Source organism: Streptomyces sp. NPDC039430, assembly GCF_055639435.1.
In genome coordinates this window covers 111,020-226,362 of record NZ_JBVKAK010000004.1, presented here as the reverse complement: position 1 = coordinate 226,362, position 115,343 = coordinate 111,020, and the positions used below count along the sequence as shown (strand labels likewise).

Annotated in this window: 84 protein-coding genes (2 of these 84 running past the window's edge); 47 read left to right on the top strand and 37 right to left on the bottom strand. The window is 72.0% G+C overall.

Features of this window, described 5'->3' with window-relative positions; translation table 11 throughout:
- A protein-coding gene (locus ACZ7LS_RS12820; protein WP_385129854.1) for a TOMM precursor leader peptide-binding protein crosses the window boundary here: on the top strand, nt 1-1,760 show its 3' portion. It extends 169 nt beyond the left edge of the window; only the last 1,760 of its 1,929 coding nucleotides appear in the window; its start codon lies off the left edge, out of view; the stop codon is at nt 1,758-1,760.
- 90 nt (nt 1,761-1,850) lie between these two features.
- On the opposite strand, the gene ACZ7LS_RS12815 is transcribed toward ACZ7LS_RS12820, so the two are convergent.
- Complete coding sequence (locus ACZ7LS_RS12815) at nt 1,851-2,027, bottom strand: thiazolylpeptide-type bacteriocin (RefSeq protein WP_129766434.1); 177 nt, start codon at nt 2,025-2,027, stop codon at nt 1,851-1,853.
- A gap of 157 nt (nt 2,028-2,184) precedes the next feature.
- Between ACZ7LS_RS12815 and ACZ7LS_RS12810 the strand changes: the two genes are divergently transcribed.
- The 3 genes from ACZ7LS_RS12810 (at nt 2,185) to ACZ7LS_RS12800 (ending at nt 4,482) form a co-directional block, all read left to right on the top strand.
- Nucleotides 2,185-3,486: an amidohydrolase gene (locus ACZ7LS_RS12810; protein WP_382519105.1), complete on the top strand. Its 1,302-nt coding sequence runs from the start codon at nt 2,185-2,187 to the stop codon at nt 3,484-3,486.
- Nucleotides 3,487-3,669: 183 nt separating this feature from the next.
- Nucleotides 3,670-4,059 carry a DAK2 domain-containing protein gene (locus ACZ7LS_RS12805; RefSeq protein ID WP_385129852.1) on the top strand — a complete coding sequence of 130 codons (390 nt, stop codon included), beginning with the start codon at nt 3,670-3,672 and terminating at the stop codon, nt 4,057-4,059.
- A 27-nt stretch (nt 4,060-4,086) separates the two neighbouring features.
- Entirely contained in the window at nt 4,087-4,482 is a 396-nt protein-coding gene (locus tag ACZ7LS_RS12800; RefSeq protein WP_385129658.1) for a phosphogluconate dehydrogenase C-terminal domain-containing protein, read from the top strand.
- Between the two features lie 113 nt (nt 4,483-4,595).
- Here the strand turns inward: ACZ7LS_RS12800 and ACZ7LS_RS12795 are convergent, their stop codons facing one another.
- Entirely contained in the window at nt 4,596-7,574 is a 2,979-nt protein-coding gene (locus ACZ7LS_RS12795; RefSeq protein ID WP_385129656.1) for an FAD-binding and (Fe-S)-binding domain-containing protein, read from the bottom strand.
- A gap of 28 nt (nt 7,575-7,602) precedes the next feature.
- Nucleotides 7,603-8,769 carry a pyridoxal-phosphate-dependent aminotransferase family protein gene (locus ACZ7LS_RS12790; RefSeq protein ID WP_382519112.1) on the bottom strand — a complete coding sequence of 389 codons (1,167 nt, stop codon included), beginning with the start codon at nt 8,767-8,769 and terminating at the stop codon, nt 7,603-7,605.
- A 98-nt stretch (nt 8,770-8,867) separates the two neighbouring features.
- On the opposite strand from ACZ7LS_RS12790, the gene ACZ7LS_RS12785 reads away from it, so the two are divergent.
- A complete protein-coding gene (locus tag ACZ7LS_RS12785; RefSeq protein ID WP_385129653.1) occupies nt 8,868-9,653 on the top strand; it encodes an IclR family transcriptional regulator in 786 nt (261 codons plus the stop codon).
- Nucleotides 9,654-9,745: 92 nt separating this feature from the next.
- Nucleotides 9,746-11,197 (top strand): SLC13 family permease, encoded by a 1,452-nt coding sequence (locus ACZ7LS_RS12780; RefSeq protein WP_385129651.1) that lies wholly within the window; start codon nt 9,746-9,748, stop codon nt 11,195-11,197.
- 51 nt (nt 11,198-11,248) lie between these two features.
- Here ACZ7LS_RS12780 and ACZ7LS_RS12775 read toward each other — a convergent pair whose 3' ends face one another.
- On the bottom strand, nt 11,249-11,902 hold the full coding sequence (locus ACZ7LS_RS12775; protein WP_385129649.1) for a class I SAM-dependent methyltransferase: 654 nt from the start codon (nt 11,900-11,902) through the stop codon (nt 11,249-11,251).
- Nucleotides 11,903-12,120: 218 nt separating this feature from the next.
- On the opposite strand from ACZ7LS_RS12775, the gene ACZ7LS_RS12770 reads away from it, so the two are divergent.
- The gene (locus tag ACZ7LS_RS12770) at nt 12,121-12,360 is read left to right on the top strand and encodes a hypothetical protein (protein ID WP_249953645.1); all 240 of its coding nucleotides are present in this window, start codon (nt 12,121-12,123) and stop codon (nt 12,358-12,360) included.
- Complete coding sequence (locus ACZ7LS_RS12765; RefSeq protein ID WP_382519121.1) at nt 12,360-12,737, top strand: toxin Doc; 378 nt, start codon at nt 12,360-12,362, stop codon at nt 12,735-12,737. The genes ACZ7LS_RS12770 and ACZ7LS_RS12765 overlap by 1 nt, the downstream gene beginning before the upstream one ends.
- Before the next feature lie 31 nt (nt 12,738-12,768).
- Here the strand turns inward: ACZ7LS_RS12765 and ACZ7LS_RS12760 are convergent, their stop codons facing one another.
- The gene (locus tag ACZ7LS_RS12760) at nt 12,769-13,428 is read right to left on the bottom strand and encodes a TetR family transcriptional regulator (protein ID WP_382519122.1); all 660 of its coding nucleotides are present in this window, start codon (nt 13,426-13,428) and stop codon (nt 12,769-12,771) included.
- A 196-nt stretch (nt 13,429-13,624) separates the two neighbouring features.
- On the opposite strand from ACZ7LS_RS12760, the gene ACZ7LS_RS12755 reads away from it, so the two are divergent.
- Both ACZ7LS_RS12755 and ACZ7LS_RS12750 read left to right on the top strand, forming a co-directional pair.
- On the top strand, nt 13,625-14,824 hold the full coding sequence (locus tag ACZ7LS_RS12755) for a cytochrome P450 (protein WP_382519124.1): 1,200 nt from the start codon (nt 13,625-13,627) through the stop codon (nt 14,822-14,824).
- A 39-nt stretch (nt 14,825-14,863) separates the two neighbouring features.
- Entirely contained in the window at nt 14,864-15,043 is a 180-nt protein-coding gene (locus ACZ7LS_RS12750) for a ferredoxin (RefSeq protein ID WP_382665451.1), read from the top strand.
- A gap of 256 nt (nt 15,044-15,299) precedes the next feature.
- Here the strand turns inward: ACZ7LS_RS12750 and ACZ7LS_RS12745 are convergent, their stop codons facing one another.
- From ACZ7LS_RS12745 to ACZ7LS_RS12735, 3 genes are all read right to left on the bottom strand, one after another.
- Nucleotides 15,300-16,874, bottom strand: a complete 1,575-nt coding sequence (locus tag ACZ7LS_RS12745) for a helix-turn-helix domain-containing protein (RefSeq protein WP_385129645.1) — start codon at nt 16,872-16,874, stop codon at nt 15,300-15,302.
- A gap of 43 nt (nt 16,875-16,917) precedes the next feature.
- Nucleotides 16,918-17,520 carry a TetR/AcrR family transcriptional regulator gene (locus ACZ7LS_RS12740; RefSeq protein ID WP_385129643.1) on the bottom strand — a complete coding sequence of 201 codons (603 nt, stop codon included), beginning with the start codon at nt 17,518-17,520 and terminating at the stop codon, nt 16,918-16,920.
- Between the two features lie 233 nt (nt 17,521-17,753).
- Nucleotides 17,754-20,996: an alpha-L-rhamnosidase gene (locus ACZ7LS_RS12735; protein ID WP_385129641.1), complete on the bottom strand. Its 3,243-nt coding sequence runs from the start codon at nt 20,994-20,996 to the stop codon at nt 17,754-17,756.
- A 261-nt stretch (nt 20,997-21,257) separates the two neighbouring features.
- Between ACZ7LS_RS12735 and ACZ7LS_RS12730 the strand changes: the two genes are divergently transcribed.
- Nucleotides 21,258-22,073 (top strand): SAM-dependent methyltransferase, encoded by an 816-nt coding sequence (locus ACZ7LS_RS12730; protein WP_382519131.1) that lies wholly within the window; start codon nt 21,258-21,260, stop codon nt 22,071-22,073.
- 150 nt (nt 22,074-22,223) lie between these two features.
- Here ACZ7LS_RS12730 and ACZ7LS_RS12725 read toward each other — a convergent pair whose 3' ends face one another.
- Nucleotides 22,224-22,925 (bottom strand): Tat pathway signal sequence domain protein, encoded by a 702-nt coding sequence (locus ACZ7LS_RS12725; RefSeq protein ID WP_382665444.1) that lies wholly within the window; start codon nt 22,923-22,925, stop codon nt 22,224-22,226.
- Between the two features lie 653 nt (nt 22,926-23,578).
- Between ACZ7LS_RS12725 and ACZ7LS_RS12720 the strand changes: the two genes are divergently transcribed.
- Nucleotides 23,579-24,220 carry a DUF6230 family protein gene (locus tag ACZ7LS_RS12720; protein WP_382665442.1) on the top strand — a complete coding sequence of 214 codons (642 nt, stop codon included), beginning with the start codon at nt 23,579-23,581 and terminating at the stop codon, nt 24,218-24,220.
- Between the two features lie 65 nt (nt 24,221-24,285).
- Nucleotides 24,286-24,663, top strand: a complete 378-nt coding sequence (locus ACZ7LS_RS12715) for a DUF6114 domain-containing protein (RefSeq protein ID WP_382882267.1) — start codon at nt 24,286-24,288, stop codon at nt 24,661-24,663.
- Nucleotides 24,664-24,690: 27 nt separating this feature from the next.
- Here the strand turns inward: ACZ7LS_RS12715 and ACZ7LS_RS12710 are convergent, their stop codons facing one another.
- The 3 genes from ACZ7LS_RS12710 to ACZ7LS_RS12700 all read right to left on the bottom strand — a co-directional run bounded on the left by ACZ7LS_RS12710 (nt 24,691) and on the right by ACZ7LS_RS12700 (nt 27,594).
- Nucleotides 24,691-25,536 (bottom strand): M23 family metallopeptidase, encoded by an 846-nt coding sequence (locus tag ACZ7LS_RS12710; protein ID WP_385129638.1) that lies wholly within the window; start codon nt 25,534-25,536, stop codon nt 24,691-24,693.
- A 71-nt stretch (nt 25,537-25,607) separates the two neighbouring features.
- Nucleotides 25,608-26,858: a hypothetical protein gene (locus ACZ7LS_RS12705; protein ID WP_385129636.1), complete on the bottom strand. Its 1,251-nt coding sequence runs from the start codon at nt 26,856-26,858 to the stop codon at nt 25,608-25,610.
- Between the two features lie 181 nt (nt 26,859-27,039).
- Complete coding sequence (locus ACZ7LS_RS12700; RefSeq protein ID WP_382519142.1) at nt 27,040-27,594, bottom strand: MarR family winged helix-turn-helix transcriptional regulator; 555 nt, start codon at nt 27,592-27,594, stop codon at nt 27,040-27,042.
- A 212-nt stretch (nt 27,595-27,806) separates the two neighbouring features.
- Here ACZ7LS_RS12700 and ACZ7LS_RS12695 point away from each other — a divergent pair, with 212 nt between their 5' ends.
- The 4 genes from ACZ7LS_RS12695 (at nt 27,807) to ACZ7LS_RS12680 (ending at nt 31,661) form a co-directional block, all read left to right on the top strand.
- Nucleotides 27,807-29,006, top strand: a complete 1,200-nt coding sequence (locus ACZ7LS_RS12695; protein ID WP_382879013.1) for a cytochrome P450 — start codon at nt 27,807-27,809, stop codon at nt 29,004-29,006.
- Nucleotides 29,007-29,029: 23 nt separating this feature from the next.
- On the top strand, nt 29,030-29,224 hold the full coding sequence (locus ACZ7LS_RS12690) for a ferredoxin (RefSeq protein WP_382519146.1): 195 nt from the start codon (nt 29,030-29,032) through the stop codon (nt 29,222-29,224).
- A 14-nt stretch (nt 29,225-29,238) separates the two neighbouring features.
- On the top strand, nt 29,239-30,456 hold the full coding sequence (locus ACZ7LS_RS12685) for an NAD(P)/FAD-dependent oxidoreductase (protein ID WP_382519148.1): 1,218 nt from the start codon (nt 29,239-29,241) through the stop codon (nt 30,454-30,456).
- Nucleotides 30,457-30,635: 179 nt separating this feature from the next.
- Nucleotides 30,636-31,661 carry a LacI family DNA-binding transcriptional regulator gene (locus tag ACZ7LS_RS12680; protein WP_382519149.1) on the top strand — a complete coding sequence of 342 codons (1,026 nt, stop codon included), beginning with the start codon at nt 30,636-30,638 and terminating at the stop codon, nt 31,659-31,661.
- Between the two features lie 16 nt (nt 31,662-31,677).
- Here ACZ7LS_RS12680 and ACZ7LS_RS12675 read toward each other — a convergent pair whose 3' ends face one another.
- The 6 genes from ACZ7LS_RS12675 to ACZ7LS_RS12650 all read right to left on the bottom strand — a co-directional run bounded on the left by ACZ7LS_RS12675 (nt 31,678) and on the right by ACZ7LS_RS12650 (nt 40,444).
- Nucleotides 31,678-32,385: a GH12 family glycosyl hydrolase domain-containing protein gene (locus ACZ7LS_RS12675; RefSeq protein ID WP_385129634.1), complete on the bottom strand. Its 708-nt coding sequence runs from the start codon at nt 32,383-32,385 to the stop codon at nt 31,678-31,680.
- A gap of 98 nt (nt 32,386-32,483) precedes the next feature.
- Nucleotides 32,484-34,457 carry a beta-galactosidase gene (locus tag ACZ7LS_RS12670; RefSeq protein WP_385129632.1) on the bottom strand — a complete coding sequence of 658 codons (1,974 nt, stop codon included), beginning with the start codon at nt 34,455-34,457 and terminating at the stop codon, nt 32,484-32,486.
- Nucleotides 34,457-36,664: a WD40/YVTN/BNR-like repeat-containing protein gene (locus ACZ7LS_RS12665; RefSeq protein WP_385129630.1), complete on the bottom strand. Its 2,208-nt coding sequence runs from the start codon at nt 36,662-36,664 to the stop codon at nt 34,457-34,459. Before ACZ7LS_RS12665 ends, ACZ7LS_RS12670 begins: the two co-directional genes overlap by 1 nt.
- A 77-nt stretch (nt 36,665-36,741) precedes the next feature.
- The gene (locus ACZ7LS_RS12660; protein ID WP_385129628.1) at nt 36,742-37,710 is read right to left on the bottom strand and encodes a carbohydrate ABC transporter permease; all 969 of its coding nucleotides are present in this window, start codon (nt 37,708-37,710) and stop codon (nt 36,742-36,744) included.
- Nucleotides 37,707-38,741 (bottom strand): ABC transporter permease, encoded by a 1,035-nt coding sequence (locus ACZ7LS_RS12655; RefSeq protein ID WP_385129626.1) that lies wholly within the window; start codon nt 38,739-38,741, stop codon nt 37,707-37,709. The genes ACZ7LS_RS12660 and ACZ7LS_RS12655 overlap by 4 nt, the downstream gene beginning before the upstream one ends.
- Before the next feature lie 29 nt (nt 38,742-38,770).
- A complete protein-coding gene (locus tag ACZ7LS_RS12650) occupies nt 38,771-40,444 on the bottom strand; it encodes a type 2 periplasmic-binding domain-containing protein (protein ID WP_385129624.1) in 1,674 nt (557 codons plus the stop codon).
- A gap of 338 nt (nt 40,445-40,782) precedes the next feature.
- Here ACZ7LS_RS12650 and ACZ7LS_RS12645 point away from each other — a divergent pair, with 338 nt between their 5' ends.
- Nucleotides 40,783-43,638, top strand: a complete 2,856-nt coding sequence (locus ACZ7LS_RS12645) for a glycoside hydrolase family 3 C-terminal domain-containing protein (RefSeq protein WP_385129622.1) — start codon at nt 40,783-40,785, stop codon at nt 43,636-43,638.
- 61 nt (nt 43,639-43,699) lie between these two features.
- On the opposite strand, the gene ACZ7LS_RS12640 is transcribed toward ACZ7LS_RS12645, so the two are convergent.
- Nucleotides 43,700-45,391: a lysyl oxidase family protein gene (locus ACZ7LS_RS12640; RefSeq protein ID WP_382519163.1), complete on the bottom strand. Its 1,692-nt coding sequence runs from the start codon at nt 45,389-45,391 to the stop codon at nt 43,700-43,702.
- A 364-nt stretch (nt 45,392-45,755) separates the two neighbouring features.
- On the opposite strand from ACZ7LS_RS12640, the gene ACZ7LS_RS12635 reads away from it, so the two are divergent.
- The 3 genes from ACZ7LS_RS12635 to ACZ7LS_RS12625 all read left to right on the top strand — a co-directional run bounded on the left by ACZ7LS_RS12635 (nt 45,756) and on the right by ACZ7LS_RS12625 (nt 48,586).
- Nucleotides 45,756-46,364: a SigE family RNA polymerase sigma factor gene (locus tag ACZ7LS_RS12635; protein WP_129766472.1), complete on the top strand. Its 609-nt coding sequence runs from the start codon at nt 45,756-45,758 to the stop codon at nt 46,362-46,364.
- Nucleotides 46,364-47,059: a hypothetical protein gene (locus tag ACZ7LS_RS12630; protein WP_385129619.1), complete on the top strand. Its 696-nt coding sequence runs from the start codon at nt 46,364-46,366 to the stop codon at nt 47,057-47,059. Before ACZ7LS_RS12635 ends, ACZ7LS_RS12630 begins: the two co-directional genes overlap by 1 nt.
- Before the next feature lie 180 nt (nt 47,060-47,239).
- Nucleotides 47,240-48,586, top strand: a complete 1,347-nt coding sequence (locus tag ACZ7LS_RS12625) for a 6-phospho-beta-glucosidase (RefSeq protein WP_385129618.1) — start codon at nt 47,240-47,242, stop codon at nt 48,584-48,586.
- Nucleotides 48,587-48,694: 108 nt separating this feature from the next.
- On the opposite strand, the gene ACZ7LS_RS12620 is transcribed toward ACZ7LS_RS12625, so the two are convergent.
- From ACZ7LS_RS12620 to ACZ7LS_RS12580, 9 genes are all read right to left on the bottom strand, one after another.
- Nucleotides 48,695-50,638, bottom strand: coding sequence for a DUF2264 domain-containing protein (locus ACZ7LS_RS12620; RefSeq protein WP_385129616.1), 1,944 nt, complete (start codon nt 50,636-50,638; stop codon nt 48,695-48,697).
- Nucleotides 50,635-51,663, bottom strand: a complete 1,029-nt coding sequence (locus ACZ7LS_RS12615; RefSeq protein ID WP_385129614.1) for a hydroxyacid dehydrogenase — start codon at nt 51,661-51,663, stop codon at nt 50,635-50,637. Before ACZ7LS_RS12615 ends, ACZ7LS_RS12620 begins: the two co-directional genes overlap by 4 nt.
- Before the next feature lie 44 nt (nt 51,664-51,707).
- A complete protein-coding gene (locus ACZ7LS_RS12610; RefSeq protein ID WP_382519173.1) occupies nt 51,708-52,583 on the bottom strand; it encodes a carbohydrate ABC transporter permease in 876 nt (291 codons plus the stop codon).
- On the bottom strand, nt 52,580-53,629 hold the full coding sequence (locus ACZ7LS_RS12605; protein WP_382665410.1) for a carbohydrate ABC transporter permease: 1,050 nt from the start codon (nt 53,627-53,629) through the stop codon (nt 52,580-52,582). The genes ACZ7LS_RS12610 and ACZ7LS_RS12605 overlap by 4 nt, the downstream gene beginning before the upstream one ends.
- 43 nt (nt 53,630-53,672) lie before the next feature.
- Nucleotides 53,673-55,037: an ABC transporter substrate-binding protein gene (locus ACZ7LS_RS12600; RefSeq protein ID WP_385129611.1), complete on the bottom strand. Its 1,365-nt coding sequence runs from the start codon at nt 55,035-55,037 to the stop codon at nt 53,673-53,675.
- A gap of 100 nt (nt 55,038-55,137) precedes the next feature.
- Nucleotides 55,138-56,310, bottom strand: a complete 1,173-nt coding sequence (locus ACZ7LS_RS12595; RefSeq protein ID WP_385129608.1) for a substrate-binding domain-containing protein — start codon at nt 56,308-56,310, stop codon at nt 55,138-55,140.
- 136 nt (nt 56,311-56,446) lie between these two features.
- Nucleotides 56,447-56,899 carry a hypothetical protein gene (locus ACZ7LS_RS12590; RefSeq protein ID WP_385129606.1) on the bottom strand — a complete coding sequence of 151 codons (453 nt, stop codon included), beginning with the start codon at nt 56,897-56,899 and terminating at the stop codon, nt 56,447-56,449.
- Nucleotides 56,900-57,090: 191 nt separating this feature from the next.
- Entirely contained in the window at nt 57,091-57,972 is an 882-nt protein-coding gene (locus ACZ7LS_RS12585; RefSeq protein ID WP_382665402.1) for a diacylglycerol/lipid kinase family protein, read from the bottom strand.
- A gap of 2 nt (nt 57,973-57,974) precedes the next feature.
- A complete protein-coding gene (locus ACZ7LS_RS12580; protein ID WP_385129604.1) occupies nt 57,975-59,594 on the bottom strand; it encodes an FAD-binding oxidoreductase in 1,620 nt (539 codons plus the stop codon).
- Between the two features lie 97 nt (nt 59,595-59,691).
- Here ACZ7LS_RS12580 and ACZ7LS_RS12575 point away from each other — a divergent pair, with 97 nt between their 5' ends.
- Together ACZ7LS_RS12575 and ACZ7LS_RS12570 are read left to right on the top strand one after the other, a co-directional pair.
- Complete coding sequence (locus ACZ7LS_RS12575) at nt 59,692-60,291, top strand: TetR/AcrR family transcriptional regulator (RefSeq protein WP_382519187.1); 600 nt, start codon at nt 59,692-59,694, stop codon at nt 60,289-60,291.
- The gene (locus ACZ7LS_RS12570) at nt 60,288-61,868 is read left to right on the top strand and encodes a glycerol-3-phosphate dehydrogenase/oxidase (RefSeq protein WP_382877789.1); all 1,581 of its coding nucleotides are present in this window, start codon (nt 60,288-60,290) and stop codon (nt 61,866-61,868) included. The genes ACZ7LS_RS12575 and ACZ7LS_RS12570 overlap by 4 nt, the downstream gene beginning before the upstream one ends.
- A 54-nt stretch (nt 61,869-61,922) precedes the next feature.
- On the opposite strand, the gene ACZ7LS_RS12565 is transcribed toward ACZ7LS_RS12570, so the two are convergent.
- Nucleotides 61,923-62,579 (bottom strand): GntR family transcriptional regulator, encoded by a 657-nt coding sequence (locus ACZ7LS_RS12565; RefSeq protein ID WP_382877791.1) that lies wholly within the window; start codon nt 62,577-62,579, stop codon nt 61,923-61,925.
- Nucleotides 62,580-62,722: 143 nt separating this feature from the next.
- On the opposite strand from ACZ7LS_RS12565, the gene ACZ7LS_RS12560 reads away from it, so the two are divergent.
- The 4 genes from ACZ7LS_RS12560 (at nt 62,723) to ACZ7LS_RS12545 (ending at nt 67,696) form a co-directional block, all read left to right on the top strand.
- Complete coding sequence (locus tag ACZ7LS_RS12560; protein WP_382968277.1) at nt 62,723-64,192, top strand: NCS1 family nucleobase:cation symporter-1; 1,470 nt, start codon at nt 62,723-62,725, stop codon at nt 64,190-64,192.
- A 5-nt stretch (nt 64,193-64,197) separates the two neighbouring features.
- On the top strand, nt 64,198-64,941 hold the full coding sequence (locus tag ACZ7LS_RS12555; RefSeq protein WP_382519193.1) for an aspartate/glutamate racemase family protein: 744 nt from the start codon (nt 64,198-64,200) through the stop codon (nt 64,939-64,941).
- 233 nt (nt 64,942-65,174) lie between these two features.
- Nucleotides 65,175-66,050 carry an LLM class F420-dependent oxidoreductase gene (locus tag ACZ7LS_RS12550; RefSeq protein WP_382875233.1) on the top strand — a complete coding sequence of 292 codons (876 nt, stop codon included), beginning with the start codon at nt 65,175-65,177 and terminating at the stop codon, nt 66,048-66,050.
- A 320-nt stretch (nt 66,051-66,370) separates the two neighbouring features.
- Nucleotides 66,371-67,696: a DUF3089 domain-containing protein gene (locus ACZ7LS_RS12545; protein ID WP_385129600.1), complete on the top strand. Its 1,326-nt coding sequence runs from the start codon at nt 66,371-66,373 to the stop codon at nt 67,694-67,696.
- Between the two features lie 18 nt (nt 67,697-67,714).
- On the opposite strand, the gene ACZ7LS_RS12540 is transcribed toward ACZ7LS_RS12545, so the two are convergent.
- Nucleotides 67,715-68,131, bottom strand: coding sequence for an organic hydroperoxide resistance protein (locus ACZ7LS_RS12540; protein ID WP_129766489.1), 417 nt, complete (start codon nt 68,129-68,131; stop codon nt 67,715-67,717).
- Nucleotides 68,132-68,271: 140 nt separating this feature from the next.
- Here ACZ7LS_RS12540 and ACZ7LS_RS12535 point away from each other — a divergent pair, with 140 nt between their 5' ends.
- The 3 genes from ACZ7LS_RS12535 (at nt 68,272) to ACZ7LS_RS12525 (ending at nt 70,647) form a co-directional block, all read left to right on the top strand.
- Nucleotides 68,272-68,793 (top strand): MarR family winged helix-turn-helix transcriptional regulator, encoded by a 522-nt coding sequence (locus tag ACZ7LS_RS12535; protein WP_382665389.1) that lies wholly within the window; start codon nt 68,272-68,274, stop codon nt 68,791-68,793.
- Between the two features lie 135 nt (nt 68,794-68,928).
- Complete coding sequence (locus ACZ7LS_RS12530) at nt 68,929-69,834, top strand: NADP-dependent oxidoreductase (protein ID WP_382875229.1); 906 nt, start codon at nt 68,929-68,931, stop codon at nt 69,832-69,834.
- A 57-nt stretch (nt 69,835-69,891) separates the two neighbouring features.
- Complete coding sequence (locus ACZ7LS_RS12525; RefSeq protein WP_385129597.1) at nt 69,892-70,647, top strand: ribonuclease H family protein; 756 nt, start codon at nt 69,892-69,894, stop codon at nt 70,645-70,647.
- 89 nt (nt 70,648-70,736) lie between these two features.
- Here the strand turns inward: ACZ7LS_RS12525 and ACZ7LS_RS12520 are convergent, their stop codons facing one another.
- The 4 genes from ACZ7LS_RS12520 to ACZ7LS_RS12505 all read right to left on the bottom strand — a co-directional run bounded on the left by ACZ7LS_RS12520 (nt 70,737) and on the right by ACZ7LS_RS12505 (nt 74,999).
- Nucleotides 70,737-71,705 (bottom strand): PfkB family carbohydrate kinase, encoded by a 969-nt coding sequence (locus tag ACZ7LS_RS12520; protein ID WP_382665383.1) that lies wholly within the window; start codon nt 71,703-71,705, stop codon nt 70,737-70,739.
- Nucleotides 71,702-73,180: a purine-cytosine permease family protein gene (locus tag ACZ7LS_RS12515; RefSeq protein WP_385129594.1), complete on the bottom strand. Its 1,479-nt coding sequence runs from the start codon at nt 73,178-73,180 to the stop codon at nt 71,702-71,704. The genes ACZ7LS_RS12520 and ACZ7LS_RS12515 overlap by 4 nt, the downstream gene beginning before the upstream one ends.
- Before the next feature lie 110 nt (nt 73,181-73,290).
- Nucleotides 73,291-74,283 (bottom strand): ADP-ribosylglycohydrolase family protein, encoded by a 993-nt coding sequence (locus ACZ7LS_RS12510; protein ID WP_382519208.1) that lies wholly within the window; start codon nt 74,281-74,283, stop codon nt 73,291-73,293.
- Complete coding sequence (locus ACZ7LS_RS12505) at nt 74,280-74,999, bottom strand: GntR family transcriptional regulator (protein ID WP_382875221.1); 720 nt, start codon at nt 74,997-74,999, stop codon at nt 74,280-74,282. The genes ACZ7LS_RS12510 and ACZ7LS_RS12505 overlap by 4 nt, the downstream gene beginning before the upstream one ends.
- Nucleotides 75,000-75,502: 503 nt before the next feature.
- On the opposite strand from ACZ7LS_RS12505, the gene ACZ7LS_RS12500 reads away from it, so the two are divergent.
- The 13 genes from ACZ7LS_RS12500 (at nt 75,503) to ACZ7LS_RS12440 (ending at nt 108,390) form a co-directional block, all read left to right on the top strand.
- Nucleotides 75,503-76,516, top strand: coding sequence for a 3-oxoacyl-ACP synthase III family protein (locus ACZ7LS_RS12500; RefSeq protein ID WP_382968273.1), 1,014 nt, complete (start codon nt 75,503-75,505; stop codon nt 76,514-76,516).
- A complete protein-coding gene (locus ACZ7LS_RS12495) occupies nt 76,513-76,782 on the top strand; it encodes an acyl carrier protein (RefSeq protein WP_385129592.1) in 270 nt (89 codons plus the stop codon). The genes ACZ7LS_RS12500 and ACZ7LS_RS12495 overlap by 4 nt, the downstream gene beginning before the upstream one ends.
- Nucleotides 76,766-78,037, top strand: a complete 1,272-nt coding sequence (locus ACZ7LS_RS12490) for an acyl-CoA dehydrogenase family protein (protein WP_385129590.1) — start codon at nt 76,766-76,768, stop codon at nt 78,035-78,037. The genes ACZ7LS_RS12495 and ACZ7LS_RS12490 overlap by 17 nt, the downstream gene beginning before the upstream one ends.
- The gene (locus tag ACZ7LS_RS12485; protein ID WP_382519215.1) at nt 78,034-79,113 is read left to right on the top strand and encodes an HAD-IIIC family phosphatase; all 1,080 of its coding nucleotides are present in this window, start codon (nt 78,034-78,036) and stop codon (nt 79,111-79,113) included. The genes ACZ7LS_RS12490 and ACZ7LS_RS12485 overlap by 4 nt, the downstream gene beginning before the upstream one ends.
- A 13-nt stretch (nt 79,114-79,126) precedes the next feature.
- Complete coding sequence (locus tag ACZ7LS_RS12480) at nt 79,127-81,187, top strand: non-ribosomal peptide synthetase (protein ID WP_385129588.1); 2,061 nt, start codon at nt 79,127-79,129, stop codon at nt 81,185-81,187.
- 31 nt (nt 81,188-81,218) lie between these two features.
- On the top strand, nt 81,219-86,972 hold the full coding sequence (locus ACZ7LS_RS12475; RefSeq protein WP_385129586.1) for a condensation domain-containing protein: 5,754 nt from the start codon (nt 81,219-81,221) through the stop codon (nt 86,970-86,972).
- Nucleotides 86,973-87,005: 33 nt separating this feature from the next.
- Nucleotides 87,006-88,052 (top strand): 3-hydroxyacyl-CoA dehydrogenase family protein, encoded by a 1,047-nt coding sequence (locus ACZ7LS_RS12470; protein WP_469448318.1) that lies wholly within the window; start codon nt 87,006-87,008, stop codon nt 88,050-88,052.
- Entirely contained in the window at nt 88,045-95,181 is a 7,137-nt protein-coding gene (locus tag ACZ7LS_RS12465) for an amino acid adenylation domain-containing protein (protein WP_385129584.1), read from the top strand. Before ACZ7LS_RS12470 ends, ACZ7LS_RS12465 begins: the two co-directional genes overlap by 8 nt.
- Nucleotides 95,178-104,681 carry an amino acid adenylation domain-containing protein gene (locus ACZ7LS_RS12460; protein WP_385129582.1) on the top strand — a complete coding sequence of 3,168 codons (9,504 nt, stop codon included), beginning with the start codon at nt 95,178-95,180 and terminating at the stop codon, nt 104,679-104,681. Before ACZ7LS_RS12465 ends, ACZ7LS_RS12460 begins: the two co-directional genes overlap by 4 nt.
- A gap of 175 nt (nt 104,682-104,856) precedes the next feature.
- Complete coding sequence (locus tag ACZ7LS_RS12455; protein ID WP_356513552.1) at nt 104,857-105,075, top strand: MbtH family protein; 219 nt, start codon at nt 104,857-104,859, stop codon at nt 105,073-105,075.
- Between the two features lie 130 nt (nt 105,076-105,205).
- Nucleotides 105,206-106,045 (top strand): M23 family metallopeptidase, encoded by an 840-nt coding sequence (locus ACZ7LS_RS12450; protein WP_385129580.1) that lies wholly within the window; start codon nt 105,206-105,208, stop codon nt 106,043-106,045.
- 150 nt (nt 106,046-106,195) lie between these two features.
- Nucleotides 106,196-107,461: a glycosyltransferase family 4 protein gene (locus ACZ7LS_RS12445; protein WP_385129579.1), complete on the top strand. Its 1,266-nt coding sequence runs from the start codon at nt 106,196-106,198 to the stop codon at nt 107,459-107,461.
- On the top strand, nt 107,458-108,390 hold the full coding sequence (locus ACZ7LS_RS12440) for a hypothetical protein (RefSeq protein WP_385129577.1): 933 nt from the start codon (nt 107,458-107,460) through the stop codon (nt 108,388-108,390). The genes ACZ7LS_RS12445 and ACZ7LS_RS12440 overlap by 4 nt, the downstream gene beginning before the upstream one ends.
- A gap of 51 nt (nt 108,391-108,441) precedes the next feature.
- On the opposite strand, the gene ACZ7LS_RS12435 is transcribed toward ACZ7LS_RS12440, so the two are convergent.
- The 3 genes from ACZ7LS_RS12435 to ACZ7LS_RS12425 form a co-directional block, all read right to left on the bottom strand.
- Entirely contained in the window at nt 108,442-109,158 is a 717-nt protein-coding gene (locus ACZ7LS_RS12435) for a BPL-N domain-containing protein (RefSeq protein WP_385129575.1), read from the bottom strand.
- A gap of 135 nt (nt 109,159-109,293) precedes the next feature.
- Complete coding sequence (locus ACZ7LS_RS12430; RefSeq protein ID WP_385129573.1) at nt 109,294-110,460, bottom strand: FAD-dependent oxidoreductase; 1,167 nt, start codon at nt 110,458-110,460, stop codon at nt 109,294-109,296.
- A 46-nt stretch (nt 110,461-110,506) separates the two neighbouring features.
- A complete protein-coding gene (locus tag ACZ7LS_RS12425) occupies nt 110,507-111,484 on the bottom strand; it encodes an amidohydrolase family protein (protein WP_382519233.1) in 978 nt (325 codons plus the stop codon).
- 321 nt (nt 111,485-111,805) lie between these two features.
- Here ACZ7LS_RS12425 and ACZ7LS_RS12420 point away from each other — a divergent pair, with 321 nt between their 5' ends.
- From ACZ7LS_RS12420 to ACZ7LS_RS12405, 4 genes are all read left to right on the top strand, one after another.
- Nucleotides 111,806-112,585, top strand: coding sequence for an MBL fold metallo-hydrolase (locus ACZ7LS_RS12420; protein WP_382519234.1), 780 nt, complete (start codon nt 111,806-111,808; stop codon nt 112,583-112,585).
- A 66-nt stretch (nt 112,586-112,651) separates the two neighbouring features.
- Nucleotides 112,652-113,827: an NAD(P)-dependent alcohol dehydrogenase gene (locus ACZ7LS_RS12415; protein WP_382665352.1), complete on the top strand. Its 1,176-nt coding sequence runs from the start codon at nt 112,652-112,654 to the stop codon at nt 113,825-113,827.
- A gap of 48 nt (nt 113,828-113,875) precedes the next feature.
- Nucleotides 113,876-114,427, top strand: coding sequence for a VOC family protein (locus ACZ7LS_RS12410; RefSeq protein WP_382519238.1), 552 nt, complete (start codon nt 113,876-113,878; stop codon nt 114,425-114,427).
- Nucleotides 114,424-115,343, top strand: partial view of an FAD-dependent monooxygenase gene (locus ACZ7LS_RS12405; protein ID WP_385129570.1) — the 5' portion only. 826 nt of this gene lie beyond the right edge of the window; 920 of the gene's 1,746 nt are visible here — the first part of the coding sequence; it begins with the start codon at nt 114,424-114,426; its stop codon lies off the right edge, out of view. The genes ACZ7LS_RS12410 and ACZ7LS_RS12405 overlap by 4 nt, the downstream gene beginning before the upstream one ends.

Genomic DNA, 115,343 nt, shown 5'->3' with positions numbered 1-115,343 from the left:
ATCTCACCTCGGGGGCCGTGCTGGTGGGCCCCTGGGGCGGCGACGACGCGACCGCCGCCTGCGGCCAGTGTCTGGCCATGCGCTGGCAGCGGCTGCGCACCCGTACGGAGCGGGACGCCCTGGAGACCGGTTCGCGCACCCGCGCGGCCGGCCACTGGCCGCGGCTCACCCCGTACGCCCTGGACGCGGTGGAGGCGCTGCACCGCGCGGTGTTCCTCCCGGGCGCCGTGCTCCCGCCGGGTCCCGGCGCGGCCGACCGGTCCCTCCCCCAGGTGTCGAGCCTCGACCTCGCCACGCTCCAGGTGCGGACCTATCCGCTGCTCGCCGATCCGCTCTGCCCGCACTGCGGGCCACGCGGCACGGACAGCCCGGCCGAGGCGGGCCTCGGCCCGGTGAGCCGGCCCAAGCCCGCCCCGGACACCTACCGGCTGCGCCCGGCGTCCGCGTACCCGATGCCGGTCGCGGCGCTCGCCAACCCCGTCTCCGGTGTCCTCGGCGCGGGCACCTGGATCAACGTCACCTCACCCACCACCGCGCCGGTCGCGGGCAGCGTCTTCATGCGCGGGTACGCGGGGCTGACCGATGTCACCTGGAGCGGCCAGGCCAACGGCTTCGACGCCAGCCGCGATCTGGCCTTTCTGGAGGGCCTGGAGCGGTACGCCGGTACGCACCGGCGCACCGGCACGGCCCTGCTCACCGCGGCCTACAGCGACCTCGGCGAGGACGCCCTCGATCCCGCCGCGTGCGGCTTCTACGCGCCCGGGACCTACCGCGACGACCCGATGGTCAGCCCCTTCGACCCCGACCGGCCCATCCCCTGGGTCTGGGGCCACTCCCTGCGCGACGAGCGCCCGGTCCTGGTCCCGGCCCGGCTCGTCCACTACAGCGCGGGCCTCGCCTCCGACAACTTCGTCTTCGAGTGCTCCAACGGCTGTGCGATCGGCGGCTGTCTGGAGGAGGCGATCCTGGGCGGGCTCCTCGAACTCATCGAGCGGGACGCGTTCCTGGTCGCCTGGTACGGGGCCACCCCGCTCACCGAGATCGATCTGGACTCCCTCGGCGACCGTACCGTCCGCACCATGATCGACCGGGCCGCGCTCCAGGGCTATGACGTCCACGCCTTCGACAACCGGATCGACCTCGGCGTACCGGTCGTCACGGGCCTGGCGGTCCGGCGCGACGGCGGCCCCGGCACCTTCTCGTTCGGCGCCGGCGCGAGCCTGGATCCGGCGGCGGCCCTGGAGGGCGCCCTCTCCGAGGTGCTCACCTACATTCCGCATCTGCCCCGGCAGGTGGCCGAGCGGCGGGACGAACTGGAGGCCATGGCCGAGGACTTCGGGAAGGTGCTGCACCTCAAGGACCATGCCCAGCTCTACGGACTGCCGAGGATGGCGGAGCACGTCCGCAGCTATCTGGAGCCCTCCGCCGTGCGGCCGATGGCGGAGGTGTACCGCGACTGGGAGGAGCGGGAGCGGCCACGGACGGGCGACCTGCGTGACGATGTGGCCTACTGCCGCGACGCGTTGGTACGGGCGGGACACGATGTCATCGTCGTCGACCAGACCACCCCGGAACAGCACCGCATCGGGCTGCGGACGGTGGCCACGATCGTCCCCGGCCTGCTGCCGATCGACTTCGGCTGGTCGCGTCAGCGCGCGCCGCGTATGCCGCGACTGCGGAGCGCCGCGTTCCGGGCGGGGCTGCGCGACCGGGAGCTGACGGAGACGGAGATCAGGCTCGTGCCGCATCCGTTCCCCTGACCACGGTCATGGGGCCGGACATGACAGAACGGGCGGTACCCGCGCGGAAGGTCGCGGGTACCGCCCGTCCGCCGTGCGGAGCGCGGAGGATCAGGCGCTGCAGGAGGTGGTGCTGGTGGTCGAGGAGCAGGTCGACGTCGAGCTGCAGCTGGTGGAGCCCGCGAGCACGACCTCGCTGGCGTCCGAGTAGTCCGAGATCTCGAAGGTCTCCGACTCAAGCTCCATGATCTCGTCGGCGAGGGAGGCGAGGGGGCTCTTGTCAGCCATGGTGACTCCTAGAGGGAGGCCGGGCCACCGGGCTTTCCCCGGCGGTCCCTTGTCGTGCCACGGGTATTCCAGCCGACCCCACTTCCACATCGGCGGGTCTTCCACTGACCGATCGTGTCAGCGGTCTGTAGGTCACCCGCCGTGTCCGTACCGCACGATGGGCCGGGTGAACCACGTACCCGTCGCGTACCCCGGCGAGAACACCCCTGTCCTGGACGGGATACGGGGGATCCTCCGTCCGGCGGCCGCCTTCTGTCTTGACCTGCACCGCCACCCCGAACTCTCCGGCGAGGAACGGCGCACGGCCGCCCGGCTGGGGGAGTGGCTGACGGAAGCGGGCTACGAGGTCACGGGAGAGATCGGCGGCCATGGCGTCGTCGGCGTCCTGCGCAACGGGGACGGACCGCGCGTGCTGATCCGCGCCGAACTGGACGCGCTGCCGGTCACGGAGCGGACCGGGCTGCCGTACGCGAGCGAGGGCCCGGCCATGCACGCATGCGGCCATGATCTGCATCTGGCCGCGGCGGCGGGCGCGGCGTCGCTGCTGTCCCGCGCCAGGGACCGGTGGCGCGGGACGGTGGTGATCATCGGCCAGCCCGCGGAGGAGACCCTCGTGGGGGCGCGGGCCATGCTGGCGGACGGGCTGTACGAGCGCTTCGGCCGGCCCGATGTGGTCCTCGCCCAGCACACCGCCCCGCTGCCGTCCGGCATGGTCGCCCACGGGTACGGTCCGATGCTCGCCGGAAGCGCCGGTTTCGAGGTGGTCGTCCACGGCCGGGCCGGCCATGCCGGCACCCCGCAGCTGGCGGTGGACCCGGTGGTCACCGCGGCGGCGGCGGTCCTGCGGCTCCAGAGCGTGGTGGCGCGCGAGTCCGCCCCCACCGAACCCGCCGTGCTGAACGTCGGGTCCTTCCACGCCGGATCCGGCGGCAACCTCATCCCCGACCGGGCGACGCTCGGCATCACCGTCCGCGCCATGTCGGAGCGCGCGCTCGACCGGATGGCGGCCTCGGTGGAACGGATTGTACGGGCGGAGTGCGCCGCGTCCGGCTGCCCCCGCGACCCGGAGATCACGGTCGTCTCCCGCTCCCCGGTGACCCATCCCGACCCCCGGGCAACGGAGCTCGTACGCGATGCCCATCTGCGGCTCTACGGCCGCGAGCGGGTGGCCCTCTGGCCGCCGGCCATGGCGAGCGAGGACTTCCCGCTGTACGGGGACGCGGGGGTGTCCGTGCACGGAATGCCGGGGATCCCGCTCGCCTACTGGATGACCGGCGTGGTGGGCCCGCGGACCTGGGCGCGGACCCCTGGTTCGGCCGAGGAGAAGCTCGCGGCCCTCCCGCCCAACCACTCACCGGAGTTCGCGCCGGACATCCGTACCGCGCTGCCCGCCGGGATCACCGCCATGACGTCGGCGGCGCTGTGCTGGCTGAAGGGCGGCGCCGGACCCGGGGAGTGAGCCGCCGGGACGCTCCGGGACCCGGCCCGACCCGGTAACCGGCCACCGGTGAGGGCGCGGTAGGCGGCGGTCAGCCGGCCGGCTGCTCGTCCGCGCCGATGGACTCCCTCAGCCGCGCGTTGGCCATGCGCATGTGCTCCGCCATCGCCTCGTTCGCCGCGTCCGGGTCGTGGGCGCGACGCGCTGTGGGGCGTACTGCTCCACGCGGTCGGCGACGCGCTGGGCGACACCGCGGCGCCCACCGCCGGGACCGTGGCCGACGGTGTGTCCGGGGCATCCGCCGCGGTACGCCGGCTCGGTGGCGCCGAGACCGGCGACAAGACGATGGTGGACGTCCTCGTACCGTTCGCCGACACCCTCGCGGGTGCCGTCGCCGACGGCGCCGCGCTCACCGCCGCCTGGGACCGCGCCGCGACCGCCGCGGAAGAGGCGGCGAAGGCCACGGCCGGGCTCGTCCCCCGTGTCGGACGGGCCAGACCGCACGCCGAACGGTCCCTGGGGACCCCCGACGCCGGTGCCCACTCCCTTGCCCTGATCGTCCGCGCCGTGCACGGCGTGCTCGCCGCACACTGACCACCACCCACCGAGGAGCAACACCCCATGAGCGACAAGCTGCGGATCGTCGTCGGCTCGGACGACGCCGGCTTCGACTACGAGGACACACAGAAGGAGGACCTCCGGCGGAGCGCTCTGGTCGCCACCGTCACCGATGTCGGTGTGGACACCGACGGACACACCGCGTACCCGACGATCGCCATCGCCGCCGCCGAGATGGTGGCGCGCGGCGACGCCGCCCGCGCGATGCTCCTCGGCCACACGCGGGTGGCGCTGGCCAACACCCTCAGGGGCGACAACCCGTTCTCCGACGCCTGTCTGATCGCCACGGACTACGGCCGTGAGCCGATCGTCAAGGACGACTGGAAGAAGGTCTTCCAGGACGACGGGCTGGACAAGGTCATCACGCGGATGCTGCGGATCAAGGAGATCAGGCGCTGACCACGCCCGTCAGCCCGTCGGCCCGTCGGCGGTCAGCCGGCCCCGACGGCCTCCCCGGTGCTCGCCGGGGGAGGCCGCCGGGGGAGGCCGTCGGTACGTACCGGCCTCCGGGTTCAGCGCCCGGAGGACGAGGGCGAGGACGAACCGGGCAGTTCCACCGCCTCCCGCAGCAGCTGGACGGGATGCCACGCGTCGCGGCGCGTGCCGTGGAAGATCTGCTGACGGCAGGAGACCCCGGTCGCCACCACCACGGTCTCCGGCGGCTCCGCCTCGACAGCGGGGAAGAGCCGGTCCTGACCGACGGTCATGGATACCTCGTAGTGCTCGGACTCGAAGCCGAAGGACCCGGCCATCCCGCAGCATCCGGCGTCCAGTTCGGACACCCGCACCCCGGGGATACGGTTGAGCAGACTCATCGTCGCGGCGGTGCCGACCTCCGCCTTCTGGTGGCAGTGCCCGTGGTAGAGCAGCCGGCGTCCGGCGAGCCAGGAGTCCTCACGCAGCCGCAGCCGGCCGTCGTCGACCGCCTCGACGAGCAGCTCCTCCACCTGGCGCACCCGCCCCGAGATGTCCTTGACGGCCGAGTCGTTCGGCAGCAGCGCCTTGTGCTCGTCGCGCAGCGTCATCAGACAGGACGGCTCACAGCCCACGATCGGCGAGCCGGGCTCCGTCGTCTCGGTGAGCAGATGGGCGAGCGCGAACGCCTTGTCCTTGGCGTCGTCGACCAGTCCCTTGGAGAGACTGGACCGGCCGCAGCAGCCCCGGCTCTCCAGCCGGACCTCCCAGCCCGCCAGCTCCAGCAGCTCGATCGCGGAGCGGCCGATGTCCGGCTCGGTGAAGGTGGTGAAGGAGTCGGCGAGGAACGTGAGTGTTCCCCGCGTGGCCGCGGGACGGCCCGACGCGGCGGCGCCGCGCGCGTGCTTACGGAACCAGCTCACCAGATCGCGCCGTACGAACACCGGCAGGGGGCGCTCCGAGGCGATGCCCAGCCAGCGGTCGAGCAGCCGTCGCAGCGGACGCAGCCGCCCCGGCAGATTGGACAGCGGCGCCGCCAGGGAACCGAGCCGGTTCAGCAGCCGGATCGAGCCGAAGATCCGTGACCGCAGCGGCACCCCGTGCAGATCGTGATGGTGCGACAGCGACTCGGCCTTGAGGGTGGCCATGTCGACACCGAGCGGGCACTCGCTCTTGCACGCCTTGCACATGAGGCACAGATCAAGGATCTCGTGCAGCCGCTCGTCCCCGAGCGCTGTGCGGGGATCGGGTTCGGAGAGCGCTTTGACCAGGGCGTTGGCCCGGCCGCGCGTGGAGTCCTCCTCGTTGCGGGTGGCCATGTACGAGGGACACATGGCGCCCGAACCGCTCTTGCGGCACAGCCCGATGTTCATGCACCGGTCCGCGGCGCCCCGCATCCCGCCCACCACCTCGAAGGAGAGGCGGGTCCGCAACGGCTCGGCGGGAGGCAGCGCGCGGTCGCGGAGGTTGTCCGTCATCGAGGGCGCGTCCACGATCTTGCCGGGATTCATCCGGTTGTCCGGGTCGAAGACCTGCTTGACCTGGCGCATCGCCTCGTACAGCCGCTCGCCGAAGATCTCCCGGTTGAACTCGCTCCTGGCCAGACCGTCGCCGTGCTCACTGGAGTTGACGCCGCCGTACTCCGTGACCAGGTCCTTGATCTCCACCGCCACCGCGCGCATGGTGTCGACCTGTCCCGGGTCGGTCAGGTCCACGAACGGCCGGATGTGCAGACAGCCGACCGAGCAGTGGCCGTAGAAACCGGCCGTCAGCCCGTGCCGGTCGAGCACCTCCTTGAAACGCTTGGTGTACTGGGGGAGATGGACCGGATCGACGGCCGTGTCCTCCACGAACGCCAGCGGCCGGCGAGTGCCCTCACCCGCCGCCATCAGCAGACCGAGGCTGGACTTGCGGACCTTCAGCAGGGAGCTCTGCTGGTCAGGGGTGATGGCCTGGAGAGTGTGATAGCCATGGCCGTGCCGGGCCCAGAGCGTGGTCAGCCGCTCCATGCCGGCGAGCAGTTCCCGCTTGTCGTCGCCGGTGAAGCTGACGAAGAGCAGCGCGTCGGGATCGCCTTCGAGGATGGTGCTCAGCGAGGCGTACTCGATCTTCTGCCGGGACAGGTCCAGGATCGTACGGTCCATCAGCTCCACCGCGGCCGGATCGCAGGCCAGGGCGTCCTCGGTGGCCTCGATGGCGGCGGCCGTGCTGGTGAAGTGGCCGACGGCGATCATGGTGTGGCGCGGTTTGGGCACGAGATCGACCAGCGCCTCCGTGGCGATGACAAGCGTGCCCTCCGAACCGACGACGAACTTGGCGAGGTCGAACGGGGTGTCCGGACGCGCCATCCGGTCCAGCCGGTAGCCGCAGGCCCGGCGCCAGAACTCCGGGAATCCCTCGGCGATGGCCTCGGAGTTGGCGCGTACGATCTGCGGCAGCCTCTTGTAGAGGCTGCCCTCCAGCGTGGGCTGGGCGGCCCTCCGCGCGCGCTCCACCTCGTCGACCGGCGCCAGCAGCGCCCGGCTCGCGTCGGAGAGGACGACATCGAGCTCCCGGACATGATCGATGGTCATGCCGTAGCGCAGCGATCCGCTTCCCGCCGAGTTGTTGCCGATCATCCCCCCGACGGTGGCCCGGTTGCTGGTGGAGGTGTCGGGACCGAACATCAGCCCCAGCGGCGCCGCCGCCCTGTTCAGCTGGTCCTGGACGACGCCGGTCTGGACGAGCGCCGTGCGGCGTCCGTCGTCGATCTCCAGGATGCGGTTCATGTACCGCGACAGGTCCAGGACGAGCCCCGGGCCCACGGTCTGGCCGGCCAGACTGGTGCCGGCCCCGCGCGGCACCAGCGGGACGCCGTACTCTCCGGCCGCCGCCACCGCGGCCCGCACATCGTCGGCGTGGCGCGGGAAGACGACACCCACCGGGGTGATCGCGTACATGCTCGCGTCCCGCGAGAACAGATGCCGCGTGTAGTCGTCGAACCCCACATCACCGTCCAGCTCCCGCCGGAGACGGTGTGCCAGGTCCTCTGCCGCCGCACCGCCGATCGCGGGGGCACCCGAACTGATCGTTGTCATGTTCACTCGCTCCACATGGTTCGGACGGTCACCGGCAACGCAGTACGTCGAGGGCGTCTCCCAGACCGCGCCGGTCGATGGGTACGCCGGCCAGTTCGAGGCCCATCTGCACCCCGGCGAGCGTCCCTGCCAGGGTGAGGTCGTTGAAGTGGCCCAGATGCCCGATCCGGAAGACCCGGCCGCTGAGCTTGCCGAGGCCCGCGCCGAGGGACATGTCGAACCGGTCGAGGATGATCTCGCGCACCTTGTCTGCGTCCTGTCCGGCGGGCAGCAGCACCGCGGTCAGTGATCCCGAGTGCTCGCGTTCGTCGGCGCAGAGCACTTCGAGCCCCCAGCCCCGGACGGCGGCCCGGGTCGCCTCGGCATGCCGGGCGTGCCGGGCGAAGACCGCGTCCAGCCCCTCGTCGGCGAGCATCCGAAGGGCCTCCTCCAGGGCGTAGAGGAGGTTCGTCGCCGGGGTGTACGGGAAGAAGCCGCGCCGGTTGGCCTCGATGACCGGCTGCCAGTCCCAGAAGGACTTGGCCAGCCGGGCGGTGCGCGAGGCGTCGAGCGCCTTGCGGCTGACGGCGTTGAAGCTGAGACCCGGGGGCAGCATGAGCCCCTTCTGCGATCCCGCCACCGTGACATCGACGCCCCATTCGTCATGGCGGTAGTCGATCGAGCCGAGCGAGGAGATCGTGTCCACGAGCAGCAGCGCCGGATGCCCCGAGGCGTCGATCGCCCGCCGGATCTCGGCGATACGGCTGGTCACCCCGGTCGAGGTCTCGTTGTGGACGACGCAGACCGCCTTGACCGTGTGCGTGTGGTCCGCCGCCAGCCGCTGGGCCACGGCCTCGGGGTCGGTGCCGTGGCGCCAGTCCCCGGGGACGAAGTCCACCTCAAGACCGAGGCTCAGGGCCATGTCCCGCCACAGCGTGGCGAAGTGGCCGGTCTCGAAACAGAGCACCCGGTCGCCCGGACTCAGGGTGTTGACCAGCGCGGCTTCCCAGGCGCCGGTACCGGAGGCGGGATAGATCACCACCGGACCCGCGGTGCCGAACACCGGCTTGATCGCGTCGAGCAGACGCAGGGTCAGGGCGGAGAACTCGGGACCGCGGTGATCGATCGTGGGCGCCGACATGGCGCGGAGCACCTGGTCGGGGACGTTCGTCGGGCCCGGGATCTGGAGGAAGTGGCGGCCGGTACGGGAGGTCATGCGAACGGCTCCCCTCAAGGGTTGTGCCGTAAGACGGCACGGCGTATCGTGTGATGGCACGGCGGAGCATAGGGTTCGATTGCGGAGGGAGTCAATGGATGCAGAACGTCCTCAACGCGCTCAGGGCGCTGGAGGAGGTGGCCGCGCGTCAGCCGGTCGGGGTCGCGGACCTGGCGCGGGCCATGGAACTCCCGAAGAGTTCCGTCCAGCGCGCGCTGGTCACCCTGCACACCGCCGGGTGGCTCCGCCCGGCGGGCGGCACCCCCACCCGGTGGGTGGTCACCACCAAGGCGCTGCACGTCGGCCGGCATGCCACCGGCGAACTGGGGCTGCGTGATGTCGCCGTACCGGTGATGGAGGAGCTGCGCCGCCGCACCGACGAGACGGTCCATCTGGCGGTGCCCGAGGGCGGCAAGGTCGTGCTCATCGAGCGGCTGGAGACGGCCCAGCCGGTACGCATCATCCTGCCGTTGGGCCAGAATCTGCCGCTGCACGCCTCGGCCAACGGCAAGGCCGTGCTGGCGGCGAGCCCCGCCGGGGTCATCGACCGGCAGCTCGCCGAGGGGCTGTCCGGCTTCACCGCCACCACCATCACCGATCCCCGACGGCTGCTCGCCGAGCTGGCCGAGATCCGGGAGCGCGGATACGCGGCGAACGGCGGCGAATGGCGCACGGATGTCTCGGCGGTCGCGGCGGCCGTGCTCGGCGGCTCGGGGCAGCCGGTCGCGAGCATCAGTGTCAATGTCCCGACCAGCCGTCTGACCAGCGAAGACCAGGCCGCTTATGGCCTCTTGGTGCGGGAGGCCGCGGCGGCGGTCGGTGCCGCGCTGGGGGGCGTACGTACCCCGACGGGAGGTGACGGTGTGTCAGGACACAGCTCTTGACGCCTTCTGGCGCCACTCCCATACTTCCGACTGCGGAAATTGAATTCCGTATTGCGGAAATATTGGAGTCGGACTGAAGGCGAGGAAGCCTTGTGTCAGATCACGTCATCTCCATCATCGGTCTCGTACTGATATTCACGGTCGCCACCGTTTTCTCGGTGCACATGGGCGCTCTGGCCATCGTGGTCGCGTTTGTGGTGGGAACCGTGTTCGTGCATGAATCCGCGGACGACATCTTCGCGGGGTTCCCCGGAGACCTGTTCGTGGTGCTGGTCGGTGTGACCTTCCTCTTCGCGATCGCGAAGAACAATGGCACGGTGAACTGGCTCGTCCACGGATCCATGAGAGTGGTGCGCGGCCGGATCGCGCTCATCCCGTGGATCATGTTCCTGGTCACCGCCGTGCTGACGGCCGTCGGCGCGGTGGTCCCGGCGGCCGTCGCGCTCGTCGCTCCGATCGGCCTGGGATTCGCGAAGCGCTACCGGATCAATCCGCTCCTGATGGGCCTGCTCATCATCAACGGCGCCAGTGCCGGAGGTTTCTCGCCGATCAGTGTGTTCGGCAGCATCACCAACGGAGTGATGTCCCGGAACAACCTGCCCGGAAATCCGGCACTGTTGTTCCTCTGCTCCTTCCTCTTCAACGTCGCCCTCAGCCTCTTCGTGTTCTTCCTGTTCGGCGGGCGCGCGCTGCTGGGGCGGCGGGAGGCCGCTGCGGGTCCGGGGGCTCAGGAGGTGAAGTCGCGGGACGGCGACAGCCCGGATGGCGGAGCCGGCGGGGGCGGTGGCCGGACGGTCACCGCGGCCCTGTCCTCGGGGTCCTCCGGGGCCTCGGTGTCCTCCGCGGCCTTCGCGTCGGGCGCGTCGGGCACGGCGCCGGCGCCCGCGGGAGGCGGCGGCCTGGCCGTGGCGGTCGCCGGCGAGACCGCCGAGGAACCACCGCTCACCCTCGACCGCGCCCGTGTGCTCACGCTCCTCGGTCTGCTCAGCCTGGTCGTCGGCTCCCTCTTCTTCGACCTCAATGTCGGGCTGATGGCCCTCACCGTGACGGTCGTTCTCTCCCTCGTCTCACCGGAGTCGGCGAAGGGGGCCGTGGACAAGTGCGCGTGGTCGACGGTCCTGCTCGTCTGCGGCATCGTCACGTTCGTCGGCCTGATGGAGCGGATCGGCACCATCGACTACCTCGGCGAGGGCGTCGCCTCGGTCCGTACCCCGCTGCTGGGAGCCCTGCTCATCTGTCTCATCGGGGCGGTCGTCTCCGCCTTCGCCTCCACCACGGGCATCCTGGGCGCGCTGATCCCGCTGGCGGTCCCCTTCCTGCTGGGCGGCCAGGTCGGCACGGCCGGGCTGATCGTCGCGCTGGCCATCTCGGCGTCGGTGGTGGACTCCTCGCCGTTCTCGACCAGCGGTGCCCTGGTGGTCGCCAACTCGCCCGAGGCGCGGCGGGAGACGGTCTTCCGGGGTCTCATGGTGTGGGGCCTCGCGATGGCCGCGGTGGTGCCCGTCGTGACCTGGGGAGTGTTCGTCGTCCCCGGCTGGTTCTGAGCGCGGCGGGTGCCGGCGGACACGGACGACACCCCACCGCGGCCGGCTCCGCTACGCGCCGGTGCCGGTCAGCCGCCTGACCCTCAGCAGATTGTCGGTCACCGTGCCGGGCCGGCCGTCGGGAGCGGTCAGGGGCCGTTCCAGCGCCTCCTGGCGTTCGACCCGCCACTGCCCGGCCGGGAGGGCGAGCGCGTCGAGGACCTCCTCGTTCGTGGGGAAGCGGGCGTCGTGCGTGTCGTCGTCCGCCCAGGAGGGCCGCCCGGCGTGTCCGACCACGAGCAGGGTCCCGCCGGGAGCCACCGCGGCGGCGGCCGACCGCAGGATCCGGTCACGGGGGATCTCCAGCGGTGAGTGCAGGAACTGGGCGGAGACGAGATCGAAGGTGCCGGCCGGGAGGGAGACCCCCAGGTCGTGCCGCTGGCAGTCGATGCGGTCGGCGACCCCGGCCGCCGCCGCGTGGCCGGCCGCCCGGTCCAGGGCCGTCGGGGACACGTCGACGGCGGTGACCCGCCAGCCGGCCAGGGCGAGCCAGATCGCGTCGGCTCCTTCGCCGCAGCCGAGGTCCAGGGCCGTACCGGACGCGAGCCCGGTGACCTCACGGACCAGGGCCGGGTTCGCGTTGCCGCTCCACACGGCGTCCTTCGCCCGGTAGAAGTCCTCCCAGAACTGGTCCACCGGTACGTCCTGAAGCTGTTCGTCGGTCATGGAGGCGCCTCCCGCTCTGCCCGCCGGCCCCGTGGCCGGTGGTACGTGCTCGTCGTGGGATGGTCCGCTGCCGGCGCGCGAGGCGCAAATAATCTTGCTGATCCGGCAAAAGCCCGGAACGGACTCCGCCGTCGGCCCGGAGCGGGTTCCGCCGTCACGCCGGAGCACTCGCGGATACGCCGCTTCCCTGTTCGGTACCAGTTAGGTACCGTACGGGTATGCCGTCACTCAACATCAGTTTCACCGACGACGAGCTGGAGGCGGTCCGCGCGGCGGCCGCCGCCGAGGGCAAGTCGCTCAAGCAGTACGTCCACGACCTGCCCCTCCGCGAGCAGCAGCGTCTCCAGTTCGTCCGCTACGCCGTCAGCTGGGGCGAGCAGCACCGGGGTGAGTTCGACGAGGCCTTCGCCAACGAGGTCCCACCGGCGCGGCACGACAGGCGGGCGGAAGCCGCCTGATGCCGGTGCTGTACATCGACGTGGCCTGGCTCCTGGACGTACAGGAACAGGCCGTCCCGGAAGATGTCTCGGTGGCCGACTACTCGGCGCTGGTCGCCGCCGTCGCCCGCCACAAGACCCGCATCCCGCGCCCGGCGACCAGCGAACCCGATGTGGCCTGGCGCGCGGCGGCGCTCATGCACACCCTGGTGTGCCTGGAGCCTCTGCCGTACCGCAACAGCCTGTACGCCTGCCAGGTCACCGCCGCGTACATGCACGCGTCCGGCGAGGGGATCGATCCGCCGTACGGCGCCCTCGTCGAACTCGTACGGGCCATACAGTCCGGCAAGGCCAGCGTGTACCAGGCGGCGGACCGGATCCGCGGCTGGCGCATCTGACACGCGCTACGCCGCGTACGGCGGTCCCCGCTCAGGTCTCCTGCGGCTGCCGCTCGGCCGCAGGAGCGGTGACCTGAGGGGGGATCGGAGCCGGTGCGGGCGCCGGTGGGGAGGGTGCCGGGGCGCGGTCGACGCGTTCCAGCAGTGTGCTCACCGCGCCCAGTACCAGCGTGCTCACCTCCGCGGAGTCCGCCGTCGACAGCGGCTCCTTGGGCGCCACCACCCGCATCAGACCGATGCCCAGCAGCCAGGCCAGCACGAGATCCGCGCGCAGCGCCGCGTCCGGTCCCGAGGTCAGCGTACGCAGCACCCGCGCGTACTCCTCGCCCAGTTGCTCGCGCACCGCGGAGACCGCCCCGCCGCCGCCCCCCGACCGCAGGAACGCCTCCAGGGACCGGTCCCGGTCGGCGGCAGGCGCCAGGAGATCGCGCAGTACCGCGGCGAGCAGGTGTTCCGCGGGTGTGGTGGCCAGCCGCTCCCGCCCCACCTCCGCCATGACCTCCTCGAAGAGCGCCTCCTTCGAGCCGAAGTAGCGGAAGACCAGCGCCTGGTTCGCCTCGGCCAGGCCGGCGATGTCCCGCACCGTGGTGCTGTCGAAACCGCGCTCGGCGAACAGCGTGGTGGCGGCGTCGAGCAGTGCCTGCCTCGTCTCCGCGGCGTTGCGCCGTCGCTCGGGCCCCTGGTGGGCCATGTCGCACCTCCCGTACTCCGTGCACCGGACACGGTAATGCCGTGACGGGGCGAATCCAGTGGCGGCGAGGCGCCGTTGACGGGACCGTACGACCCTCCTACCGTTTGTAATCGAGCGCTTACATCCTGTGGCTCGCGTACGCGCCGACCCGTGCGCGGAACGAGCCGCGTCCACGACTCGCGATCGGGGCTCCTCGATGACCGACGTACAGAACGCACCCGCCGGACCCGTCAGCTACCCCTTCAACCGGACCGACGGGATCGGGCTGTCCGAGGCGTACGCACACGCCCGTGACCAGCCCGGGCTGCTGAAGGTCCAGCTGCCGTACGGGGAACCGGCCTGGCTGGCCACCCGCTACGCCGACGCCCGGCTCGTCCTGGGCGACCGCCGGTTCAGCCGTGCGGCGGAGGAGGGGCACGACGGTCCGCGCCAGTGGGCGGAGCAGCGGGCCGGCGGCATCCTCCGCATGGACCCGCCGGACCACACCCGGCTGCGCACCCTGGTGGCCAAGGCGTTCACCGTCCACCGGGTCGAGAAGATGCGGCCCGACATCAGCAGGCTCGCCGACGAGCTCGTGGACGGTCTGATCGCCATGGGCCCGCCCGTGGATCTCGTCGAGGAGTTCGCGCTGCCGATCCCGGTCGCCGTGATCTGCCAGCTGCTCGGCGTACCGGTGGAGGACCGCCCGCGCTTCCGCGAGTGGAGCGACGCCGCGCTGTCCACCAGCGGGCTGACCGCCGAGGAGTTCGCCGCCAAGGACAAGGAGCTGCGCGCGTACATGGCCGGCCTGATCGCCCGGCACCGGGAGGAGCCCGCGGACGATCTCATGTCCGCGCTGATCCAGGCGCGCGATGTCGACGACCGGCTCTCCGAGCCGGAGCTCATCGACATGTGCGTCGGCATTCTGATCGCCGGACACGAGACGACGGCGACACAGATCCCGAACTTCGTCCACGCGCTTCTCGAACACCCTGAGCAGCTGAGGCGGTTGAGCGAGGAGCCCGCGCTGATCCCGGGCGCCGTCGAGGAGTTACTGCGCTTCGTGCCGCTCGGCGCGGGCGCCGCGTTCCCCCGTTACGCCACCGAGGACATCGAGGTCGGCGGCACGCTGGTACGCGCCGGGGAGCCGGTCCTGGTCGCGGTGGGCGCGGCCAACCGGGACGCGCTCAGGTTCAGCGCGCCCGGCGTGCTGGACATCGAGCGCGAGGGCGTTCAGCACCTGGGCTTCGGCCACGGTGTCCACCACTGCCTCGGCGCGCCGCTGGCCAGGGTGGAGCTCCAGGAGGCGCTGCGCGCGCTGCTGACCCGGCTGCCCGGTCTGCGGCCGGCGGGCGACATCGTGTGGAAGCAGCAGATGATCGTCCGTGGCCCGCGCACCATGCCGATCGGGTGGTGACCGATGGTCTGGCAGCTTCACGTCGACGGAGAACGCTGTATGGGATCGGGCATGTGCGCGGGGATGGCGCCCGACCACTTCACCCTGGAGGGCGACCGGGCACGGCCGCGCGCCGCCGGCGTCGAGCCCCATGAGGCCGTGCTGGACGCGGCCGATTCGTGCCCGGCGATGGCGATCACCGTGGTGGACGGAGGACGCGAGATCGCCCCGCGCCCCTGATACGGCCTGCCGGCTCCTCGCGCTCTCCCGGCTTCTCGCGCCCCGGCCCGTCCCCCGCGTCCGTCTCGTCGCGGCCGCCCTGTCCCCCGATGCGGGGCGGCCGCGAACTCGACACCGGAATGAGACCGCCTCACCCGGACGGATGACAGGCCCGGACACTGGTCACGGTGCCCGAACTCCTCGGCTGGCGTGTGCACGACGCACGGCGCGGCGGGCGAGTGGTGCGTCGTGCGGGGTCGGGGGGACGCTGTTCTGTTCACGGCGCACGGTCGGGGGCGAGCGGGATCCCGCCCAGCAGACCGAGGGCGTACACGAGATCGTGGACGCCGGAACCGGTCGTCAGCAGATCCCGGTTGAGCAGCCGCTCCGCGGTACGCAGATGGGCCGCGACCGTGGTCCGGCTGATGCCGAGGCGCCGCGCGGTCCGCTGCGCGTCGGTGTTCGTCTCGATCCAGGTACGCAGGGTGCCCCGCACCCGGTGATGGCCGGCGCCGTCCAGGGGTTCGAGGAAGCCCTCGGCCCACGCGGCGACGGTCCGGGTGCGGAACAGCGCCTCCACACCGGACACGGCCGGGCCTCCGGCGCCGAGTTCGGCGTCCTGATGCAGGCTGGTGATGGCGAGGGCCAGCGCGACGGTGGCGCGGGAGCGGACCTCGCGGAGGTCGACACCGAGTGCGTCCTCGGCGCGTTTGAGATGGGCGGTGACGGTGTTGCGGCTGATGCCCAGAAGAGCGGCCACACCGGATCGCGGGAAGTGCATCGCCAGCCGGGTCGTTTCGAGGGTGATCCCGGGCAGCGGGCGGAGCGGCCGGAGGAAGGAACGGGCCCAGCCGACGGCCGCGTCGCGCGGCAGCAGCCGTTCCAGCGGCTCCTGGCCCCGGTAACCGGCCACTCTGCCGGGGGCGTTGCCCGCCACGGCCAGGGCGTGCCTGGCCTGTTCGTACGCCTCGGCCGTCGCACGGAGCGGATGCGCGCCGCTGATGCCCAGCGCGTACCCGGGACTCTCCCCGACCAGCTCGCGCAGTGCCGCGCCCAGACCGCCGGGCCCGCCGGGACCCAGGTCCTGCCCGGCCGATCCGCGTGGACCCGGGGCGCCTGGTCCCCCGCCGTCCCGCGGTCCGCCGTCATCGGCGATCAGGCAGATCAGATGCTCGTCGTAGACCGGACAGCGCACCATCAGTCCCCGGCCGTGGTAGCCCGAGGGGTCCTGGTGGGCCCGCGCGAGCCGGTCCCGGTCCTCCGGCGGGCAGCGCAGCAGATGGACCCGGATACGGTCGCAGTCCAGCAGCGCGGGTACGGCCCCGGTCGTCATCCGGCGCGCCAGCACCGGATCCCCGGCCATGAGCGCCATGAAGAGGGCCACACGCAGTTGGTGTGCCTTCTCCTGGTATCCGTGGAGCGCCGTGTCGGCGGCGCGGGCGCGGAGCAGGATGCTGATGACGCTTCCGGTGTGCGAGGCGAGGGACGCCGCCCCGCGGCTCAGCCCGGCCGGCCCGGCGAGCACCAGCACCCGCCGGGGCGGCTCGGTCCCGACCGCCTCCAGCCGTAGATGTACCGCTCCGATCTCCGTGACGGCCGAGGCCATCCGGCCGGTGGCCAGCCGGGAGAGTATCGGCCCCAGCGGGCCGAGGACCTCCTCGGGGAAGCGTGGGGTGGACAGCTCCACCGCGCCCGCGCTGTCGATGAGCGCGATGTCCCTGTCCAGCTGGCGGTGGAGCCAGTCGACCACGCCCTGCACACCCGCGTCCGGCCGCCATGCCAACTGCCCGACCACATGGAGGAATTCATCGAGCCGGCCATCGGGTGCCCGTCTCTCCGAGTCCCCTTCCATCGGGTCCTCCCCTCCGGACAGCGTCGGAAGACGGTTCATGGCACTACGCGGCACGGACGCGGCTCTGGAGGTCGGTGCGCGCGCCGGCGAGGATCTCCTCGGCGAGGGCGGGATCGGCATCGGCGACGGCGCGTGACAGCAGCAGGGCGCCGGCCATCTCGCTGAACAGCGCGATGGCCCGCGCCCGGCGCTCTCCCTCGTCGAGACCGGGTACGTGGACGATCTCCGTGAAGCGGTCGAGATTGGCCGCCAGGCCCTTCGCGTAGCGGGCACGGGAGGCCGGGTCCAGTCGGCGGGCGTCGCCGACGAAGCCCGTGTTCGGGCAGCCGTGCTCGATGTCGGCGCGGTGTTCGGGCGAGAGATACCAGCCGATCCGCTCCGTGAGCGGGTCGCCGCCGCGGGCCTCGGACGCCGTGACGGCTTCGTCGAGATCGCTGAAACCGTCCGCCATGGCCTTGGCGACGACCGCGTCGACGAGCGCGTCCTTCGAGGCGAAGTGATTGTAGAAGCCGCCGCGCGTCAGCCCGGCCGCGCCCATCAGTTCAACGAGGCCGACGGCGTCGACACCGCGCTCACGGAACAGGCCGTCCGCGGCCGCGATGATCGCTTCTCGGTTCTCCGCTGCCTTCTGCTTCGAAACGCCCACTGTCTTCCCCCAAGCCCAGCTCCTGGGAGGACTGTAGCGGGCCGGGTCGGGAAGCTCAATGTCGATCGTCATTGACATCGTTGCCCTGCGGGCACAGAACGATGTCGATCGACCTTGAACTGGCCGGCCGGTCCGACTCCGTGCCATCCGATGGTCAACGCCTCCGACGCCGCCCACCCCGTGCGCGCCCCTCCTCGTGCGCGGGCGCGCACGGCGGTCCTCCGCCGGCTCACTCAGCCGGTGAAGTGATGCCTTCCCGAACCGGCGGCGAACACGGCGCAGCCGTCCTCCCGTCGCAGGAACGCGGCGGTCGGATGCCGTACCTCCGCCCGGCCCTGACCACCCGCGCCGGCCCCCGTGCCGCCCTCCGGGATCCACACCTCGGCGGTGGTGTTGGCCGGGAGCGAGACGGTGAGCCGGAAGCCGTCGGAGTCCGTCTTCCAGTGTGTGGTGACCGGGCCGTAGAGCGAGTCGTAGCGCCCCTCGGCCTCCGTCACCCCGCCACCGGGCCGTGGCCGGACGACGATCTCCCGGAACCCCGGGCCGCCGGGGGCGATGCCGGCGATGTTCGCGTACATCCACTCACCCACCGAGCCGTACGCGTAGTGGTTGAAGGAGTTCATCCCGGCGTCCTGGAAACTGCCGTCCGGCCTGATCGAGTCCCACCGCTCCCACATCGTCGTGGCGCCCTGGTCGATCTGGTAGCCCCAGCTGGGGAACGTCCGCCGCAGCAGCAACCGGTAGGCCACATCGTTGTGACCGGTGGCGGTGAGGACCGGCAGCAGTCGCGGAGTGCCGAGGAAGCCCGTCGACAGATGCCAGTCCTTGGCCCTGATGAGCTCGACGAGCCGGTCGGCGGCGGGCCCGCGGTCGGCGTCGGCCAGCAGGTCCATGGACAGGGCCAGGACATACGCGGTCTGTGTGTCGCCCTTCACCCGTCCGCCCGCGGCGACATACGCCGCGCGGAAGGCGTCGCGTACGGCGCGGAACAGCGCGGCGTACGGCGCCGGGTCCTTGCCCAGGACCTCGGCGGTCCGGGCGACGAGGTCGGCGCTGTGCGCGAAGTAGGCCGTGCCGATGACGTCCTTGGGGGTCTCGTCCTGGATGTTGAGCCAGTCGCCGAATCCGTCGGCGGGGCGCAGATAGCCGCTGCTGTGCGCCTCCAGATAGTCGAGCCACTTCAGCATGGAGGCCCACGACTGCTCCAGGACGCGGACATCGCCGTACGCCTGGTAGAGGGCCCAGGGCACGGTGACCCCGGCGTCGCCCCAGCCGGCCGCGCCGCTGCCGACCCCGGCGATATCGGGGGCGACATGGGTGAGGGCGCCGTCGTCCTCCTGCGCGTCACGCAGATCCCACAGCCACTTGGTGAGGAAGCGCGCCGATTCCATGGTGTACGCGGCGGTGGGCGCGAAGACGTTGATGTCGCCGGTCCAGCCGAGCCGTTCGTCGCGCGCGGGCGTGTCGGTGGGTATGGAGAGGAAGTTGCCGCGCTGGCCCCATGTGATGTTGCTGTGGAGCTGGTTGAGCATCGGGACATTCGTCTTGAAGTCCATCGTGAACGGCGCCGAGGTGTGGATGACCCGCCCCACGACCGCGCCGGTCGACGGCTTCCCCGGATAGCCCGTCACCTCGACATAGCGGAAGCCGTGGAAGGTGAAGCGCGGCTCGTAGATCTCCTGGCCGCCGCCCTTGAGGGTGTAGGTGTCGGTGGCGCGGGCGGTGCGCAGATTGTCGGTGTAGAGCGTGCCGTCGGGGTTGAGCACCTCGGCGTGGCGCAGCCGTACGGTGGTGCCGGCGGCGCCGGAGACGGTCAGCCGGACCGCGCCCACCATGTTCTGGCCGAGATCGAAGACGAAGACGCCGGGCCGGGGCTCCGTCACCTTCTTCGCGGGCAGCTCGCCCGCCACCCGCGAGGGGCCGTCCACCTCCGCCACGAGCGCGGCGGTGACCGTGTCGACGGTCTCGGCGGCCGTCCAGCCGGTCGCGTCGAATCCCGCGCGCGTCCAGCCGTCGGTCTCCAGCCGGGCGTCGTACTCCTCGCCCGCCATCAGATCGGCGGCGGTGACGGGTCCGGTCGCGGCGCGCCAGTCGGTGCCGGACAGCACCCGCTCGGTCGTGCCGTCGGTGTACGTGACCTCCAACTGGGCCAGCAGGGCGGGCCGTTCGCCGTACTGGTGCGGACCGAACCAGGCGATGTTCCCCGCGTACCAGCCGGCCGCGACCGTCGCCCCGAGCGCGTTGGCACCGGGTCTGAGCAGCCGGGTCACATCGTACGTCTGGTACTGGACGCGCTTGTGGTAGTCGGTCCAGCCGGGCGCGAGCCGGTCCTCGCCGATCCGCTCGCCGTTGAGATACGCCTCGTACAGCCCGAGGGCCGTGGAGTAGAGCCGGGCGCGCGCGACCTTCGCCCCGCGCCGCAGCCGGAATTCATGGCGCAGCTGCGCGGCGGGGGAGTAGGAGACCCGCGCCGCGCCCCAGGGGCCCGAGCCCCAGGCGGCGAGCGTCCTGGCGGCGGGCCACGCGGCGTCGTCGTACGCGGCGGTGAGCCAGTCGCCGGCGGGCTCCCGGTCGGTGGTCCGCCAGCCGCCGTCGGTGGCGAAGACGGTGGTGCCGTCCGCTGTCGTCAGCTCCAGCAGGCCGAGCAGGCCCGCGGGACCGACGGTCGCGTTGGTGGCGGAGACGGCGATCACCTGGGCGCCGGGGCGCAGGTGGCCGGTCACATCGACGACGACGGGGCGTTTCCAGTTCTCGGCGGGGCCGTACGCCTCGGCGTGTGCGACCCGGACACCGTTCACATAGGCGGTGTAGCCGTCGTCGGCGGTCACGACGAGCCGGGCGCGGGTGACACCGGCCGGGATGTCGGTCCGGCCCCGGAACCAGCGGGTCGCCGCCGGGGCGCTGCTCGCCGGATCCCCCTCGGGGAACCAGATCCAGGAGGCGCCGTCCAGCGCGGGAGCGCCGACGAGCGCGGCGGGAGCGGCGATCCAGCGCGCCGACCAGTCCGAGGCCTCGGTGAGCCCCGTCTCCCACCAGGACGGCGCGCTCCATCCCGACGCGCTGCCGTCGGCGTTCCACACCCGTACCGACCAGTGGTAGCGGGTACGTGATGTCAGCGCCGGGCCCGCGTAGGGGACCAGGGCCGACTGCGCCGAGGTGATCCGCCCGCTGTCCCAGACGTCGGGCCTGGCGAGGCGTTCCGGAGTGGTGGCGACCCGTATCTGATACGCGCTCTGCCGCTGTTCCGGCCGGTCGGACACGACGGGCCAACTCAGCCTGGGACGTGGCGTGTCGAGGCCGAGCGGATGGCGCACGTACTCGACCGTCGGTTCGGTGACGCGCGCGCCCGCGCCGGCCCCCGGCCCCGCGGCCCGAGCCAGGGACGGATCGGCTCCGGCGGCCGGAACGGTCCCGGCGACAAGGGCTGTACCCAGGGCGGTGGCGGACGTGCCGAGCAGTCGTCTTCTGCTGATCACAATGCGGCTCCGTTACGACTCGACAATGAATCGTTTCACTTCCGTGAAAGTAGGGAGACGTGTGAGACCTGTCAAGAGTCCTGTGACGACCTGTCGATGGCCGTGAGAAGGGCGAGTTCCGCCTATTGACGGGGCGGTTGGCGTTGCCCTAGCTTCCCTGGAGGGCTGGTTGAAACCTTTCATGTGCGTCTGCCACGCGATCTTGTGATGCCTTATTGCCTAGACTCCTGGCCAAGGCTTCGATCGGGACCTGGAGTGAAGATGACGCAGCAGGAGAAACCGGTACGGCGGATCAACACGGGTGAGGCGCATTCGGCCCGCGTCTACGACTACATCCTGGGCGGGAAGGACAACTACCCGGTCGACAAGGAAGCCGGCGACGCGATGTGCCGCGAGTGGCGGGCGCTGCCGGTGCACATGCGGGCCAACCGGGAGTTCATGCACCGGGCGGCCCGGTATCTCGCGCGCGAGGAGGGCATCAGGCAGTTCCTCGACATCGGCACCGGCCTGCCCACCTCGCCTAATGTGCACGAGGTCGTCCAGGAGGTCCGCCCCGACGCCAGTATCGTCTACGTCGACAACGACCCGATCGTGCTCGCGCACGCGCGGGCGCTCCTGACCAGCTCCCCCGAGGGTCACACCGCCTATGTCGACGCCGACATGCGCGACCCCGACGCGATCCTCGGCTCGCCCCAGTTCCAGGAACTCCTCGATCTGCGCGAACCGGTCGGGCTGCTGATCATCGGCATTCTGCACTTCATACTCGACACCGACGACGACCACGGCCTCGTCCAGCGCCTGCTGGATCCGCTGCCCGCGGGCAGCTTCCTGGCGATGACCATCGGCACCGCGGACTTCGCCCCGCAGGAGGTGGGCCGCGTCGCCGCCGAGTACGCACGGCGCGGCATGCCGATGCAACTGCGCACGCACGCCGAGGCGGAGGCGTTCTTCGACGGTCTGGAACTGGTCGGGCCGGGGGTCACCCAGGTCCACCACTGGCGGCCGGACGCCGGTCAGGAAGACATCGACGACCGCGACATCGCCATGTACGGAGGCGTCGCCCGGAAGAGCGCCTGAGCCGCGGACCCGGGTGCGGACCGTCCCGTAATCCCTGGCGGGCGCGCAGGGATTACGGGACAGCCCTTACCGGCCGACGCCCGTGCGACAGCACTCGCACGGGCATCGGCGCGGCGATGCGCCGGTGTGCCAACGCACCATTGTGGTACGTCAGTTGACGAAGACGGACGGGCTCCCGGACTGGCTCGTGTCTTTGACCGGGCCGTACTTCGCGGAGAAGTAGCTGGAGCCCGGGCAGGTGACCGGCCCGGACGACTTGCTGAACAGCTGGTTGGTGAAGGTGATGGAGTTGTCGGCGTTGGATGTGGCGCCGCTCAGTCCCGTTGAGGTGTAGACGCAGGTCGTCAGGCCGAGCAGGGTGTTGAGCTTGACGGTCGTCTGGACCGCTCCGGCCGCCCCGGCGCCCACGGTGAGCGGTCCCCCGGAGGTGACCGTCGTGCGGTAGGGCAGCCGGTCGACCGTGATGCTCTGAACCCCGGTGGTCCCCAGGATGTTCGTGGTGCAGCCGCCGAAGGTGTGTGCTGTCAGCGACTCGGTGGCGGTGCCCGGCGCGGCCGGATTGCCGGTGACGGTCGCGGTGAACTGCGAGGCCGTGCAGGTGATTCCGGTGGATCCGCCCGCGGTGGTACGGATCGCGACACTGGCGCCGCTGCTCAGCGACGAGGTGAAGACGTCCCCCACCGCGACGGCGGAGCCGCCGGCGCTGCCGTAGGTGAGGACATTGCCGGCGGCCGTCCCGGTGGCGGACGGCGAACCGGTGGCGGACGCCGTGCCGGTGGTGAGGAGGGCGACGGCGGCGATGACGCCGGCGCCGGCGAGTGCGCTGCGTCCTGAGCCCGTGCGAGTACCCATGCGAAGTCCCTTTCGCGAGTGCGGTGCGGGGTGAGGTGAGGTGGTACGTACGCGCTGTGGCGGCTCGGCCGAGCGCGTCGTCGCGGCCGGCGAGGGATGCGGCCGGCTGTGCGAGAGGGGCGGTGCCCGTGGGGCAGCGCCGAGAGGGTGTGAGGGGTGAACGGTTGCGGTACGGGACCGGCGCCACGGACCCGCACCGCGCCGCGAACGAGCGCGGCACAGAAGGAAACCCAAGAGCGTTGTAAGCCTGTGCCAGGCGCGGAGTCAAGGGGCCGCGAGGGAAGTCGCCGGTGATTGTTACCCGCGGTACCCGGACGTCAGCGGGGTGCCGGGGGTGCGCACCGGCTGTCGGTCCTGGCGGTCCGTCCGGTGGACCGTCGCGGACTCGCGACGCCTGGCACCGCTCGACCCGCCCGTGGCCGGAGGTGGCGGAGGAGTCGTCCGCGCAGGACCGGACCCAGGGCTCACACGCGATCAACACCCAATTCTCACAAGGCGGTTGACCGCGTGGATACCTGGGAGTAACTTTCCGGTCGACTCCCATGGCCGCGCCGTCGCCTTGTCCGGGGAAACCCCGCCGGCGCCGGGAGCCGTCCGCGCCAGGACATCGCCGCGCAAGCTCGTTCCGGTCATCACACCTTCAGGAGCAGCTCATGGCCACGTCCGACATCACCGGCGGTGAAACGCCAGAGAGAGCCGAACGGCGGGGGAGAGTGCGGTTCCGCCGCGCCGCGCTCATGGGCGTACCGGCGGTCGCCGCGGCCGCCACCCTCGTGATCCTCACGGCGCAGGGCGCCATCGCCGCTCAGTTCGCCATCTCCGGGATGCCCTTCACGGTCACCGCCGACCGTCTGGAGGGCCAGGGCTTCGAGCAGTTCGGCGGCATGGACAACATGGCGGAGGGCAGCCCCAACGCCGGCGACACCGGCGGCCAGGTCCTGGTGGTGGTCTCGGCCATCAAGAAGGCCAAACTCACCAAGCTCTGCCAGAGCGTGGAGATCGGCGGCACGTATCTGCACATCACCGCGGGCGACAAGGGCACACCCGTGTCCGCGACCGATCTGACCACCGACTCGACGGTGCTGACGGGCAAGCAGGCGGATTTCGAGAACATCGAGATCGGCGGCGACGCGAGCACCTTCACCAAGGCGGGCGTCAAGGGTCCCCTCGGCGTCTTCGGCCAGCAGGCCGACACCGTCACCATCACCAACCTGCGCCAGACCAACTGGGCGACCACCGCTGCCAAGTTCCGGCTGCCCAACCTCCATCTCAACTTCAGTTCGAAGGGCTGCTGAGCGTGGCTCCCCTCGGAACGAATCCCCCGGCCGGGACCGCCGTCCCGGCCGGGGGCCGCCACCCACTGCGCGCCTTCACCGCCTGGCGCAGACGCAGGCCCTTCTGGGGCGGAGCGCTCCTGCTGCTCGGCGGAGCGGAGATCCTGCTCACCGAACAGGCCTCGATCTCGGTCGTCCTGCAAGCGGGCGCGGGAGGCATCGCCGCCTATCTGCTTCCGCTGGTCATGGCCGTATGCGGACTGCTGGTGCTGCTGAACCCGGGACAGCGGCTGTTCTACTCGGTCATCGGTGTGCTGGTCACCCTCGGCACCTGGGTCACGTCCAACCTGGGCGGGTTCTTCGTCGGCCTGCTGCTCGGCGTCATCGGCAGCTCGCTGGCCTTCGGCTGGCTGCCCGACCAGGAGCCGCGCCGCTGGCGGCGGGCCCCACGCGGGACGGTGTGACGGTGTGGATCGAGGGACCTCGCGAGGTCAGCAGACCGGAACGCCCGGCAGCTGGGCCGCTGGATGGTCGATATAGATGTTGGAGATGAAGCCGCCCTGGTCACGGAGTTTGCTCCACCAGTTGTTGGTGTAGCCGTCGGCGGTCACGGTGCTGCCCTGTTTCTGGCACACCACCGTGACATCGGTCGGTCCGGCGAGGACGTTGACCACCGCCGAGTCCAGATAGGCGTCCGCGCGCACCCGGATGTCCGAACCCCACGTACGGAAGGCACTGCCGCCACCACCGCAGCCGTTGTCACTGGTCAGATACGACTGGTTGTACTGCGAGGGGTAGGGCAGACCGGCACCGTTGATCACGATGTTCTGGCCAACGCCGTTGAGCAGCTGCTCGTAGTGGATATGCGCGCCTGAGGAGTTGCCGGAGGACCCGGTCACGCCGATCTGCTGTCCCTGGCCGACCGGGGCGCCGCTCGGCACGGAGTACGAGGCCAGATGGAAGTAGTACGTCTTCCAGCCCGCGCCGTGGTCGATCACGATGTAGTTGCCCGCGCCGCTGGGCTGTGACATCCGGGTGGCCGTACCGGCGGCGGAGGCCAGGACCGGTGTGCCGGCCGTCGAACCGCCGTCGGCCCGTACGAAGTCCAGCGCCCTGCGCACCTCGGCGGAGTGATGGCTGAGCGTCCACCGCTGACCGCACGGATAGGGGGCCTTGAAGTTCGGGGCGGCGAGCGGGGTGTCCTGGCGGGGCAGCGGGGAGCGGTCCGGCGACTGCGCGGAAGCGGTGGCCGGGCCGGCCGTCGCGAGGAGCGCGGCGACGAGCACCGACAGCACGGACAGCGGGGACAGTGCGGACAACGGGTGTCCGGGACGCATACGGGCTCCTCTGCCGAAGTGGGGCCGAAGTGGGGCCGATGGGGCGTGGACGGGGTGCGCGGTGAGGGAGTTCAGCACGTGGGGACGCCGGGCAGCCATGCCTCGGCGACATCGATGAAGATGGTGGAGACATAGCCGCCGTAGTCCGGCAGATAGGACCACCCGTCGTTGGTGATGCCGTCCACGGTGATCCGCTGGCCGTGGACCTGGCACCTGACATTGACCCGGGTGGGCCCGGCCAGCCGCGCCACCTCGGTCGACGCCGTCGTCGCCTGCTGCCGGATGCGCACATCGGTGCCCCAGGTGGGGAACGACGTGCCCGGCTGTCCGCCGGTCCACAGATAGGTGACGGTCACCCAGCCGTTGTCCGTCAGACCGATATTGGCGAAGGTGCCGTCGGCGAGATCGATTCCCGCCGGGTTCAGGACCCGCCGGCCCGAGGCGTCGAGTCCGCCGTTGTAGCCGGTCTCGTACGCCGCCTGCGCTTCGGGCTTTCCCTGCGGCAGATCCTGGAAGCTCTCCCGTACCGAGGAGGGGTTCCAGTGGTCGTCCCGGGTGTTCCAGGGACCGACGTCCCAGACCGGGGCGGTCTCACACCGGGCGGGGCCGCAGACCTGGACGGAGTACTGACCGCTGCCGTTCGGCGACAGGCCCCGCCTGGAGGGCAGCGCGACGAAGTGGTCGTTCGGCTGGATGACATGGCCGTTGGCGGTCGTTCCGCCGACGAGCCCCTCGCGGGTCGCGAAGACGCGCGCGCTGAAGGCGGCGGCGTCCGCGCCGGTCCGCGGCTCGGGGCCCCGGTCGGCCGTCAGCCGCAGTCCCCCGACCCGTGCCAGACCGGACGCGTCGGTGAGGGTGAGGCGCGCCTGTACGGTGCTGACGGTACGGCGCAGTGTCACCGCCGTCGCCGCCACCTCGCGCCACTCGGTCCAGGAGCCGTCGCCGGAGCGCCCCCTGACCTCGACGGCCACCCGCGCGCCGGCGGGCAGACGGGCCGTGAGCTCGGCCCGTACGCGGTTGACGGGACGGTCGAGCGTCCGGGGCGCCAGCACCCGCGCGCCGTATCCCCGGCCGCTCTCCGCCGACGCGGTGCGGAAGTCCCGGGCCAGGACGCGCAGTCCACCGGGGGAGTGGCGTACGTTCACATCGTCGGAGCCGACCCGGGAGAGATCCTCCGTCCAGGAGATCCCGTCCGGCGCTACGCGCGTGGACACACGCGCGTCGGCCGCCGTCGCGGGCGATGTGGCCACCGCGGGTCCCAGACACGCGAGTGCCGAGACGAGTCCGACCGGCCAGCGGTGCCGCTGCCACCTGTCACGCATCCTGAGTCGCCTTCGTTCCGGGCCGGGTGACGCCCCGTCACCAGTGCGAGGGGGCGGCCGGCGCGTCGGGGTGTGCTGAGCGGATCGGGTCCGGGCGACGCGATCCGGGCCACCGTAGCGATCCCGCCATGTCCACGACAAGAGCCCCGTTCTCCCCGGCACCCGCGGGACATGGCGCGGATCAGCCGGTCTCCCGGGCGCCGGACGGACGCGGGCCTGGGGCGCCGCCGGGCGCACCCGCGGCGGGGGCCTCGCACTCCGGAAGCGCTTGCGCCCGTACCCGGCGTACATAGCCGTCGACGAGCCGCTGGAGTACGTCGACGGTGGTGGCGATGTCGCGCTCCTCCACGTCGTGCAGGGCCTGTTGCAGGCTGGCGCGGTTGGCCTGGTGGAGACGGGCCAGCAAAGCCGTGCCCTCCGCCGTGATCGCCACCCGGCGCGCCCGGCCGTCGAGCGGGTCGGGTGTGCGCTCGACGAGCCGCTGGGCCTGCAACCGGGCGATCTGGCGGGTGACATGGGAGGGCTCGACCATGAGCCGGGTGGCGAGATCGCCGACCCGGCTGCCGTCGTTCTTGTCGAGAGCCAGCAGCAGATACACGTCCGAGCGGCGGGCGGTGACCCCGGCCTGCGAGATCTGCTGGTCGTGTGCCTGGGAGCGGGTGAGCAGATACGACAGCAGAGCCAGCATCTTCTCCAGTGCGGCTGTGGGTTCCGGGGCGGTGTCGGCGTCCGGCATGGAGGAACTGTAACGGCAACACCGCGCAAGGGGGCGCAGGTGGCGGCGGTCGGCATTCGGCCAAAGTGGAACGACGACCTCCCTCCCCTTCCTTCGGCACGCGCGGGCGCGTTAGCGTGACCGAGAGTTAATTGCTTTTGTTAGGTAATTCGCTCGCCCGCTCGACCCTCTCCCGGAAGCTCACCCGCGTCCCGCGTGAAGGAGAACCCCCCATGACCGTCACCGACCGCACCCCGCTCCTCACCGCCCCCGCCGCCCGAAGCGGTTGTCCCTTCGCCCCGCCTCCCGAGTACGAACAGGCGCGCGAGGAAGCCCCCGTGACCCGGGTGACGCTCTGGGACGGCTCCCAGTGCTGGCTGGTCACCCGTCACGAAGACGTCCGCGCGGTCCTCGGCGACCCGCGGTTCAGCGCCGAGGCCACCCGCCCCGGCTACCCCTTCCTCACCGCCGGACGCAAGAAGGTGGCCGCGGGCGAGTCGAGCTTCATCCGGATGGACGACCCGGACCACGCCCGGCTGCGCCGGATGCTCACCGCCGACTTCATGGTCAAGAAGATCGAGGCGATGCGCCCCGAGATCCAGCGCCTCACCGATGAGCTGCTGGACCGGATGACCGCCTCCCGGTCGTCGGCCGACCTGGTCACGGAGTTCGCGCTGCCGCTGCCGTCCCTGGTGATCTGCCGGCTGCTCGGAGTCCCCTACGAGGACCACGACTACTTCCAGGAACGCAGCCGCGTCCTGCTGCACAACGATTCGACGGAGGCCGAGGTCCTGACCGCCAGGGACGAACTGGTCGAGTATCTGACCGCACTGGCGAAGACCAAGGAGCAGGCGCCGGACGACGGCATCATCAGCCGGCTGATGGCCAGGGGCGAACTCACCATGCCCCAGACGGCGGCCATGGGGCTGCTGCTGCTGATCGCCGGCCATGAGACGACCGCGAACATGACCGCGCTGTCGGTGCTCGCCCTGCTGCGCGAACCGGACCAGTGGACCCGGCTCCAGGAGGACCCCTCCCTGGTGAAGGGGGCGGTCGAGGAACTGCTGCGCTATCTGACCATCGTGCACAACGGGGTCACCAGGGCGGCCACCGAGGATGTCACCGTCGGCGGCCGGACCATCCGCGCGGGCGAGGGCGTGATCTGCACGCTCAACACCGCCAACCGTGACGGGGACGTCTTCCCGTCCGGCGGGGACCTCGATGTGACCCGGGACGCCCGCCGCCATGTCGCCTTCGGCTTCGGCGTGCACCAGTGCCTGGGCCAGCCGCTGGCCCGCGTGGAGCTCCAGATAGCGCTGGAGACCATCATCCGCCGGCTGCCCGGCCTGCGTCTCGACGTGCCGTTCGAGGACATCCGCTTCCGCGCCGACATGGGCGTGTACGGCGTGTACGGGCTTCCGGTGGCCTGGTGAGCGCCGGAGTGGAGAGGGAGATCATGGAAGTTCAGCTCGATCAGGACAAGTGCTGCGGAGCGGGACAGTGCGTCCTCGTCGCCCCCGAAGTGTTCGACCAGCGTGACGAGGACGGCATAGCATTCGTACTCGACGCGCGGCCACCGGCCGCGCTGCACGAACAGGTACGCGAGGCCGCGCTCATCTGTCCGGCCGCCGCCATCCGACTGGAGCAATAGTGAGCGGAGCGGGAGTGAGTGGCGTCCGGCATGTGACCGTCGTCGGTGCCTCGGCGGCGGGCATGTCCACCGCCGAGGGGCTGCGCCGGGCCGGTTTCGAGGGACGGATCACCCTCATCGGTGAGGAGGTCCACCTCCCCTACGACAGGCCGCCGTTGTCGAAGCAGCTGCTGTCGGGAGCCTGGGAACCCGAGCGGCTGCGGCTGCGCGGCGAGGACGTGCTGACGGACCTGCGGCTCGATCTGCGGCTCGGTGTCCGGGCGCAGTCCCTGGACACGGCGGCGCGCCAGGTCGTCCTGGCCGACGGTGAACGGATCGGCTACGACGCCCTGGTGGTGGCGACGGGCGCCGCCGCCCGCCGGCTGCCCGGTACGGAAGGCATCGCCGGGGTGCATGTGCTGCGCACCCTGGAGGACGCCCTCGGTCTGCGGGAGGACCTGCGCGGCCGGCCACGGCTGGTCATCGTCGGCGCGGGCTTCGTCGGCTGCGAGGCCGCCGCCGTCGCCCGCGAACTGGGCGCCGAGGTCACCCTGGTCAGCGATGTCCCGATGCCGCTGTCCGACGTGCTCGGCACGGAACTGGGCACGATGCTCGCCGAGGTGCACCGCGACCACGGAGTACGGCTGGAGACGGGCGTGCTCGTCGAGGGGGTCGACTCCGAGGACGGCCGGGTCACCGGCGTGCGGCTGGCCGACGGCCGTACGCTCCCCGCCGATGTGGTGCTGGTCGGTATCGGTGCCCGGCCGGGCACCGGCTGGCTCGAAGGAAGCGGTCTTCCGGTCGGCGACGGAGTGGAGTGCGATCCCACGCTGTACGCGGGGTCGGGGGTCTGGGCGGCCGGCGATGTCGCCTGCTGGCTGCACCCGCGCACCGGCGCCCCGACCAGGATCGAGCATCGTACGAACGCCGCCGAACAGGGACTGGCCGTCGCCAGGAACATCCTGGCCGGGCCCGGTGCGGCCGTTCCCTTCGCTCCCGTTCCCTATGTCTGGTCCGACCAGTACGACCTGAAGGTGCAGATCTTCGGCCGTACCCGGGACGCCGACCGTGTCCATGTCGTCGAGGGCGCTGTCGCGGACCGCAAGCTCATCGCGCTCTACGGACGGGAGGGCCGGGTCTGCGGTGCCGTCTCCGTCAACATGGCGCGGGCGGCCCGTCCTTACCGCGCGCTGGTGGCCGAGGGCACCGACTGGGAGACGGCGGTCGGCGCCCGTACGGAGCTGGTCACCTAGCGCGGAGCCGGGTGTCTTGTGAGCGGGTCCGGCCGGTTGGCCGGGCCCGCTCTTCGTCGTGCGGGTGGGCGTCGAAGCGCTTCGATCCGACTATGGACAGGTCATAGACATGCCATCTAGTCTCGATGACGCGTCCGTCGAAGCGCTTCACTTCTCAACCGGCCTGCCTGGAGAGCTGAATGGTCACCCTCGCCGATGTCGCTCAGCACGCAGGAGTGTCCGCCAGCACGGTGAGCTACGTCCTCAGCGGCAAGCGCTCCATCTCGGCCTCCACCCGGGAACGGGTCGAGCACAGCATCGAACAGCTCGGCTACCACCCCAACGCCGGTGCCCGCGCGCTGGCCAGCAGCCGGTCGAACATCATCGCGCTGATGGTGCCGCTGCGCACGGACATGTATGTGCCGGTGATGATGGAGATCGCCATCGCGGTCGCCACCACGGCGCGCACTTTCGGCTACGACGTACTGCTGCTGACCGGCGAGGAGGGTCCTGCGGGGGTGCGACGGATCGAGGGCAGCGCCCTCGCCGACGCGATGATCCTGATGGATGTGGAGCTGCACGACGACCGGCTGCCGCTGCTGCGGGAGGCGCGGCGCCCCTCGGTGCTCATCGGGCTGCCCGCCGACACCACCGGACTCAGCTGTGTGGACCTCGACTTCGCCGCGGCCGGTGCCGTGTGCGCGGACCATCTGGCCGGTCTCGGCCACCGTGAGATCGCGGTCATCGGCGAGGCTCCCGGGGTGTACGAACGCCTCACCGGCTTCGCCGAACGTACGCTGAGCGGTCTGCGCGAGAGGAGCGCCGAGCTGGGGCTGCGGCTGCTGCACCGGCCCTGCGAGGGCAGTTACGCGGCCGTCTCCGCCACCGTCGGCCGGATCTTCGACGAACGCCCCGGCACCACCGCGTTCATCGTCCAGAACGAGGCCGCCACCGATCCGCTGCTGGCCCTCCTCCGCCAGCAGCGGCGCGCCGTACCGGAGGACATCTCGGTGGTCGCCATCTGCCCCGATCAGGTCGCCGTCCATGCCTCGGTGCCCCTCACCTCGGTCGCCGTCCCGGCACAGGAGATGGGGCGGCACGCGGTCGAGCAGGTCGTCGCGAAGCTCGCGGGCCGGGGACCGGACGAAGTCGTGCTGCTGCGGCCCGAGTTGACCGTACGGGAGAGCTCGGGCCCCCGGGCCGTCTCCGGGGACCCGGCGCGTTAGGCAGGTCGGCGTACCGTCAGCCGCCCGAGACCGAGAGGCTGTTCGTGGTGAAGTCGAGGCCGCCGGACGACGAGGTGATCTCGTAGCCGAACTGGACGTCCCCGATGGTCTCGTTGCCCCACCAGCCCTTGGTGTTCTTGATCCACTTCAGGATGGGCAGGATGTCGACCGTGCCCGAGGTGGAGTCCGAGGTGCGCAGGAACGAGAAGACCTCGTTGCCGCCGTTGTTCCCCTTGTACACGTTCCAGGTGTGGCCGCCGAGTGTGGCCGAGCCCTGCGAGGTGCCGAGCGGGCCGACCGCGCCGTTGTGGTTCACCCAGAGCATGACCTCGTAGTCGTAGTCGGTGTCCCAGATGTCGTACGACGTGTTGTACGCGCCCGAGGACGGCACGGACACGTTGTAGCCGCTCCGGAGCGAGGACAGCGAGTCCAGGGGTTTGTTGATCACCTTCTTCGCGTTGGGGTACGACTTGATGCCGCCGGTGCTGGGATGGGAGGCCCAGACGCCCCAGTTGGAGGAGGAGTTGGCCCAGATGGTCTGGGAGCCCGCGCCCGACCCCCAGATGTTGTTGTAGAGCGTGTAGCCGTCGGAGGTGGTGTACGAGCCCCACTGGTCCGACGAGGACCAGATGGCCGCGTGGGCCGGTGCGGCGGCGAAACCGATGAGGGCGGCGAACGCGGCCGCCGGGGCGAGCAGCAGCCTGCCCGGTGTACGGAGGTTCATGGCGTTCCTTCCTGGGGGTCGGTGGATCGGTGGGCCGGTGGGCGGGTGTTGGAGCGGCCGAGTGGCCTGGTGGCCGAGTGGTTCATCCACTCGACGGGTCAGGGCGTCCGCGCGCGGAGGATCGCCACACCGTGGCGGCCCAGCCCGACCGAGCCGTCCACCGCGCGACCGCTGAGCAACTCCCGGTGGCGACCGTCGACCGCGACGGTGACGTCCTTCGCGCCGTGGTTCAGCAGGAACAGCAGCGCGCCCCGGCGCACGGCCTCCACGCCCTCCGGCAGCCCCTCAAGCACGGGCCGGACACCCGCGCTCCGCGCCACCCCGGCGAGGAGCGCGCGCAGCGCCTCCGGCTCGGGGAGCGTCGAGACATACCAGGCACGGCCGTTGCGCAGAACGGCCGGCAGCCCGGCCAGTTCCCCGCTCGTGTACGAGGCGACGGTCTCGCCCGTCGACACCTCCAGTTCCTCGGACCACAGCGTGGCCCGGAAGCCGTCGCACTCCACGGTCTCGTCCGCGTCCAGCGGCCACCACTCGTGGACCGTGCCGATGCCGAACAGTTCCCGCAGCCGGACGTCCATCCCGCCCGCCCGCACCCGGTCGTCCTCGTCGGCGACGCCCGTCAGGAAGCCGGACACGAGGGTGCCGCCGTCGCGTACGTACCGGACCAGATTGTCGATCGCGGCGTCGGCCAGCAGATACATGTGCGGTACGACCACGAGCCGGTACGGGCGCAGGTCGTGGCCGGGACGGGCGAAGCCGGTGCGGAGGTTCGACTCCCACAGAGCGCGGTGCCAGGCGCGGAGCACCTCCGGGTAGTCGAGACGCGCCGAGAGCCGGCCGTCCTGCTGGTCCGCCCACCAGGAGTCCCAGTCGTGCAGCAGGGCGATCTCGTCGACCGTATGAGTGCCCGTCACCTCCGGTCCCAGCAGCTCCAGTTCCGCGCCGATTTGCTTGATCTCCCGGAAGGTACGGCCCTGTTCGCCCGCGTGGCTCAGCATCCCCGAGTGGAACTTCTCCGCGCCCTGCCGGGACTGCCGCCACTGGAAGTAGCAGACGGCGTCGGCGCCGCGTGCCACCGACTGCCACGACAGCAGCCGGTTGAGACCGGCCGGCTTGGGGTGATTGACGCCCCTCCAGTTGACCGCTCCCGCCGCCTGTTCCATCAGCATCCAGGGGCCCCGCGCCTGGGAGCGCGTCAGATCCCCGAGCATCGCGTTGTACTGACCGCCGTGAGGATCTCTCGGGTCGGGATAGATGTCGACGGACACCACATCCTCCCGCTCCGCCCATCCCCAGCCGTCCTGGCCGCTCCACAACGGCATGAAGTTGCTGGTCACCGGCGTGTCCGGGGTGTGCCGGATGACGATGTCGCGTTCCGCCGCATAACACTCCAGCAGCGCGTCCGAGGTGAAGCGCCGGAAGTCGAGGGTGTGCCCGGGGTTGCGCAGGTACTGGGCGCGCCGGGGCGGGATGATCTCGTCCCAGCTGTCGTAGCGCTGGCTCCAGAAGGCCGTTCCCCAGGACTCGTTGAGCGCGTCGAGACCGCCGTGCCGGGCGCGCAGCCAGTCGCGGAAGTGGCGTGCCGTCTCATCACACCAGCAGTGGGTGCAGTACTCGTTGTTGATGTGCCACATGCGCAGCGCCGGATGGCCGCCGTACCGCGCCGCGAGATCCTCGGTGAGCGCGGCGGCGTACGCGCGGTAGACCGGCGAGCTGGGGCAGAACTGCTGCCGCGAGCCCCACCACACGGTCCGGCCGTCCTCGTCGCGCGGCAGGGTCTCCGGATGCCGCGACCCCATCCACGGCGGCGGAGAGGCGGTCGGGGTGGCCAGGACGACCCCGATGCCGTTCTCCGCCATGAGGTCCATCAGCCGGTCGAGCCAGCCGAAGTCCCGTGCGCCCGGCCGCGGTTCCAGCCGCGCCCAGGAGAAGACGCCCAGGGTGACGGAGTTGACCCGGGCCTTCTTCATCAGCCGTACGTCCTGCGGCCAGCTCTCCTCGGGCCACTGCTCGGGGTTGTAGTCGCCGCCGAACAGCACACGGCCCCGTGTGGCGTCGTCCAGGGCGGGCATCAGACGGGGTCTCCGTACTGGATGCCGCGGCCGTTGGTGCCCAGATAGACGCGGCCGTGGACGCGTGGATCGCCGGTGATCACCTCACCGGTCCAGCCCCACTGATGCGCGTCGTCGTTGATCCGGGTCCAGCCGGCCCCCGCGTCGTCGGAGCGGTACACCCCGACGAAGTCCTCCGTCGCGCCGGTCTGGAAGACGGCGGGATAGGCCGCCCCCGGTGCCGCCCTGCCGAAGCCGAGGGCGTACGACGCCCAGCAGCTGGTGACCCTGGTGAAGGAGCCACCGCCATCTGTCGACCGGAACAGTCCGTTCCATTTGGCCGACAGCCAGAGATCACCGGTCCGCCCCGGCGCCGCCGCGATCCGGAACTGGACATCACCGGACGGCAGTCCGCCCGCGCCCCGCACAAAGGTCGCGCCCGCGTCCGTGGAGCGGTACACGGCGCCGCCGTCCGTGTCGTACACAGAGAAGCGCCGCGGATCGACCGGGTCGGCGACCGGCACCGCGCCCCTGGGGAAGGTGGCCACCTCGCTCCAGGTGGCGCCCCCGTCGGCGGAGCGGAAGCCGGGATGCCGCGTACCGTCCCAGTGGACGAACGACCAGAGCAGCACGGCGCCGTCGGCGCTCACCGCGATGGGCCCGGGGGCGGTCGACGCGATCGCGGGCTGTCCGGCGAAGGGGCGCCAGCTCTGGCCGCCGTCCGTCGAGTACGCGCCGTTCCCGTGGTCGCCCCAGCCCGCGCGCACCACGTACGACGGCTTCAGCGCGGCCAGCGCCAGACCGGTCGCCGAGCCGAAGACCGGGTTCGTGGCCATGCCCCGGGACGGGGAGACGGCAGGCGACTCGTGGTACACCACGCCGATGTCGCCGAGACCGCTGAGAAGCGGAGCGGCCCCGGCGGCCGGCGAGAGCAACTGCCGTACCGCGGACTCCTCCAGACCTCGGATCCAGGGTGCCCAGCGCACCAGATCACGGGTCGCGAACAGCGTCGCGCCCGTGCCGTACACCAGGTGCTTCGAGTCGTACGGATCGATCGCGACGGTCTGGATCCACCAGCCGAACTTGGGCGTGGCGCCCCAGGCCAGATACGGCGTCTCCCGGATGTCGAGTGTGGCGGTCTCCTTGAGCGAGACCCAGCTCCCGCCGCCGTCGGTGGACCGGTAGAGGGTGTCCACCGGGCCCCAGCGGTTGTTCGTGGAGACGACGACCGTACCGGCGACCCGGGCGTCGACGGCCACGCCCCCGTAGCCGAAGGCGTCACCCCCCGAGGGCCTGACCGGCGTCACGTCCCGCCAGGCGCCGGTGGCGGTGTCCAGCCGGTGCACCGATCCGTCGGTCTGGTTGTTGGGGCCCGGTGTGTTGGAGTACGTGACGTACAGGGAGCGGGAGTTCGCGTCGAAGGCCGCGCGGATCGGGACCCGCGCCGCCGCGCCCGACGGCCGGCCCGGGACGGCCTCCCACGCCACGCCGTCGCTCGTACGGTAGAGCGCGCCGCCGTCGTCGCCCCACCCGGCGTACACCACGCGCCCGGCGGCCACCAGAAAGGTGATGCCCTGGCCGGAGGCGCTCGCCGTGGCGGGGAACGGAGCGGCGGCCCAGGTCGCGCCCCGGTCGGACGAGGTGAGCAGTCCGTCGTGGCGGGTGCCGAGATAGAGGGTGTCGCCGTCGCGCGGGTCGACGAGCAGCCGCTCGCCCGCGCCCCGGCCGTCCTCGTTGCCGCCGAGCCTCACGGGCAGCGCGGCACGGCTCCAGGTGGCGCCCCGGTCGGCGGAGCGCAGCACCGCGCCGTTGCCGGCCCAGGACTGCGTATAGGCACCGAGTGCGAGATACAGCCGGTCGGGCCGGCCCGGATCGACGGCGATGGCCTCGACGCCGAGCAGATGGTAGTCGTCCCAGCCGAGATGGTCGGTGAGCGGTGTCCAGCGCTGCGCCGCGTCGTCCCAGCGGTAGGCGCCGCCGATGTCGGTACGGGCGTAGGCCAGCCCTCTCACCGCGGGATGGAAGAGCACACCGGTGACGAAACCGGTGCCACCGATGGCGACCGTACGCCAGCGGTACGGCTGCTCCACCGCCCGGCCGGTGGCGGCGCCGGGGGAGTGCCGGGGCGCGGCCACCGCGGGGGCCCCGGTCAGCGCCAGTGCCGCCGCCGCCCCCGAGGCCGTGGTGAGCACCGTACGTCTGCGGGGTCCATGCGTCGGATCGGACATGGCGTCACCTTCCGTCGTGGGGGAGTGCGCGCCGGAGCGGCACCCGGTGAGTCGTGCGCGAGCAGGCCCGGGGCGCTTCAGCCCTTGACAGCGCCGGTGAGCATGCCCTTCCTGAAATGCTTCTGGACAAAGGGCGAGGCGACGGCGACGGGCAGCAGCGCCAGCACCATGACCGCCATCTGCACCGAGAGCGGCGAGAGCTGACCGGTCCTGATCCGCTGGCCGAGCCCCGTCGGCGGTTCCTGCTTCTGCACCAGCTGGATCATGACGTTCTGGAGCGGCATCATGTCTTGGTCCGTCAGATAGATCGACGCGTTGAACCAGGCGCTCCAGTAGCCGACCGCGTAGAAGAGCGCGATCACCGCGATCACGGCACGGGACAGCGGGATGACGATCCGCCAGAGGATCCGGAGATCGCCCGCGCCGTCGATGCGCGCGCTGTCGAGCAGCTCCGGGGAGATGTTCATGAAGAACGAGCGCAGGACCAGGACATTGAAGACGCTCACCGCGCCCGGCAGGATCAGCGCCAGATAGGTGTCGGTCAGCCCCAGCGCCTGGACCAGGAGATAGGTCGGGATCAGACCGGCCCCGAAGAACATGGTGGCCAGCAGCGTCATCAGGATCCAGCGGTGACCGGGCGAGTTCGTACGGGAGAGCCCGTACGCGCACAGGACGGACACCACCATGCTGAACGTGGTGCCCACGACCGTCACCCCCAGGCTGACCAGGGCGGCGCGCTGCACCTGACCGCCGCTCAGCAGCTCCTCGTACGCGATGAGGGTGAGGTCCCCGGGCACGACCACCAAACCGCTGGCCGCGTCGATGGTGCTCCGCGACGACAGACTGGTGACGATCACGATCCAGAGCGGGAAGAGGATCGCGAGACAGGCGGCCGTCAGCGCGATGCCCTTGCCCGCGAGGCCGGCCCCGGTGGGCTTCTCCTCCCACACGGGACGCGACGGGGCGGCCCGGCGGCCACGTCGGCGCCCACGTGCGGCGTCGGTGGTGCCGGAGCCGGCCGGGGCGGCGGTGCCGGTGGTGCTCATTTCCTGTACACCCCCTGCTCGCCCATGAGATGGGCGACCTTGTTGGCCGTGAGGACCAGCCCCAGACCGATGACGCCCTTGACCAGACCGGCGGCGGCCGCGTAGCCGAAGTCCTGGTTCCGGATGCCCGTCCACCACACGAACGTGTCCAGCACCTCCGCCGCGTCGCGTCCCACCGCGTCGCGCTGGAGCAGGATCTGCTCGAAGCCGACGGTCAGCGCGTCGCCCACGCGCAGCACCAGCAGCAGGGCGATCACCGGACGCAGCGCGGGCAGGGTGACATGCCACATCCGGCGCCACCGGTTCGCCCCGTCCATGGCCGCGGCCTCGTACAGCTCGTGGTTGACGGACGCGAGCGCCGCGAGGAACACGATGATGCCCCACCCGGCGTCCTTCCAGACGCCCTCGGCCGTCAGCAGGAACGTGAACAGCCCGGGGTCGGTCATCAGGTCGAAACCCTCGACGCCGTGCCGCCGCAGCGTCTGGGCGATGATGCCCGCGCCGCCGAAGATCTGCTGGAAGACGGTGACGACCAGCACCCAGGAGAAGAAATGCGGCAGATACAGCACGGCCTGCGCGACCGCTCGCACCCGTGGCCGTACGACGCTGTTGATCAGCAGCGCGAACAGGACAGGGACGGGGAAGAAGACCACCAGCTGGAGGAAGAACAGCACGAGCGTATTCTGAACGGCGGCCCAGAACGCGGAGTCGCCGAAGATCCGCGCGAACTGTTCGAAGCCGACCCAGGGGCTCTCCAGCATCGCGACGAAGCCGTTGTCGCTGAGATACGGGTCGTAGTCCTGGAAGGCCACCACATTGCCGAGGATCGGCAGATAGCTGAAGACCAGCACCAGCAGCACCGCGGGCAGTGTCATCAGGATCAGCGCCCGGTCGCGGCGCAGCCGGGCCCGGAGAGAGGGCCCGGGAGCACGCTCACGCGGCGGTGGCTTCCCGTCCTTCCCCGGCCGTGGGCGGGGCGCGCCCCGCGCTCGCCCTCGTACGTCCGCGTCGGGAACCGTGCTCTGCGACACCTGAACTCCCTGCCGTCGTATGCCGTGGGTCAGTTCGCCGCCGGTCCCGACGCGTCGAGCAGCTTCCTGTACCAGTCCCGCAGTTGGTCGCCGCCCCCGCTCCGCCAGTCGGAGACGGCCCGCCGCAGGTCGCCGATCCTCTTCCGGCCGCGGACGACGTCGTCCTCCAGCTGCTCGAAGCCGTCGGTGAGATTGGTCCAGCGGGCCGGCTCGGTGATGGTCAGCCCGTAGAAGGAGGTCTTCCTGGTGAAGGCCCCCATCCGCCGCTGCCACTCCACCTGCGCCCTGGCGATGTCGGGACGGTCGGGGTGGGCGACGTACGCGGCCGGGTCACCGGTGTAGTCGAAGGTGCCCGCGACCTCGATCGTGCCCTTGTCGTTCTTGACGGGCAGCCCTTTCTCCACCGTGTAGTGCGTGCCCTCGACGCCGTAGTCGGTGAGCATGCGCTCCTTGGTGCCGTACGGCGCGGCGGTGAAGTTCGCCAGGGCCAGTACATCCCTGACCAGCTTCTCGGCGGAGCCCTTCCTGACGAAGGCCCAGATGCCAGCGGGCTGTACGGCGTAGAGCGTCGGGTCGCCGCCCGCGTGACCGAAGAGATCCAGGGCGCCCATCGCGAACCCGGGGGTGGCCGCCTGCTCGACGGTCTTGGCGTACCAATGCGAGAGATCCTGGTTGTAGATCAGCACCTGACCGGCCGTGAACCGGTTGCCGGCGTCGCCCTGCGCGGCCTTCGCGTCCGGGTGGACGACCCCGGCGGCGTAGAGCTTGCGCGTCCACTCCAGGGCCTCCAGATACGCCGGGGTCTCGACACGGTGGACCAGCTTGCCGTCGACCAGGTCCCACCCCAGGGCCTTGTCGTTGCCGGAGAGCGCCCCGAACACATTGAAGGCGGTCCACTTCATGTCGTCGCAGGCCCAGACCTTGGACCTGGCGCTGGTGATCTCCTTGGCGAGGGCCAGGAACTCATCGGCCGTGCGCGGAAGTTCATATCCCCGCTCCGCGAAGAGATCCTTGCGGTAGAAGGGCGCGATGTTCACGACGTACGAGGCGGGCATCGGGATGCCGCGGAGCGCGCCGCCGAAGATCGAGCGCTGCCACGCGTCGGTCGGGACGGCCGCGAGGTTCGGGAAGTCCTTGACCTTGTCGCCGGAGAGATACGGTCCGAGGTCCTCGAACTTGGCGTTGACGGCGCCGGGGATCTTGCCGGTCAGATTCCAGCCGGGCACGACCACCACATCGGGGATCCCGCTGGAGGCGAGCACGGCGCCGAGCTTCTCGTCGTAGGTGTTGCCGTCCTGGTTCTGCCAGACGGTCCGGACCCCGATCGCGTCGTTCATGGCCGCGTAGTACGGGTTGTCGCCGGCGGGCGGGGTGCCCCAGTACGGCGACATGATCGTGACGCGGCTGCCCGTGCCGAGCTTCTCCGGCACCGAGTCCTTGAGGTCCGCGGCGGCGATCGCCCGGGTGAATCCGGCGGACGACCCGTTCTCGGGCGGGATGTCCGGTGCCACGACGCTCTGTGCCACGAAGGCCGGGAGGATCTTCCGCGCCTCCTTCCCGGAGGTGGTGCCCTCCTTCCTGGCGCTCCGCGTACCGCCGCAGGCGGCGAGCAGCGGTGCGCCGCCGGCCACGGCGGTGGCGGCGACCGCTGTCGAGGCGAGGAAACGTCTCCTGCTCGGTGCGGAGGAGGACTTCGGCGTCATTGCGTCAAACCCTTCGTGGTGCGCGGGCACATGCGGCGAAAGTCCACCGGACGGCTGCGGTGTCGAAGATTTGTCGAAGCGCTTCGATGTTGCTGCGAGGTTAAATGAACCCTTCGGGAGGCACAAGAGCCACCCCCAAGATTCCTTACCGCGTGCCTGTAGTCGTCCAACAAGCCTGAGATACAGCGGAGTTGGCCGGATGACTCGCCGGTGTCCGGCGCATGAGGATGTCTTGACAGCCGACCGGCGGACTCGGAGCATCGAAGCGCTTCGAAAGTCGATCGACAGCCCCTTCCGGCTCGTTCGGCCCCACCGACCTTCCCCAGGGAGAACCGCCCGTGACCGAGGACCAGCCGCCCTTCCGTGACCCCCGGGCGACCCGTGCCGCGCGCGTCGAGGATCTGCTCGCACGGCTGACTGCCGATGAGAAGACCGCCCTGCTGCATCAGTTCGCCCCGGCCGTCGAGCGGCTGGGCGTCGCGGCGTTCCGCACCGGACAGGAAGCGCTGCACGGAGTCGCCTGGATGGGGCCCGCGACCGTCTTCCCGCAGGCCGTCGGGCTCGGCGCGACCTGGAACGAGGAACTGGTGCGCCGGGTCGGCGAGGCCGTCTCCCGTGAGATACGGACGATGCGCGCGCGGGACGGCCGGGTCGGGCTCAACGTCTGGGCCCCGACGGTGAATCTGCTCCGCAACCCGCTCTGGGGACGCAACGAGGAGGGGTACGCGGAGGACCCCCGGCTGACCTCCGTCCTCGCCACCGCCTACACCCGGGGCCTGCGCGGCGACCACCCCGACTACTGGCGCACGGCGCCGGTGCTCAAGCACTGGCTCGCGCACAACAACGAGACGGACCGGGCCACCACCTCCTCCTCCGTCCGCCCCCGCGTGCTGCGCGAATACGATCTGCGCGCCTTCAAAGGAGCCGTCGAGGCGGGCGCCGTGGCCGGGGTCATGCCCGCGTACAACCTGGTCAACGGGCGTCCCAACCATCTCTCGCCCGCGCTGCGCGAGCATCTGCGCGGCTGGACCGACCAGGAACTGCTGGTCTGCTCCGACGCCGGCGCGCCCAGCAACCTGGTCGACGCCGAGGCGTACTTCGACACCCACGAGGAGGCCACCGCCGCCGCGCTGCGCGCCGGCGTCGACAGCTTCACCGACCATGGCACCGACGCGTCCGTGATCACCGGCCGGATCCGCCGTGCGCTGGAGCGCGGCCTGATCGACGCGTCCGATATCGACACGGCGGTACGACGACAGCTGACGGTGCGCTTCCGGCTCGGGGAGTTCGACCCGGAACGCGACCCGCACCGCGAGACCTCGGCCTTCGACACCCCGGGCCACCGCGCGCTCGCCCAGGAGGCGGCCGAGCAGGCCGTCGTGCTGCTGAAGAACGACGGCCTGCTGCCGATCGCGCCCGGCCGCCGTATCGCGCTGGTCGGTCCGCTCGCCGACGAGTGCAAGCTCGACTGGTACAGCGGCACCCTGATCCACCGGTCCACCCCGCTCGACGGGCTCCGTGAACGCTTCGGCACCGACCGCGTCACCTTCGCCGACGGCGCGGACCGGATCGGGCTCAGGGCCATGACGGGCGGCTGGGTCCGGGTGCCCGGTGCCGGGACGGCGGAGAAGACGGCGGGGGAGGCGCGCGGCGCCGAGGGCGCGCTCGACCCCGCGCTGCTGGCGGGGCGCACCGACCTCCCGCCGCTGACCTGCGACGCCGCCGGGCCCCGCGAGGCCACCGAACTGGCCCTGACCGACTGGGGAAACGGGCTGATCACACTGCGCGCGCCCGGAGGACGCTATCTGTCCGTCGCCGAGGACGGGTACGTACGCGCCTCCGCGGAACAGCCCGGCGGCTGGGTGGTCCAGGAGACCTTCCGGCTCGAAGAGCACGAGGGCGGGCACCTCCTTGTACACGCGGGGACCGGCGGATACGTATCGGTCGCCGCCGACGGCCTGAAGGTTGCCGACAGCGGCACACCTTTCGAGATCGTCGTCGTCGAGCACGGTGAGGACGCCGTGGCACGCGCCGCCGCCGACGCCGACGTCGTGATCGTCGTGGCGGGCAACGACCCGCACATCAACGGCCGTGAGACCGAGGACCGCCGCACCCTCGCCCTGCCGCCGTGCCAGGACCGGCTGTGGCGGGCCGCCCACGCCGCCAACCCGCGCACGGTGCTCGTGCTGACCTCGGGCTATCCGTACGCGGTGGCCGACGCGCAGGCCCGGCTCCCCGCGCTGCTGTGGACCGCCCACGGCGGCCAGGCGGCGGGCAGCGCGCTCGCGCGGGTACTGGCCGGCGATGTCTCACCGGCGGGACGGCTGCCCCAGACCTGGTACGCGGACGACGCGGATCCCGGCGGACTGCTCGACTACGACATCATCGGCTCGCGTCAGACCTATCTCTACTTCGACGGCACCCCGCTGTACCCCTTCGGCCACGGGCTGTCGTACACCTCGTTCCGGTACGACCGGCTGGAGGTCGGCCCGAGCCTGCGGGCACGCGTCACGGTCACCAATACGGGCACCCGCGCCGCCGACGAGGTGTTGCAGCTGTACGCGAGGGAGGCCGCCCCGCGCGTCCCCCGTCCGCACCGCCAACTGGTCGCGCACGCCCGTGTATCACTGGCGCCGGGAGGCACCCGCACCATCGAGCTGGCCGTCACGAGAGACGAACTGGGCCACTACGACGTGGCGCGCGGCACCTGGACCGTACCGGGCGGAACGTACGTCTTCGAGGCCGCCGCCTCCAGCGGGGACATCCGCCGCTCCGTCCGGCTCACCGTCCCGGGCGACGCCCCGCGCGCCAGGGACCTGCGGCGCGACGGACTGGCCGCGGCCGACTACGACGAGCAGACCGGCACCGAGATCGTCGACCGGACCAGGGTGTCGGGCGACGCGGTGACCCCGCTCGGCACGGGCGGCGGGCGGGCGGCGGGCGAACTGCTCTTCAAGGACTGCGACTTCGGGGACGGCGCCGGCGGCGTGACCCTCGACGCGGCGGGCGAGGGGGAGGTCACACTGACCACGGCCGACGGCGGGGCACGCGCGGTGATCGAGGTCAGGGCGGGCGGCGGGCCGTACGACTACCAAACCACCCCGCGCGCCGGACTCCCGCTGTCGGGCGTGCACGACCTCAGGGTCACCCTGCGCGGGCCGCTGCGCCTCGCGCGGATCGATGTCACCGGCTGAGCGCGCGGACGGGGGTCCGGGCGACGCCGCCCGGACCCCCTGGCCGTCAAAGGGCCGTCGATCAGGGAGCGTTGATCAGGTCATGCGCGGGCACGGACACCTTGCGGGCGCCGGTCTTGCCGCTCAGCACGACCTTGCGCAGCGCGGTGTTGTTGGTCAGGCTGGTCTCGTGGAGCCGGCGCTCGGGGTTGGCGAGCACCTCGATGTAGTACGTACCGTTCGGCAGATCGGTGATGTCGAACGACTGACCGGGGCGGTACTGCGTGTAGGTGTCGCCGGAGCCGACGTCCAGCACCTCACGCACGGAGATGGAGCTCTGCACACCGCAGGCGGTGGACAGATCGGTGTTGTTCGGGTGCCAGTTGGCGTTCTTCACCGTGTAGTCGATGGCGTCGGTGTTGGCCAGGCAGAAGGCTTCCTTGCCGCTGCGCACGGCCTCCTTCTTGTCGGCGCGCAGCAGGCGGTAGCTGGCGAAGTCGGTGAAGTGCCAGTGCTCGTGGCCCTGCCGCGCGTCCCACTCCATGGTGCCGGCGGGCGCGTAGCCGACCTGCTTGCCCTTGGCGTCGTAGAAGTACTGGTACGCGTCCATCAGGTCCTTGCCGGGACTGCGGAAACCGTCCACGACCAGCGGCGCGGGACCGGCGTTCCACACATTGGCGCTGAACGCCAGATAGTCCTTGCCGGGGATGTCCCCGTCCTCGCCGTCGGTGATGGAGATGTCCCACGCCGGCAGCGCGCGCAGATCGGGCTTGGGCACATCGGGCACGCTCGCGCGGCCGGTCGGACGCTTCGCGTTGGGCTTGAGCGCGGGCGCGATCCGCGAACCGTCGGTGTGCCCGGGGCCGTCGCCCAGATGGCCCGTCCCCTTGCCGGACGTGAGAGCGTTCGGCAGCGCGGGCGGCGCCGGGGCGTCGGCCCCGCGGCCGTTGCTGCTCGTGTGCGCCGAGGCACCGGGGTGCCCGGCCGGCGCGCCATGACCGCCGTGGCCACCGCCGTGACCCGCGGCCCTGGCTGCCGACGGCGCCGCTCCGACCCCGCCCCCGTCCTCCCACTTGCGGTCGCGCACCGTCACCTTGATCGACTTCGACGCGCTGGGCATGCCGAACAGGTCGCGGTACTTCTTGGTGACGGACACCTTGGCGGTGTACTCCCCGGCCGGCAGGTCGACCGGCTCGGAGTAGTAGCCCAGGTTGGTGTTGGTCGCCCAGCCGTTCTCGACGCCCCACACCGAACCGAGCGTGAAGGGGTTCGTGGAGCAGCTCTCGGGATACTTCGAGGTGGACGGCGCGTCCGGACGGATCCGGCCCGAGGCGTTGTTCGGGCAGAACGTCTCGGTCGTCTTCACGACCGCCGCGCCCGCCGCGTCGCTGACGGTCACCTGGAGGAATCCCGGCAGACCGGAGAAGTCCTTCACGAGCCCCTTCGGCAGGGTCTTGGACCGCGTCTTCTTCCCCTCGTGGATGATCTGCTTGGCGACCACGGGGTCCTTGTAGGACTTGCGCGTCACCTTGAACTCCAGGGGCCCGCCGTCGGCGGTGACATACGTGCCGAGGTCGAGATAGACGCCCGGTTCGCCCTCGTAGCGGTCGATTATCACCGAGTCGGAGGCGGCGATCAGGGAGAGCTTGGGGCCCGCCGGGGCCGCCGCTCCGGCGACGGGCGCGGCTCCGGCCACGCCCGCGATCACCGCGAGCGCCGCTCCGCCGGCGATCGCCGATCGCTTCGTACGGCTGTGGTGGTGAGGTCTGGTCATCGGTTCCTCGTCTGCGAGTGCCACAACAACAGTGGTGCGCACGGACGGCGCGGGAGCCGTCGACCGGGAATATCCCGATGTTTCGTGACGGGCCCTATGCGTCATCTATGTGTCACCTGTCAGATCAGGAGTGCGCTACTTCGGGTTGCCCGCGGACCCATAAGTCGCCGATGGTTGGCCGGAATTGTGCGACGAATCGTGGATCAGGCCATGAGACGTGAATCCTTCCCCCTGAACCCCTGGGCTGTGCTAGAGCGGTCACAGGGACAGCTGGGGGAGGAGCCACGCGAATGCTGGGCTCGCGCAGTCCCGCCGCGGCGGGAACGGCCGGTGCGGGAGCGGACAGCGGACAAGGAGCGGCTCCGTGGGCACAGTGGTCGATGACGCCACCGCTGCCGAGTTCCACGCGTTCTTCGAGCGGCACTACGCCGAACTGTCCCGGCTGGCCTATCTGCTGACGGGCGACGCGGACACGGCCGACGATCTCGCCTCGGACGCCCTGCTCGCGATGTGGCGCCGCTGGGACCGGGTACGGGCCGCCGATCACCCCGTCGCGTACGCTCGCGGGGTGGTCGCGAATCTGGCCCGCTCCCGGATCAGGAGCGCCGTACGGGAGCGCCGCCGCGTCTCGCTCTTCTGGTCGCAGCGGGGCGAGCGCTTCGACGATCCGGACGTGCCGGCCGTCCTCGACGTCCAGGCGGCGTTACGGCGCCTGCCGTTCCGCAAACGTGCCTGCGTGGTGCTGCGGTACGCCCTGGACCTCTCCGAACGGGACACGGCGCTCGCCCTGGGCATCTCGGTGGGCACGGTCAAGAGCCAGTCGTCGCGGGGGATGGCCGAGCTGGGGCGGCTGCTCGGGCCGGGCGCCACGGCGGAAGAGGTGCAGGCCACGGTGGCCTCGCAGCGAGCCGCGGCGCCCACCCCGGCCCGCCGTTCCGCGCGCGCCTCGACACGTGCGGAAGGCAGGGGCTGATGGACGAGCTGCACAGGCGGCTGAAGGAGGCGGCGCGGGCCCACCGCCCGGACCGGGAGCGGATGCTCGCGCGCGTCGAACGGGGCATGGCCGCACCGGAGACACGCCCCGCCGGGGCGCCGGCCCACCGCCCGGCGTCCTGGCCCCGGGTCACCACGGCGGCGGCAGCGGCGGCCGGTGTCCTCGCCGCCGGCGCGTTCGTCCTCGTCACCGCCCTGGACGGCGGCACTGATCCGGCGGGGACGGTGGCGGCCACCTCCGGCCCGGCGAGCCGGGCGCCCGACAGCCCGCCCACGGGCGCCCGGGACGGCTATCTCCGGTCGGACGGCGTGGTCGACCCGAACAGCAACGCCTACTGGGCACAGAGCAACATCACGCTCGGCACGGACCGGCCGCTGACCTCGCTCACCCTCGAACTGCGTGTCGCGCAGACCGGAGGGGTACGGAACACCGGCTCCTGGCGCTCGCTGCCCGAGGAGGACTTCACCGTGTCCATACGCCCGGAGGCCGGCGCGCTGGTCTACCGGTGGACGCTCAAGGACGGGGTGACGGTCTCGGCGGGCGAGCATGTCTTCGCGGCGCAGTACAACCACGCGGAGGGCGCGCGGGACGCCGGGGACGACCGGTACACGGCGATCGCGGCCGGCTCGGGCGGGTCCGCAGAAGTCCGGGGGGACTTCACCGGGACGCGGTAGCGGACCGCCCACCCCCGCGGAAGTGGCAAGATTGGCGCGGCTGTCCGCGGCGTGCGGCCGAGCGAACGCGTCAGCCCGTCCCGCCCGAAGGCGCCACGGCGACCCGCACCGCGCCGGGGAAGGCCGGTGTGCGGGCGGGTCAGATATGAAGTCGGTTCAGGCACCGGAGGCGGTACAGGCGTGAGGCTCACCATTCTCGGCGGCGGCGGATTCCGGGTGCCGCTGGTGTACGGGGCACTGCTCGGCGACCACGCGGAGGGCCGTGTCACCGACGTCACCCTCCACGATCTGGACGCCGCGCGGCTCACGGCCGTCGCCCGCGTGCTGGCCGAGCAGGCCGCGTCCGTCCCCGACGCACCGGCCGTCACGGTCACCACCGACCTCGACGAGGCGCTGCACGGCGCCGACTTCGTCTTCTCCGCCATCCGCGTCGGAGGACTCGAAGGCCGCGCGGCCGACGAGCGCGTCGCCCTGGACCAGGGCGTACTGGGCCAGGAGACGGTCGGCGCGGGCGGCATCGCGTACGGACTGCGCACCGTCCCCGTCGCCGTGGACATCGCACGACGCGTCGCCCGGCTCGCCCCCGACGCCTGGGTCATCAACTTCACCAACCCCGCCGGCCTGGTCACCGAAGCCATGTCCCGGCATCTCGGCGACCGTGTGATCGGGATCTGCGACTCGCCCGTGGGCCTCGGCCGGCGCGTCGCGCGCGCCCTCGGCGCCGACCCGGACAAGGCGTCGGCCGACTACGTCGGCCTCAACCACCTCGGCTGGCTGCGCGGGCTGCGCGTCGCCGGACGCGACGAACTGCCGCGACTGCTCGCCGACACCGAAGCCCTCGGCTCCTTCGAGGAGGGCAGGCTCTTCGGCACCGAATGGCTCCAGTCCCTCGGCGCGATCCCCAACGAGTACCTCCACTACTACTACTTCAACCGGGAAGCGGTACGCGCCTACCAGGAGGCCGAGCGGACCCGCGGCGCCTTCCTCCGCGACCAGCAGGCGCGCTTCTACGACGAGATGGAGCGGCCCGGCGCCCCCGCGCTCGCGGCCTGGGACCGTACCCGCGCCGAACGCGAGGCCACGTACATGGAGGCCAACCGTGAGACGGCGGGCGTCGGCGAACGGGACGCCAGTGACCTGGAGTCCGGCGGCTACGAGAAGGTCGCCCTCGCCCTGATGCGCGCCATCGCCCGCGACGAACGCGCCACGCTCATCCTCAACGTCCGCAACCGCACCACTCTGCGCGTACTGGACGAGGACGCCGTCATCGAAGTGCCCTGCCTCGTGGACGCGAACGGCGCCCATCCACTGGCCGTCTCCCCTCTGCCGCACCACGCGACCGGCCTGGTCTGCGGGGTCAAGGCCGTCGAGCGCGAGGTCCTGGCCGCCGCCGAGAGCGGCTCGCGCGCCACCGCGGCCAAGGCGTTCGCCCTGCACCCGCTGGTGGACTCCGTCGGCGTCGCCCGGCGTCTCGTGGACGGCTATACGCGTGCGCACCCCGGCCTCGCCTATCTGAACCGGCCGTAGACCGCGGCCACCGCCCGGCCGGCCGAGACGGGGCCCGCGTGGCCGGGCGGCGCGGGCCCCGCTCGCCGGGCGGCGCGACGAGCGTGCCCCGGCCGCGTACCCGGCTCCCTATCCGTGCCCGACCGCCGGCGGGTCGAAGGCGATCCGCGTCCGTGACCCGTCGTCCGCCCACCTCACCTCGACCGTTCCCGCGTCCGCGGCCACGGTCACCTCGCTCACCGCCTCGGCCAACGGCGCCGCGCCGGGCTCGCCGGTGAGCGAGGCGAGAGCCACGAAGAGCGCCGTGCCCTCCGCTTCCCCGGTCAGCCGGGGGACGATCGCCCACCGGGTGTACGCCGTGCCCTGCGGGGCGCGGACCTCGTCGCGCGTCTCCCAGCCGTGCAGACCGTGCAGGGCGGAGCGTACGGTCTCCTCGGGGCCGGTCGCCCAGCCCGTCTGCCGCACCCGCGCCCCGGGCGGCGCGCCGAGCACGCGGTGCGCGCGCAGTTCGTACCGGCCACGGGCCACGGTCACGCTCTCCACCCGCAGCCCGGGCACCAGGGGCGCGCCCTTGGTGAAGACGGGCAGATGAGCGGAGGCGGCCCAGCCCCAGCCGTCGCCGCCCCCCGCCCCGAGCGGCCGGATCCGGCGCCGCCCGCTGACGGCCCCCGCGATCTCCACCACCACCTGGTTGTCCGCGACGTTCGCCGCCGCCGTCGGGCCGGTGCGGGTGGAGTAGGACTGCCGGCTGTAGAGCGGATCGTCCGCCACGCCCGACTCGCCCTCGTGCGGCCGGATGTGGTCGCTGCCGTGATTGTGCAGCCGTACGATCCCGTCCGCCCGGGTGGAGTGCACCAGCAGCCCCGGCGCGGAGAGGGCGAGCACCCGGTCGGGTCCCTCACTGGGCGCGGCTTCCTCCGTGGCCGTCCACAGCGGGTGGTCCCGGGGGGCGAGCAGCGCGACGAACGCCTTGGACGCCCAGTACGGCGAGGCGGGACCCGAGTAGGACTGGAGTGTCGCGTCGTGCGGACCGTGCCAGCCCAGGCTGAGCAGGCCGTCCGTACCGGTCGCGCCGCGGTCGAGGAAGTAGCGCAGCGAACCGTTCACCAGCCGCCGCGACACCCCGGGCGTGAGCGGGGTGTGTCCGGTGACGGCGCCCAGGGCGACCGCCGCGCCCGCCGCGAACCGGTAGGTCAGCGAGCGGCCGAAGTGGATCGGCGCCCCGTCGGCGCCGAACAGCAGCGAGAAGCCCTCCAGATGCTCGCGCAGCCGGTCGCCGTACGGCGGGGCAGGGGACGCCTCCGCGCCGGACATCTCCGCGTCACCGGCCGGCAGCGCGTCCAGTACCGGATACAGGTGCAGGGCCCAGCCGTTGTAGTGGTCGAAGGCGCGGCCGTCCCCGTCGGAGTACCAGCCCTGCCCGCGATACCACCCCTCCATCAGGTCGCGCGCCCGCTTCCGCGCACGTGCCGTCTCCGCGTCGCCGCGGCCCACCGACTCCAGGAACCCGGCCACCGTGTAGGGGAACAGATACCAGTTGTTGGGCGCGGGGGTGTGCCGGAGCGCGCCGCGCAGCCACTCCTCGGCACGGTCCCGCACCCCGGAGTCCAGCCGGTCCCAGAGCCAGGCCCTGGTCAGCCGGAGCCCGAGGGCCACGGACGCGGACTCGACCATCGGCTGGCCCTGGACATGGTGGTCGAGGATCAGCGGCCAGGACTCGGTGTCGTGCCGTCCCGGGGTACGGGTACCGGCCGCGAGCCCGTCCGCGTACCGGTCGAGCCAGCCGTGCGGGTCCTCGCCCCCCGCGCCCGCCACCCGGAAGGCGGCGGCCAGGAACGTGCGGGCGTAGCCCTCCAGACCGTCCGAGCGCACGCCCGAACGGGAGGGCCTTCCCGGCAGATCGAGCAGTGCGCGGCCCGGGGTGGCCCACCGCCAGGCGGCCCGCAGCAGACCGTCCGCCGCGGCTTCCCAGTGCGCGCGGGTGTATCCGGTGTACGGGCTCAGCGTCCGGTCCTCGGCGGGGAGTTCGAACGCGGGCCCCGGGAACGCGGGCGGTACGAGGGGGGAGGTCATGCGAGGAACGCCAGCCTTTCGCGTCGTACGGCATGGGTGAAACCGTCGCCCACGGCCCAGCGTTCGACCTCGCCGACGGCCAGATCGGCGAGACGCCGGGTCTCATTGCCCTGCGAACCGGCGAGATGCGGAGTGATCAGCGCGTTCTCGCAGGTCCACAGCGGATGGTCCGGCGGCAGCGTCTCCGGCTCCGTGACATCGAGGACGGCCCGGATCCGCTCCGCCCCGAGGACATCGGTGAGGGCGTCCTGGTCGACGACGGCGCCGCGCGAGGTGTTGATGAGCACGCTGTCCTGGCGCATGGAGGTGAGCAGTTCCCGGCTGACGAGCCCGCGCGTGGCGGGCAGCAGGGGGGTGTGGACGCTCACCGTGTCGCTGTGCGCGAACAGTTCGCGGAGCCCGACCGGCCGGACACCGAGCGCCGCCGCCTCCTCGTCGGAGACATAGGGATCGTGCAGCAGCACCCGGAAGTCGTACGGCCGCAGCAGCTCGATGACGCGCCGGCCGATCAGCGAGGCGGACAGGATCCCCACGGTACGGCCGTAGTTGCCCACGGCGCCGTCCATGCCCAGCCAGTCGTCGCGGTCGCGCGCGCCGCGGTAGGCACGGGCCCGTTCCAGCGCGCGCTTGCCGGAGAGCAGGATCATCGCGACGGTGTACTCCGCCACCGGCAGGGCGTTGGCGGCGGCCGCCGAGGACACCTCGATGCCGCGTTCCCAGCAGGCTTCGGTGATATGTCCGCGGATGGTCCCCGCCGTGTGCGCGACGGCGCGCAGCCGGGGCGCCAGGTCCAGTACGGCCTGGTCGAGGGGCGGGCAGCCCCAGCCGGTGACGAGGATCTCCACGTCCGCGAGCGTGGCGCGGGCGCGGTCGGTGGTGAAGTCGTCGAGGACGGGCGGTGGTGTCAGCTCGCAGACCGCGCCGAGCGCGGCCAGGGTCTCGGGCCCGAGCACCGCGGCGGCGGCATCCGGTTTCATGGCGAGGGCGGCGCGCGGACGGACACGTACGGTCGGTGCGGTGGGCATCTCTCTCCTGGTACGGGGTGACGGCGGCCGGCGGGTCCGGCCGGCTACTTGACTGCGCCGGCGGTGAGGCCCGACCGCCAGAAGCGCTGGAGCAGGGCGAAGGCGAGGATCAGCGGCAGGACAGCGAGCAGCGATCCCATGATCACCGCGGGGTAGTACTCCGGGGAGACGGAGGCGGAGCTGTTCCATGTGTAGAGACCGAGGCTCACCGGATAGAGGTCCTGGTCGGAGAGCATCACCATCGGAAGGAAGAAATTGTTCCAGATCGCGGTGAGCTGGAAGAGGAAGACCGTGACGAGCCCGGGGCCGAGCATCCGCAGGGCGACCCGTACATAGGTGGTCAGTTCACCGGCGCCGTCCACCCGTGCCGCTTCGAGGACCTCGTTGGGCACGTACCCCTGGCTGAAGATCCGGCCCAGATAGACGCCGAAGGGGTTGAAGAGCACCGGGATGAAGACCGACCAGAAGGTGTTCACCAGGCCCGTGCCCGACGCCATCAGATAGAGCGGCAGCGCGAGCACGGTCTGCGGCACCATCACGGCCGCGAGGACCAGACCGAACAGCTTCTCCTTGTGGCGGAACCGGTACTTGTCGAACGCGTAGCCGCAGGCGATGGAGACCAGCGCACCGAGCGCCGCGCCGACGACCGCGTACAGCAGGCTGTTGCCGTACCACCGGCTGTAGAGCCCGCCGTCCATCGCGAACAGGTCCTTGAGGTTGCGCAGGAAGGCGAAGTCGCTCAGCGACAGCAGATCGCTGCTGAACAGCGCGTCGCGGCTCTTGGAGGCGGCCAGGACCAGCCAGAGCACCGGCAGCAGTGTGTAGAGCACCGAGACGCCCACGACCAGGTTGACGACCGAGCGGCCGAGCAGCCGCGGACGCAGCAAGGCGGCGGTGGTGGTGGTGCCGGTCGCGCTCATCGGGCGGCCTCCTCTTGGGCGTTGACGCGATTGGTCCAGCGGGTCACGCCGTAGGAGAGGGCGATCGTGCAGAGCAGCAGGACGACGGAGGCGGCGGCCGCCAGACCGTAGTTGTTACGGGTGAACGCCGCGTCGTAGATGTACATGCTGGGCGAGAAGCGCGAGCTGATCATCGGGGTGGACTGGCTGAGCAGCACCGGCTCCGTGAAGAGCTGGAGAGCGAAGATCAGGGTGAACATCGCGACCATCACGACCGACGAACGCACCAGCGGCGTCTTGACCTGGAGGGCGGTACGCACCGGCCCCGCTCCGTCGACGACCGACGCCTCGATGACCTCGCGCGGTACGGCCTGGAGCGCGGCGTAGAAGACGACCATGTTGTAGCCGAGGTTGCTCCACAGGGCGATGTTCACGATGGACGGCAGCACGGTGTGCACACCGAGGAAGTCGACGGTGATATCGGCCCTGCCGAGCAGCTCGATCACCGGACTGATGCCGGGCGTGTACAGGTAGAGCCAGATGAGGGCGGCGATGATGCCGGGCACGGCGTGCGGCAGGAACAGTCCGAGCTGGGCCCAGGACCGCAGGCGTACCACCCCGGAGTCGAGCAGCAGCGCCAGGACCAGCGCGCCGATCACCAGCAGGGGGATGTAGACCACGCAGTACAGGACGACGGTGCCGAGTCCGGCGAGGAAGGTCGGATCGGTGAGGACCGCGGTGTAGCTGCGCAGTCCGGCGAAGACCGTGCGCTCCGGGCCGAAGCCCAGTCCCGGCTGGTCGTCGCTGAAGAAGCTCAGCCAGACGGCCGTCGCGACGGGGATCAGGAAGACGGTCACCAGAAGGACGAAGAAGGGGGTCATCAGGACGCCGGCGGCGCCGAGTTCACGGCGACGGGCGGACTTCCGGCCGCCGCCCGCCGGCGCCGCGGTGGTACGGCCCGGTCCGCCGGTCACGGCGATGGCCGGCGCCGTCGCGGTGACCGGTCCACCGGCCGTCGCGACGGTCGCGGGCGAGCCGGCCAGGGGCTTGCTGACGGGGTTGCTCATGGGGTGTCACCTGCCTTTCTGCTGCTGGAACGGGGGCCGCGCGTCAGCTGCTGCGCTCGGTGGTGGCCAGACCCAGTGCCTTCAGATCCGGCATGGTGCCCTCCTGGGCCGCGCGCACCGCCTCGATCAGCGAGCCCTGGCCGCCGCTCGCCCGTGCGAACCCGTCCTGCATGACCTTCATGGTGGCCGTCATCCGAGGGCCCCAGACCCAGCCGTCACGGATCTTGCGCGCCTCGTCGTCGAAGAGGCGGTAGATGTCCTGGCCGCTGTAGTAGGAGCGGTCGAACGCCTCGCGGCCGACGGCGACGAGGCCGGGCGCCGCCGGATACTGGCTGCTGGTGCCGCTGGCGAGCCGGGCGCGCAGCGCGTCGGGGTGCGAGATCTGCCATTCGATGAACTCCATGGCCGCCTCGGGGTGCCGGCTGTCCTTGGTGACCGCGAAGGTGGAGCCGCCATGGGTGCCGACGCCGGGCCTGGCCGGGTCCCACTGGGGGAGCGGCGCGATGGCCCACTCACCCTTCTGGCCTGGCCGGGCCTTCATCTGCGCCCCGGCGTCCCAGGCGCCGCTGAGCCGGGCCAGGACCTTTCCGCTGCCGATCTGGGCGTCGCTCTGCCGGCTCTCCACCGGGTTCACGAAGACGAGGTCCTGGTCGATCAGCCGCTGCCAGTACGCCGCGACGCGGCGGGTCGGCGCGTCGGTGAGGGAGACGTTCCAGGCGCCGCCCGCGGTGGTGAACCACTGGGCGCCCGCCTGCCAGGCGAACGAGGCGAGCTGCGGGGCGCCGTCCGTGGCGAAGAGCGCGAGACGCCGGTCGCGCGCCGCGCTCCGTACCGTTCTGGCCGCGTCCTCGAACTCGTCCCAGGTGCGGGGTACTTCGAGTCCGTACTCCCTGAAGAGATCGGCGCGGTAGTGCATCACCATCGGCTCGATGTCGAGCGGCAGGCTGAAGACGCGCTTCTCGAAGGTGGTCAGGCCGAGCGCCTGCGGCAGCAGTTTGGCGCGCAGGCCGGCACTGATCAGATCCGTGATGTCACGGGCGACCCCGTCGATGGCGAAGCCGGGCACCTGGGGATATTCGATGGTGGCGATGTCCGGCGCGTTGCCCGCGCGGGCGGCGTTGCTGAGCTTCGCGTAACCGCCCTGGCCCCCTGAGGGCACCTGCTGGAAGTCGACCCGGATCCGGTCCTGGCTCCGGTTGAACGCGTCCACCACTTCCTGGCTGCCGCGCAGGGCGGACCAGAAGGTGACGTGTGTGGCCCGCTTACCGCTCGTGGAGATGGTGTTCGTACTGCTCGTGCTGCGCGACCCCGAGTCCGCGCCGCCCCCGGTGCAGGCGCTGAGCGCACCTGACAGGGGCAGCGCGGCGATCGTGGCGAGCACGGATCGACGGCTCTGTCGACCAGGCATGGGCGCCTCCCGCGGCTCCGTATGAGACACGGGGAATCCTGATCGGCTGATCGGAAAGGGTCAATAGATCGCTCAGAAGAAAATGAAAGCGGTCAAACGCTCAGTTTTCTGCGAGGGTTGGAACGGCGGCCGGACGGGACACCGGCGGCCGCGTCGATCCGCGCACCTTCAGTGTGGGCAACAGCTCGACCCTGCGTACCGGATCCCCGGCGCCGAGCGGCCGGGCCAGCCGGTACAGCAGCAGTTCGGCGGCGGCCCGCCCGACCTCCGCCTTGGGCGGGGACACCGCCGTCAGCGGGGTGCTGCCCAGAGCCGCCACCACGTCGTCGTACGCCACGACCGAGCAGTCACGGGGCACCCGCACCCCCTGGTCCGCGAGCCGCTGCACCAGCATCAGCGCGTCCACGTCGCCGTGCAGCACGGCGGCCGTGGCCCGGCGCCCGGCCAGCAGCGCGGCGAGGTCCAGGGGGGTGCGGTCACGCGGGGCGTCGCCGAGCCGGGTGCCGTCGTCATCCTCCGGACCCGGCACCGCGTCCGGCGAGCTGAGGACCACCGACCAGTCCTCCACCTCGGGCCGGGCGGCGGCGATCTCGGCGAAGGCGCGGCGCACGCTGCGCGCCGTGGGACTGTCGTCGCGGGCGGCCAGCACGATCCGGCGGTGGCCCAGCGCGACCAGATGATCGACCGCGAGATACGTCCCGTACCAGTGATCGGAACACACCGAGTCCAGGGCGTGCAGCGCGCTGCCCGGCCGGGGCCGCCGCTCCATCAGCACGGTCGGCACCGCCACCTCGGACAGCCAGCCGTAGTCCGCCGCCTCCGAGGTGGCGCCGCGCCACCTCGGGGCGATCAGCAGCCCCCGCGCGCCGGCCGCCAGCGCCGCTTCGACCAGGGGCCGTTCCGCACCGGGCGCCTGCGGCGCGATCTGCAGGGCGATACGCATCCCGGCCTCCTCAAGCACCGGCCGGGCGCCGTACGCCGCCTCATACAGATACGAATGCCGCTCCGGCACCACCAGCGCGACCGGACCGCCCTCCCGCCCCGGCTCCTCGGCCCGCGCCGGCGGGACCGTGACCTCCTCGACCGTCCCCACCGCGCGGGCCACGCCGTGCCCGCGCCGCAGCCGCCCGGCGCGGGCCAGCTCCTCGATGTCCCGGCGGACCGTGACCACCGAGACATCCAGCTCAGCGGCGAGGACACTCACCTTCACGGCGCCCCGCGACCGCACCACCGCCAGGATCCGCTGACGCCTGAGCTCGACCGGCTCCCGCATACTGTTGGCCCCCTTGCCGCTGCCACCGCGCTCTGTTCGTTTGAATGTTTCGTATGAGCGCTTGGAGCGGCAGCATAGCGACCGCCGCGCCGCGCGGGCGGCGGCCCGGTGGGCCGGGGGGCCCTGAAGGCGCAGGTCAGCCCTCCAACTGGTCGGCGAAGGCCCGCAAGGCGTCGGCCAGCTCCTTCTTCGTGGGCAGTTGGCCGACTTTGCTGTCGAGTTCGTCGATGCGCCTGGCCAGTTCCTCAAGGCTCGCGGGGGTGCCGGGGGAGGAACTGGGGCCGCTCGTCGGATCCCATGTCGGTTCGGTGCCTCCCGAGCCGCTGACGCCGCCGCCGTCATCCGTGGGAGCCGGGGAGGGCTCGGGGGATACCTCGTCCGTGGGTGCGGCCGTCGGCTCGGTGCCCCCGGAACCGCTGACGCCGCCGCTGTCCGTTTCGCCGGTTCCGCCGTTGTCCGTCCCGCCGGTCACGTCCTGCGTGAGCCTCGTGTCCTGGCCGGCGGCGCCACTGTCCGGGGCCGCGGCGGCGATCGCTCCGCCAACGCCGAGGATCACCGCGACCGCCGTCCCCGCGACCGTGATCGCCATTCTTTTTGTACGCGTATTCGATTTATCTGCCATGTGCCGGACATTAGTCACGGTTTTCACCGGACGGGCGGCTTCCGGGAGACTCCCCACAAGTGAAGCCGGCGGCTCCGTGGACAGGCGAAAGAGCCTCGGGCGCGGGCCGTGCGAGATCGCGCCCGAGGACCGCCAGCGGGAGGACGGGCCGGGTCGGGTCAGGACAGCAGGTTCAGGGCTCCTGGCAGAACGCGTGCCGTGACCGGCAGACCGGCCTCGACCTCGCCGTCCGCGCCGTAGGGGAGGTCCCGGTCGCACTCGATCCGCACCTCACGCCCTCGCAGGGTCTCCACCTGCCGCCGGTGCACATGCCCGCCGCTCCTGAGCTCGTTCATCACGGCGAAGAACAGCAGACGGGAGGCCTCGTGGATGATGACGACATCGAGCAGGCCGTCGTTCACGGCCGCAGCGGGGGCGATGCGCCGGCCGAAGCCGTAGTAACCGGAGTTGGCCACGACGACGGTGAATCCCCTGCGGTGGTGGACGGTGCCGTCGACGGTGACGCGGTAACCGGCCGGCCGCCAGCTCGTCACGGCACGCAGCCCTCCCGCGTAGTAGGAGGCGGCACCGCGCAGCAGACGGCTTCGGTTGGCATGGCGGTTGGCCAGCGCGTCGACGCCGGCGTAGACGCTGCCGAGTACGGGCAGACGGTCGTGAACGGCCGACTCGACCTCGATGACGTCCGTCGCCTTCGGTTCGCCGCGCAGGAGCAGTTCGGCGAGCCCGGCCGGCTCGGCGGGCAGCCCGACCGCGCGGGCGAAGTCGTTGCCCCGGCCGGCGGGCACGATGCCGCCGACCGCGCCGGTCCCCGCGAGAGCGCCGACGACGCGGCCCGTCAGGCCGTCACCCCCGACGCCCAGCACGATCCGGTCCCGTCCGGCGGCTTCCAGGGCCAGTTCGCGCGCGTGGCCGAGACCGCGGCTGTACTCGACTTCCAGCTCGGCGCCTCCCGCACGCAGCAGTCCGGCGAGGGGGATGAGGGCCGCCGCCGATCTCGCGCCTCCCGCGCTCGGGTTGACGACGGCCGTGAACTGTCGCATGGCTACGCTCCGGTGGGCGGGGACGGCACGGGCGGCAGCAGGATGCCGGGATTGAGGATGCCGGACGGATCGAGCCGGTCCTTCACCGCGTGAAGGACCTCGACGCCCAGCGGGCCGATCTCCCGCGCGTACCAGTCGCGGTGGTCGGTACCCACACCGTGGTGATGGCTGATGGTGCCGCCCGACGCGAGGATCGCTTCGCCCGCCGCCCGTTTGGCGAGCGCCCAGAGCGCCACCGGGTCGTCGCCCTGTGCGCAGAGCACGGTGAAGTACAGCGACGCGCCCGTCGGATAGACGTGCGAGACATGGCACATGATCACGGGGGGAGCGCCCGCGCCGGCCAGGGTGGTCGAGAGCGCGGTCCGTACGTTCTCGTACAGCGCGGGGATGCCGGACCAGAAGGCGGCGGTCTCCAGCGTCTCGGCGAACGCCCCGATGTCCAGCAGGGCGTCACGCAGATACGGCGCGGAGAAGCGGCCCTCGGCCCACTTCGTCCCGGGTGCCTCGCCGAGGAACACCCCGCCGCGCTCGCGCAGTTCGGCGTGGGTGCGCGTCCTGCGTTCCGGCACCTCCGCCCCGGTGCCCTCGTAGCCGACGACCGCCAGGCAGCCCGTGCCGGGGCCGGCAGCGGTGCCGATGGCGCCGGGGTCGGCCAGGCCGATGGCGGTCTCGGTCTCGTCGGACAGCCGCAGCACGGTGGGCGGCAGCCCGTCCTGGGCGAGCGCCCGCAGCGCGTCCCGGCCCGCCGCGAACGAGCCGAAGCTCCAGCCCTCGTAGGCACGGGTCGCGGGAGCGGGGTGCACGCGTACCGTCACCGCCGTGATCACGCCGAACGCGCCCTCGGAGCCCAGCACCAGCTGCCGCAGGTCCGGCCCGGCGGCCGACCGCGGAGCGCGCCCGATGTCGAGGGTCCCCCGGGGTGTGGCCACCCGCAGGGCCGTCACCATGTCGTCGAAGCGGCCGTAGCCCGCCGACGCCTGGCCGCTCGAACGCGCGGCGGCGAATCCGCCGATCGTCGCCCATTCGTAGGACTGGGGGAAGTGGCCGAGGGCGAAGCCCTGTTCGGCGAGGAGCGCCTCGGCCTCGGGCCCCCGCAGCCCGGGTTCCAGGACCGCGGTGCGGGAGACGGTGTCCAGGGCGGTCAGCCGGTTCATTCTGCGCAGGTCGAGAGCGATGAAACAGCCCGGGGTGCCGGGGGCGAGGCCACCGACCACGCTGGTGCCGCCCCCGAAGGGGACGACCGCGACCCGATGCCGGGAGCAGGCCCGCAGGACGGCCTCCACCTCGTCGTGGTCACCGGGCAGGACCACCGCGTCGGGCGCGTCGCCGACCGCCCCGGCACGGATGCGCAGCAGGTCGGTGGTGGACTTGCCGCGGGTGTGGCGGACCCGGCTCTCGGCGTCGGTGAGGACGTGTTCCGCTCCCACGATCCGCCGGACCGCTTCCTCGGCGTCGGGGGCCAGCCGGCCCACGCGCGGCGCCACGGCCGTCAGCTCCACCGGCCGTCCGTCCACGGGCCGCACGCCGAGCAGTTCGCCCAGTACGTCGGTGATCTGACGGGGCAGAGGCGCCGCCCTGCCCGGGTCTCCCCATCCGCTCCACAGCATCTGCGCCGGGTCCATCTGTCTCCTCGCTCGTCCTCTGTCCTCGCGGCCGCCGGGCCAGGAAACGGCCGCGCTGCCGCTTGCCGTCGCCGTTCCCGTCGTTACACTGTGACATGTGACGCCTAAACGAAACACCCCGCGGGATGACAATCTTGTCCTCGACGCGGCGCGGGACTGCGTCCTCGCGGTCGGTGTGCGACGAACGACCCTGACCGACGTCGCCCGCAGGGCAGGGGTGTCGCGTATGACGCTCTACCGGCGCTGGCCCGATGTCCGGGCACTCGTCGGCGACGTCATGACACGTGAATGGGTGGCGGTCACCCTGGGGGCGGTCCCGCCGGACGACGGAAGGCGGGGCACACGCCCCCACCTGGTCGACACTCTCGTGGCCGGACTCCAGGCGCTGCGCGACCACCCCCTGCTGCGCAAGATCCTCGACGTCGACCCCGAACTGCTGCTCCCCTACCTCTTCGACCGGCGCGGCGCGAGCCAGGACAGGGTGCTGGAGTTCATCGAGGACGCCCTGCGGCGCGGCCACGCGGACGGCTCCATCCGCGCGGACCACCCGGTGCGGCAGGCGCGTTGCCTGCTGCTGGTGCTCCAGTCGTTCGTGTTCTCGACGCGGACCATGGCCGACGACGCCGACCCCGAGCTCAGCGAGGCCGCCTTCCACGGCGAACTCCGGCACCTTCTCGAAAGGACCCTGGCCCCATGAGCCCCGGCGCCCGCCCGGACTTCTCGCTCAACGCGGCACGCCGCTCCCGTGAGCTGGCCCGACTGGCGGAGGGGGGAGCGGTCGACGTCCTGGTGGTGGGCCTCGGTGTCACCGGCGCGGGTACGGCGCTGGACGCCGCCTCCCGCGGTCTGTCGGTCGCCGCGATCGACGCGCACGACCTGGCGTTCGGCACCTCTCGCTGGAGTTCCAAGCTCGTCCACGGCGGACTGCGCTATCTGGCGTCGGGTCAGGTCGGCATCGCCCACGAGAGCGCGGTGGAACGCGGGGTGCTGATGGAACGCACCGCTCCCCATCTCGTACGCGCCCAGCCCTTCGTCATGCCGCTGACCGCGCTCACCTCACGCCGGAGCGCCGCCCTCGCAGAGGCCGGACTGCGGGCGGGTGACCTTCTGCGCGCGGCGGCCGGCACGGCTCGCGGCACGCTGCCCGGCCCGCGGCGCCTGTCCGCCGTCGAGACGCTGCGGGCGGCACCCGGCCTGCGCGTCCACGGCCTGCGTGGCGGACTGTGCTCCTGGGACGGCCGGCTCGTCGACGACGCGCGGCTCGTCACCGCGATAGCGCGTACCGCCGCCGGTCATGGCGCCCGCGTGCTGACCCGCACGCGCGCGCTGTCCGTCACCGGCACCGGAGCGCTCGTACGCGACGAACTGACCGGGCAGGAAACCCGGATCCGGGCCCGGATGGTCATCAACGCCACCGGCGTCTGGGCCGGCCGGCTCGTCGAGGACATCCGGCTCCGCCCGTCCCGCGGCACCCATCTGGTGCTCCGCGCGGAGAGCCTGGCCGGTCCGCACACCGGTCTGCACATCCCCGTCCCGGGAGAGACGAGCCGTTTCGTGCTGGTCGTCCCGCAGGACGACGGCAGGGTGTACGTGGGCCTGACCGACGAACCGGTCGACGGCCCCGTGCCGGACGTGCCCGAGGTGCCGGAGTCCGACATCGGCTTCCTGCTCGACATCCTGGGGACCGTACTGGACACGCCGGTCCGCCGTCGTGACGTGGTGGGCGCGTTCGCGGGGCTGCGGCCGCTGCTGGACACCTCCCGCGGGGCGGAGTCAGCCGGTCCGCCGACCTCCGATCTCTCTCGCAGGCATGCCGTGGTGACCTCCCGGGAGGGGGTGGTGACCGTCGTCGGCGGCAAGCTCACCACCTACCGCAGGATGGCCCAGGACGCCGTCGACGCCGCACTGGCCGCCAGCCGTCTGAACGCCCCGCCCGGCCGCGGCACCGCCCGCCTTCCCCTGGCCGGCGCCGCTTCACGGGCCACGCTGGCGGCTCTTTCCGCCCCCCGTCGGCTGATCGAACGCTACGGAACGGAGGCGACCGCGATCCACGCGCTGGGGGAGCGGGAACCACATCTGCGCGCCCCCGTGGCCGACGGCCTGGACGTCACGCGGGCCGAACTCGTCTGGGCGGTACGGCACGAGGGCGCTCTCGACGTGTCCGATCTCCTGGACCGCCGCACACGCGTCGGCCTCGTACCGGCCGACCGCGCCGCCGCGCTGGACGCCGCACACGAGGCGCTGGCCGCGGCGGCTTCCGCCACGGGGAGCTGAGCGGGCGCCTGCCCCGGCCCGGGAGCGCGGACCACGCGCACGCCCGGGGCGACGTCAGTGGTCCTCGCCGTCGCCGAAGAGCAGATCGATAATGGTGCGGTGATTGGCCCGTACATGGGCCAGAGCGCGGGCGCGGGCCCGGTCGGGGTCCCCGGAGGCGATGGCCTCGTACAACGCGCGGTGCTCGGCGAGGAGTTCGGGCCACCGCTCGTTCTGACGGGTGAGCAGGCGCAGCCGTCCGCCGACCGGTTCCATCACGGAGATGAGCAGACTGTTGCCGGCCATGGCCAGTACCCGGTCGTGGAAACGGGTGTTGATGTCCGTGATCCGCTCGGCGTCCCGCGCGCGGGTGGCGGTCGCGGCCCGGTCGAGCAGTTCCTCCAGCTCCGCGAGGCTGTCACGGCTCGCGCGTTCCGCGGCGAGGCCGGCGGCGTAGACCTCCAGGGCCTCGCGGAGTTCGAAGAGTTCGTCGACGTCGGCCGGCGTGAGCCGGCGCACCACCGTACGGCGCGGGGTCTCGAACAGGACGAAACCCTCCGCGACCAGCGCGCGGATGGCCTCGCGCACCGGGACGCGGGAGACCGCGAAGCGCTCGGCGAGTTCGCGTTCGACCAGCCGGTCGCCGGGGCGCAGCCGTCCGGCGATGATGTCCTGCCGCAGCGCGGTCAGTACGCGTTCGCGTACGGCCCCCAGTGGTTCGACGGTGGTCATGGCCCCATAATCCCCGACCCCACGGGTGTTTTACCGGGCTGTAACGGCCGGGACACGGCCGGCGGCGTTCATGGCCGGACCATTACGAGGTGTTTGGTATACCAAACCCGCCGTTCGTCCCGCTGTCGCCTCAGGGAGGCCCCGTGTCCCTCACCGACCGTGCCGAAACCGCACGCACTCCCGCGTTCGTCCCGGACCCCCGGCTCACCAACGAGGATCTGGCCCCGGCCGGCGAACGGAAGTGGAAGGTCTTCGACCTCTTCGCCCTGTGGATGTCGGATGTCCACAACCTCGGCAACTACACCTTCGCCGCCGGGCTCCTGGTGCTCGGTATGAACGTCTGGCAGATCTTCACCTCGCTGCTGGTCGGCTTCGTCCTCATCTACCTCGGGATGAATCTGATGGGTCGCATCGGCCAGCGGCACGGCGTGCCGTTCCCCGTGGTCAGCCGCATCAGCTTCGGCATATGGGGAGCCAATGTGCCCGCCCTGATCCGCGCCGTGATCGCCATCATGTGGTACGGCATCCAGACCTATCTGGCCTCCGTCGCGGTCAATGTGATGCTGCTCGCGGCGGTACCGGATCTCGTCGCGTGGACCGAGCACTCCTTCCTGGGGCTCGACGCGCTGGGCTGGGTCTCGTTCCTCGCCCTCTGGATCGTCCAGGCGCTGATCATCAGCCGCGGCATGGAGTCGGTGCGTAGATTCCAGGACTTCTGCGGCCCGGCGATCTGGCTGGTGATGATCGTGCTCGCCGTCTGGATCCTCGCCGAGGCCGGCTGGACGATCCCGCTCACCTCCACGCCGAACCCCGTCTCCACCGGGGAGCAGTTCGGCCAGTGGTTCGGCGCGATCGGGCTGATCCTGGCGACCTACGGGACGCTCATGCTCAACTTCTGCGACTTCTCGCGCTTCGCCCCCGACTACCGCACCGTCAAGCGCGGCAACTTCTGGGGCCTGCCCATCAACTCGACGGCGTTCATCGTCGTCTCCGTCATCGTCACGGCCGGATCCATCGAGGTCTTCGGCGAGGCGATCACCGACCCCGCGCTGCTGGTCGCGAAGGCCGGCAACACCTGGGTGCTGGTGCTGGGCGCGCTCACCTTCGCCATCGCCACCATGGGCGTCAATATCGTCGCCAACTTCGTCTCACCCGCGTACGACCTGGCCAATGTCTGGCCACAGAAGATCACCTTCCGTATCGGCGGAATGATCAGCACCGTCGCCGCGCTGCTGGTCACGCCGTGGAACCTCTACTCCAACCCCCATGTCGTGAACTACTTCCTCGGCGGACTCGGTGCCTTTCTCGGGCCGCTGTTCGGTGTGATCATGATCGACTACTACTGGGTCAAGCGCGGCCGTATCGATGTCGGCCAGCTCTTCGACGCGCGGCCGGGGTCCCGCTACTACTACCGCGGGGGCTTCAACCCGAAGGCGCTCTGGGCCTTCCTGCCCTCGGCCGCGGGCGCCGGCGTCCTCGCGCTCGTGCCGTACTTCGGCGACATCGCGCCGTACTCCTGGTTCATCGGCACGGCCGCCGGCGCCGCCCTCTACTCCCTGCTCTGCCGGGCCGAACGTGCCCGGTCCCTCGCCGCGGGGCCGGCGGAGGGCTGACCGGCGTGCGGATCCTCGTCACCAACTGCAACACGACCCGGGCGATGACCGAGGAGATCGTGCGCGGTGCCCGGACGGCCGCAGGACCCGGCACCACGATCGCCGGGCTCACCCCCGCCTGGGGACCGGAATCCGCCGAGGGCTGGCTCGACAGCTATCTGTCGGCGGCGGCCGTCCTCGACGCGCTGCGCGGATACGAAGGCGAGCCGTACGACGCCGTCGTCATGGCCGGGTTCGGCGAGCACGGCCGTGAGGGCGCCCGCGAGCTCCTCGACGTGCCCGTCGTCGACATCACGGAAGCCGCCGCCCATCTGGCCTGTCTGCTCGGACGGCGGTACGGCGTCATCACCACACTCGACCGGTCCCGTGGCCAGATCGAGGACAGCCTGTACACGGCCGGGGTCGCCGCGCACTGCGCCGCCGTCGTCGGCACCGGCCTCGGCGTCCTCGATCTCGGCGACGACCGGCGCACCACCGAGGCGTTCCTCGCCGCCGCCGAGCGCGCCGGGGACGCGGGCGCCGAGGTGCTGGTGCTCGGCTGCGCGGGCATGACAGGGCTTCAGCGCACGCTGGGGGACCGGCTGGGGATGCCCGTCGTCGACGGCGTCGGCGCGGCCGTCAGACTGGCCGAATCGCTGGTGGCGCTGGGCCTGCGGACAAGCCGTACGGGAGGGTACGCCCGGCCCCGGCCGAAGCGCCGCACCTGGTCGGCGCCGGGTCCCGGGGCCGGGCGCACATCAGCTCGTTGAGCCGTTGAGCCGTTGAGCTGTTCGGCGGCGCGGGCGACGCGGGCGCCGCCCCGGCCGGTGATGATGGCGGGGGCGCCACCCCGTCCGTCCCCGGGTGTCCGGGGAACAGCCGTCCCGTGTGCTCCAGGAGCCCCGGGAAGCCTCAGGAACCCCGGAAGCCTCAGGAATAGGCCGCACGAAACCCGGGTTGGCACGGTCATCACTGGATCCGAGTCCATGCGGGAGACGACACGATGGTGAATCTGCGGGAATCCGTGGGCCGTTACGGGATCTGGAGCGCGGAACTCCGCTCCGAGGACGCCGCCCTGCGCGCGGAGATTCCCGAGGCCGCCGCCGAACTGGAGGAGCTCGGCTTCGGCGCCGTCTGGCTGGGCGGCAGCAGCGGTGTCGAGCACGCGGTACCCCTCATCGAGGCCACCTCCAGGCTCACCGTCGCCACCGGCATCCTCAGCATCTGGCAGTACGAGGCCGCCGAGACGGCCGCCCGCTTCCACAAGCTGGAATCCGCGCACCCGGGGCGGTTCCTGCTCGGGCTCGGCGCCAGCCACGCCAAGCTCGCCGCGCAGTACCGCCGCCCCTACTCGGCGATGGTCGGCTACCTCGACGCGCTGGACGCGGCGGGAGTGCCGGCCGGGCGGATCGTACTGGCCGCTCTCGGGCCGAAGATGCTCGAACTCTCCCGTGACCGCTCGGGCGGCGCGCACCCGTACCTCGTCACCCCCGAACACACCGCCCAGGCCCGTGAACTCCTCGGCTCCGGCCCGCTGCTGGCGCCCGAGCTGAAGGTCGTCCTGGACACCGATCCGGACACCGCCCGCGCCGCGGCACGCGGCTATCTCGCGATGTATCTCGGCCTGCCCAACTACACCAACAGCTTCCTGCGGCTGGGGTTCACCGAGGACGACTTCACCGGCGGCGGCAGCGACCGGCTGATCGACGCCGTCTACGCCTGGGGCGACGCGGCCCGGATCCGGGACCGTATCGACGCGTTCCACGCGGCCGGCGCCGATCATGTCGCCCTCCAGATCGTCACGGGTGACAGTTCGCCCGGCGCGCCGGGAGCCCTGCCGCGCGCCGAGTGGCGGCGGCTCGCCGAGGTCCTGTTCTGACGTAGGGAATCCGACGCGGCCGGACCGCCGGGGCCAACCCTCAGGCAGAGGGTGAGACGGGCGCGGTCCGGCCGGCAGGGGCTCGGGGCGGGCACGTCCGCTTCCCTGGCCGATGCGTGTACGTGGCCCTTCGCAGCGGGAGCGCCACCCCCCCCGGCGGCGGGTGCCGGTCTCATTGGCCGGTTGTCGCCATCCTCGGCGCCGGGGGTGTGAAGTCTGTCCCTTCGGATCAAGGTGAGGGAGACGGGCCGAACCCGGCCCGCGTGGACAGCGACCGCGCCTGCCGATCGGAGGGAACCCCCGTGCCCCGTACGGACGCTGTGCGAAGACTCCTGATTCCGCTGGCCGCGGTTCTCGCGATGGTGCTGCCGCCCACGAGCGCGGCAGCGCGCCCGGCGCCCGGAGCGGCCGCCGACCCGGACGCGCGGCCGCTGGACCGTACCGTCTGGCTGTGCAGGCCGGGTCTGGTGGACAACCCCTGCGGTCAGGATGCCGAGGGCATGCCCCAGTCGGCCGGCCCCGAGCTGGTCACCCGCTACCCGAGCGGTGGGACCCGGCTCCTGGACGCCACCCGGTTCGCGGCCGGCGCGAGCGGCAAGCGCGAGCCGTTCACCGTCACCGAGAAGCCGCCCGTGGACTGCTTCTACGCCTATCCGACGGTGGACCTGCTGCCCAATCCGCTGTTCCAGACCGGCAGCCGGCCGCCGGCGCCGCGGGACGCCCATCAAGCCGTGACGCTCATGCAGAGCGCCCGCTTCGCCGGACTGTGCCGGATGTTCGTCCCGGTCTACCGCCAGGTACCGCTGCCCGCCCTGCTCGCCGGGATCGTCGTGGGCTCGGGCGCCGGCCTGACTACGGCCACCATGGATATCCGGGACGCCTGGGACGACTACTGGACCCATGACAACCGCGACCCGGAGACCGGCGAGCGACGCGGGGTCGTCATCCTCGGCCACTCCCAGGGCACCGCCGTCGCCGCCGCGCTCATACGGGAACGGGTCGACGAACACCCGGGGGTACGGCGGCAACTGGTCGCCGCCGTGCTCCTCGGCGGGAACATCGAGGTGCCGGAGGGCCGGGACGCGGGCGGCGGATCCGACCCCGCGTCGACGTTCCAGCACATCCCCGTCTGCCGGCGTCCCGCCGGCGCTCCGCTGCCCACCGGCTGCGTGGTCTCGTACGCCGCCTACTCCCTGCCCCGGGGCTCCCTGCCCGCCGTGATCGGCAGAACGGCGAGCCCCGGTCACCGCGTGGTCTGCGTCAACCTGGCGGCGCTGCTGCGCGGCGAGGCCGCCGGCGCCCGCGTACCGCTCGATCTGTATCTGCCCACGCGGCGGCTGACCGGCGGCAACACGCCGCTGCAGAACGGACCTCTGGCGGTGCTCCTGAGCGGCTACCCGCTTCCGGATCTGCCCACGGGCTTCGCCCGTCACCCCGGCGCGCTCACGGGGGAGTGCACGCATGCCACCGACGGAACGGTCAGCGCCGACTGGCTCCAGGTCGGCGGGGACCTCTCGCACTTCCCCGCCTCCGCGCCGGCCGGGCTGACCGGTCTGCACGTCATGGACTACAACGTGGCCCAGGGGGACCTGACCGCCCTGGCGACGGCGCAGGCCCGCGCGTGGCTGGACAGCCGGACCTCATAAGGGGGCCAGGCCGGATCCCTACTCGATGACCAGCTCGACCGGGATGTTGCCCCGAGTGGCGTTGGAGTACGGGCAGACCTGGTGGGCCTGGTCGACGAGTTCCTGGCCCAGCGGGCCTTCGAGGTGCTCGGGCAGCTCGACGCGCAGGACGACGGAGAGCCCGAAGCCCGAGGCGACATCGCCGCCGATGCCGACCTCGGCCGTCACGGACGCGTCCTTGGTGTCATGACCGCCCGCGCGGCCGACCGCGCCCAGAGCGCTGGCGAAGCAGGCGGCGTAGCCGGCGGCGAAGAGCTGCTCGGGGTTGGTGCCCTTGCCGCTGCCGCCCATCTCGCGCGGCGGCGCCAGCTGGACGTCCAGCAGGCCGTCGGAGCTGACGGCCCGGCCGTCGCGGCCGTTCGCGGTGGCGATGGCGGTGTAGTGCGTCGTGGTCATCGGATCTCCTCAGGAGTGGTGCGGCATCACGAGTGGTGCGCCGTGGCCGGGGACCGGCCGGCGACGGGGGCGCCGGCCGATCCCCGCAGAAACAGTGTAGCGCAATTCAGTTGTGCGCAACCAAAGAGTACGATGGCTCCATGGATCGCTCAGCGGACACAGCCCTGGAAGGCGGGGCGGCACAACCCCTCCCGTCGGTACGCGGGGCGGCGGGCTCGGAGGAGCTGCTGCGCCTCGACCGTCAGGTGTGCTTCGCGCTGCACGCGGCCTCCCGCGCGTTCGACGCGCTCTACCGGCCGCTTCTGGGGGAGTTGGGCCTCACCTATCCGCAGTACCTCGCGATGCTCGCCCTCTGGGAGCACGACGTACTGACCGTCAAGGAACTGGGCCTCGCTCTCCGTCTCGACTCCGGGACCCTCTCCCCGCTGCTCAAGCGGCTGGAAGCGGCAGGGCTCGTGGTGCGTGAGCGCAGCCGCAGCGACGAACGCTCGGTCAGCGTCCGTCCGACCGCCTCGGGGGCCGCGCTCAAGCGGCGCGCCCGTGTGCTGCCCGAGACGGTTCTCGCCTCGACCGGCTTCGACGAGACCGAACTCACCGCGCTGCACCGGACGCTCGGCAGACTCACCGCGGCTCTGGACGGTGCCGCCGCGCGTCGTTCCTGAGGTTCGCCCGCACGGGGATGTGTGCGTACGGGTCCGGGTCCGGCCGAACGGCCGCTCCGCGAGGTGTGCCGCACGGAGGTGTGCCACAGAGTGGGGGCGGGGGGAGGGCGGGCCGAACCGAGAGGACGCGCGGACATGCTGGCAGTGGAGTACGCGGAGTACGGCGACCCGTCGGTTCTCGGGGTGGCCACCATGCCGGAACCGCACGCCGGTCCAGGGCAGGTGCGCATCGCCGTGTACGCCGCCGGGGTGAACCCTGTCGACTGGCGGACGCGGTCAGGGCAGCTCAGGGAACTGATGCCGCGGAAACTGCCCGCGATTCCCGGCAGGGAGGCGGCCGGTGTCGTCGACGAGGTCGGCGAGGGCGTGGACGCGGTCGCCCTGGGGGACGAGGTGTTCGGGCTCGGCACCGCGACCTCCGCGCAGTTCGCCGTCCTGGACCACTTCGCCCCGAAGCCCGCCTCGCTGGACTGGTCCCAGGCGGGCGGGCTCGCGTTCGGCGCGGAGACCGCGGCGCGCGCCCTGGAGCTCCTTGCCCCGTCCCCCGGACAGACGCTGCTCATCGACGGCGCCGCGGGCGGGGTGGGCAGCGCCGCCGTGCAGCTCGCGCTCGCCGACGGCGTCGCCGTCATCGGCACGGCGGGTGAGTCCAACCACGCGTATCTGCGCTCCCTCGGCGCCGAGCCCACCATCTACGGGCCGGGGCTGCCCGGGCGCGTGGCCGCCCTGGCCCCGAACGGGGTCGACGCCGCGCTCGACACCGCAGGCAAGGGAGGCCTGCCGGATCTGGTCGCGATCACCGGTTCCCCCGACAAGGTGGTGACCATCGCCGACCGCTCCGCCGCCGAGCACGGCGTACGGGTCACCACCACACCGTCGGCCTTCGACGCCCTGGCCAAGGCCGCGCGTCTCGCCGAAGAGGGAAAGTTCGGCGTCCGTATCGCCGCGGAGTTCACGCTCGCCGACGTGGCGAAGGCCCACGAGATCAGCCAGGGCGGGCACGCCATGGGCAAGGTCGTCCTGCGACTGACCGGGGTCTGAGACGAGGAAGGCGCGGGAGACGCGGGTGCGGTGCTCGGCCGGCCGCGAGGCACTGGCATGATCGGTGGCATGGCTGAACGCGTTATCGCCGCGTGTGACGGGGCGTCGAAAGGAAATCCCGGGCCCGCCGGCTGGGCCTGGGTCATCGCCGAGGGCGACGGGACCTCCGTACGGTGGGAGGCGGGCCCGTTGGGCACGGCGACCAACAACGTCGCGGAACTCACCGCGCTGGAGCGCTTGCTCACGGCCGTCGACCCCGGCGTTCCGCTGGAGATCCGGATGGACTCCCAGTACGCCATGAAGGCGGTCACGACCTGGCTGCCCGGCTGGAAGCGCAAGGGCTGGAAGACGTCCGCGGGCAAGCCCGTGGCCAATCAGGAACTGGTCGTCCGCATCGACGCGCTGCTCACGGGGCGCTCGGTGGAGTTCCGGTATGTGCCCGCGCACCAGGTGAACGGCGACCGGTTCAACGACTTCGCCGACCGGGCCGCCAGCCAGGCGGCGATCGCCCAGGAAGCCGCGGGCAGCGCGTACGACTCGCCGGAGCCGCCGGCCGCGCCCGACACCGTACGTTCCGGCGGCGGCCGTGGTCGCGCCTCGGGAGCGGGAGCGGGAGCGGGCTCGGGCGGTGCGGCGAAGGCGGCCCCGTCGCGGCAGCGCACCGGGGGAAGCTCGAAGAGGACGCTCAACGCCAAGTTCCCCGGCCGCTGCCGTTGCGGGCGCTCCTACGCCGCCGGTGAACCCATCGCCAAGAACCCCGACGGCTGGGGCCACCCGGCCTGCGCCACGGCGCCGGCACCCGCCCAGGCGTAGCCACGAGCGTCCAGGGCGCGCGGTCTCGGCGGGTGGCGTCGGTGACCGCACGACGTCCCGGAGAGCCGGCCGGGAGAACCGGCCGGCCGTCAGCGGCCCGCCGCGCCGAACAGCCGCCGTGCCAGGGGGTCCCCGTCCAGGAACGCCGCCAGTTCGGCGCGGTCCGGCGCGGTGGCGGGGCCGCGGCGCCCCACCGCGTACGCCGCCGCCGCGTTGGCGCCGCGCGCGGCCGTCAGCGGGTCGTGGCCCTGGCTGAGCAGGGCCAGGAACGCGCCGACGTGCGCGTCCCCCGCCCCGTTGCTGTCGACGGCGTCGACCGGGAACCCCGGCACATGCCGCGGCGCCTCACCGGGCGCCGCCAGCCAGCAGCCGTCCTTGTCGGCCCGTACGAGCACACCCGCGCCCGGTGCCAGCCGTTCCCGCAGCGCCGCGGCCGCCGTGCGCGGATCCTCGTGGCCGGTCATCAGCCGGGCTTCGCGGGCGTTGCCGCTGAGCCAGTCCGTACGGGCCAGCACCGGGGCGAGGACCGCCTCGGGGATGTCGGCCACCAGCGGCGCCGGGTCGAAACAGACCATGATGTCCGCGGGCAGCCCCGCCGCGAAGCGGGACAGCAGCGGGCCGTTGACCGGCATCACCAGCCCGTAGCCGGAGAGCTGCACCACATCGCCGGGGAGCAGCCGCGCCGCGACCGCCTCGACCTCCGTCCGCGTCAGTTCCGCGTCGACCCCGAAGCTGGTGACGAAGGTACGTTCGCCGCCGCCGTCGACCAGGGCCACGGTGAAACCGGTGTCGCCGTCGGTACGGGTGGGCAGCAGCGTTTCGATGTGTTCGGCGGCGAGCGCCTCGCGTACGAGATCGCCGTACGGCCCCGTGCCGTGCAGTCCGGCGAAGACCGCTTCCGTGCCGAGACGGCGGGCCGCGACCAGGGTGTTGAAACCGCCGCCCGCGGTCAGCTCCGTACGGGTGCCGATGACGTCGCCGCCGCGTTCCGGCAGTGCGGGAACATCGATCACCAGATCGGCGATGACATTCCCGGCGAGGATGAGACGGCCGTTCATCGTCCGGCCTCCTGGAGGGCGGGGGAGGCGGGCTCGTCCCCGGTGCCGCCCGCGGCGCCGGTACGGCGGCCGGACAGCGCGTACACCGCCGCGCCGACGGCCATCGAGATCGCCCAGCCCAGCCCGTTCACGCCGAACCAGGTGTCGGAGAGCGGGCCCGCGAACCAGACGTCGGTCTCGCTCGTGGACGCCTTGGTGAAGAGCAGACCGGCCACGATGGCGGCGGCCCAGCCGAGGACGGCGGGAAGGTGGAAGCCGCCCGCGTACCAGTACCGGCTGGTGCGGGTGGTGTCCATCAGCGCCTCGGAGTCGTACGTACGCCCGCGCACCGAGTCCACCGCGATCACCCCGATCCAGGCCGAGATGGGTACGGCCAGCAGGGTCAGGAAGGTGGAGAAGGGGCCGTAGAAGTCGTCGGCGATCAGCATGAAGTAGATCCCGCCGGCGAACATCAGCACCACATCGAGGGCGACGGCCACCGGGCGCGGCACCCGCAGTCCCAGGGTGATCATCGTCAGCCCGGCGGAGTAGGTGGAGAGATGGTTCGACATCAGCAGCCCGCCGAAGGCCGCGATCAGATAGGGGATCGCCATCCAGGAGGGCAGCATCGCGTTGATGGCGGCGACCGGGTCGGACGCCGTGGCGAGCGTCGGATCGCCCGCGGAGAGCAGTGAGCCGAGCGAGATCAGCAGCACGAGCGGGATGCCCGCGCCGAACGCCGAGGCCACGATCAGCCGCCTGCTCGGAATCTCACGGGGCAGATAACGGGCGTAATCCGCTCCCGCGTTGGCCCAGCCGATTCCGGTGCCCGCCGCGATGAAGCCGATGCCCGCGATCACACCGCTGGTCGGACCGGTCGGGGCGTCGAGGACCTTCGTCCAGTCGACCGTGGCGGCCAGGAAGCCCATCACGATCAGATTGAGGACGCCGAAGACGACCGTGGCCCACTTGTTGATCCACATGATGGTGGCGTGGCCGAGACCGCTGATCAGCAGCGTGCAGGCGATGAAGACCAGCAGGCAGACGAGGGTGAGCACGGTGTTCCGGCCCACTCCGAACGCGATGCCGAGCAGCGCGAGCAGCGCGTACGCCGCGGTGGTCGTCGTGATCGTCTCCCAGCCGACCCGGCTCAGCCAGGTGATCAGGGTCGGACCCGCGTTGCCCCGCTGTCCGAAGACCGCGCGGGAGAGGGTGAGCGCCGGTGCGCCGCCCTTCTTGCCCGCCAGGCTCAGGGCCCCCACCAGCGCGAAGGAGCCGAAGGAGCCGACGACGGCGACGAGCACCGCCTGCCAGATGTTCAGGCCGCGGAAGGCGACGAGGGTCGCGCCGAGCGGGAGCCCGAGGATGCTGATATTGGCGGCGAACCAGGTCCAGAACATCTGGCCGGCCTGGCCGTGCCGCTCGTTGTCGGGGACCGGTTCGATCCCTCGGGTCTCGATGGCGCCGACGCGATCGTTCGTCTTCGAAGCGGCCATGACGGAACCTCCTAGCAAGGTGCGAAGGGGTGGGTGGCGAAAGCGGAGGAGCGGTTCCCGCGGAGCCGGGGACCGGGAAACGGCGCGGCGCACAGAGTTTCCGGGGCGGCTCAGCGGAGGGCGAGCAGCCGGGCGGTCAGGGGTTCCAGGGCGAGGGAGTTGACGGTACGGAGCGTCCGGACGGCCTCGGCCGGCAGCGCCGAGAGCCCGGCGACCGACCCGGCGATCGCGCCCGCGATGGCGCCGATGGTGTCGCTGTCGCCTCCGAGGCCGGCGGCGAGCAGGGTGGCGCGCCACGGATCGCCGTCGGCCACGGAGAGTACCGCGAAGGCGGCGGGCACCGACTCCTGGCTGGCCACGCTGGTACCGATGAGCGCGCAGATCCGGTCCAGGGCCTCGGCCTCCGGGAGGCCCCGTACCAGCTCCCACGCCCACTCGATCCGGGAGGCGATATCGGCCCCGGCGATCCAGTGCCCGCGCCGCGCGCCCGCGCGGGCGGCGGCCACCGCGGCGGCGACGGCCTCCCCCAGTGTGCCCCCGCCGACCCCCGTGCTGACGGCGGCGGCGACGGCCGCCGCGCCCGCGATCCCGACGGTCGTGTCATGCGTGACCTGGCAGGACTCCACGACATGGTCGAGGAAGGATTCCAGCGGTTCGACGGTGAAGGCGATCCCGACCGGGGTGACGCGCATGGCGGCGCCGTTGGTCGTGCCGTACCTTCCCGCCTCGCGCGGCGGTACGCCACGGGCCACCGCGTCCAGAGCGGTCTTGGTCGACGGGCCGAGGAGATCGAAGGAGCCCTTGGCCTTCATCTCCTTCTCCCAGTCGAGCAGCTCATGGGCGAGGCGCAGCGGGTCGATCCGGCCGCGGCCCTCGTCGATCAGCCGGCCGACGATGACGGCCTGGTCGGTGTCGTCGGTGACGGAACCGGCGGGCATGCCCGCGCTGACCGGGTTGTCGGGGCGGGCGGCCTCGAAGCCGGTGAGGGTGCCGTAGACCCGTACGACGTCCTCCCGGGACATCACCTGCGTGGGCATGCCGAGAGCGTCGCCGAGGGCGAGTCCGTAGTACGCGCCGAGGGCGCGGTCGAGTCGGTCGGTCACAGTCGGTCTCCTCGGCCGGAGCGGACGTGCAGTTCGAATCTGGCGGGGTCCAGCAGGCTGGTGACCTGCTCGACTACCGAGCCGTCGGCGGCCCGGTAGACCTGGGCGAGCCGCAGGAAGGACTCACCGGGCGAGCGGTGCAGTACGGCGGCCTCCGCCGTGTCGAGCCCCCGGACCGACACCAGGCCCTCGCCCGAGTCGGTGATACGGCCCGCGGCGATCAGCGCCCGGTTGAGCGAGCCGCCGTCGAGTCCGCGCCGCGGCAGTCCGGAGAGGTCACCGGTGGCGGGGACCCTGCTGTGTTCGAGCGACACGCCCTGTCCGTCGGCGAGCCGTCTGACCCGGTCCAGGGCGATGAACGCGTCCGACGCGAGCCCCAGTTCCGCGGCCAGCTCCCGGTCGGTCACCTCCTCGAACCGGAGGGTCTCGGTCGTCAGCTCGGTGCCCTGCTCGGCGAGCGCCCGGGTCCAGCCGAGGCGGTTGTCCAGCGGCGTTCCGTCGAAGGTGACGAATGAACCGATCCCCGCGTGGGTGGAGATCAGCCCCTCTTCACCGAGGACCTGGAGCGCCTGCCGCAGGGTGGTGCGGCTGACGCCGAACCGCTGGGTGAGCTTGTGCTCCCCGGGCAGCCTGCTGCCGTCGGTGTGGACGCCGGCGCGGATCTCGTCGGCGAGAACGCGGGCGATGCGATGGTGCTTGTGTACCTGTCCAGGCATGTCTAGAAGGTAAGTGGACAGGTTCCCTCCGGTCTATAGCCCGCGGAGAATTTCTTTCGCGCCGCAGGGTGCCGGCCCGGACGCGGCGGGCGAAGCAAGGGTGAGCATTCGGCCACAGCCAAATCGCCCAGAAGTGATTTGGGTCACAGTCGAGCCCCGGAGGGGTGTGTCGGCCGGAAAGTGCCGTCCCTCGCGGGCGTGTGCGCGAAAGGGGGCTGTCCTGGCTCCCGGTGACGGATGTCACGGTGGGGCGTGATGAATGTCAGGAAATGGACGCTCTCGTTCCTCATTTCGATGTGACCTGCGTCATATGACCCGGGGTTCGGTCGGTGCTTACATCCGACCGCACGGTGTGGTGATCGGTCCGGCGAACACAGCCCGTGGGCCGTTCCCGCCGCCCTCCCCAACTCCCGACTCCCGTGCCCGGCAGCGCCGATGCCCAGTACAGCGCCGATGCTCAGAAGCCCAGGATTCCCGCCACCCAGGTCCGAGAGGGAGCGCGCGTGACCGATCCAGCCGAGCGCGGTGACACGGCACCGCTCGCCGTACGCGAGGCCGCCTGGTATCTGCCGGAGCCGGTCGTGCCGGTCGACGGACTGGCGGCATGGGACGAGACCGAACTCAGCACCCGCGGCAGCCTGGGGATCGACACCGTACGGGCGGACGACCGGGTGAGCGCGGTGGACCTCTGCGAACACGCCGCGCGCCGTGTGCTCGACCGCTCCGGGGTGGACGCCCGGGAGCTGGGGGCGCTGATCATGGTCGAATCCCGGGCACCGGAAACCCTGCTCAGCTCCGAGGCGACCCGGCTGCAGCATCTGCTCGGCGCCGGCGCGGCGACGACCCTCACGGTGGGCGGGCTCGGCTGCGTCTCGATCAGCGCCGCGCTGATCACCGCCCGCGGACTGCTCGCCGGGGACAGCGCCCTGGACAACGTACTGGTCGTCCACGGCAGCAAACCTGCCGCGGCGGTGCGTTACCGCCACCCGGTGACGGTCAACGGCGACGGCGGGCAGGCACTGCTGCTCTCCCGCCGCGGGCCCGTCAGGATCCTCGACATCGCACAGCGGACCAACGGCCATTACTGGGACCTCTTCAAGGTGAAGTACCGGGACCGGCCCACCGCGCAGTGGCGCGAGGAGTGCGGCGACCCGGCCACCTACTCCTTCCGGCTCGCCATGGAGACACGCGGCGCGCTCTCGGCGATGCTGCGCGAGGTCCTGGAACGCAACGGCCTGCGCCCGGCGGACATCCGCGGATATCTGAGCCACAACCTGTCCGCCGGCAGCTTCACCTTCACCGAGGAATCCCTCGGCATCGACATCCTGCCCGTCTGCCGGGAGAACCTCCGGCGCTACGGACACCTCGGCTCGAACGATGTCTTCCTGAACCTCTACACGGCCCTGGAGCGCAAGGAACTCGCCACGGGTGACCGCGTCGTACTGATCAATGCCAGTCCGGTAGCCGCCTGGAGTCTGCTGCTGGTCGAGATAGGACCACAGGAGGGTGTGGCGTGAACGGCATCACCGAAGAGGTCACGGAATTCCTGACCGCGGCGCTCCGCCGGCCGATCGGCCCGGACGACGACTACTTCGCCCTGGGCCTCGCGGACTCGCTCTTCGCGCTGGAACTGGTGACCTTCGTCGAGGAGCGCTTCTCGTTCACCGTGGAGGTGGAGGACCTCGACCTGGACAGCTTCCGCACGGCCACCCGCATCACGGAATTCGTGCTCCGCAAGACCGGGGCCGGCCGGCTGACGGAAACCCATGACCATGGTGCCTGACGCCGCCCCGCCCGGAGCCGGGCCGCCGGCCGACACCCTCATGCACGACGCGCCGACGACGGCCGGCCCGCCGGGAGAGGGACAACCGGCCGCCGCGGAGGCGTCGTTGGTACGCGCGGCGGCCGAACTCGCCGCCGGGGCACGGGGCCCGGCGGCCGACTGGGACCGTACCGGCGGACTGCCCGGCTCCGTACGCGAGGACATGGCCGCGGCGGGACTGCTCGGCGCCGACCTGCCCCGGAGGTACGGGGGAGCGGGCCTCGGCCCGGCGGCGCTCGGCGAGGTGGCCGCACACCTGGGAGGGGTGTGCAGCGCCCTGCGCGGACTGCTGACCGTCCAGGGCATGGTCGCGGCGGCGCTCGCGCGCTGGGGCACCCGCGAGCAGCGCGCCGACTGGCTGCCGAGGCTGGCGAGCGGTGAGCTGACCGCGGGCTTCGCGGCCACCGAACAGGCGGCCGGCAGCGCGCTCGGGGCCGTGGAGACCCGTATCGAGGACTCCGGCGACGGCGCGGACATCGAGGTCAGCGGCCGCAAGAGATGGATCACCTTCGGTGAGGTGGCCGATGTCTTCCTGGTGCTGGGAAAGAGCCGCGGCAAGCCCGCCACCGTGCTCGTCGAGGCCGATCGCACGGGCGTGAGCCGGGAGCCGGTGACCGGCCAGCTCGGTATGCGCGCCGCGCGGATCGCCCATGTGACCTTCGACGCGGTGCGGGTCCCCCGGAACCGTCTCGTCGCCCCGCCGGGGCTCGGGCTCTCCCATGTCGCGGCCACCGCGCTCGACCACGGCCGCTTCACGGTCGCCTGGGGATGCGTGGGCATGGCCGAGGCGTGTGTCGCCGATGCCGCCACCCATGCCGCCACCCGCACCCAGGGTGGTGTGCCGCTCGCCGACCACCAACTCGTCCGGTCCCTGCTGGCCCGCTGCGCGGTGGAGACCGCCGGCGCGCGTGAACTGGCCCGCCGCGCGGCGGAGTTCCGCGCGCCCGGTGCGGGCAGGGGCGTCACGGAGACCATCGTCGCCAAGTACGCGGCCGCCGCTGCCGCCGCCTCGGTCAGCCGCGACACCGTACAGATCCTCGGCTCGGCCGGCTGCGAGCCCGACAGCAGACCGGGACGCCACTTCCGGGACGCCAAGGTCATGGAGATCATCGAAGGAGCGCAGCACGTGTCCGAACTCCACATAGCCGATCGCCTTCTGCGTCAGTTCGGCGCTCCGCCCGCCTCCGGCACACGACAATCCGGGGAGCCGGTATGACGACGGACCAGGGCGCCCCGGAGCGGGCCCCGCTGACCGCTTCCGCCCCCGTCGTCAAGTGCCTGGTGTGGGACCTGGACGACACGCTGTGGGATGGGGTCGTACTGGAGAACGACGATCCGGAGCCGTTCCCCGAGGCGCTGGAGACCCTGAGCGCGCTGGACAAGCGGGGCATCCTGCACGCGGCCGCCAGCCGCAGCGAACACAGCGCCGTCACCCGCCATCTGACGGAACGCGGCCTGGACGACTGGTTCTGCGCGGTGCAGGTCGGCTGGGGTGCCAAGTCCGGCGCGCTGCGCCGTATCGCCGAGACCCTCAACATCGGTCTGGACACCCTCGCGTTCATCGACAACGACCCGGCGGAACGTGCCGAGGTCGAGGCGGCGCTGCCCATGGTCCGCTGCTATCCGGCCGACGAGGCCGGCCGGCTCCCGGACCGTGCCGAGTTCCAGCCGGCACAGGTCACCGAGGAGGCGTCCCGGCGACGCGCGCTCTACCGCACCGAGTGGCGGCGCCGGGAGGCCGAGGAGGAGTTCGGCGAGGACCGGCAGGCCTTCCTCGCCTCGCTCGACCTGGTCATGCGGCTGCGGCCGGCCACCGAGGACGACCTCTCCCGGGCCAGCGAACTGACCGTCAGGACCCATCAGCTCAATAGCACCGGTCTGACCTACGACGCGGACGAACTGCGGGCGCTCAGCGCCTCGCCCGACCATCAGGTGCGGGTCGCACGGCTCAGCGACCGGTTCGGCGACTACGGGATCATCGGCCTGGCCGTCACCGAACTCACCCCCGCGGACTCGATCCTGCGGCTGATGCTGATGTCCTGCCGGGTCGCCTCACGGGGAGTGGGCGGCGTCCTCCTCAACCATCTGGTCAAGGAGGCGCTGGGGGAGGGCCGCCGGCCCGTCGCGCACTTCGTCCCCACCGACGTCAACCGGAACATGCTGGTCACACTCCGGTTCGCGGGCTATCGGCCGGTCGCCACCGAAGAGGGCCACATGGTGCTCGCGGTCGATCAGGACCGCCCGGCTCCGGCGCACCACAGCCATACCCGTGTGATCACCGGCGTGGAGTGAGAAGGGGGAGACGGTGGTGCACAGCTACGCGCGCGACCGCGACGGAGCCGCCGGGCCCCGGGCCCAGGGCACGACCGCGACAGAGCAGGGGCCGACCGCGACCGGACACGACCAGGTCGTCGCGGAACAGGGGCTGACAACGACCGGACGGAGGTCGATCGTGGCCGAACACGGATCGATCCTGGCCGCCTTCCGGCGGCAAGCCGCCCGCTCGCCCGAGACGACCGCCCTCATCATCGGGGAAGCGGTCCTCACCTACCGCGAACTCGACCACGCCTCGGCCGGGCTCGCCCAGCTCCTGCGGCGGCGCGGCGCACGGCCGGGCCGGGTCATCTGCATCCGCGTCGAGCAGAGCGCCCTCGCCGTGATCGGGGTACTCGCCGCGCTCCGGACCGGCGCCGCCTGGGCCGCGCTCGAACCCGACCTGCCCGCCTCGCGCGTCCGGGCGCTGTTCCGCGACACCGACTGCGCGGTGGTGCTGAGCACCGGCGACGACCCGGCCATGACGGGCCTGGCGAACCCGCCGGAGCGGCTCGAAGCCGCCGGACTGCGGATACCCGACCTCATCGAGACGGGCGCGCGCGTCGCGGACGCGGACGAGGGATACCCGCCGGTCTCCGAGGACGCCCCCGCCTATCTCGTCTACACCTCGGGATCGACCGGGCTCCCCAAGGGGGTCATGGTCAGCCGTGCCCAGCTCGCCGCGTCCATCGGCTCCCGCGCCGGGGTCTACGGCACCGAACCCTCCACCTACCTGATGGCGATGCGGCTGTCGTTCGACGGCATGCTCGGCGGCATGTTCTGGTCGTTCCGCAACGGCCACACGCTGCTGCTGCCCGATCTGCGGCAGCTGAGGCAGGTACGGGAACTCGCCCGGCTGGCCGGCACACACCGGGCGACCCATCTCATCGTCGTCCCCTCCTACTACCGGGCGCTGCTGGACGAGAGCCGGCTGCTCCCCGATTCCCTGCGGCTGGTGGTGGTCGCGGGCGAGGTCTGTACGCCGGAGCTGGTGCGTACCCACCACGAGCGGCTGCCCGGCGTGCGACTGGCGAACGAGTACGGCCCCACCGAAACGATCATCTCCTGCACCGTGGAGCCCGACCCGGACGCCTCCCGGCCGCGGATCCCCATCGGCCGGCCCTGGCCGGGCGCCGAGGCATGGGTACTGGACGACCGGCTGCGCGAGGTACCGGCCGGAGTGGAGGGCGAGCTGTACATCGGTGGCGCGTTCGTGGCCCTCGGCTACGCCGGACAACCGGGCAGAACGGCCGAGCGGTTCCTCGCGGACCCGTTCGGGCGGCCGGGAGCGCGCCTGTACCGCACCGGTGATCTCGCCCTCGTCGACGAACGGGGAGCGCTGCACTACCACGGCAGAACCGATCTCCAGGTGAAGATCCGCGGCACGCGTATCGAACTCGGCGAGATCGAGAGCGTCCTGGAGCGCCATCCCGCCATAGGCCAGGCGGTGGTGGTCTGTGAACCGGCCGAGGACGACGAGCCGCGCCTGACGGCCTTCGTCACGCCCGCCGGGCCCCAGGTCACGCCGCCAGGAGGGATGGCACTGCGCCGGCACTGCCTCGGACATCTCGTGGAACAGGCCGTGCCCACCGTGTTCGTGCCGGTCGCGCGGATGCCGCTGAACAGCAGCGGCAAGGCCGACCGGGCGGCGCTGCTGCGCGACATCGTCCCGGCGGGCGGGCCCGACGGCGGCGCGCCGGCGGATCCGGCCGGCGACCGGCTCGGAGGCCCGACGGGCGAGGACTCCCCCTGGGAAGGATGGACCGGCCACCGGCGGACCGTCGGAGCCATCTGGGCGGCCGTACTCCGGCACCCCGACACCGGGCCCGACGACAACTTCTTCGCGGTCGGCGGCAGTTCGCTCAAGATCATCGATCTGCACGCCCGGCTGAATCAGCGGTGGCCCGGAGTGCTGCGCATGGGAGAGCTGTTCGACCTCATCACCATCTCCGCCCAGGCGGAGGCGATCACGAGCCGCGTGGGCACGGGCACGGACGCCGACGCGGACGCCCGGCGAGAAGACCTCACAACCCCGACCGCTTATGAGCTGTGAAGGCAGGGTGCTGCATGAACGGGATGGCGACATGAGCCGGACGGGCACGGCGTACGGGAGCGAGGCGGCGCGCGAGGACGCTGCGACGCGGGGCGACGGCGCGACGGCGGACGATCGTGCGACGCGGGCTCGACCGGCCGTCGCGGTCATCGGGATCGCCACGCGCTTTCCGCAGGCGGACAGCCTCGACGCGTTCCGGGCGAACCTGCGCGACGGCGTCGACTCGGTGCGCCCCATACCGGCCGAGCGGGTCGAATCCACCTGTCTGGACCCCTCCGCGGACTACCCGGAGCTGGGGTATCTCGACCGGATCGATCTCTTCGACCATGAGTACTTCGGTCTGTCGCGGCGCGAGGCGGAGGTCACCGACCCGCAGCACCGGATCGCCCTCGAACTCACCCACGAGGCCCTGCAGAACGCCGGATACGCCCCCTCGGGACTGCGCGACAGCCAGACCGCCGTGATCTTCAGCTCCCCGAGCAACGGCTACGCGCCGCTGGTCCGCGAGCACGGCACGCTGAGCATGATCGGCAACGTCCCCTGCATCCTGCCCGCCCGGATCTCCCACATCTTCGGGCTGACCGGGCCCTGTTACGGCGTCGACACCGGCTGCAACGGCTCGCTCGTCGCCGTACACCAGGCATGCCGGGAACTGCGCGACGGCGACGCGGAGTACGCGGTGGCCGGCGGAGTGAGCCTGCGTCATGTCGTCGCGCCCGCCGCGACCGTGGCGGCCTTCCCCGGCATCAGCTCGCCGACCGCCAGATCGCGGGCGTTCGACCACGCGGCGGACGGAGCGGGCGGCGGCGAGGGCGGCGCGGTCCTGCTGCTCACCACCCTGGAGCGGGCGCTGGCGGACGGCGCGTTCATCCACGCCGTGATCCGCGGCAGCGCCGTCGTGCACAACGGCCGGCACTCCGCCACCATCAGCACGCCGAGCGCCCGGTCCCAGGCGGAGGTCATCCGCAAGGCGTGGCGCAGCGCGGACCTGGACATCGGGACGGCCGGGTACGTCGAGGCACACGGCTCGGGCACCCGGCTCGGCGACGCCATCGAGGCGGAGGGGCTGGCGCTCGCCCGCCCCGGCGACCGGCGCGGCCTCGCGGTCGGTTCCGTGAAGACCAACCTCGGACACCTGGACCACGCGGCGGGCATCGCCGGGCTGGTCAAGACGATCCTCAGTGTCCGCCACGGTGAGCTGTACCCCTCGCTGCACTTCGAACGGGCGGCGGACGAGGTCGATCTCGACGGGGCCCGCCTCGACGTCGTGACCTCGCTCCGGCCCTGGCGGGACGAGGTGCGCCGGGCCGGTGTCAGCTCGTTCAGCCTCGGCGGCGTCAACGCGCACTGCGTGGTGGAGCAGGCGCCCCCGACGGCCGTACGGCGGAGTGCGGAGGACACCGGCGACGACGCGGCCGGCGGCACGGCCGGCGGACCGGGCGCCGACGCGGCGCGGCTGGTCGGCGTCTCCGCCCGTACGCCCGCCGAGCTCATCGCCCTGTGCGAACGGCTCTCGCTCGAACTGCGCCACAGCACACAGCCGTTGGCCGATGTCGCCAGAACGCTGAACGAGGGACGGGAGCATCACCCCTGCCGCGTCGGCGCGGTGGCCCGACGGACCACCGAACTGGCCGTCAGACTGGCCGCGGAGGCCACCTGGCAGCGGCTGGACACCCCGGCCACGGAAGCGTCCCCGCGGCCGGCCGGGACCGGGTCCCGGCCCGCCGCCGCGCCCCGCGTGGTGTTCCTGTTCTCCGGGGACGCCGGCCCCGTCCGGGCGCCGGAGGCGGGCCCGCTCCCCGGCCCGCTGCCCGCGCGGCTGCCCGTACCGGCCGACCGCGCCGCGATGGTGCGCGGCCAGCTCGCCGCGTACACCCGGCTCACCCGGGCCGGAGTGGCCCCCGACGGGCTGATGAGTTCCGGGATCTCCCGGTACACCGTCCGGCATCTTCAGAACACCCTGACGCCCGCCGACACCGCGACGCTGGAGCGGGCGACGAGCGGCCAGGACCCGGCCGTGGCCGGGAAGGCGCTCCGGCTGGAACAGCTACGGGCGGCGGCCGACGAACAGATCGCCGGCGGAACCGTCGTGTTCGTGGAACTGGCGGCCCGTGGTGAGCTGGGCGAGCGGCTGGCGGAGTATCTGCACGGCCGCGCCGGCGCCTCCGTCCTCACCCTGGACTCCGGCACGGACGGGGTGCTCGACGTGCTCGCGCACCTCTATGAGCTGGGGTGGGACCCCGACTGGTCGGCGCTCGCGGCGGCCTCCGGTGAGCACGGGGGCGGCGCCGGCCGCCGGGTCCCGCTGCCCGGCCACCGGCTCAGGGGCGTCCGCTGCTGGGCGCGGCCCGTGGGCGACATCATCTCCTTCGAGGGGTTCGGAGCCGCCGCGCCGGCGACCAGGCCCACCGAGGCGGCGCCGCCCCAGGCGCCCGCCACCGAGCCCGCCCGCGTCCCGGCGCCCGCCGACGTCCCCGGGCCGGGGCATGCCTCCGCGCCTGCCCGCGTTCCCGCGCCCAGGACCGTTCCGGCGCCGGTTCCGGCTCCTGTACCCGTCGCCCCTGAGGCCCCCGCACCCGCGCCCGTATCCGTTCCCGCCGCCCCCGTTCCCGCCGCTTCCGCGCCCGCCGCGCCCGCGCTTTCGTCCGGGCCCGGTCCGGGTGCGCCGTCCGGCCCGCAGACAGTCCTGAGCTGGCTCCGGGAATCCCTCACCGATCTGCTCCGCGCGGACGAAGTCCCGGCCGACGCGGACTACTTCGCCATCGGCGGGAACTCCGTCATCGGGCTCCAGCTCGTCCAGGGGATGGAGCGGCGTTACGGCGCCCACCTCAAGCTGGTCGACATCTACGACCATCCCATCGTCGGCGACCTCGCGGACGCCCTCTCGGCCCGGCTCCCGCGGATCTCGCCCGAAGAGGGGACACGGCCGGAGCCGTCGGCCGCGGCGCCCCCCGCCCGGGACGACGGCCACGGGCTGCCGCCGATCCTCCCCGGCGAGGAACTGGTGCTGTCGTACGGGCAGGAACGCATGTGGTTCCACCACCAGTTGGACCCGGCTACCACGCTCTACAACCTGCCGGGCGTCTCCCGGCACCGCGGCCCGCTGGTTCCCGACGCCGTACGGCTCGCCTGGGAGGATCTCGCCCAGCGGCACGAGACCCTGCGGTCCAACTTCGTCGAGGCAGACGGGCGGCCGCGGCTGGTGATCCGCCCGGAGCTGGGCGACTTCTTCCGGTACGAGGACGTCTCCGCCGACCCGGACCCCGAGGCCGCGGCGCGCGCGATCATCAGGACCGAGACCGGCTGGGTGTTCGACATCGCCCGTGATTCGCTGGTCCGGGTGACGCTGGTACGCGTCGCGCCCGACGAATATCTCTTCTGCTGGGCAATGCACCACGCGGTCAACGACGGCTGGGCGCCCCAGATCCAGATGAAGGAGTTCCTCGCGTTCTACACGGCCCGCCTGGAGGGCCGCGTACACCGGTTCGAACCGCTGCCCGTGCAGTACCGGGACTACGCGCGCTGGCAGCGGGAACTGCTGGAGGGCTCCCGGCTCGACGGCGAACTGGACTACTGGCGCGGGCGGTTGAGCAATCCCCCCGCGCTCGAACTGCCCACCGACCGGCCGCGTGCCACCCGCATGGACTTCGCCGGAGCGTCCCACGGGTTCACCCTCCCCGGCGAACTGGTCAACGGACTGAGGGCCGTGGGCGGCAGGGAGACCGCCACGCTCTTCATGGTGCTGCTCACCGGCCTCAAAGTGCTGCTCGCGCGCTGGTCCGGTCAGCGGGACATCGTGATCGGCACGCCGACCATCGGCCGCAGCCGCCCCGAACTGTGGGGTCTGCTGGGCTTCTTCAACAACACCATCGCCCTGCGCTCCGACCTCTCCGGTGATCCGACCTTCCGGGAGCTGCTGCGTCAGGTGCGCGGCGTGGTGCTGGGCGCGCTGGACCATCAGGAGATCCCGTTCGACAAGATCGTGCGCGAGGTCGCGCCGGAGCGCGATCCCAGCCGTAACCCGATCTTCGACGTGATGTACGTCCACCAGACGCTGCCGGCCGGCCTGGCGTTCGGCGAGGACCTGTTCGGTCCGGCCGGACATGAGGACACCGGTCCCTACTTCCCCGGACTGCCGAAGGGCACGGCCAAGTTCGACCTCACGGTGGTCGTCGCCGAGCGGGCGGGCGAGGAATCACTCGACGTGGTGATCGAGTACGCCACACAGCTCTTCGACGCCGGTACGGTCGAGGCCCTGTCGGCGTCGCTGACCGAGTTGCTGCGCGCCGTCGCGGCGGACGAGGACACCCCGTACGGGGAGATTCCCGTCCGGCCGGCCCCTGCCCGGCGGAGTGCCACGGCGCCGGCTGTCGCCGAGCCGCCGGCTGTCACCGAGCTGGCCGTCACCGAGCCGACGGCTGTCACCGAATCGGCCGTTACCGAGCCGGCCGTCATCGAGGCCGCCGCCCCGGATCTCCCGGTCCCGTCCGGCGTCCGCGGAGACCCGGTCAGCGTCTGCGTGGAGCTGCGTGGCGAGATGGACGGAGCGCGCCTGCGGACCGCGTTCCAGGAACTGGCCGAGCGGCACGCGGTGCTGCGCCCCCTGCGCGGTGACTTCTTCACCGCCGTCGACACCTCCGGCCGCGACGAACCGACGGCCGCCGCACGCGAACTCGCGCTGGCCGAAGGGCGGCGGTCCCTGGACCCGGTGGCGGGCCGCCCGCTGCGCGCGCTGCTCATCACCACGGGCCGCACCGAGCACATCCTTGTGGTGACCACCCACCCCACGGCCTACGACGGAGGGCAGCCCGGCGTGTTCTTCCGGGACCTGTTCGCCCTCTACGGCGCACGGTTGCGCGGACACGAGGCGCGCCTGCCCGCACTGCCCGAACTCCCGGTCCGGTACGCGGAGTACGGGCGCGGGCACGACCACGCGCCCGGTACGCTCGCGCCGGCGGACGGCCCGCTCAACGGCCGGCTCGGTCACTGGAAGCACACCCTTGCCGGGCTGCGCGCCTCCGGCCTGCCCGTCGACCGGCCGCGCCCCCTCGCCGGTACGGGCGCCTGCGCGGCCCACACCTTCCGGGTTCCGGAGGAACTCGCCGTCGAACTGAACCGGGCCGGGGCCCGGGAGGGGCTGCTCGCGGGCATCATCACGCTCCTCGCCCTGCGCTCCGAGACGGAAGAGGCGGTCATCGGACTCACCACGGCTCCGGGCCCCGCCCCCGGGGAGACGGAAGACGCCCGCGAGCGGCCCGGCACGGACGAACTGATCGGCCCGTTCGGGCGGACCCTGCCCCTGCGTATCGCGCTCGCCGACGACCCCTCCTACGACCGGCTCACCGAGCGGATCCGCCGGGTGGTCGCGGACGCCGAGAGCCACCGGGATGTGCCGCTCGCCGATATCGTCCGCGCGGCCGGCGTGCCCCGGGAGCCGGGGCGGGCGCCGCTCTTCGATGTCGTCTACGCCCACCACCGGCTGCCCGCGGCGCTCGGCTCCGCGGCCGGTGTCGAGGCCGGTGCGGTGCGATGGCCGGGGGAGGAGGCGGGACGTCTCACCCTGCCCACCGGTACCGCCGGCCACGATCTGGCCTGGTCCGTCGTCGAAGGCCCCGAGCCCGGCGCGTTGCAGGTGTCGGTGGAGTACCGCACCGAGATGTTCGACGCCTCGACGGTCACCGCCTTCGCCGACGACCTGGTCGCCCTCGTGCGCGCCGCCATCCGTGAGCCCGCCTCGCCACTGTCGCGCCTGTGGTTCAGCGCCACAGCGTCACTCGCCGACTGACATCCCGGACAGAGCCGAAGGAGATCCGCAACCGTGCGCGAACGCAAGGACAGTGAGCCGGCCATCACCACCGGCACGCCCGTGGGCGTCGTCGGTGCCGGAACGATGGGGATCGGCGTGGCGCAGTGCTTCGCGGAGGCCGGGTACCCCGTGGTGGTCGTCGATCCCGACCCGGTGGCACTCGGCAGCGGCCCGGCCCGACTCCGCGCCGGGGTGCGGATGGCGCAACTGCTGCGGCGTCGCTCCTCCGCACCGGCCGGAGCCGAAACGGGAGCAGGCACCGGAACCGGAACCGGAACCGGAACCGGAACCGGAACCGGAACCGGCGTCGGGGCCGGAGACGGGACGCCCGCGTCCTCCTCTCCGTCCCCCGAGGCGCGTGTCGTCTGGTCGGAGAAGCTCTCCGCCCTCGCCCCCGCCCTCTTCGTGGTCGAGTGCGCGCGCGAGAAGGTGTCGGTCAAGGAAGAGATCCTGCGGCAGCTGGATCAGGTCTGCGGCCCCGACGCGGTCTTCGCCTCCTGCACCTCGTGCATCCCGATCACCCGGCTCGGATCCGTCACCGGCCGTCCCGACCGGGTGATCGGCACCCACTTCATGAACCCGGCTCCCCTCAAGGACGCCGTGGAGGTCATCCGCGCGCCCGGGACCAGTGAGCGGACCGTCCGGCGGACCACGGATCTCCTCGCGGAGCTCGGCAAGCAGGCCCTCGTGGTCCGCGACGCGCCCGGTTTCGTGACGAACCGCGTGCTGATGCTGACGCTCAACGAGGCCGCCACCGTGCTGGGCGAGGGAACGGCCGACGCCGAGACCGTGGACCGCGTCTTCCAGGACTGCTTCGGCCACCCGATGGGCCCTCTGCGTACGGCGGACCTGATCGGGCTGGACACCGTACTCGACTCACTCGAAGTACTGCGCGAGTTCACCGGCGACGAACGCTTCCGGCCATGCGCCCTGCTGGCCCGTCATGTCGCGGAAGGCAACGTCGGCCGCAAGTCAGGCCGCGGTTTCCACCAGTACCCGGCGCAGAGGAACCGTCCGGAACACCATCTCGTCTCGCGGGGAGGAGCCAGCCATGGCTGACCACCAGAGTGTGCGCACCACATTGTCCGCCGCGGGCCGGGAGGTCTGGCGCCACTCGTCCGCCGATCCCACGGATCCGGGCCTGTACGTGGCGGAGGTCGTGGAGATCCACGGCGCCCTGGACGTCACGGCGTTCGAGAAGGCGCTGGCCCAGGTCGTCCAGGAGAGCGACGCGCTGCGCCTGCGGCTGCCGGAGAGCGGTCCGGATACGCGGGGGGCGCCCGCCCTGGAGTCCGCCGACAGCCTGCCGCTGCCGCTGGTCGACGTCAGCGCCGAGCCCGACCCGGTGGCCGCGGCGGAGGAGTGGATACGGGCCCGGCTCACCCGTTCCGCCCGTCCGGCCGGGAACGCGGCATCGGCACAGGCGCTGATCCGCCTCTCCGCGCACCGGTTCCACTGGTTCCACCGGCATCACCGCGCGGTGCTCGACGGCTTCGGCTGCTCACTGATCACCCGCCGGGTCGCGGAGGTCTACACGGCGCGCGCCGAGGGCCGGCCGCCACAGGACTCCGCGCTGGTGTCACCGGCGGTGCTGCTCACGGAAGAGGCCGAGTACCGCGCGTCGGACGACCACGGGCGTGATCTCGCGTTCTGGCGGGAGTATGTCGCGGGCCTGACCGAGCCGGTGACCCTCGCGGAGGAAACGGCGCCGGGTGCCGTGAGCCCCGCAGGCGCCTCCGCCGGGGCTCCGGGCGAACCCGGGCTCCCGTTCGTCCTCACCACCGCCGACACCGACCGCGTGCGCGCGGCGGCCCGCTACAGCGGCACCCCGTCCCGTGCCGTCCTGCTGGCCGCCGTCGCGGCGTACACGCACCGGCTGAGCGGCGGCACGGACCTCGTGCTCGGTCTGCCGGTCGACGGACGGCCGAGCCGGGTCTCCCAGCGTGTGCCGGGCGCCGCCGAGGACATCGCGGCGCTGCGGCTGACGGTGCGCCCCGGTACGGGCTTCGGCCAGCTCGCCCAGCGGGCCGCCCAGGAGAGCCGCCGCGTCCGCGCGCGCCGGCGACTGCGGCACGAGGAACTGTGCCGGGAGCTGGGACTGCCCGGCAGCAGCCCGCGGCTCTACGGGCCCGTCGCCGACATCAGGACCCCGGGCCCGGAGATCCGGTTCGGGGCGCTGCCCGCCGTCACCCGCAAGGTGGGCCACGAACCGGTCCAGGATCTGCGCGTGGTGATCGACGAGCTTCCCGGGGAGAGCCGTCTGCGGATCGCTTTCGAGGGCGCCCCCGGCCGGTACACCGCTGCCCAACTGGCGTCCCACGGACAGCGTTTCGGGCGTCTGCTGTCCGCCGCCGCGGCCGCTCCCGGCCTGCCGGTCGGCACGTTCGATCTCCTGGACACCGGCCTGCGGGCGACCCTGCGCGACTGGACGGGGGCCGTGGAGCGACGCCCTCAGCAGGGCACGCTCACGGAACTGCTGGAGACCGCGGCGGCCCGGCACCCGGAAGCGATCGCCGTCCGGGACCGTACGACACGGCTCACCTACCGCGAACTCCACGAGCGGGCCAATCGCCTGGCCCGTCTGCTGATCCGCCGGGGGGCCGGGCCCGAGCGGGTGGTCGGGCTGCTGCTGCCCCGGTCGACGGAGGCGATCGTCGCGATGCTGGCGGTGCTCAAGACCGGCGCCGCCTATCTGCCGCTCGACCCCGCGTACCCGGCGCAGCGGATCCGTTTCATGGTCGAGGACGCGCGGCCCCGGTGCGTGGTGACCGACACCGCCGCCGGCCGGGCCATCGAGGGCCTTCCGGGCGAGGTGCTCGTACTGGACGACGCGAGGACCGCCGACGAACTGGAGCGCTGCTCCCCGAAGCCGCCCACCGACGCGGACCGCGCCGTGCCGCTGCTGCCCGGGCATCCCGCGTATGTGATCTACACATCGGGATCCAGCGGTACGCCGAAGGGTGTCGTCGTCGCTCATCGCGGGGTCGTGCCGCTGATCGCCTGGGTGGCCGCCGAGTTCGGCGCCCAGGCGCTCGCGCACACGCTGGCCGCCACCTCGTTCAGCTTCGATGTGTCGGTGGCCGAGATCTTCCCCGCCCTGGCCACCGGCGGCAGTGTCGAGGTGGTCGGCAATCTGCTCTCGCTGCTCGACGGTGACCCGCCGCGCTGGTCGGGCGGGCTGCTGTGCGCGATTCCCTCCGTGTTCGCGAAGCTCATGGAGTTCGGCGGCGTGGAACTGTCCGCGAAGACGCTCGCGATGGCCGGAGAGGCGCTCCCCGCCTCCCTCGCCTCCCGCGTGGCGCGGACCATGCCGGGCAGCAGGCTCCTCAATGTCTACGGACCGACCGAGGCCACCGTGTACGCCACGGCCTGGTCCTCCGACGAATCCCCGTCCGGTGACCTTCCGTCAGGGGACCCGCTGTCCGGCGGTGCGCCGCCCATCGGCCGTCCGCTGGCGCATGTGCGGGCGTACGTACTCGACGGGGCGCTCCAGCCGGTGGAGCCGGGCCGGCGCGGTGAGCTGTATCTGGCGGGTGCCGGGCTGGCCCGCGGCTATCTGGGCAGGCCGGGACTGAGCGCGGAACGCTTCGTGGCCGATCCGTTCGGCCCGCCCGGCGGCCGCATGTACCGGACCGGTGATCTCGCCCTCTGGGGCGAGGACGGACAACTGCGCTTCCTGGGGCGGGCCGACGCGCAGGTCAAGGTCAGCGGATTCCGGATCGAGCTGGGCGAGCTGGAGACCGTACTCGCCACGCACCCCGGGGTGAGCGAGGCCATGGCCGCGGTACGGAAGGACGCGACCGGTGACGCACGGCTCGTCGCCTACGCGGTGCCGGTGACGGGGGCCGGGCGTCCGGATCCCGGGGCGCTGCGGGGGTGGGCCGCCGAGCGGCTGCCCGCGTATCTGGTCCCGGGTGAGATACGGCTCGCCGGGTCGCTGCCGCGCACCCCGAGCGGCAAGCTCGACCGCGACGCGGAGCCCGCCGTGGCTTCGGTGCCTGCCGCCGTGCCGGAGCCCGCCGGTGTGCCGGAGCCCGCCGCGCCGGCGCCGGTCGCGGCACCGGCACCCGTCGCCGAGCCCGTCGTACCCGTCACGCCGGCCGAGCCCGCCGCCGTGCCGGAGCCGACGGCTCCCGAGGCGCCCGCGGCGACGCCCGCCGCCGAAGGCCGGGTGGAACAGGTCGCGCGGGTGTTCTCCGAGGTGCTGCGGCAGCCCGAAGTCCCCCTCGACGCAAGCTTCTTCGACCTCGGTGGCGACAGCATCATGTCGATCCAGCTGGTCAGCCGGCTGCGTCAGGCGGGGTTGGTGCTCACCCCGCAGGACATCTTCGAGTACAAGACCGTCAAGGCGCTGGCCGGGGCCGCCCGCGAGACCACGCGTGCCAAGGCCCGGGGCGCCGCGTCGGGCGTCGGTGACGTACCGCTCACCCCGATCATGCGGTGGCTCCGCGAACTGGACGGTCCCGTCGACGGGTTTCATCAGGCCGTGCTGCTCCAGGTCCCCGGCGGGGTGCGTGAGGACCGGCTGACCGCCGCCGTACAGAAACTCCTGGACCACCACGACGCCCTGCGGCTGCGGCTCGACCGGTCGTCGGCCGACTGGCGGCTCTCGGTACGGCCGCCGGGCTCGGTGTCCGGCGCGTCGTGCGTGCGACGGGTCGATGTCCGGGGCGCCGGCGATCTGGAGCGGGTCCTCGCGGACGAGGCCGGCCGGGCGAAGGGACAACTGGACGTCCAGACGGGCGTGCTGGTGCGTTTCGTCTGGTTCGACGCGGGGGACGACGCGCCGGGCCGGCTGCTGTTCATGGCGCACCACCTGGCCTGTGACGGGGTGTCGTGGCGGATCATGGTGCCCGATCTGGTCGGGGCGTACCAGGATCTCGAAGCGGGCCGGGCTCCCGAACCGCGTCCGGTGGAGACATCGTTGCGGCACTGGAGCCGTGCCCTGTCCGCGCAGGCGCGCGAGGAGCGCCGTACGTCCGAACTGCCTTTGTGGACCGGCATATTGTCCGCGCAGGGGCCCCGGCTGGCGAAGCGGCCGCTGGACCCGGCCGTGGACACCACGGGGCGCGCGCGTTCCCGCGCCGTGACGTACGGCGCCGACCGGGCCCGGCATCTGTTCAGTACGATCCCGGCGGCTTTCCACTGCGAGATCAACGATGTGCTGCTGACCGCCCTGGCGCTGGCGGTACAGCGCTGTGCCGGCAGTGAGCGGGACGTGGTGATCGATGTGGAGGGCCACGGCCGTGAGCCGGTCGTCCCCGACGCCGATCTGTCGCGCACGGCCGGCTGGTTCACCAGCATGTATCCGATACGGCTCGCGCCCGGCGCCGCCGACGCCCCGGGCCGGCGCGACTCCCGCCGGGAACTGGGCCGTGCGCTGCGGCGGGTGAAGGAGCAGTTGCGGGCGATCCCGGACAAGGGCATCGGCTTCGGTCTGCTGCGCTTCCTGAACCCGGAGACCTCGGGCGCGCTGGCCGCGGCCCCGCCACGGGAGATCGGGTTCAACTACTTCGGACGGTTCCTGCTGCCCGCCGCGTCGGGAGAGCAGGACTGGGGACCGGCGCCGGAGACGGGCATGACCGCGGGGGCCGACGCGGACATGCCGCTGGCCCACCCGCTGGAGATCACCGCACTGACCCAGGACACGGCGCGGGGACCGGAACTCGGCGTCAGTTTCACCTGGCCCGAGGGCATTCTCGACGAGCGGCTGGTCGACGAGCTGGCGGACACCTGGTTCGAGATCCTGGACGCGCTGGCGGCGCACGCCGCGGAGCCCGGAGCGGGCGGCCGTACGCCGTCCGACTTCCCGCTGGCGAACCTCGGCCAGGATGAGGTCGAGCGGCTGGAGCGCGACTATCCCGGCCTGGAGGAGATCCTTCCGCTGTCGCCCCTCCAGCAGGGGTTGCTGTACCACGTCCTGGTCAGCGGATTGGGCGTGGACGCCGAAGCGGATACGGACGCTGACGCGGATACGTACCAGGGCGCGCCGGAAGGTGCGGACGAGGCGGACGCGCCGGCCGGTGAGCACAACGTCTACACCGTGCAGGTGTGGCTGGAACTCGTCGGCGATCTGGACCCGGGCCGGCTGCGCGCCGCGGGCCGGGCACTGCTGCGGCGGCACACCAACCTGAGCGCCGCCTTCGTCCACGAGGGCCTGGCCGAGCCGGTCCAGGTGTTCGGAGCCGCGGCCGAACTGCCCTGGCGTGAGGAGGATCTGAGCGCGTTCGCGGAGGACGGGCGCGAGACGGAGATCGACCGGCTGCTGGGGCTTGAGCGCAACCGCCGCTTCACCCCGACCGCTCCGCCGATGATGCGGCTGATGCTGATCCGGTTGGCGGACGACCGCCACCGGGTTGTGCTGACGACCCATCACATCCTGATGGACGGCTGGTCGTTGCCCATCGTGCTGCGGGAGCTGTTCGCCCTCTACCGGGAGGCCGGCGGCGAGGGCTCCGTCACGGCCGCGGATCTGCCGGCCACCACCCCCTTCCGCGAGTACCTGTCGTGGCTCGCCCGCGTCGACGGCGCGGAGGCGGAGGGCGCGTGGCGGGAGGCGCTGTCGGGGCTGACGGCGTCGACCCGGGTCGCGCTGGAGGAGGGTACGGCGGAGCCGATGGCGCCGCGCAACGTCACCGTGGAGCTGAGCGCGGAGACGACCGTGGCCCTCGTCGACATGGCCCGCCGCCACGGCGTGACGACCAACACCGTGCTCCAGGCGGGCTGGGGCATCCTGATGGGCCAGGAGACCGGCAACACCGATGTGGTGTTCGGCTCCGTGGTCTCGGGGCGGCCCGCGGAACTCGCCGGCGTGGAAACGATGGTGGGGCTCTTCATCAACACCGTACCGACCCGGGTCCGGCTGGATCCGGCGGAGTCGCTGGGCGCTCTGCTGGTCAGGCTCCAGCGGGAACAGGCGCGGCTGCTGCCGTACCACCACATCAGCCTCGGTGAGATCCGGCGGATCACGGACGTGGGGAACCCGTTCGACACGGTCATGGCGTTCGAGAACTACCCCCTCGACACGGAGGAGCTGGCCGAACCCGCCCCCGGTCTGAAGCTGGCGCGGGCCTATGGCGACGACGCTCCGCACTTCCCGCTGAACCTGGTGGTGTCCGCTCGCGGCGAGCGGCTGCTGCTGCGGTTCGACTACCGTCCGCATCTGATGGAGCGCGACCGGGTGGCATCGCTCGCGGACCGGTTCGCCCGGCTGCTGACGACGGCGGCGACCGAGCCCACCCGGAGCGTCGGCGGCTTCATGGCACGCGGCGGGACGGCCGCCGGGACGGTCGGCGAGACCGCTGCCGGGCATGCCGGGACGGCGGCCGAGGGGTTGCTCGTGGGCACACAGCGGGCCCCGGAGAGCGGAATCGGCGTCCTGCTGCCGCTGCGTGAGTCGGGCGACAGGCCGCCGCTGTTCTGTGTCCACCCGGCGGCCGGAATAGCCTGGTCGTACGCGGGTCTCACCGGGCCGCTGGGTACGGACCAGCCCGTGTACGGCTTGCAGGCGCGGGGCCTTGACGGCGAAGAGGTGCTGCCCGCGTCCTTGCAGGAGATGGCGGCGGACTACGTGGATCACATCCGGTCCGTGCAGCCCACCGGCCCCTACCAGCTGCTGGGCTGGTCGTTCGGCGGTCTGGTGGCGCACGAGATGGCGGTGCAGCTCCAGTTGAGCGGGGAGGAGGTCGGTCTCCTGGCGGTTCTGGACGCCTATCCCGCGGACCGGGAGAAGGACAGCGCGGTCCTGCGGACGGCGCGGGTGACCGGCGGGGACGTGCTGGCGATGGTGCTGGAGTTCTTCGGCTACGACCCCGCCGGCTGGGCGGGCGAGTCGCTGACCTATCCGCGGTTCGTGGAGATCGCCCGCGAACAGACGGGGCTGCTGGCCTCGTTCGACGAGCAGCGGGTCGCCGCGGTCGCCCGGATCTTCGCCAACAACTCCGCGCTCTCGTACGCCCACAAGCCCGGCCGGTTCGCCGGCGACCCGCTGGTCTTCACCGCCCGGGAGACCTCCCCGGAGGTCGCCCGCGACCTGTGGCGGCCGCTGGTCGACACCGGCGGGGTCGAGATACTGCCCATCGACTGCACCCACGGTGAGCTGGGGCGGCCCGGCCCGCTGGGCGATGTCGCCCAGGTGCTCTCCCAGCGGCTGAAGGCCCGTCCGGCCACACCGGGGAACGTCGTATGAGGCAGGGTACGGAGCCGGGGAACACGGCGGACCGCCCCGGCTCCGTCCCTCTTTCCACCGCGCAGTACGGGGTCTGGCTGGGGCAGCAGTTCGCCCCGCCGGCCCGGTACCACGTGGCGGCCGGTTTCGAGGTGTCCGGAGATCTGGACCCCGGGCTCTTCGAGACGGCCTTTCAGCTCACGGTGGCGGAGGCGGAGCCGCTGCACGCCCGGTTTCCCGCCGTGGACGGGGCGGAACCGCGGCAGCGAGTCGGGCCGTTGCCGTCGTGGGACATCCCGCGGGTCGATCTGCGGCGTGAACCGTTCCCGATGGCCGCCGCGGTGGAGTGGATGCGGGCCGACGCGGCGCGCCCGTTCGACCTCGCGGCCGGTCCGCTCTTCCGCACCGCGTTCATCCGGCTCTCGGAGGAGCGGGTCTGCTGGTATCTGCTCTGTCATCACCTGGTCATGGACGGTCTGGGGGGCGCGCTCTTCGCCCGGCGCCTCGGCGAGATCTACGCGGCGCTGGAGCGCCGCGAGGACCCGGAGCCCGGCCCCCGGGTACCGCTGGAGGCGCTGCTGCGGGCGGAGTCCGGCTACCGGGCCTCGCCGGAGTTCGGCGCCGACCGCGCCTACTGGACCGCGAGGATGGCGGACGCGCGGCCCGCGCCGGTCCACGCCATGCCGGTCCATCCGGCGCCGGTCCACCCCATGCCGGTCCATCCCGCGGCGGACGCTGTGAGCGGGGTGGCATCGCGTGGCGTCGCCCGGCTTCCGGCGGCGGGCCTCGCCGAGCTGCGGCTGCTGGCCCGCAGGCTCGGAGTGCGGTGGCCGGTGGTGGCCACCGCCGCGGCGGCACTGCTGGCACACGCGCGCGACGGAGTGGGCGGCGGCGAGGAGGTGGTGCTCGGGCTGCCGGTCGCAGGCCGTACGGGTGCCGTGGCCCGCGCCCTGGGCGGTATGACCTCGAATGTGCTGCCGTTGCGGGTGCCGGTCTCCGTCGACCGGCCGGCGGCCGAGCTGGTGCGGGCCGTGGACGCGGAGATGACGTCCGCGCTCACGCATCAGCACTACCGCGCCGAGGACCTGCACCGCGATCTGGGCCTGACCGGCACCGGGCGGGCGCTGTACGGGCTCGCCGTGAACGTGATGCCCTTCAGCTTCGGACGGCGGTTCGCGGACCGGCCGATGACGATGCACCATCTCGCCGTGGGCCCGGTGGAGGACCTGTCCGTCACCGTCCACCCGGAGACACAGCGCTCCGGTCTGCGCGTCGACCTCTACGCCGATCCGGCCCGGTACGGGGCGCGCGAGGCCGCCGCCGAGGCGCGGCGTTTCGTCCGGCTGCTGAGCGGGCTGATCGCTCAACCCGACCGCCCGGCAGGGGAGTTCGGTCTGCTGTCGGCCGGAGAGCGGCGACGGACGGTGCCCCGCGCCGCCACCCCGCTGCCCCGGCCCTCCGCCACACTGCCGCTGCTCGTCGAGCGCTGGGCGGCGCGGACGCCGGAGGCCCCCGCGGTCAGCTGCGGGCTGGACATGCTGTCGTACGGGGATCTCAACGCCCGTGCCAACCGGCTGGCACGGGCGCTGATCCGGCGCGGCGCCGGCCCCGGGAACACCGTCGCCGTTCTGCTGCCGCGCTCCGTCGACCTGGTCACGGCCATTCTCGCGGTGAGCAAGACAGGCGCGGCGTATCTGCCCATCGATCCGGCCTGGCCCGCCGACCGCGTCGGCATGATCATGGCGGACGCCCGGCCGGTGTGTGTGCTCACGCCCGACGATCCGGCCGGACCGCCGGCGGAGTTCTCGTCCGCCGACCCGGTCGACGCGGACCGTACGGCGCCACTGACGCCCGGCCATGCCGCGTACGTCATCTACACCTCGGGCTCCACCGGCCTGCCGAAGGGCGTGGTGGTCGAGCACCACAGTGTGGTGTCGCTGCTGGAGGGCGCCGCGGCCGGGTTCGGGTTCCACGCCCAAGACGTGTGGACGATGTTCCACTCCTGCGCCTTCGACTTCTCCGTATGGGAGATGTGGGGAGCGCTGGCACACGGCGGGCGGCTCGTCGTCGTCCCCCACGAGGTGAGCAGGTCGCCCCGGGAATTCCTGGACCTGCTGGCCCGGGAGCGGGTGACGGTGCTGAATCAGACGCCGTCCGCCTTCTACGCGCTGGCGGCGGCCGACGACGAGGAGCCGGACCGGGGCCGGGACCTGGCGCTGCGCTGGGTGATCCTCGGTGGTGAGGCACTGCGGCCCGCCCGGCTGCGGTCCTGGTTCGGACGGCGCGGCGACGCCGCGCCGGTCGTGGTCAACATGTACGGCATCACCGAAGTCACGGTCCACGCCACCCGGCTCGACCTGACGGCCCGTCATGGCGCCGAACCGGGCAGTCCGGTCGGAACCGCTCTTCCCGGAACGCGCCTGTACGTGCTGGACGGACGGCTGCGTCCGGTGCCGCCCGGGACGGCGGGGGAGCTGTATGTGGCCGGCCCCGGAGTGGCCGCGGGCTATCTCGACCGGCCCGGTCTCACCGCCTCACGGTTCGTCGCCGATCCCTTCGGGCCGCCGGGAACGCGGCTGTACCGCTCGGGCGACCTCGTACGGTGGCGGCCGGACGGCGGTCTGGAGTACCTCGGCAGGGCCGACGACCAGGTCAAGGTACGCGGCTTCCGTATCGAGCCCGCCGAGATCGAGTCCGCTCTGCTCGCCGTGCCCGGGGTGGCCCAGGCGGTGGTGGCCGCCGTACCGGACGACGGCGCACACGGCACTGGCGGCGGTGACGCGCGGCTGGTGGCGTACGTGGTGCCCGCGCGCGGTGCGACGTCGGGCCACCCGGGCCCCTTCACCGCGCGGCTCCGGGAACACCTGCGCGAGCGGCTGCCCGGCCACCTCGTCCCCGCGTTGTTCGTGCCGCTGGAGTCGCTGCCGCTCACCGCCAACGGCAAGCTGGACCGGGCGGCGCTGCCAGCCCCCGCCCCGGCGCCGCCCGCACGCGCCGCGGGCTCGCCCGGTACCCCTCAGGAGCGGCGGCTCGCCTCCCTGTACGCGGAACTCCTCGGCACGGTACCGGTCGGGCCGGAGGACGGCTTCTTCGATCTCGGCGGTGACAGTCTCCGCGCGACGCGGCTGGTCAGCGCCGTGCGCGAGAGGTTCCGGGTGGAGCTGGACGTACGGGACGTGTTCGCGCATCCGACGGTGGCGGATCTCGCCGCGCACCTGTGGCGACACGCCCCGGACGCCGGCCCGGACCTGCACAGGGACATCGGCCCGGAGGCGGACCCGGACCCGGAACCGGGCGGGACCGAGCCGTCCGGTCCCTCCTCCGGCGCGGTGACGGACGGCCGTCCCGGGCACATCCCGCTCTCCTTCGCGCAACGGCGGTTGTGGTTCCTGCACTCGCTCACCGGCCCGGACAGCGCCTACAACGTGCCGTTGGTGCTCCGCCTGACCGGCGAGGCCGACGAGGAGGCGCTGCGAGCGGCGCTCACCGATCTGACGGAGCGTCATGAGACGCTGCGCACCGTCGTCCAGGAGGCGGCCGGCGGACCGGTCCAGCGGGTGCTGTCACCGGCGGACGCCCATCCCCGGCTGATCGTGACGCGGACCGGGCCGGCCGAGGCGGCGGAGGCGCTCGCCGCGAGCGCCCGGTACGCCTTCCGGCTGGACGCCGAATGCCCCTTGCGGGCCGAGCTGTTCAGCACCGGCTCCGGTGAACAGGTGCTGCTGCTCCTGCTGCACCACATCGCCTGCGATCACGCCTCGCTCGCTCCGCTGCTGGCCGATCTCCGTACGGCTTACACGGCCCGGCTGCGGGGTCTGGAGCCCGACTGGCCGCCCCTGTCGGCGCGGTACGCGGATTTCACCCTGTGGCAGCGCGGATCGCTCGGTACGGACGGCCACCCCACGCCGCGCGCGGAGCGCGGGCTCGCGCACTGGACCCGGGTCCTGGACGGACTGCCGGAACGGATCCAGCTGCCCGCCGACCGTACGGCGGGGGCGGCGGACGGAGCGGCGGCGGACGGCGGAGACACCGTCACGTTCCGCGTCCCCGCCGCGGTGCACACCCGACTCGCGGAGCTGGCGGCGGCGGAGCGCGCCAGTGTGTTCATGGTGGTGCACGCCGGACTGGCCGAGCTGCTGACCCGGCTCGGCGCGGGTACGGACATCCCGGTCGCAACGGCGGTCTCGGACCGCGCCGACGCGCGCTGGGACGAGATCGTCGGATTCTTCGTGAACACGCTGGTCCTGCGCACCGACACCTCCGACCCCACGGGAACACTGACGTTCCGTCAGCTGCTGAAGCGAGTCCGGGAATCCGATCTGGCGGCCTTCGCCCATCAGGACATCCCCTTCGACCTGGTCGTGGAGGCGCTCGCACCGCACCGTTCCGCGAGTGGGCAGGCGCTGTTCCAGGTGATGCTGGTCGTCACGGCGGCGCCTCCGCGACAGCTCGAACTCCCCGGTCTTTCCGCCGAGATCGGCACGGTCGGCACCGGCGCCGCCAAGTTCGACCTCTCCGTGAGCCTGCACGAACACCGTGGCCCGGATGGCGCCTGCCTGGGAATGGACGGCGTACTGGACTTCCGGACGGGACTGTTCGACCGGGCCACCGCGCACGCCATCGGGGACCGGTTCGCGCGGCTGCTGGCGTGGGTGGCCGCCGGACCCGACCGGCCCGTCCACCTCGCCGGCATCCTGGAGACCGGGGAGCGCGACCGGCTGCTCACCACGTGGGGCGCCTCCCCGGTCTCCGTACCGCTCACACATGACACCGTGCCACGGAGATTCGCCGAGCGGGCGCGCCGTACCCCCGACGCCCCCGCGGTCCGCGCGTCCGGTCAGGTGCTGACCTACGCGGAGCTGGACGCCGGGTCCGACCGGCTGGCCGGCCGGCTGGCCGCCCGCGGTGTCGGTGCGGAGACCAGGGTCGCGGTCCTGATGGAGCGCGGCGCGGACTTCGTGGTGGCGGTGCTGGCGATCCTCAAGTGCGGTGGCGCCTATGTGCCGTTGGACTCACGGTCACCGCGTGCCCGGCGGGAGAGGGTGATCGCCGAGTCGGGCGCGCGGGTGATGGTCATCGGCGCGGCCACGCCCCCCGACGCCGTGCGTTCCGGCGGCTCGCCCGGTGGCGGTGGCGGTCCGCGCCTCATCGACGTACGCGATCCGGGCCCGGCGACGGTGTCCGATACGGGGCGGCCGCTGCCGGTGGGCAGCCCGGCCGCCCTGGCCCAGGTCATCTACACCTCCGGTTCGACCGGTGTGCCCAAGGGAGTGGCCGTCACCCATGGCGATGTGCTCGCTCTCGCGCTGGACAGGTGCTGGGAGGAGAGCCGGCCGCAGCGGATTCTGATGCACTCCCCGCTGTCCTTCGACGCGTCCACCCTGGAGGTATGGGTTCCGCTGCTGAACGGCGGGGAAGTGGTGGTGGCCCCGCCCGGCGAACTGGACCTGGCGACGCTGGAACGCCTGATCACCGGTACGGGCGTCACCACCCTGTGGCTCACGGCCGGTCTCTTCCAGCTCGTCGCGGAGGAGAACCCGGGCTGTCTGCGTGAGCTGGACACGGTATGGACCGGGGGAGACGTGGTGGCGCCGCGCGCCATGAGCGCGGTACGCCGGCACTGCCCGTCCACTCGCGTGGTGAACGGCTACGGGCCGGCGGAGGCGACGACGTTCACGACCCGGTATCCGCTCACCGGCCCCGACCCGGCCGGTTCCGGGGACCGGAGCCTCCGGCCGGGTGTGCCGATCGGACGTCCGCTGGACGGCGTCCGCGTCTACGTGCTCGACCGCTTCCTGCGGCCCGTACCCGCAGGGGTGACGGGCGAGTTGTATGTGGCGGGCGCGGGTGTCGTGCGCGGATATCTGAACCGGCCCGGACTGACCGCCGAGCGGTTCGCGGCCGACCCGTTCGGGCCGCCGGGGGCGCGGATGTACCGTACCGGCGATCTGGTGCGGTGGTTGCCCGACGGCGTGCTGGCGTTCGTGGGCCGTGCGGACGGTCAGGTGAAGCTCCGCGGGTTCCGGATCGAGACCGACGAGGTCGCCTCCGTACTGGCCGGGTGGGGCGGGGTGGGCCAGGCCGTGGTGGTGCTACGGGAGGACCGGCCGGGGGAGCGGCGCCTGGTGGCGTACGTGGTCCCGGAGGAGGGCCGGAAAATCGACGAGGCCGCGGTGCGGGAGCACGCGGCCGGAGTGCTGCCCGAATACATGCTGCCGCGGGCCGTCGTCGTGCTGGACCGGCTGCCGCTGACCCGGCATCACAAACTCGACCGGGCCGCGCTGCCCGCGCCGCCCCGGGCCGTCGTGGTCTCGGCGGCCCCGCGCACCGCACGGGAACGCGTGCTGTGCGGCATTGTCGCGGAGCTGCTCGGCGAGGAGTCGGTGGGGGTCGGTGACGAGTTCTTCCGGCTCGGGGGCGACAGCATCACGGCCATTCAGCTGGTCAGCCGGGCCCGCGACGCCGGTCTGCGGATCAGTGTGCGCGATGTCTTCCGCTATCCCAGCATGTCCCAACTGGCCCGGAAGGCCGAGGAGTTCGTGGCGGACACCGTCCCGGCGCCGTCCGGGGAGGGCGACGCCGGCGGCGTGCTGCCGCTGACGCCGATCATGCGCTGGTGGCGGGAGCGGCCGGGCGGTGATCCCGCGTCCTTCAGCCAGTGCGTCACGCTGCGGACCCCGCCGGGACTGACCCGCGAGCAACTGGCCGACTCCCTACAGGCCCTGCTGGACCACCATGCGGCGCTGCGCCTGCGCCTCGGCCCCGGAGGCCCGGACGACGCGAACGACAACCCCGACACCCCCGGCACGCCCGACAGCCCTGACGGCCCCGACAGCCCTGACACCCCGGATTCAGCGGACCGGCCCAATGGACCGGCCGGCCGGGGCAGTCCGGGTGATCCGGCCGGGTGGACGCTGGAGGTCCTGCCACCCGGAGCGGTGCGGGCGGCGGACCGGGTGCACCGGATCGACGCCGCCGACGACTGGGCCGCTCTGCCCGTACTGCTCTCCGACGCGGCCCGCGCGGCCCGGAGCCGTCTGGATCCCGCCGTGGGAGGGATGGTGGCGGCGGTGTTCCTCGACGCCGGGCCCGTACGGCCGGGCCGGCTGGTCCTCGTCGTACACCACCTGGCCGTCGACGGGGTGTCCTGGCGCATTCTGCTGCCGGACCTCGCCGCCGCTCACCGGGACATCGCCGCCGGCCGGCCTCCCGTACCGCCCGCCGCCGGGACTCCGTTCCGCGACTGGGCCGGCTATCTCGCCGGGCAGGGCGAAAGCGGCGCGCGGCAGGGTGAGCTGGCGCTGTGGAAGGAGGCGCTGTCCGGGAGCGACGCGCTGACGGACGCACCGGTCCCGGAGGAGGAGGGCACGGTGCGGCGGTTCGGGGTGACGCTGTCGCCCGAGCGCACCCGCCCCCTGCTGACCGAGGTGGGGGCGGCCTTCCACTGCGGTGTGGAGCCCGTACTGCTCACCGGGCTGGCCCTCGCGATGGAGGAGTGGCGGCGCCGCCGGGGCCGGGCGACCGGCGGGGACTCCCGTGGTGTGGTCGTCGAGCTGGAATCGCATGGCCGCGCCGAGGTGGCCGGGGTCGATCTGTCACGGACGGCCGGCTGGTTCACCAGCATGTTCCCGGTCCGGCTGGAGCACACCGGATGCGTCTGGGCGGACGTCTGGATGGCGGGCCCGGCGCTCGGCCGGGCACTCAAGCGGGTCAAGGAGCGCTTGCGGGCCGTGCCCGATCTGGGCATCGGCTACGGCGTGCTGAGATATCTCGACCCGGTGGCGGCGCCCGAGCTGTCCGCTCTCGGCGCGCCCCGCGCCGGGTTCAACTACCTGGGGCGGATCGCCGCGGAGGGCCGCGAGGACTGGGACATCACCGCGGAGTTCACCACGCTGCCCGAGACGGACACGACGCACACGCCGCCCGGTGCGCATCTCCTCGACCTCAACGCGGTGACCGTCGACGGTCCTGCCGGACCCCGGCTGAGCGCCGAGTGGTCGTGGACCGAGACGGCGTTCACGGAGACGGAGATCCGCGAGCTGGCGGAGCTGTGGTTCACCGCGCTCGACGCCCTCGTCGTGCACGCCAGGACCCCCGGGGCGGGCGGACACAGCCCATCCGATCTGCCTCTGGTTCCGCTGGAGCAGACGGAGATCGAGCACCTGGAATCGGCCTACCCCGGGCTCGTGGACGTGCTTCCGCTGACACCCCTTCAGCAGGGGCTGCTCTTCCACTCGCTGTACGCGCCGGACAGCCCGGACGTCTATCAGGCGCAGCTCGTGCTGCGTCTGCGGGGCGATGTGGACGGAGACGCGCTGCGTGCCGCGGGGGCCGCGCTGCTGGAGCGGCACCCCAATCTGCGGGCGGCGTTCGTCCATCACGATCTGCCCCGCCCGGTCCAGGTGGTGCCAGGGGCGCTCGTACCGGAGTGGCGTGAACTCGACCTCGGCACGGTGTCGGACGGGCGCCGGGAGCGTGTCTTCGACCGGATCACCCACGCCGATCTGCGCAGGCGTTTCGAGCTGGACCGCCCGCCGCTGCTGCGCTTCACCCTGTTCGCCTGGGGTACTGGCGAACACCGGCTGGTGCTGACCCACCATCACCTGGTGCTGGACGGCTGGTCGATGTCGTTGCTGATCGGTGAGTTGTTCGCGCTGTACGCACACGGGGGCGCCCCTGACGCGCTGCCCGCGGTGACCCCCTACCGCGAGCATCTGTCCGCGCTGGCGGCCCAGGACCGTGCCGCGGCCCGGAACGCCTGGCGGACCGCTCTCGCCGGCGCCGAACCGCCGTCCCTCCTCGCCGGAACCGGCTCAGGCTCCGGCTCCGGCTCCGGGACCGAGACCGTCGTCGGTGGTGGCGTGGTGCCCGTACGGTCCGTGGAGTTCACCCTGCCGGACGCGCTGACCGCGTCCCTGCGCGGCCTCGGCGCGTACGGTCTGACGCTCAACACGGTGGTCCAGGGGGCGTGGGCACTGCTGCTGGCCCGGCAGGGCGGGGTACGGGATGTGGTGTTCGGCACCACCGTCTCGGGCCGCCGCCCGGAGATCCCCGGTGTGGAGTCGATGATCGGGCTGTTCATCAACACGGTTCCGGTGCGGCTGAGGATCGATCCGGCCGAGTCCGTCAGGGACTTGCTGGTGCGCTTCCAGGACGAGCAGGCCGGGCTGCTGGCGCACCAGCATCTGGGGCTGGGGGACATCCAGCGGCTGGTGGGGCGGCGTGAACTGTTCGACACGCATGTGGTCTTCGAGAACTATCCGCTGGACCGCGTGGGCCTGGCCCGTGCCGCGCCGGGGCTGCGGCTGGTGCACAGCGAGGGGCGGGACGCCACGCACTACCCGCTGACACTGGCGGCCTTCGCCGGCGACGGCCCGCTGACACTGCGGCTGGGCCACCGCCCGGACGCGGTGGACGGCCCCCGGGCCGAGCGGATCGCGGCGGAGCTGCCTCGCCTGCTGGGGGCGATCGCCGTCGCGCCCCACGATCCGGTGGGAGGCCTGCTCGGCGCCGATCCCTGAACTTCCCGTCCCCTGGCCCCCGTCCCCTGCCCCCCGTCCCCTGACCCCCCGTCCCCTGACCCCCCCCGTCCCCTGAACTACCCGTCCCCTGAATTACCGTCCCCGGCTCCCGGCCCCTGAACTCCCCACCCGTTCCCCGGCCTTTGCCCCGCTCCTGCGAGAGGAATGATCTGTTGTGAGCACGAACCCATTCGACGACACGGACGGTGTCTTCCATGTGCTGGTCAACGACGAGGGCCAGCACTCCCTGTGGCCTTCCTTCAGTCCGGTCCCGGCGGGCTGGACGGCGGCGCTGAGCGAGGTGGACCGTCGGACCGCCATCGACTTCGTCGAGGAGAACTGGACCGACATGCGTCCGCGCACGCTGCGGGAGACATCGGACACCCCCGCCTGATACCCGATGGCCGCAACGGGACTTCGGATAATATTGCTGAGGGTGGAGCCGGAATCGGCTCGTGACTGACGGATCGTCCGTCTGCCGGAGGCGCCCCGCTTCTGGGAATGCGCGAGGGGTGTGCCCGACGGTGACACTGTGGAAGCGTCATGGCCTGCTGTTCGGTGCCGGAATCCTGTGCATCGCGGTGAACGTCCAAGGCATCGGACCGCTGTGGTACACGGGCGTCGCGCTGCTCGCGGCAGGGCTGTTCCTGCGCTGGGCCCTGGTACGGAACCAACGCCCGTCCGGGGACCGGCGACCCGTGCTGGTCCGGTTGCCCGCCACCGGTCGGTGGACGGCGCTCAACGGACCCGCCACGAAAATCCCGAGCCATACGCACAGCCACGCCCAGACCTTTGCCGTCGACCTGATTCACAACCCGCCGCGGGGCGACGCGGACACACCGCACACCCCGCCCCCCAACCGGTACTGGCCCCTCGCCCGGCGTCCGCGTTCCTATCCGTCCTTCGGCAGGCCGCTGCTCGCCCCGGCCGACGGAGTGGTCGTCGCGGAGGCGAGACGCCAGCGCGACCACCTGAGCCGGACGTCACTGCCCGGCATGGCCTTCCTCTACCTGGAGGCCTTTGTGCGGGTCATGGGATGGCCGTGCCATCTGCTGGGGAACCACCTCGTGCTGGATATCGGCGACGGTGTGTACGCGGTCTACGCGCACCTGCGGCGCGGCTCCTTCCGGGTGGGCGTGGGCGACCGTGTCACGGCGGGGCAGGTGCTCGCGGAGTGCGGGAACTCCGGCAACTCGTCCGAGCCGCACCTCCACTTCCAGCTGATGGACGGCCCGGACGTGATGACCGCGCGCGGTGTGCCGTTCGAGTGGCGCTACCACGATGACGAGGGGAACGAACGCCGCGGTGTGCCGGAGGACTTGACCCACTTCTCCTCGGACCGGCCGGTAGCGCTGAGCGACTGAGCCACCCGAGGTCACCGGAGGCGATCCGAGATCCCCGGCGGCGGACCGGCCCGCGCGCGCGAATGATTCATCGGACACGGATTCGACGCGGTTACCTCAAGATCGCATAACGCAAGCAACGCGACGGTGAACAACGCGATCCATATCTGCATGAAGATTTCTTTCCTCATACACAACGCCTATGGGATAGGAGGGACAATCACCACGACGTACAACCTGGCCAGTGCGCTGGCCGAGCGGCACGAGGTGGAAATCGTCTCCGTGTTCCGGCACCGGGAGAGCCCGAACCTGACCCCGGATCCGCGCATACGGCTGCGCCCGCTCGTGGACATGCGGCACGAGAGCGAACATCCGCTCCATCTGAACCCGGCGAAGGTGTTCCCCGCGTACGAGTACCGCTACGGGCAGTACAGCGAGCTCACCGACCAGCGGATCGAAGAATTCCTGCGGGCGGCGGACGCCGATGTCGTGGTGGGCACGCGGCCGGGCCTGAACGTGCACATCGCCCTCCAGGCCCCGGCCGGGACCGTCCGGGTGGGGCAGGAACATCTCACCCTGGACAACCATCCGCCGAGACTGCGCCGCGTACTGCGCCGGGTCTATCCGCGTCTGGACGCCCTCACCACCGTCACCCACGCCGACGCCGCGGCGTACCGCAAGAAGATGTGGCTGCCGGGCGTCCGCGTGGAAGCGCTGCCCAACAATGTCCCCGACCCGTCGCTCCCGCCGTCGGACGGCACCGCCCCCGTGGTGGTGGCCGCGGGGCGGCTGGTCCCGGTGAAGCGGTACGACCTGCTCATCGAGGCGTTCGCGGCAGTGGTGGCCGAGCGCCCCGACTGGCAGTTACGCGTCTACGGCAAGGGCGAGGAACACGACCGGCTCAGACGGCTCATCGAGGAACTGGGCCTGTACGACAACGTTTTCCTGATGGGCGCCGCGACCCCGATGGAGGCCGAGTGGACCAAGGGCTCGATCGCCGCCGCGACATCGAACTTCGAGCCCTTCGGCATGACGATCGTCGAGGCGATGCGCTGCGGTCTCCCCGTCGTCAGCACCGACTGTCCGCACGGTCCGGCCGAGATCATCGAGGACGGCGCGGACGGCAGGCTGGTGCCGGTCGGCGACCGCGAAGCGCTCTCGGCCGCCCTGCTCGACCTCGTACGCGACGACGAGACACGCCGTCGGATGGGGCGCACGGCGCTGAAGAACTCCGAGCGGTACGCCCCCGGGCCGATCGTGGCACAGGCCGAGGAACTGTTCGACGCGCTCGCGACCGCGAGAGCGGCCGGCCGGCCTCCCGCCGCGCGTACCACCGGCATCGACCGTGCCCTGGTGACCGGCGGCTACGCGGCCCGCGACGCCGCCTACTCGGCGGCCAGCACCCTCCTCAAGTCCGTACGGAAGGCGAAGCGATGAGCCCGGACCGCGACGGTGGCCACGGCGTCGAAAGCCACGGCGTCGGAAACCACGGCGTCGGAAACCACGACGACGGAAGTCCGCGTGAGGAAGGGCCCGCCGCCGAGAGACCGCGCCCTCGCGCCGACTGCACGGTGGACGGGGAGAACCGGATCGTCGTACGGCTCACCTCCCCGGGCGGGCCGGCAGCCCCCGCCTCCCGTCCCCGGCTGCTGCTGCGTCTGCGTCCGCCGAAGGGGCAGCCCGAACAGGTCAGGCGCGTGTTCGAACTGGAACCGGTACCCGGCCAGGACCGCTGGCAGGCGACCCTCGACCCGGCGCCCGCCTTCGAGGAGGGCCGGTGGGACGCCTACGTACTCCCCTCGCCCGACGAACCGCGCCGACGGCTCCTCCCCGGCGTCCGTGACCTGCGGGCCCTGGTGACGGGCCGCGCTCCCGACAGCACGCGCTCACCCGTGGCGGTCCGGATCCCGTACGCCACCCTGGACGGCTACTTCGCCGTACGTGCCTGGCTGCGCGCCACACACGCGGAAGCGGACCGTATCCGTGTCGCCGACGGCGCGGCCACGGTACGGGGCCGGCTCTTCGGCACCGAACTGGACACCGGGGCGGCGGCACTGCTGCGCCGCCGGGGGAAGGGCGGCGTCACACGGGAGGCGGAGCTGACCGCCGAGAGCGATCACGCCTTCTCCTTCACCGTCGGCTACCGCGACCTGCTGAGCACACCGGGCGGCGCGGGCCCGGCGGTGTGGGACGTGTTCGTACGGCCGTCGGCCGGTGCGCCCCCGGTCCGGATGGCCCGCCTCCTGGACGACCTCGCGGACCGCAAGAAGGTCTTCGTGTACCCGGACACGGCGGTCGACGGCCTGACGGCGCGTCCCTACTACACGGTCGACAACGAACTGTCGGTGGAGATCACGCCCGGCTGACGGGGGCATGCGCACGGGTGCGAGCACGGGCAGGGGCACGGGTCGGCGCGCTCAGCCGTCCAGCGCGCTGCCGGCGAAGTCCACTGCCAGATCGAGTGTGTCCTGGAAGGGAAGCGGGATGTCATCGAACCAGTCCTCGGTGGCCTCAGGGTGGGGTCCCACGACGGCCACCCTGCCCGCCCCGTACGAGGTGACGAGGGCGGCGGCCAGGTCGTTCGGGTACCTGGCGAGCACGGTCGTACCCGGACCGGGACGGAGCGAGAAGTACGGTCCGTCCTGGAAGAAGACGAGGCGCCGGCTGCCCCGCCAGTCGATCTCGACCAGGGTGTCGTCCTCGGTCCTGACCGTGGCGCCCGGCGAGACGATGTACTGGTCGACCTCGCCGGACAGGAGACCGAACCCCTCGTCCTGTCCGGCGAGGTAGCCGCCGAGACAGAAGCCCAGGTAGCTGCCGCCGTTTTCGACGAAGTCACGGATCGCCCCGGTGTGCCGCCTCATCTCCCGGTAGGCGGGGGTCAGGGAGCCGCCGCCGGGCTGTGCGTACAACCGGGCCCGCGCCAGAGCGGCGGACGACAGAGGCAGTTCTCCCCGCGGGCCGGTGGTGCGGACGTCCAGGCTCCAGGGGCCCTGTGAGAGCAGACCGGCCACCGCGTCGGCACAGTCCATGTCCTGCTGGGTGCGCCCCCGGTAGACAAGGGCAGGCGAGGACGCCCGGCGCCTGCCCGGAGCGTCACGCGGGAGCCGGACACCGCCGCGCACTTCGTTCATGAGCCCCTCGATTCGCGTAGGCCGGCCGGACCGCTTTCGTGACACCCTCCCCACAGACACACTCTCTCTTCCCACAGACTCCACCGCACGCCACCGAGAGGCAACGCGCGCCCCTCACCCGCGCCACCGCCGCGCTCAGGCCCAGAGCGGTCCGAGACGGCGGGCCGAGCGCCGGACATCGGCGTAGGAGCGGGTGGAACTCTTGGCCTCTCTGAGCACATTCACTCCGAGCGCCTGCGAGACCGCCACACGGACAGCCGCCCACCGGCTCTGATAGCGCACCTGACCGCTGATCCAGGTGAGTGCGTCCACTTCGGGCTTCCAGGCGGCCTCGAAGCGCGCGCCCGCGGTCTCCGGCGATCCGGAGGCCAGGATCTCGTCGAGCACGACCGCCGATTCCAGGGCCGCGTTGCCTCCCTGGCCGATCGGCGGGAAGGCGGCGGCCGCGTCCCCGATCAGCACGGCCCGGCCGCCGTACAGCCGGGAGCAGGTCAGCCGCTGGCCCAGGTGCACGGCCTCGCGCCCGGAGAAGTCGGCGACCGCTCGCTCGCTCGTCAGGTCCAGAGCGAGCGGAACGTACTGGCGCAGCCAGGCGGTGGCCTGCTCGGGCGAGGCGAACCCGATCGGCTTGTTCACTCCGACGAAGCAGATCCAGCGCACGCCGTCCGGTCTGGACTCGTCGAGGATCACCCCCGTGAGGGTGAGCGGGCTCATCGCCAGCCCGTTCAGATAGCGTCTGTCCAACTGGTCGCCGACCCGGTCGAGTTCCAGGACGAGCCCGTAGTTCGGGATGGCGCCGGTCTCGACGGTGAACCCCTCGATCTGCTCCCGCATCGCCCTCCGGACGACCGAGCCCGCGCCGTCGGCGCCGACGACGAGGTCGAAGGTCCGCCCGGCCACCGTGCCGGCCCGGACGTCGACGGCGTCGATTCCGCTGTCGAAGGCGAAGTCGATCAGGCCGCGGTGCCGTTCCTCGGCGACGGACATCAGCGCCCGCGTGATGTCGCCCCGCGAACCGATCCAGCCGGGCTCGGACCAGGCGTCGACGATCCTGCCGCGATTCCTGATGCCGCGGAACGGGGTCATATGGGCGTCGAAGTGCGCGACGGCGTCGATGTGCCGCACCGCCCGCAGCCCGTGGCCGGTGAGGTCGATCGGATAGGAACGGTCCGGGTTGAAGCGCGGCACGGTCTCCGGGTGGCCGTCGCGCTCGAACACCATGCTCCGGATGCCGCGCCGGGCCAGTGCGATGGCCGCCGTCAGCCCGCCGGGGCCGCCTCCGATGATCGCGATGTCTTTCACATTTCCCTTTCGTCGACGGCTCACGGGCGGATGGCTGCCGGGCGGATCACCGGCGCGGTTCTCGAACGAAGCGGGGAAAGAGCGTGAGCGCGTTGTCACGCTCCACGCCGCGCAACTCGGCCCGGCTGAAGCCGTCGAAGCCCGTCAGGTTGTCGATGTTGCGTACGACCGTGGGTTCCGGGGCGGCGGGCCAGTCGGTGCCGAAGAGGATGTGGTCCGCAGTGGTCACCTCAAGGGTCGGCAGCAGCGAGTTGCGGCTTCCGGCGAGGGCCGTGTCGTAGTAGAGCCCGCGCAGTACCTCGGCGACATGGGCCGGGTCGATGTCCGCGTCGTCCGGGCCGCGCCCCATGACGGTGTGTTCACCGATCCGCCAGCCGAGTGTGGGGAGCGCCCCGCCGCAGTGCGCGAGGATCAGGCGCAGCCCCGGATGGCGCAGGAAGACGCCGGTGTAGAGGGCGTTGGTGATCGTGCGCGCGGTGTCGAAGGGGAACTCGACGACCGAACTCGGGCGGCCGAAGCCCAGGACATCGATGTGCGGACAGTCGGCCGGGTGCACGAAGACCGGTACGCCCCGCCGTGCCAGCTCCGCCAGTACCGGTTCCAGGGACGGGTCGCCGAAGTAGCGGCCCAGTACGTTCGAGGTCAGCACCACTCCGTCGAGCCGCAGCTCGTCCAGGGCGTACGCGAGTTCCGACAGCGCCACGTCGGGTCCGTCCGCCGGCAGTGTGGCGAAGGCTCCGAAGCGGTCGGGGTGCTGGGCGATCAGCTCGGCGTGCCCCTCGTTGATGATCCGCGACAGGCGGGTTCCGAACCCCGGGTCGTCGTCCGATCCCGCGAACGCCATCGGCATGGACAGGAGTTGGGCGGTGATCTCCTGCCTGTCCATATAGGCGAGCGCGGCCTCCGGCGTCCACCGCACCGACATGCGATAGCCACCCGTCAGCCGGTGGCCCCGGGCCATGAGGACCGCGACGGCTTCGTCCGAGATGCCGTGAGTGTGGACATCGATGCGTTGAGCGGACACGGCGAGCTCCTCTGCGGTCATTGTCACGGCATTCACACTAGGCGTAAAGGTGTCCATCGTCAATTAATGTGCGGGTCGATTGCCTCGCACGCGTGAGCCCATATGTACGGCATTGATCGTCGTCTCTTCATTCTTGTGGTCGCGTGGCGGTTCCCTGGCGGAGATTAAATTGACAGCTGACTCTTTAAAGTCTACGGTCGAAGCACATCGGGCCCGTCTTCCCAGAAGACCACCCCTCTTCGGCAGGCACTCGCCACCCTGCACACCTCGCGTCGCCCCCCGTCCACGCGGGACGGGCGGACCATCCTCAGGAGGGCTTCCATGCGCATCGGCGATGTGACAGTTCATCCCCTCGCGGACGGCATCGTGCCGATGCCCCCGAGCCTGCTCTATCCCGACGTGCCCGCCTCCGTCTGGCAGGCACTGCCCGGCACCGTCGACGAGCACGGGATGCTCCCCGTCCCGTTCGGCGGCTTCCTGGCCACGGACCAGCGGGGAAACCGTGTCGTGTTCGACCTGGGCGGCGGGCTCGACCCGCGGCTGCTGCCGGACGGTGAGCTGCCGCCCGTCCGCGAACTCCTGCCGGTGCGGCTGGACGAGCTGGGCTGCGCCCCCGGCTCCGTGACCGACGTCGTGCTCAGCCATCTGCACATCGACCACGTCGGCTGGGCCTCCACCTCGGGCATGCCCACGTTTCCCCGGGCCAGGCACCACATCCACACCGCGGACTGGAAGCACTACGTGGACGGCGACGCGGATGACGCCGTGCGCCGCAAAGTCGGTCCGCTCCGTGACGCGGCTCTGCTCTGGGACGGCGATTCCGTGGCGCCCTTCGACTGGCTGCGGCTGGTCCACGCACCGGGCCATACGCCGGGCACGTCCATCGCGCTGATCGAGTCGCGGGGACAGAGCCTCGCCCTGGTCGGCGATCTCTTCCATCACCCGGCGGCACTGGACCATCCGCACTGGCGCTGCGGCTTCGACTGGGACGCCCGTCAGGCGGCAGCCGCCAGGACGGAGTGGCTGGAGCGGCTGCGTACCACCCGTACACCCCTGGTCGGTCCGCACTTCCCCGGTCTCGAACCCGTCACGCTCCGCTGACCGGCCTCTCTGTCGAACCCCCTTCTCTCTGTCGAACCCCCTGTCCGAACTATCGAAAGGCTTGCCATGGACCGCGTGAAGGCAGCGGTGTGCCGGCAGAGCGGCGATCCCTTCCGGCTGGAGGCGCTGACCGTCGAAGATCCCCGGCCGGACGAGGTGCTGGTGCGCTTCACCGCGGCCGGGCTGTGCCATACGGATCTGGAGGTGGCGGCGGGACGTATGCCGACGCCCTTCCCGGTCGTCGCGGGACACGAGGGCGCCGGCGTGGTCGAGGCGGTAGGCCCGGCCGTCAGCGGGTTCACTCCGGGTGACCGTGTGGTGGCGAGCTTCAGCTTCTGCGGCACCTGCCGGAACTGTCTGAGCGGGCTGCCCGCCTACTGTCCGGACCACTTCCCGCTGAACTTCGGCGCCCGGCGCGCCGACGGTTCCGTCGGCCTGCGCGACGCCTCGGGCGAGCCGGTGCACGATCACTTCTTCGGGCAGTCGTCCTTCGCCCGGTACGGACTGTGCCGGCCCAGCAGTCTCATCAAGGTCCCCGGCTCCTCCCCGCCCGACGACGTGCTCGCGCCCCTGGGCTGCGGCGTCATCACGGGGGCCGGCGCGGTCTGGAACGTACTGCGGGTCTCGCCCGGCAGCACGGTGGCCGTTTTCGGTGCCGGAGCCGTCGGACTGAGCGCGGTCATGGCCGCCGTGGTGGCCGGCGCCTCACGGATCATCGTGAGCGACACACACCACGCGCGGCTCGACCTCGCCGCCCACCTCGGGGCGACCGACGTGTTCGACGCCGCCGACGGTACCGACGTCGCCGAGAACAGGGCAGCCGCCGAGAACAGGGCAGCCGACGGCAACGGGGCCACCGTCGGAAACGGAGCCGCGCGGGTACGGGAGCTGACCGGCGGCCGGGGCGTCGACTTCAGTGTGGAATCCACGGGCGTACCCGAGGTGATGGCACAGGCCGTGGCCGCGCTCGCGCCTCTGGGGAGCGCGGCGGTCCTCGGTGTCGCTCCCGACGGCGCGGATCTGCGCACCAACGCCTTCGCGCTCCTCGAAGGACGGACCGTGACCGGCTCCATCGTCGGTCACCAGGCCCCGGCGGTGCTCGTACCGCGGATTCTGGATCTCCACAGCAGGGGCCGCTTCCCGCTGGAGGCCATGATCCGCACCTATCCGCTGGACGACATCAACAAGGCCGTGGACGACGCGCGTTCCGGGACGGTCGTGAAGGCCGTCCTGCTCCACTGAGCTCCGTCTCCCCGGGAAGTTCTTCCTCACCGAACAAGGACACAAGCCATGTCAGGGATTCGTCTGTCCGAGGTCGTTCTGCGGACGACCGATTACGACCGCCTCTGTGATTTCTACTCTCTTCTGCTGGACCAGCCGCGGAGTGTGGAGATGACGCCGCCGCCCTCGGACGATCCGGATGAGCCGTCGCGTATCTGCTTCTTCGATTTCCTCTTCGAGCCGCCCTACACCCAGCGGATCGCGGTGTTCGAGTGCGAGCACATCGGTACCGGTCCGTCCTCGCGTGGACTGCATCACTTCCAGTTGCGTACGCCGACGCTCGACGCGCTGGTCGCTCTGTACAGCACCCTCAGGGAGAACGGATACGTCCCGGTCGAGGTGTCCAACCACGGGCCCGGTACGAGTTTTTACTACCGGGATCCGGACGGCAACAAGGTGGAACTGTCGTCGTTGAACTTCTCCTCGCGCGACGAGATGCGGTCGTTCATGGCGACGGACGCGTTCAAGCGGAACCCAGGCGGCTTCCCCCTCGACCCGGAGCGTCTGGCGGCGGGCCTGAGCGCCGGCGAGGACCTGAGCGAATTGATCTGGGCGCGATGAGCCTCGACTCGGCACCGGGCCCCACCGGTGACATCGGTGACGGCGGCGCGTACGACGTGGTGATCGTGGGCGGCGGCCCCGTGGGTGTCGCCGCGGCGGTCGAACTGGGCACCCGCCGCCTCTCCGTGCTGCTCGTGGAGCGTGGGGACGGTGTGGTCCGCTACCCGACGGCGGAGTCCGTCGATACCGCGTCCATGGAACTGCTGCGCCGGTGGGGTGTCGCCGACGAGGTGCCGCGCAGCGGATTTCCCGCCGACGCGCGGCGCGACATCTCCTTCGTCTCGCGGATGACGACCTACGAACTGGCCCGGTTCCCCCGTCCCTCCAACGCGGACCGGCGTGACACCACGGGCGGGCTGAGCCCGGAGGGCGGAGTGTGGTGGCCGAAGTTCTGGTTCGACCCCGTCCTGCGGGAGCGCGCCGCGGCCGAGCCCACGGTGTCCCTGCGCTACGGGTGGACCTGCGAGGGCTTCGAGGACGGCACGGACGGCGTGAGCGTACGGCTCTCCTCGGCGGAACACGGCGGCAGGACGGTACAGGCGCGTCGTCTGCTGGCGTGTGACGGCGCGGGCTCCCCGGTCCGCAGGGCGCTGGGCATCGGCTCGCTGCGCGACTCCGCCGATGTCCGGGCACGCTGGCAGGGTGCTTTCGTCCGGCTGCCAGGGCTCCGCGAGCGGATCCCGCACGCGCCCGCCGTGCAGTACTACCTGGTCAACCCCCGCCGTATGATCCTCGGTTCACTCGACGGCGGTGATCTGTGGCGCGTCACCTACCCGCTCAAGGACGGCGAGTCGCCCGGACCCGGCGAGGTCCGTGCGGCTGTCGCCGAGGCGTTGGACCGCGCGGCCGGAGAGGTCGAGGTACTCGACACCCGGGAGTGGAGCGGTGACGCCGTGGTGGCCGACTCCTTCAGGTC

Excerpts from the sequence above, each read along its gene's own strand:
- ACZ7LS_RS12550 (WP_382875233.1), top strand. The coding sequence starts at position 65,175 with ATGGTGAATCTGCGGGAATCCGTGGGCCGTTACGGGATCTGGAGCGCG.
- ACZ7LS_RS12415 (WP_382665352.1), top strand. The coding sequence starts at position 112,652 with ATGGACCGCGTGAAGGCAGCGGTGTGCCGGCAGAGCGGCGATCCCTTC.
- ACZ7LS_RS12710 (WP_385129638.1), bottom strand. The coding sequence starts at position 25,536 with ATGCGTCCCGGACACCCGTTGTCCGCACTGTCCCCGCTGTCCGTGCTG.
- ACZ7LS_RS12535 (WP_382665389.1), top strand. The coding sequence starts at position 68,272 with ATGGATCGCTCAGCGGACACAGCCCTGGAAGGCGGGGCGGCACAACCC.
- ACZ7LS_RS12730 (WP_382519131.1), top strand. The coding sequence starts at position 21,258 with ATGACGCAGCAGGAGAAACCGGTACGGCGGATCAACACGGGTGAGGCG.
- ACZ7LS_RS12790 (WP_382519112.1), bottom strand. The coding sequence starts at position 8,769 with ATGACCTCCCGTACCGGCCGCCACTTCCTCCAGATCCCGGGCCCGACG.
- ACZ7LS_RS12465 (WP_385129584.1), top strand. The coding sequence starts at position 88,045 with ATGGCTGACCACCAGAGTGTGCGCACCACATTGTCCGCCGCGGGCCGG.
- ACZ7LS_RS12570 (WP_382877789.1), top strand. The coding sequence starts at position 60,288 with ATGAGCCCCGGCGCCCGCCCGGACTTCTCGCTCAACGCGGCACGCCGC.
- ACZ7LS_RS12720 (WP_382665442.1), top strand. The coding sequence starts at position 23,579 with ATGGCCACGTCCGACATCACCGGCGGTGAAACGCCAGAGAGAGCCGAA.
- ACZ7LS_RS12610 (WP_382519173.1), bottom strand. The coding sequence starts at position 52,583 with ATGAGCGCGACCGGCACCACCACCACCGCCGCCTTGCTGCGTCCGCGG.
- ACZ7LS_RS12770 (WP_249953645.1), top strand. The coding sequence starts at position 12,121 with ATGCCGTCACTCAACATCAGTTTCACCGACGACGAGCTGGAGGCGGTC.
- ACZ7LS_RS12765 (WP_382519121.1), top strand. The coding sequence starts at position 12,360 with ATGCCGGTGCTGTACATCGACGTGGCCTGGCTCCTGGACGTACAGGAA.
- ACZ7LS_RS12760 (WP_382519122.1), bottom strand. The coding sequence starts at position 13,428 with ATGGCCCACCAGGGGCCCGAGCGACGGCGCAACGCCGCGGAGACGAGG.
- ACZ7LS_RS12810 (WP_382519105.1), top strand. The coding sequence starts at position 2,185 with ATGGGCCGGGTGAACCACGTACCCGTCGCGTACCCCGGCGAGAACACC.
- ACZ7LS_RS12580 (WP_385129604.1), bottom strand. The coding sequence starts at position 59,594 with ATGGACCCGGCGCAGATGCTGTGGAGCGGATGGGGAGACCCGGGCAGG.
- ACZ7LS_RS12520 (WP_382665383.1), bottom strand. The coding sequence starts at position 71,705 with ATGAACGGCCGTCTCATCCTCGCCGGGAATGTCATCGCCGATCTGGTG.
- ACZ7LS_RS12795 (WP_385129656.1), bottom strand. The coding sequence starts at position 7,574 with ATGACAACGATCAGTTCGGGTGCCCCCGCGATCGGCGGTGCGGCGGCA.
- ACZ7LS_RS12785 (WP_385129653.1), top strand. The coding sequence starts at position 8,868 with ATGCAGAACGTCCTCAACGCGCTCAGGGCGCTGGAGGAGGTGGCCGCG.
- ACZ7LS_RS12600 (WP_385129611.1), bottom strand. The coding sequence starts at position 55,037 with ATGCCTGGTCGACAGAGCCGTCGATCCGTGCTCGCCACGATCGCCGCG.
- ACZ7LS_RS12565 (WP_382877791.1), bottom strand. The coding sequence starts at position 62,579 with ATGACCACCGTCGAACCACTGGGGGCCGTACGCGAACGCGTACTGACC.
- ACZ7LS_RS12640 (WP_382519163.1), bottom strand. The coding sequence starts at position 45,391 with ATGACCAGACCTCACCACCACAGCCGTACGAAGCGATCGGCGATCGCC.
- ACZ7LS_RS12695 (WP_382879013.1), top strand. The coding sequence starts at position 27,807 with ATGACCGTCACCGACCGCACCCCGCTCCTCACCGCCCCCGCCGCCCGA.
- ACZ7LS_RS12410 (WP_382519238.1), top strand. The coding sequence starts at position 113,876 with ATGTCAGGGATTCGTCTGTCCGAGGTCGTTCTGCGGACGACCGATTAC.
- ACZ7LS_RS12515 (WP_385129594.1), bottom strand. The coding sequence starts at position 73,180 with ATGGCCGCTTCGAAGACGAACGATCGCGTCGGCGCCATCGAGACCCGA.
- ACZ7LS_RS12670 (WP_385129632.1), bottom strand. The coding sequence starts at position 34,457 with ATGCCCGCCCTGGACGACGCCACACGGGGCCGTGTGCTGTTCGGCGGC.
- ACZ7LS_RS12750 (WP_382665451.1), top strand. The coding sequence starts at position 14,864 with ATGGGATCGGGCATGTGCGCGGGGATGGCGCCCGACCACTTCACCCTG.
- ACZ7LS_RS12620 (WP_385129616.1), bottom strand. The coding sequence starts at position 50,638 with ATGACCTCCCCCCTCGTACCGCCCGCGTTCCCGGGGCCCGCGTTCGAA.
- ACZ7LS_RS12725 (WP_382665444.1), bottom strand. The coding sequence starts at position 22,925 with ATGGGTACTCGCACGGGCTCAGGACGCAGCGCACTCGCCGGCGCCGGC.
- ACZ7LS_RS12485 (WP_382519215.1), top strand. The coding sequence starts at position 78,034 with ATGACGACGGACCAGGGCGCCCCGGAGCGGGCCCCGCTGACCGCTTCC.
- ACZ7LS_RS12705 (WP_385129636.1), bottom strand. The coding sequence starts at position 26,858 with ATGCGTGACAGGTGGCAGCGGCACCGCTGGCCGGTCGGACTCGTCTCG.
- ACZ7LS_RS12420 (WP_382519234.1), top strand. The coding sequence starts at position 111,806 with ATGCGCATCGGCGATGTGACAGTTCATCCCCTCGCGGACGGCATCGTG.
- ACZ7LS_RS12590 (WP_385129606.1), bottom strand. The coding sequence starts at position 56,899 with ATGGCGATCACGGTCGCGGGGACGGCGGTCGCGGTGATCCTCGGCGTT.
- ACZ7LS_RS12700 (WP_382519142.1), bottom strand. The coding sequence starts at position 27,594 with ATGCCGGACGCCGACACCGCCCCGGAACCCACAGCCGCACTGGAGAAG.
- ACZ7LS_RS12475 (WP_385129586.1), top strand. The coding sequence starts at position 81,219 with ATGAGCCGGACGGGCACGGCGTACGGGAGCGAGGCGGCGCGCGAGGAC.
- ACZ7LS_RS12530 (WP_382875229.1), top strand. The coding sequence starts at position 68,929 with ATGCTGGCAGTGGAGTACGCGGAGTACGGCGACCCGTCGGTTCTCGGG.
- ACZ7LS_RS12445 (WP_385129579.1), top strand. The coding sequence starts at position 106,196 with ATGAAGATTTCTTTCCTCATACACAACGCCTATGGGATAGGAGGGACA.
- ACZ7LS_RS12630 (WP_385129619.1), top strand. The coding sequence starts at position 46,364 with ATGGACGAGCTGCACAGGCGGCTGAAGGAGGCGGCGCGGGCCCACCGC.
- ACZ7LS_RS12775 (WP_385129649.1), bottom strand. The coding sequence starts at position 11,902 with ATGACCGACGAACAGCTTCAGGACGTACCGGTGGACCAGTTCTGGGAG.
- ACZ7LS_RS12440 (WP_385129577.1), top strand. The coding sequence starts at position 107,458 with ATGAGCCCGGACCGCGACGGTGGCCACGGCGTCGAAAGCCACGGCGTC.
- ACZ7LS_RS12660 (WP_385129628.1), bottom strand. The coding sequence starts at position 37,710 with ATGAGCACCACCGGCACCGCCGCCCCGGCCGGCTCCGGCACCACCGAC.
- ACZ7LS_RS12460 (WP_385129582.1), top strand. The coding sequence starts at position 95,178 with ATGAGGCAGGGTACGGAGCCGGGGAACACGGCGGACCGCCCCGGCTCC.
- ACZ7LS_RS12540 (WP_129766489.1), bottom strand. The coding sequence starts at position 68,131 with ATGACCACGACGCACTACACCGCCATCGCCACCGCGAACGGCCGCGAC.
- ACZ7LS_RS12650 (WP_385129624.1), bottom strand. The coding sequence starts at position 40,444 with ATGACGCCGAAGTCCTCCTCCGCACCGAGCAGGAGACGTTTCCTCGCC.
- ACZ7LS_RS12755 (WP_382519124.1), top strand. The coding sequence starts at position 13,625 with ATGACCGACGTACAGAACGCACCCGCCGGACCCGTCAGCTACCCCTTC.
- ACZ7LS_RS12680 (WP_382519149.1), top strand. The coding sequence starts at position 30,636 with ATGGTCACCCTCGCCGATGTCGCTCAGCACGCAGGAGTGTCCGCCAGC.
- ACZ7LS_RS12665 (WP_385129630.1), bottom strand. The coding sequence starts at position 36,664 with ATGTCCGATCCGACGCATGGACCCCGCAGACGTACGGTGCTCACCACG.
- ACZ7LS_RS12615 (WP_385129614.1), bottom strand. The coding sequence starts at position 51,663 with ATGCCCACCGCACCGACCGTACGTGTCCGTCCGCGCGCCGCCCTCGCC.
- ACZ7LS_RS12800 (WP_385129658.1), top strand. The coding sequence starts at position 4,087 with ATGAGCGACAAGCTGCGGATCGTCGTCGGCTCGGACGACGCCGGCTTC.
- ACZ7LS_RS12815 (WP_129766434.1), bottom strand. The coding sequence starts at position 2,027 with ATGGCTGACAAGAGCCCCCTCGCCTCCCTCGCCGACGAGATCATGGAG.
- ACZ7LS_RS12675 (WP_385129634.1), bottom strand. The coding sequence starts at position 32,385 with ATGAACCTCCGTACACCGGGCAGGCTGCTGCTCGCCCCGGCGGCCGCG.
- ACZ7LS_RS12435 (WP_385129575.1), bottom strand. The coding sequence starts at position 109,158 with ATGAACGAAGTGCGCGGCGGTGTCCGGCTCCCGCGTGACGCTCCGGGC.
- ACZ7LS_RS12595 (WP_385129608.1), bottom strand. The coding sequence starts at position 56,310 with ATGCGGGAGCCGGTCGAGCTCAGGCGTCAGCGGATCCTGGCGGTGGTG.
- ACZ7LS_RS12490 (WP_385129590.1), top strand. The coding sequence starts at position 76,766 with ATGACCATGGTGCCTGACGCCGCCCCGCCCGGAGCCGGGCCGCCGGCC.
- ACZ7LS_RS12585 (WP_382665402.1), bottom strand. The coding sequence starts at position 57,972 with ATGCGACAGTTCACGGCCGTCGTCAACCCGAGCGCGGGAGGCGCGAGA.
- ACZ7LS_RS12525 (WP_385129597.1), top strand. The coding sequence starts at position 69,892 with ATGATCGGTGGCATGGCTGAACGCGTTATCGCCGCGTGTGACGGGGCG.
- ACZ7LS_RS12605 (WP_382665410.1), bottom strand. The coding sequence starts at position 53,629 with ATGAGCAACCCCGTCAGCAAGCCCCTGGCCGGCTCGCCCGCGACCGTC.
- ACZ7LS_RS12745 (WP_385129645.1), bottom strand. The coding sequence starts at position 16,874 with ATGGAAGGGGACTCGGAGAGACGGGCACCCGATGGCCGGCTCGATGAA.
- ACZ7LS_RS12505 (WP_382875221.1), bottom strand. The coding sequence starts at position 74,999 with ATGCCTGGACAGGTACACAAGCACCATCGCATCGCCCGCGTTCTCGCC.
- ACZ7LS_RS12690 (WP_382519146.1), top strand. The coding sequence starts at position 29,030 with ATGGAAGTTCAGCTCGATCAGGACAAGTGCTGCGGAGCGGGACAGTGC.